This window comes from Geodermatophilus africanus (assembly GCF_900107105.1).
In the GTDB taxonomy this organism is placed as follows: Bacteria; Actinomycetota; Actinomycetes; order Mycobacteriales; family Geodermatophilaceae; genus Geodermatophilus; species Geodermatophilus africanus.
Genome location: NZ_FNOT01000001.1, coordinates 285399 through 398918 on the forward strand (window position 1 = coordinate 285399; position 113520 = coordinate 398918).

The window sequence follows — 113520 nt, forward strand, 5'->3', positions numbered from 1 at the left end:
ATGGTGAGCGTGACCAGCCGGGGCCGCGTCGGGAGCGCGGCGAGCCGGGGCAGCTGCGCCTCCAGCAGCGTGCGGGTCGTCGCGCCGTCGGTGGCCAGCAGCGCGAACGCCGTCCCGGGCGCGGTGCTGCGCAGGTCGCGCCCGCGCCACTCCGGGAAGTCGTCGTCCCGGTTGGCGTACAGCAGACTGGCCCCGCCGCGGCCGGGGCCGCCGGAGTAGTCGTCGATCGAGATGGAGTCGCCGAGCGCGACGTACCCCCCGGAGCCGGTCACCTCGTCATCGTGCGCGCGGAGGCGGTCGGCCGCGCCCCGCGCGGCGCCACCGCGGCGGCGGGGACCTCGTCCGGGCCCGGGAGGGACACCGGCCGGGCACCCGCGGAACGGCCCGGCTTGGGCGACATTCCCCGCTCGGTGGGCGGCCACGCCGCTGCCCTGGCTACCGTGGTAGGGGGAACGGGGGCCGCGGCGAGGGGACGGACAGGTGGACACGGCGCTGCAGGACGGGGTCGTCCGCGCCCGCGGGCCGCGCTACCGGCACGACGCGCTGTTCTTCTCCTCCCCCGGCGAGCTGGCCGCAGCGACGGTTCCCTTCGTCCGGGACGGCCTGGCCGCCGGGGACGCCGTGGTCGTCGCCGCCTCCCCCGCCACCGCCGACCTCGTCCGGACGGCCGTCGACGGCGACGAGCGGGTCCGCATGCTCGAGCGGGGCGAGGCCTACGCCCGTCGCACCCCCGCGGCGGTGACCGCGTTCCGGCGGCTGACCGACGAGCTCACCGCGGCCGGCGCAGCCGGCGTGCGGGTGGTCGGCGAGACCGACTTCGGGCGCACCGAGCGCGAGTGGCTGGAGTGGCAGCGCTACGAGGCGGTGCTGAACCGCGTGCTCGCCCCCTGGCCGCTGTGGGGACTGTGCGTCTTCGACACCACGCGGCTGCCCGAGCCGGTGCTGGAGTCCGTCGCCCGCACCCACCCCGCCGTTGTCGTCGGCCGCTCCCGCACGGCCAACCCGCACTTCGTCGACCCCGCGGAGTACCTCCGCGGGCTGCCGGTGCCGCCGGAGCCGCTGCAGGGCTCCGCTCCCCGGCTGGCCGTGGACGACGTCGCCGACCCCATCGCACTGCGGCACGCCGTCGCCGCCGAGCTGGCTTCCGTCCGGGGCCCGCGCGAGGTGGTCGAGGACTTTCTGCTCGCCGTCGACGAGACGACCTCCAACGCCATCCGGCACGGGGCGCCGCCCGTGGGCCTGCGGCTGTGGACCTCGGCCGACCGGCTGGTGTGCACGGTGACCGACGCCGGTCCGGGCCCGGACGACCCGTTCGCCGGCTACGGCCCGGCCCACGGCACCGACCTCTCCCGCGGCGGCATGGGCGTGTGGCTGGCCCGCCAGCTGTGCGACCACGTCGACATCAGCCCCGGACCGGACGGCGTCACGGTGCGGCTGACGACCGCGCTGCGCTGAGCGCCCCTGCCAGACTGCCGGCGTGCACCTGGTCCTGGAGTACACGCTGGCCGACGACTACCTGGAGCGCCGGGCGGCGCTGCGGGACGACCACCTGGCGCTGGCCCGGGCGGCCCACGAGCGCGGCGAGCTGCTGATGGCCGGGGCCCTCCCCGACCCGTACGACCGCGCCCTGCTGGTGTGGACGGCGCCGCGCGAGGTGGTGGAGCGCTTCGTCGCGTCCGACCCCTACGTCGTGCAGGGGCTGGTGACCGGCTGGACCATCCGGCCGTGGGCGGTCGTCATCGGGGCTGCACCAGGATCTTGACGTTCTCCTCCTTGTTGTCGACCAGCTCCCGGAAGCCCTGATCGACGATCTCGTCCAGCCCGATCCGCCCGGTGATGAACTGGAAGGGGTCGACCCGGCCGGCGGCGACCATCTCGATCGTCGCCGGGTGGTCGTCGGCGTAGGCGAGGCTGCCGAGCACACTGACCTCGCGGAACACCAGGTCGTTCATCGCGACCCGGGCGTCGTGACCCCAGATCGCGACGTTGACGCAGGTGCCGCCGGCCCGGGTCGAGCGGATGGCCGTCGCCAGCACCTGGTCGACGCCGGCGCACTCGAAGGTGACGTCCGCGCCGCGGCCCGCCGTCAGCTCGTCGACCGCCTCGACGACGTCGACCTCGCGCGGGTCGAGCACGGTCGACGCACCGGCGACGGCCGCCTTCTGCTTGCGCGCCTCGGCCGGCTCCACCGAGACGACCTCCTCCACGCCGGCGGCGCGCAGGGCGGCCGTCGTCACCAGCCCGATCGGGCCCGCACCGAAGACCACCGCCGAGTGGCCCGGGCGGGCGCGGGAGAGCCGGACGGCGTGGTAGGCGACCGCGAGCGGCTCGATGAGCGCGCCGACGTCGGTGCCCAGGTCGCCGAGGGGGTGCACCCAGCGCCGCTCGACCAGGACGTAGCGCGAGAAGCCCCCGCCGCCGCCGGAGAGCCCCACGAAGCCGAGGGTGCGGCAGACGTTGTAGCGACCTTGCCGGCAGGCGTCGCAGCGGCCGCAGACGACGTAGGGCTCCACGGCCACCCGGTCGCCGACCCGGACGCCGTCCACGTCCGCGCCAACCTCCGCGACCACGCCGGCGAACTCGTGCCCGAGGGTGACCGGCACGGTCTCGCCGGTCAGCGGGTGCGGCGCGCCGGCGGGGGGCGCGAAGATCGGGCCGTCGAGGTACTCGTGCAGGTCGGTGCCGCAGATGCCGCACCACTCCACCTCGACCAGCACCGTGCCGGGCCGCACCGCGGGCTCGGGCACCTCCTCGACCCTGATGTCGCCGCGACCGTGGAACCGGGCTGCCTTCATGGCGTCGTCTCCGTCCGTCGGTGGACCCCCGCGCGGGAGGCTGCCGACAGGACACCGCGACCCGCCCGGTCCCCGGCAGCGTTGCAGCCGGTTGCACCCGGCCCCCTGCCGGGTCCCGTCGCGAGCTTGCGAGCGGCGGGGGCAGGGGGTCCTCAATCAGGCAGCAGCCGGCGCAGCACGCCCTTGGCCGTCGCCCCGACGCGGTAGGACTGCACCAGCCAGGAGTTGCAGACGATGTTCGCGCCGGCCAGCGTTGGGACGACGAACTGGGTCACCCGCTGCCGGCGCTGCCACTTCGCGACCTCCGGCGGGGTGCCGGCGATGGGCAGGGTGGCGTCCTTGACCTCCACCTGCTCGCCGCGGCGCGCGGCCTCCTCGGCGGCCTTGCCGATCTTGTTGCCGCTGTAGGCGGCGTAGGCGGTGGCGCCCGCACCGGCCACGGCCAGGCCGGCCTTGAGCGCGCCGACGGTGCCGAAGCCCTGCTGCAGGGCGATCCGCCGGCCGCCGACCTGGGTGAGCCGCAGCCCGGCGAGCAGCGTGGCGGCGATGCCGCCGAACTGAGCGGGCTGGAAACGGCTCCAGGCCGAGCCCGCCACGCGGATGCGGTCGAGGCCCTGCGACAGGTCCTGGCCGGACTTGTTCACCCCGGCGATCCCCATCACCGCTCCGCCGAACCACAGGGCCGAGCCCAGGTCGTGCACCGACTGCGCGACGAAATGATTGTCGGTGTTGGTGGTCATCTGTTCCTCCGTCGGTGGTGTGCCCGCGTGAGTGGCCGCCCCTACCCGCACCCGCGTCCGCATAACGGGACACGCCCGTCCGGTCCGAGACACGCCGCGGGACCACTCCGGCCTGCAGGGAGGCGGCCGTCGGGGGTGTCGGTGGGGGGTGCGCGGCCCGGCTCGACGTCCTCACCGACCGCACCGACGTGCCCACGTGACCGGTCTCCTGCGGGGTACCCGCCCGGACGCGCGTCGCGTGAGGGAGGCTGGAGGGTGCGGCCGCGCCTCCCTCCCGGGACGGCGGGGCCGGAGGACAGCCGGTGGGACGGGCCCGCCGGCGACGAGCAGTGCAGGAGCACGTGGATGCCGCAGGGCACGGTGAAGTGGTTCAACGGCGAGAAGGGGTTCGGGTTCATCGCACCCGACGACGGAGGGCGTGACGTGTTCGTCCACTTCTCCGCGATCGCCGACGACGGTGGGTTCCGCAGCCTCGACGAGGGGCAGCAGGTGGAGTTCGAGGCCAGCGAGGGTCAGCGCGGGCCGCAGGCCGACTCGGTGCGGCCGATCGGCGGCGCCCCGCGCCGCCCGGAGCGCGGTCGGGACGACCGGGGCCGCGGGCGGGAGGACGACCGGGGTCGCGGGCGGGAGGACGACCGGAGCCGCGGCGGCGACCGCGGACGGCCGTCGCGGGGCGGGCGCGCCACGGGCACCGTCTCCTGGTTCGACGACGGGAAGGGTTTCGGGTTCATCCAGCCCGACGACGGCAGCCCGGACGTCTTCGTGCACTTCTCGGCGATCGCCGACCGGGGCGGCTACCGCAGCCTCGAGGAGGGCCAGCGGGTCGAGTTCGACGTCACCCAGGGCCAGCGCGGCCCGCAGGCCGAGGACGTGCGGCCGGCCGAGCGCGGCGGCGGCTCGCGGGACGGCGGCGGGTACGGCTCGTCCGACCGCGGCGGCTACCAGGACCGGGACCGCGGCGGGTACCAGGACCGGGACCGTGGCGGCTACCGCGACTCCGGCGGGTTCCGCGACGGGGGCCGGGACGCCGGGCGCGGCGGCGCCGGCGGGGGTCGCCGTCCCTCGGGCGGCGGTCGGGCCAACGGCACGGTGAAGTGGTTCAACGCCGAGAAGGGCTTCGGGTTCATCGAGCCCGACGACGGCGGGCCCGACGTGTTCGTGCACTTTTCGGCGATCGCCGACCGCGGCGGCTACCGCAGCCTCGACGAGGGGCAGCGGGTCGAGTTCGAGGCCAGCGAGGGTCAGCGCGGCCGGCAGGCCGACCGGGTCGACCCGGCCTGAGAGAGGGCCACCCTTCCCCCACGCCTCGGAGAAGGGCCCCGTCCTCCTCACCGCTCGCGAGCTCGCGGCGAGCCTCTGGACGGGGCCGGCCCTGGACGGGGCCTCGCGCCGGCGCCGCGCCCTCCGGGTGCGGCGCCGGCGGGCCCGCCGGTCAGAGCGTCCGGACGTCGGCCTCCACGGCCTCGAAGGCCTTGCGCGCGGCGATGAGCACGGGGTCCCAGACGGGCGAGAACGGCGGGGCGTAGGAGAGGTCGAGCGAGAGGATCTCGTCGACGCCCATCTCGTTCCAGATGCAGATCGCGAGCGCGTCGACGCGCTTGGCCGCCGCCTCCTTGCCGACGATCTGCGCGCCCAGCAGCCGCCCGCTGCGCCGCTCGGCGATCATCTTGACCCGGATCGGCTGCGCGCCGGGGAAGTAGCCGGCCTTGGTGGTCGAGTCGACGACGGCGGTGACGAACTCGTACCCGGCCGTCGCGGCCTCCCGCTCCGACAACCCCGTGCGCGCCGCCTCGGTCTCGCAGATCCGCGTGATGGCGGTGCCGATGACCCCCGGGAAGGTGACGTACCCGCCGCCGATGTTGATCCCGGCCACCCGGCCCTGCTTGTTCGCGTGGGTGCCCAGTGCCACCACCACCCGCTGCCCGGAGAGCCGGTGCACGGACTCGACGCAGTCGCCGGCCGCCCAGATCCCTTCGAGGCAGGTGCGCATCCGCGCGTCGACCTCCACACCTCCCGATGTGCCGAGCGGGATCCCGGCCTCCTCGGCCAGCCGGACCGCCGGCCGCACCCCCAGGCCGAGCACGACCAGGTCGGCGGGCAGCTCACGACCGCTGGTGGTGACGACCGCCCGCGCCCGGCCACGGGCGTCGACCTCGATGGCCGCGACCGGGTCGGAGAGAACGAGGTCGATCCCCTCCTTGCGGACGGCGTCGGCGATGAACTCGCCCACGTCCGGGTCGAAGGTGCCGACCGGGGTGGCCGAGCGGTCGACGACGGTGACGTCGAGCCCGCGGATCCGGCACGCCTCCGCGATCTCCAGCCCGATGTAGCCCCCGCCGACGACGACCACCCGGCGCACGTCCCCGCTCTCGAGCGCGGCCCGCAGCGCCGCGCCGTCGTCCAGCGTCTGGACGCCGTGGACCCCGGCCGCGTCGATCCCGGGCACCGGCGGGCGCATGGGGACGCTGCCGGTGGCGTACACCAGCTGGTCGAACGGTTCGACGCCGCTGCCGCCGTCGGCGAGGTCCCGCCAGTGGACGACGCGCCGGTCGAGGTCGATACCGGTGACCTCGGTGCGGATCCGGACGTCGACGCCCATCGCACGGTGCTGCTCCGGCGTGCGGGCAATCAGGTCGGCCTCGGAGTCGACGGCGTCACTGATCCAGTACGGGATGCCGCACGCGGAGTACGACGTCGCACGCCCCCGCTCGAACATGACGACGTCGAGGTCGGGGCGCCGCTTCTTCGCCTGCGACGCGGCGCTGCCGCCCGCGGCGTCCCCACCGATCACCACCACGCGTTCAGCCACGTCCGGGACGGTAGGGCGTCGCGGGCCGGTCCGCCGGGCGTGACGGGTCGCGGTCGGCCTGCCGTCCCGGGGTGGCGCCGTCCGGGACTCGCCGGCCGCCGACGGCGTGCGGCGGGTCGCGGTCACGGCCGGCCGCCCCCAGGTGGCGCCCGTCCCGCGACTCGCCGGCCGCCGACGGCGTGCGGCGGGGCTAGCGTCGGTCCATGACCGTCCCGCCACCTCCCGGTCCGCAGCCACCGTCACCGACGCCGTCGCCCGTGGACCCCGTGCCCCCGCCCGAGCCGGCTCCCTTCCCCGTGCCCGGCCCTGCCGACCCGTCGGCCCCGCCGCCGTCCGGACCCCAGCCGGTCTGACGCTCGCAGGGCTGCCTGTACCGCCGTCCGTACCGCTTCCCGCCAGCCGCCTGGTGCTCCCACCCGCCCCTGCCGCGCCCGTCGGCTGGGCTGCTGGGCGGCCGACAGCACCACCGCCACCGCCACCGCCGCTGCTGTCGCCACCGCCACCGCCACCGCCACCGCCACCGCCGTTGATCATGGGGTTGTGGCTGCTTGCTGCGGCGCGTCCTCGCGTGTCGTCGGCATCAACCCCATGATCAACTCCCCGGGGTGGGCGCAGCGCGACACCGCCGGTCTGGGCCGGCCCCTCCGTCGGCGGCGCGCGGTGGTGCACCCGGCGTCTTGGCTGGTCAGGGCCCCGGAAGTGTCGTACCCCCGGCCTAGCGTGGCGGCATGTTTTTCCGCGGCGGCTTCGGGGTCGGTCTGACGGTGACCGACCTCGCGCCGCCGACCAGCCACCACCGGCACCCGACCCGACCGACGACCCGCCGCCCTTCTGACCCCACCCACCCGACCCCCGCGACGGGGCACCCCAGCCGGCGCCGCACGATCGGGCGAGATGCGGCTGTCGGTCAGCGACCGGTCGAGGGGGTGCGGAGGTCGTCACGCACGCCGTCCGGCGGACCGCTGCGGGCTTCACCACGAGGGCAGTGCCGCTCCCGTCGTACGGGTCGCCCGGCGGCCCGTCCTGGTCAGGCCGCCGCCCCTTCGGGGTGGTCATCTCGCCTGGACCCGGGGCTCGGCCTGGACCTCACGGGCCCCGGAGAGCTCGTGGCCGGCGTCGCACACCAGGGCCAGGTGCACCGGCTCGCCGCAGTCGCGGTGCCGGAGCTCGAGCGGGACGTCGCCGTCCTCGGCCAGGTACTGGTCCCCCCACCGCATGAGAGCCACGAGCACCGGGTGGAGGTCGATGCCCTTCTGCGTGAGCCGGTACTCGTGGCGCTGCCGCTCCCCCGGCGCCTGGTACGGGACCCGCCGCAGGATGCCCTGGTCCACCAGCGTGGTGAGCCGGTCGGTCAGCACCGCCTTGGGCGCTCCCAGGATGCGCTGGAAGTCCGCGAACCGGCGCACGCCGAGGAACGCCTCGCGCAGTACGAGCAGGCTCCACTTCTCCCCGACGACGGCCAGCGTGCCCGCGACCGAACACCGGGACCGGTCCCACACGGCTTCGCTCACAGCAGGAGCATACCGGGCTGGGTTCACTTGACGAACTCACTCGACAGGAGCAAGGTTCGTCTCACGAACCCAGGGAGGCCGAGGATGGATCTGCCCGTGACGACCAGGCCCGTACGGCCGGACGACGCGCCGCTGTTCTGCCGGTTGTGGGACCGGCTCTCCCCCGAGACGGTCTACCGCCGCTTCCACGCCCCGCTGCGCCGGCCACCGGCGGAGGCACACCGGCTCGTCGAGGTCGACCACGACCTGCGCGAGGCACTGGTGGCCGTCATCGGCGGCGAGGTCGTCGGGGTGGCCCGCTACGACCGCTCCCCCGCCGATCCCGGGACCGCCGACGTCGCCGTGGTCGTCGAGGACGCCTGGCAGGGCGTCGGCGTCGGCCGCCAGTTGCTCGGCGAGCTCACCGCGCTGGCCGCCCGTCGCGGCGTCCGCAGCTTCACCGCCGACGTCCAGGCCGACAACGACCGGATGGTCGGGCTGGTCCGGCGGCTGCTGCCCGGCGCCGTCCTCACCCCCGAGCACGGCGTCTACGCCGTGCAGAGCCCCGTGCCCGGTGCGGCGGCACCCGTCGCCGCCTGACCAGCGAGAGGAAGCACCATGTCCCTGCGCACCAGCTTCGCCGAGCACCGCCGCGCCCGCGCCCGCCGCCGCGAGGAGCGCGCCTTCGAGCGGTCGCTCGCCCGTGCCCCGACCGTCGAGTCCGCGCACGAGCTGCGGTCCCTCTCCACCCGCCGCTGACCGCGGCGGTCAGCCGGCCGGCGGCCGCAGCTGCCGGTAGATGCGGGCGAGGTCGGGCAGCTGGTGGTGGGCGTTCAGCCCGCTGGGGTTGGGCACCACCCAGGTCGCCGCGCCGCCGACCCGCTCCGGCTGCAGCCCGATCGCCGCGCGCGGCCGGCCGAACCCGAGCCGGTAGGCCGTGATGCCGAGGACGGCGAGCACCCGCGGCCGGTACCGCCCCACCAGCTCGTCGAGCGCCGCCGCACCGGCCCGCAGCTCCTCGGGGGACAGCTCTGCGGCCGTCCGGGTCGGGCGGTCCACGACGTTGGTCACCCCGAGGCCGTGGTCGAGCAGCGCCATGTCCTCCTCGGGCCCCATCAACCGCGGCGTGAGGCCCGCCCGGTGGATCGCCGGCCAGAACCGGTTTCCCGGCCGGGCGAAGTGGTGGCCGCGCGCGGCCGAGGTCAGCGACGGGTTGATCCCGCAGAAGAGGACGTCGAGGCCAGGGGCGATGACGTCGCGCAGCGGCTTCCCCGGCACGGCGCGAGGCTAACCGGGGACGGCGCGAGGCTGACCGCGGACGGCGCCGGGCCGCCGGGGACGGCACGGGCCCGCCCCGGCTCGGCGCGAGGCCGGCCCGGGACAGCGCACACTGGCCGGCATGACCGAGCGTGCCGACGCGGCCTTCCGCCGCTTCGTCGCCGCCGAGCGCGACGACCTGCTCGCCGAGGCACTCCGGCTGATCGGCGACCCCGACCGCGCCGAGGACGCCGTCCAGCGCGCGCTGGCCCGCACCCGCTGGGAATGGGGACGGCGCGGTGCCGACCCCGCCACCACCGTCGCCGACGCGCTGCACGCCGCCGCCACCGGCCGCGGGGACGGGCAGGTCCTCGAGTCGCTCGACGAGGGTCCCCCGCCGACCCCGCCCGCACGCTGGCGGCTCGACGCGGACGCGGCGGCCACCGACGCCCTCGCCCGCGCCCGCCGGCAGCGTCGGACCCGCACCGCCGGGCTCGCCGTCGCGGCGGCCGTCACCGTGGCGGCGGCCGCCCTCGTGGTCCCGCGACTCGGCACCGAGCCGCCCGACCCGCCGGGCGACGAGCAGCCGGCCGCCGACGTCCCCGTGCTCACCGAGCCCACCCGCGGCTCGCTCGCCGACGACGCCGGCTTCGTCGAGGCCGCGCGCCGCGCCGACTGGGGGCCGCTGACCGCGCCGCCGGTCGAGGAGCGCCGCGTCGTGCTCGCCACCGACACCCCCGACGGCCGGGCCGTGCTGCTCGCCGGCACGGTCGACGAGGACGTCCGCGGCGTCTGGCTCACCGGCCCGGTGGGCGCCCCGCCCGACCGGCTCTCCCCATACGTGCCGCAGGAGCTGGGCCCCTACCGGCCGGCGTCCCTGGTGGTCGGCGGCCCCGGCCCGGCGACCCTCGTCGTCGTCATCGCCCCCGGCGACGAGGTCGAGGTCTCCCCGCGGCTGCAGGTCGGCCCGCGCGGGACGGTCGGCCGCACCTACGAGCCGGTCCCGGCGGACGGCGGCCTCGCGGTCACCTCCGTGCCGACGACGACCGGCGGCGCGGGCACCAGCGTCCGGGTGCTGCGTGACGGGCAGCCGGTGCACCGCGCCGGCGCGCCCGCCCCCGACCTGCCGGCGGGCCCCGCCGACGTCCCGCCGCTGGACCCGCTGCGGCCGGCGTCCGCCGCGCCCGCCGACCGGCTGGTGGCCGAGGCGCTCGCCGACATCGCCGTCCCGCTGGGCGCCGAGCCGGCCGAGCTGCTGCCGCAGCTGCTCTGGTCGGGCACCCTGCCGATGCCCGAGGTCCCGGGCAGCGCCGTCGTCGTCGTGGGCCGCAGCCCCGGCGGCGGGCTCGTCGTCACCACCCGGGCGGGTCAGCTGGGCAGCACCGGCACCGGGCGCACCGTGCCCTGCGGCGTGCACACCCCGCCGGGCACGACCGACGTCGCCGGGCTCGTCGTGGCGCGCGTGTGCGACCTCTCCTCCCCCGAGGCCGAGCCCTCGGACGCCGGCCGCTGGCTGGTCGTCACCGCACCCGCCCCGGCCACGGCCGCCGCTGTCCTCGACGAGGGGGGCGGCGTGCTCGCCACCGTGCCGCTGCCCGACGGCGGCGGTGCCGCCCTCCTGCCGCTCGGGGCGCGCGACGTCCGCACGCTCGACGCGGCCGGCCGCGCGCTGGCGGAGGTGCCGATCAGCGCCGTCGCGACCGAGCCGTTCGGCGACTACGGCACCGGCGAGGTCCGCTAGGCCCGGCGCGGCACCGGCACGATCATCAGGTCCGCCGCCACCACCAGGTCGCCGTCGAACACCTCCGCCGCCTCGTCCCGGAAGCGGGACGGGTCGGGGTAGCGCTGCGAGAAGTGGGTGAGCACCAGCCGCCGCACCCCGCACTCGGCGGCCGCGGTCGCCGCCTGCCGGGCGGTCAGGTGTCCGTACGCGCGGGCCTGCGCGGCGTCCTCCTCGAGGAACGTCGACTCGACGACGAGCAGGTCCGCGCCGTCGGCCAGCGTGTGCACCGCGTCGCACAGCCGGGTGTCCATGACGAACGCGACGCGCTGCCCCACTGGGAGCTCATCGCCCAGCACGTGGCGCCGCACTTCCAGGGCGGCGAGATCTCGCACGCCCAGGCGACGCTGGACGTCAAGGAGCACGCGATGGGCAAGCGGGAGGACTACGCCGCCCAGCAGCTGCAGGCGGTCGCCACGATGACCGAGCGGTACGAGCAGGAGAAGGCCGGCGGCTGACCCGCGACCGGCTGCCGCCCCGGCGACCGGGGCGGCAGCCGGCTCCCGTCAGCGCAGCGCGAACGAGTGGTGCTCGTGCGCGACCCGCCAGCGGCCGCCCTCCCGGCGCAGCCCGAGGGTCAGCCGCAGCCGGCGCCCGGGGTGCTCGGCCAGCTCGGCCGCGGTGCCGCAGCGCAGCAGGGCGTAGGCCCAGGCGACGTCCGCGCCGGCGGTCACGGACAGCTCGACGACCTCGAACGACGCACCGGACCGCTGCCACGCGAAGAACTCCGGCCAGGTCGCGCGGTAAGCGTCCAGACCGCGGACGCCGTCCTCCGGCGGCGGCACGTCGAACATCACGACGTCCTCGGTGTGGTCGGCCAGCACGCCGGCCAGGTCGCCGGCGTGCACGGCGCGCGCCCACCGGTGGACCAGGGTCCGGACGGCGGCCTCGTCGTCCTTCGGCTCGGTATCGGTCATGACGGTCAGACCGGCGCAGGCACGACGACTCACCGCCCGCGGTGCGGCCCGACGGCCGGAGGGGTCACGATGGCCCGGTGACCGACGCGCCGGACGACCTGCAGGCCGTGCTCGCCGCGGAGGACCGCCGCTACCGGGCCATGGTCGACGGCGACCTGGACACCCTCGGGGACCTGCTCGCCGACGGGCTCTGCTACACCCACTCGAGCGGCAGCCGGGACACCAAGGAGGAGTACCTGGCCAAGCTGCGGTCGCGGTACTACGTGTACCGCCGGGCCGAGCACCCGGTGGACCGGGTCGAGGTCACCGGGGACACCGCCATCGTGGTGGGCCGGATGGCCGCCGTGGTGGACGTCGCCGGCGTCCCCAAGACGCTGGACAACCTGGCGCTCGCCGTCTGGACGCGCGCCGGCGGGTCGTGGCGGCTGCTGGCGTACGCCCCGACGGCGCTGCCCGCCTGACGCCGTGACGGATGCGACACCTCCTGCAGACTCCGCAAACTTGCAGACGGTGCAACGATGGCCGGGTGACCACCGGACTCCGTGAGCGCAAGAAGGCCGCCACCCGGCTCGCGCTGCACGAGGCCGCGCTGCGGCTGGTGGCCGAGCACGGCCTGGACGGCGTCTCGGTCGACGACATCGCCGCCCGGGCCGACGTCTCGCCGCGCACCTTCTTCAACTACTTCGCTACCAAGGACGACGCGGTTCTCGGCCTCGACCCCGCCGAGCTGCGGCGCACCGCGCAGGCCCTCGCCGGGCGGCCCGCGGACGAACCGGTCGTCGAGGCACTGCGCGCCGTCCAGCGCGAGCAGGCCGAGGAGATGGCGGGCGAGACCGAGCTATGGCCGCTCCGGCTGCAGGTCATCGAGGCCAACCCCGACCTCGTCGGCCGGCTGGTCACCCACTTCGGCGAGGCCGACCGCGCGCTGGCCGCCGCCGTCGCCGAGCGCACCGGCACCGACGTCGACGCCGACACGCTCCCCACGCTGCTGGCGCTGACCAGCGGCGCCGTCATGCGCACGGCGCTGCACCGCTGGCTCACCGGCGGCTTCACCGACTCCCTGCCCCGCCTCGTCGACGAGGCGTGGGACGTCCTCGCCCGCGGCCTGACCGCCCTCCCCCACTGACCCGAGGAGCCCCGTGCACGCCCCCACCCCGACCGCGCCGGACGACGCACCGCCGTTCGTCCTCACCCGGCGCCGGATCAACCTGATCTTCTCGGCGCTGATCGCCGGGATGCTGGTCTCCAGCCTCGACCAGACCATCGTCTCGACGGCGATGCCGACCATCGTCGGCGACCTCGGCGGCGTCTCGCACATGGCCTGGGTGACGACGGCCTACCTGCTGGCCAGCACGCTCGTCATGCCGATCTACGGCAAGTTCGGCGACCTGTGGGGACGCCGGAACCTGTTCCTCACCGCGATCGCGCTGTTCACCGTCGCCAGCGTGGGCGCGGCGCTGTCGACCGACTTCACCTGGTTCGTCGTCTGGCGCGGCGTGCAAGGCCTCGGCGGGGGCGGGCTGATGATCCTGTCGCAGGCGATCATCGCCGACGTCGTCCCGGCCCGGGAGCGCGGCAAGTACCTCGGCCCGCTGGGCGCGGTCTTCGGCCTGGCCGCGGTCGCCGGCCCCCTGGTCGGCGGCTACCTGACCGACTCCGCGAGCCTCGGCTGGCAGTGGTGCTTCTGGATCAACGTCCCGGTCGGCGTCGCCGCGCTGGTCATCGGCTGGTTCGCGCTGACCCTGCCGCGCAGGCGCAACACCGAGCCGGTCGACTTCGCCGGCATCGCCACCCTGTCGGCGGCCACCACGTCCCTGGTCTTCTTCACCGACTTCGGCGGGGACCGCGGCTGGACCGACGGCTGGACCCTGGCCCTGATGGCCGCCTTCGCCGTCTCGGTGCTCGCCTTCGTGCTGGTCGAGCAGCGGGCCGCGCAGCCGATCATCCCGCTGTCCCTGTTCCGCAACCCGACCTTCGTGGTCGCCACGGCGCTGGGCGCCGCCATCGGCCTGGGGATGTTCTCGGCGATCGCCTTCATGCCCACGTTCCTGCAGATGGCCTCGGGCACCTCGGCGGCCAACTCCGGCCTGCTGATGCTGCCGATGATGGCCGGCCTGTTCATCACCGCCATCGGCTCGGGCATCGCCATGACGCGGACCGGCCGGTACAAGGCCTTCCCGATCGCCGGCGTGCTGGTGATCGCCGCGGCGATGCTCTGGATGACCACGCTGTCGGGCGACACCTCGCTGGTCACCATCTGCGCGATGCTCTTCGTCATGGGCCTGGGCCTCGGCCTGGTCATGCAGGTCGTCGTCCTGGTGGCGCAGAACGCGGTCTCCCCGCGGGACCTGGGCACGGCCACCTCGACGAACAACTACTTCCGCGAGGTCGGCGCCACGCTGGGCGTCGCCGTCTTCGGCACGGTGTTCACCAACCGGCTGGCCGAGAACCTCACCGGTGCGCTGCAGGACAACGCGCAGCAGGCGGTCGCGGCCGGCATCACCTCGCCGGACAGCCTGGTCCCGCAGGCGGTCGAGGCAGCCGGCGAGCCGCTGCGGACGGCGATCGTCGACGCCTACGCCGGCGCGCTGGCCCCGGTGTTCGGCTACCTGCTGCCCGCCTTCGCCGTCGCGCTGCTGCTGGCGCTGTTCCTCCGGGAGATCCCGCTGTCCGACGTCGCCGGCCTGGTCGCCCGCGGCGAGGCGGTCACCGGGGACGGCGTCGACCGCCGGGACGACGACGCGCGCGCGGCCACCCCGGCGCGCTGACCCTGTCGTCATCGTGACGGCTGTGCGCTCTCGGTGGCCTCGGCGGGTGCTGGGACCACCAGGACCGCGCACCGGCGCGGGGACGCGGTTCCCAGCCGACGTCCAACCGGCTCGCCGGACCGTCTCCGGCCGGGCGGGCACGGTGGAGCCGTGGACGCCGACCGTCGCCGCGGACTGGACGCCGCCCTGGCGGTTGTGCTGCTGACGCCCACGCCGGCCGCGGGCTCCGGCTGGGACTGACGTGCGCCGCTGACCGCGTTGCGCATGTACGCGACCACGCTGGACACGCCACCGCGGCTGGCCGCGCTCGCCGTCACCGTCGGCGGCGGGATCGGGCTGCTGCAGTGGGTCGCCGCCGCTGGGACCGGGTGGTCTCCCCCGTCGATGCCGCGCTACGCGGGCACGTCCCCTCCGGTGTGGGCGAAGAGCTTGCTGACCACCTTCCAGGTCCCCTCGATGCGCACGAGCTGGAAGTAGTCGACGAGGGAGAGCGACCCCCAGTAGCCGTCCTCGGCCGCCTCTGCCACAGCCGCGTCTCCGGTCTGCTGCACCGAGAGGATGCGCGTCCGGTGGCTGCCCGTGTCGCCCGGCTTCCTCGCCGCCAGCCCGATGAACTCCGCCATCGGCATGTCGTAGCGGGCGCCCCCGACCGACCCGAACATCCGGGCATCCGGGTGCGAGGCCTCCTGGAGCTTCGCGGCGTCACCCTTCGACTCGCCGTCGAGGAAGAGTTGCACCACCCGGCGCACCTCGTCGTCCTCGCGGACCGCGTCCGCGGAGCTGGTCTGACCACCGAGTACCTGACTCATGACACCACCCCTTCGCCTCGCGTGTGCCGTGTCGAGAGCAGCTGAGGGTTCGGTCACAAGTCTACGAACAACCTCCCGTCTGCCGACGCTCGACGGCCGCCACTCGTCCTTCTCCGCTCAGCCTGCTGACGGCCCCGGCCGCCCGACAGCCGGAGCACCCAGCCCGCGCGACACCGCCCGCGCCGCGGCCCGCACCGCCGGCTCGATCGTCCGCGGGCTGGCGCCGCCGGCCGGGACCACGATCGACAGTGCCGCCGCCACGCGTCCCGCGGGGTCCCACACCGGCGCGGCCACCGACACCACCGGCGCGGGCCGGCGCCGGTTGATAACCCCCACGCCGCTGCGGCGGATCTCGGCCAGCTCCCGGCGCAGCGCGGCCGGCTGCGGCGGCGGGTCGTCGGACCGGCCGCCGACCTCGCCGCGGAGCACCCGCTCCTGCAGCTCGGCCGGCGCGTGGGCCAGCAGCAGCCGGCCGACCCCGGTCATGTGCAGCGGCAGCCGGTCGCCGACGCGGTACTGCACCGGGACGGCGGCCCGCGAGGACCGCCGCTCCACGAGCAGGGCGGCGTCCCCGTCGAGGACGGCGAGCAGCACGTGCTGGCGGGTGGCCTCGTACAGGTCGTCCATGAAGGGCATCGCGACCTCGCGCAGGCCCAGCGCGCGCGGCGCCAGCGACCCGACCTCCCACAGCCGCGGGCCCACCACGTAGCCGCCCGCCGCGGCCCGCTCCAGCGCGCCCCAGGCGACCAGCCGCTCGGCCAGCCGGCGGGTGGTGCTCAGCGGCGTGCCGGCCCGCCGCGGCGCGCCGCGGGATCCCGCTGACCGTCGTCCGGCTGCGGGACGGCGACGTGGCGCCCGGCGGCGCCCCGCTGCACGAGACATGGGGCGCGGCGTTCCTGCTGGTCCGCCCCGACCAGCACGTGGCCTGGCGCGGGGACGACCCCGCCGCCGCGGCCGGGGCCCTGGAGCGGGCCTGCGGCTGGGGCCGCACCGACGACGAGGGAGGACGACGGGCATGAGGATCGTGGGCACCCGCCGGGACGGCGGGTCGGTCGAGGTGGCGGCGCTGTCCGCCGACGGCGCGCAGGTCACCCTGATCGCGCCACTCGAGGAGTTCTGGGCCGCCGCGGCCGGGCACCTGTCGCGGGAGCCGGCCGGTGAGACGCTGCCGGCCGAGGGCGTGGAGCTCGTGCCGCCCGTGCTGCCCGGCGCCCGGGTGGTGTGCATCGGGCTGAACTACCTCAGGCACGTCGCCGAGGGCTCCTTCCGCGACCAGGACATCCCGGCGTACCCGACGCTGTTCGCCCGCTGGACCGCCTCGCTCACCGTGGGGGGTGCCGAGGTGCCGGTCCCGGCCGACGAGGACGGCCTGGACTGGGAGGGCGAGGTCGTCGCCTACGTCGGCCGCACCCTGGTCGACGCGACCCCGGACGAGGCGCTGGCCGCCGTCGTCGGCTACTCGACGTTCAACGACCTCACCTCGCGGCGGGCGCAGAAGCTCACCAGCCAGTGGATCCTCGGCAAGAACGGCGACCGCTCCGGCCCGCTCGGCCCGATGGTGCCGGCGGGTGAGGTCGGTGACCTGCGCGACGGCCTGCGGGTGCAGACTCGGGTCAACGGCGAGACCGTCCAGGACGGCCGCACCGACGAGATGGTCTACACCGTCGGCGACACGCTCTCCCTCATCTCCCGCACGTTCACCCTGCGCCCGGGCGATCTGCTGGCCACCGGCACGCCGTCCGGCGTCGGCTACGCCCGCACGCCGCCGTGGCTGCTCCAGCCCGGTGACGTCGTCGAGGTCGAGGTCGAGCGCCTCGGGGTCCTGCGCAACCCGGTCGTCGGCAACGACCTCCGGCTGAAGGAGGCCTGACCGTGTCCGGCGAGTTCCGCTCGTACCTGTTCCCGCACGACCACCCGCGGCTGGCCGAGGTCCGCGGCCTGGACCCGTACACCTACGGCGAGTTCGCGAAGAAGCCGGGTACCTTCACCGGCGGGCTGGTCGAGGGCTGGACGCCGCTGTACCGCCACGAGTTCCGTGGCGTCACCGAGGACGGCGCGCTCCGCGGGGGGCTGTACCCGCTCACCCCCGCCGAGCCCGGCGAGGCGGCGCCGGTGCCGGCGATGGTCGCCGCCGCGCGCGACCTGCTCGCCGCCTTGTCCCCCGACGACCGCGAGCGGATCGCCTTCGACGTGGACGCCGCGGAGTGGCAGACCTGGGCCAACCCGGAGTTCATGCAGTTCGACACCGGGCTGCGGCTGGAGTTCCAGCCGCCCGAGGTGCGCGAGGCGGTGCTCCGGCTGGTGCGCGCGTCGCTCTCATCCGAGGGCGCCGAGCTGGTGCACGCGGCGATGCTGGTCAACGGCTTCCTCGGCGACGTCGTCGACCTGCCCGCGGTGCTGGGCGAGTGAAGCTACAACGTCGCCCTCTACGGCGAGCCGCACCTGCACGCGCCCTGGGGCTGGCAGCTGTACGGCCACCACTGCGCGGTCAACTGCCTCGTCGTCGAGGGGCGCATGGTGATGTCCCCCCTGTTCGTGGGCGCCGAGCCCGACGAGATCGACGAGGGCCCGCACGCCGGGGTCCGCGACGTGTTCGCCGACCGGGTCGACGCGGGACTGGCCGTGATGGCCGCGCTGACCCCGGAGCAGCGTGCGCGGGCGACCGTGTACGAGCAGATGGTCGACCCGGCCATGCCGCCGGGCCGGGTGCACCCCGGCGACGAGCGGCACCTGGCCGGCGCGTTCCAGGACAACCGGGTCATCCCGGTCGAGGGCGTGCGGGTCGCCGAGTTGTCGGAGGAGGCCCGCCGGAGGGTGCTCGACGTCGTCGCGGCGTTCGTCCGGTTGCTGCCCGCGGGCCCGCGCGCCGCCCGCATGCGGGAGGTCGAGGCACACCTAGATGAGACCTGGTTCAGCTGGATCGGCGGGCACGAGCCGGGCGACGTCTTCTACTATCGGGTTCAGTCGCCGGTGGTGATCACCGAGCTGGACCACCACTGCGGCGTCTTCCTCGACTACGACACCCCGAAGCCGTTCCACGTGCACACCGTGCTGCGCACCCCGCACGGCAACGACTACGGCCGCGCCTGGGTCCGGCAGTGGCAGGAGCGCTCGGCTCCGCACGGCTGACCCGGCGCCCCGGGTCGCTGTGCGTTCCCGGTGGTCTCCGCGGGTGCGGACACCACCGGGAACGCACACCCGCGGCGCCGCTCCCAGCCGACGTCCAGGCGGCTCGCAGGACCGTTGCACCCGGGCCGGGCACCGTGGGCCCCGTGGACGCCGACCGTCGCCGCCGATCGGACGCCGCGCTGCTGCTCGCCGCCCTGGCGGTGGTGCTGCTCACGCTCACGCCGGCCGCGGGCTCCGGCTGGGACTGACGTGCGCCGCTGACCGAGCTGCGGGTGTACGCGACCACGCTCAACGCGGCCGGCGCGGTGGTCGCCGGGCTGCTGGTGGCGCTGTCCCGCGGGCGGTCAGGAGGCGTCGTCCGCCGCGGGCTCGGGTGAGGGGCCCAGCCGCCGCGGGAACTCGCCGGTGCGCACCAGCTCGGCCGCGACCGCCCTGACCTTGGTCTCGGCGTGCCTGGCCGCCCGGGCCAGCAGCTGGTACGCCTGGTCGGCGCCGATGCCGTAGCGCTCCATGAGCATGCCCCTGGCCTGCTCGACGACCGCGCGGGACTCCGCCCGGCGCTCGAGGTGATCGGCGAGGTCCCGGACCTCCTCGTAGGCGTACATGTTGGCGGCGACCGCGGCGGCGTGGGCGGCGAACCGGGTGACCACGCCGCGGCTGTGCTCATCGAAGGCGTCCGGCTCGCGGGCGTAGACGTTGACCGCCCCCACGATGCCCTCGCCGATCGGCAGCGGCACCGACAGCATGCTGAGGACGCCGAGCTGCACCGCGTACGCCAGGTGGTCCCGCCACCGCGGGTCGGTGCGGGCGTCGGCGACCTCGACCACCTCACCGGTCCCGGCGGCGTGCAGGCAGGGGCCGTAGCCGCGGCCGTACTGACTCTCGTCGCAGGCGCGGGCCAGCTCGCCGGTGAACACCGCGGTGCTGGGGCGGTCGTTGATCAGCAGGGACACCGAGGTCTCCGGGTGACCGGGCACGACCTCCCGGGCGAGGTCCGCCACCGCCTGCAGCAGGGATTTCATGCCGTTCTCGCGCAGGGTCAGGCGGCCCAGGCGCTCGAGGGCCTCGACCGGGTCGAGGGGGGTGGACGGGTCGGCGCTCGACATGGCCTCGACCTCCGGTCGCCCACCGGGACGGGCTGGACGACCTCCGCTCCAGGACCCCGGGAGCCGGGGCCGGTGCTCGGGTACGCCGCCGGGGGTGACGTACGAGGAGCGCGGGGCCGGCCCGCCGCCCACGGCCACGCTACCGCCCTCCGGGCGTCACGGTCAGCGCCAGCGGTACTCCAGCTCGGGCCGGCCGGCGCCGCCGTACCGCGGCGCCCGGTCGACCAGCCCGGTGTCGGCGAGGTACTCCAGGTACCGGCGGGCGGTGATCCGGGAGGCGCCGATGAGCTCGGCGGTCTCCGCGGCCGACAACCCCTCGCCGGCGGCGCGCACCGCGGCGACGACGGCGTCGAGGGTCTCCCGGCCCATCCCCTTGGGCAGCGGCGCCGGCCGGCTGGGGCGCACCCCGACGAGCACGCGGTCGACGTCGTCCTGCCCGACGGCGTCCCCGCCGGCGTGCAGCCGCTGGTGGTACTCGGCGTAGGCGGCCAGCCGGTCCCGCAGCGCCGGGTAGGTGAACGGCTTGAGCAGGTAGCCGACCACGCCGTGGGCGGCCGCGGCGCGCACGGTGGCCAGCTCCCGCGCCGAGGTGACGGCGAGGACGTCGACCTGGGCGCCGGCGCCGCGGATCCGCCGGCACAGGTCGATGCCGTGGCCGTCGGGCAGGTTCATGTCCAGCAGCACCAGGTCGACCGGCTGGCGGGCCAGCGCGTCGAGGGCGGCGGCGCCGGTGCCCGCGACCGCCGCGGTGGTGAAGCCCGGGGTCCGGTCGACGTAGGCGCGGTGCGCCTCGGCGGCGACCGGCTCGTCCTCCACGACCAGCACCTTGATGACGGGGACGCGGATCACCGGGACACCGCCGGCACCCCGACGGGCAGGACGACGGTGAACAGCGCGCCGGGGCCGGGCCGCACGGTGAGCGTGCCGCCGTGCCGGGCGACGGCCTGCGCGACCAGCGCCAGCCCCAGGCCGCGGCCGAGCCCCGAGGGCGCCGCGGTCGTCTCCTTGGTGCTCCAGCCGCGCTCGAACAGCCGCGGCAGGTCCTCCTCCCGGACGCCGGGGCCGGTGTCCTCGACCCGGATCTCCAGCCGCCCGCCGTCGACCTCGGCGGCGAACTGCACCTCCCGCGGCGGCTCGCCGGCCAGCGCGGCGTCGATCGCGTTGTCCAGCAGGTTGCCGACGATCGTCACCAGGTCGCCGCCGGGGATGCCGATCTCCCCCACCGCCGTCGCCGGGTCGACCTCGAGCAGCACGCCGCGCTCGTGCGCGGTCGCGGCCTTGCCCAGCAGCAGCGCCGCCAGCACCGGGTCGCCGACGGCGTCGACCACCCGGTCGGTGAGCTGCTGCGCCGAGGCCAGCTGGGCGGTCGCGAAGTCGATCGCCTCCTGCGTGCGACCGAGCTCCACCAGCGACACGGTGGTGTGCAGCCGGTTGGCCGCCTCGTGCGCCTGGGCGCGCAGAGACTCGGCGAAGGCGCGCACGCTGTCGAGCTCGCCGGTCAGCCCCTGCAGCTCGGTGTGGTCGCGCAGGGTGACCACGGTGCCGGCCGAGCGGCCCTCCGGCCGCGGCGGGGCCTGGTTGACCACCAGCACCCGGGTGCCGGTCACATGCACCTCGTCGACGGCGGTCCGCTGCTGGCCCAGCGCCGCGCTCAGCTCCGGCGGCAGGCCCAGCTCGCCGACGTGCCGGCCGGTGGGGTCCTCGGTCAGCCCGAGCAGCCGCCGCGCCTCGTCGTTGACCAGCTGCACCCGCTGCTGGTCGTCCACCAGCAGCAGGCCCTCGCGGACGGCGTGCAGCACGGCGTGGTGGTAGTCGACCATCCGGGCCAGCTGCGCCGGGGACAGCCCGTGGGTCTGCCGCCGCAACCGCCGGGACAGCGCCGCGCTGCCCAGCGCCCCGACGGCCAACGTGGCGGCCGCCGTCCCCAGGATGCCGGGGACGGCGACGGCGAGGTCCTCCCCGATCGCCTCGACGGTGACCCCGGCCGACACCACGGCCACCACCTCGCCGTCGTCGTCCAGCACCGGGCCGGTGGCGCGCACCGAGGGACCCAGCGTGCCGGTGTAGGTCTCGGTGAAGGTCTCCCCCGCCAGGGCGGGGTCGATCGTGCCGATGAACGGCTTGCCGATCTCCGCCGGGTCGGGGTGGGTGAACCGGGTGCGGTCGGGCGCGAGGACGGTGATGAACGACGTCCCGGTGTCGACGCGGACCTCCTCGACGTAGGGCTGCAGCGCCGCCGTCGGGTCCGGCCCGGTGACCGCCGAGCGCACCAGCGGGGAGTCGGCGAGACTGGCGACGATCGCGGTGGTCTCCTCCTCGGCCGCCTGGCGCACCGCCTGGCGGGCCTGGAGGTAGGCGACGGCGGTCATGGTCAGGACGACGACCACCACGACCAGCGCCTGGAGGAGGAGCAGACGCCGGGCCAGGCTCGCGTCGCCCCGGCGGTGCGAGAGGAAGGCGGGCACGCGCACGCCGCGAGTGTCCCGCGCGCGAGCCCCCGCGCCGCGACCGGCGTGTACGCAATGAACGAATGCGTGACGCCGGTCACCGCGGTCCGGACCGTCTGTGCTGTGGCCCACCTCCCGGGCCCGGCCCCCACCCCCAGACCCCCAGGAGCTGTCATGGCCTCAGGCACCGTGGCCGACGCGCCCCCGCCCGCGAAGCGGCGGGACCGGACCCACTGGCTCTATATCGCGGTCATCGGCGCGGTGCTCGCGGGCATCGCGGTCGGCTTCGCCTTCCCCGAGTTCGCCGTCTCGCTGAAGTGGCTCGGCACCGCGTTCGTCGGGCTGATCAAGATGCTGATCGCACCGGTCATCTTCTGCACCATCGTGCTGGGCATCGGCGCCATCCGGCAGGCGGCCAAGGTCGGCCGCATCGGCGGCCTGGCGCTCGGCTACTTCATCCTGATGTCGACGATCGCCCTGGCCATCGGCCTGGTCGTCGGCAACGTGCTCAGCCCCGGCGACGGGCTGCAACTGTCCGAGGAGCTGCGCGGCGAGGGCGCCGAGCTGGCCGGCACGGCGGAGGAGTCCGGCGGCACCACCGACTTCATCCTCGGCCTGATCCCGACCACGCTGGTGTCGGCGCTGACCGAGGGCTCGGTGCTGCAGGCGCTGCTGGTGGCCCTGCTGACCGGTTTCGCCATCCAGGCCATGGGCCGCGCGGGCGAGCCCGTGCTGCGCGGCATCGGGCACTTCCAGAAGCTGGTCTTCCGGATCCTCGCGATGATCATGTGGGTCGCCCCGCTCGGGGCGTTCGGCGCGATCGCCGCCGTCGTCGGCGAGACCGGCCTCGACGCGCTCAAGAGCCTCGCGGTGATCATGCTGGGCTTCTACGCCACCTGCGCGCTGTTCGTGTTCGTCGTCCTGGGCCTGCTGCTGCGGCTGGTCGCGAAGGTCAACGTCTTCTCGCTGCTCAGGTACCTGGGCCGCGAGTTCCTGCTGATCGTCTCCACCTCGTCGTCCGAGACGGCCCTGCCGCGGCTGATCGCGAAGATGGAGCACGCCGGTGTCAGCCAGCCGGTCGCCGGCATCGTCGTCCCGACCGGGTACTCCTTCAACCTCGACGGCACCGCCATCTACCTGACGATGGCCTCGCTTTTCATCGCCGAGGCGCTGGGCGACCCGCTGTCGATCGGCGAGCAGCTCGGCCTGCTGGCCTTCATGATCATCGCCTCCAAGGGCGCCGCCGGGGTCACCGGCGCGGGCCTGGCCACCCTGGCCGGCGGGCTCTCGGCGCACCGTCCGGACCTGCTCGACGGCGTCGGCCTGATCGTCGGCATCGACCGGTTCATGTCCGAGGCGCGCGCGGTGACCAACTTCGCCGGCAACGCGGTCGCCACCGTCCTGATCGCCACCTGGACCAAGGAGCTCGACCGCGAGCAGCTCGACGCCGTCCTCGCCGGTGACCGCCCCTTCGACGAGGAGACCATGCTCGACGACGACGGCCACGGCGGGGGCTCCAGCGACGACAACCTCCCCGCCGACGCCACCAACGCCGGCCCGGGCGAGCGGGATGCCGGCGACGCGCAGGCCGCGCTGGCGAGGTCCTCGGTGCGCTGACGCGGCACCCGGCACCAGGGGGTGTCCGGCCCGATCGCGGGCCGGGCACCCCCTGTGGCGTCTCAGGAGTGGGCGGCGTGCCCGTGGCCGTGCACGGCGTCGTGGTCGCCGTCCTCGTCGGCGTCGTCGCGGGCGGCCGCGTCGGCCGCGTCCTGCCGCCGGCCGCGGCGCAGGTCGACGACGGCGAGCCCGAGCGCGGCGGCGATCCCGGCGAGGGCGACGGCCAGGCCCGCGGCCGCGGCGGCCGGGTAGTCCTGCGCGGTCGCGCCGAGGACGACGTAGAACAGCCCGGGCAGCGCGGCCGTCCCGATGACCGCCCCGAAGCGCTGGGCGGTCTGCAGCCCGCCGCCGGCCGCGCCGGCCATCCGCACCGGGACCTCGCGCAGCGTCATCGTGATGTTCGGCGAGATGACACAGCCGCCGCCCAGGCCGCCGAGGAGCAGCGCGGGCGCCACCGCCCAGGGGACGGCGTCGGCCGGCACGAGCAGCAGGACGACGACCGTCGCGCCCAGGCCGGTCAGCACCCCGACCAGGCCGAGCACCGTCAGCACCCGGCCGAAGCGCTCGACCAGCCGCCCCGCCACTACCGCGGCCACCGCCGACCCGAGCGCGAACGGGGTCACCGCCAGGCCGGACTGCAGCGGGGTCAGCCCCAGGCCGGTCTGGAAGAACAGCGCGAAGACCAGCCAGATGCCGCTGAAGCCGACGAAGTACACGGTGCCCAGCGCCGCGCCCAGGCCGTAGCCGCGGGTCTCGGTGACCAGCCGCGGGTCGAACACCGGCTCCCCGCCGCGGCGTACCACCCGACGCTCCCACGCCACGAAAGCAGCCAGCACCAGCACGCCGCCCGGGAAGAGCCACCACAGCCGGGAGAGGCCGCCGGCCTCGGCCTGCACCAGCGGGAGCAGCAGGGCCAGCGCCCCGGCGCCGAGCAGCAGCACCCCGCCGACGTCGATGTGCCCGCGCCCGCCGGCACCGCCGCGGGGCAGCAGCCGCCAGGCGAGGACGAACGCGACCACGCCGATCGGCACGTTGACGTAGAAGATCCAGCGCCAGTCGGCCACCTGGAGCAGGAGCCCGCCGACGACCGGCCCGACGGCGGTGGACACCCCGACGACCGCGCCGAAGAGGCCGAAGGCCCGGCCCCGCTCCCCGCCGCGGAACAGCTGCTGGATCAGCCCGGAGTTCTGCGGGGCCAGGACCCCGGCGCACAGCCCCTGGGCCAGCCGGGCGGCGATGAGCAGCCCCACGGTGGGCGCCGCCCCGGCCGCCGCGCTGCACAGCACGAACCCGGCCAGCCCGATGAGGAACATCCGCCGCCGGCCGAGGGCGTCGCCCAGCCGGCCGGCGGGCACCAGCATGAGCGCGAAGGTGAGCGCGTAGCCGGAGACCACCCACTGCACCGCCGCCGCGGAGGCCCCGAGGTCGCGCTGCAGCGTCGGCAGCGCCACCGACACGATGCTGACGTCGAGCAGGCTCATGAAGCCCGCGACGAGGGTGACCGACAGCGCCCGCCAGCGGCGGGGATCGGGCTCGTACCGGTCGGCGTCGGCCTCGAGACGTGGGTCGCGGACGATCGGCCGAGCCGTCACGGCGTCTCCAGGGTGGTGCGGGAGGGACGCACCGGGGGCTACCCCGTGCCGTCCGTCCTGCACGCGGGAGCCCATGACCTCCGGCACTTCCCGGCCCGCGGGCCACGGCCGGACACTGCCGGGACCTGCGCCCCTGGGAGAGGCCATGTCGGGACTCCGCCGCACGCTCGTGACCGGCGCGCTGGCCGGTTACGCCGCCAGCCGCACGATGGACGCCGTCACCGGCGCCTTCCACGCCCGCCAGAGCGAGGCCTCGCGGCGGCGGGAGGAGGAGATCACGCCGGGCGGCATGCTGGTCCAGCTCGGTCGCCAGCTGGGCGCGGCCGGCGGGCGGGAGCTCGACGACGCGGCCGCCGGCCGGGTGGGGCTGGCCGCGCACCGGACGCTCGGCACCACCTACGGCGTCCTGGCGGCCCTGCTCGCCCGGCGCGGCGTGCACCCGGTCGCCGCCGGGCTGGCCGTCGGTGCGGCCGCCTGGCTCGTGGTCGACGAGGGCACCGCCCTGCCCACGGCCCGGCAGTACCCGCTGGTCAGTCACTCCCGCGGCGTGGTCGGCCACGCCACCGTCGGGCTGACCACCGGCGTCCTGCTCGCGCTGACCGGCGACTGAGCACGGACCCCCTGCCCCCTAGCCGGGGACGGCGGCGGCCTCGGTGAGCGGGAGGCGCACCTGGAAGCGGGTGTCGCCCGGCTCCGAGCGCACCCGCAGGTCACCGCCGTGCCGGGTGACGACGACCCGCCACGACACGTCGAGGCCCAGGCCGGTGCCCTGGCCGACCGGCTTGGTGGTGAAGAACGGCTCGAACACCCGCTGCCGCAGCTCCTCGGGGATGCCCGGACCGGTGTCGGCGACCTCGACCAGCGCGCACTCGCCCTCCCGGGCGGTGCGCAGGGTCAGCGTCCCCTCCCCCGCCATGCCCTCTCCGGTCATGGCGTCGAGGGCGTTGACGATCAGGTTGGTCCACACCTGGTTGAGCTCGCCGGGGTAGCCGGGCACTGGTGGCAGCGACCGGTCGTAGTCCTTGACCACGCGGACGCCCGGCGGGGTCTTGGCGCCGAGCATGACCAGCGTGGCGTCGAGCCCGGCGTGCAGGTCGGTGGGCTGGTACGGGGCGCGGTCGAGCTGGGAGTACTGGCGGGCGGCGTCCACCAGGCCGGAGATGCGGCCGGTGCTGTCGGCGATCTCGGCGAGCAGCGACTCGGTCTCCACGGCATAGGCCAGCCAGCGCAGCGCCGGCTCGAGGGCGGCGGGGTCGACGGAGTCGGCGACCCGCTGCAGGTCCGCGGGCCCGAGCCCGGCGCCGACGAAGACCCCGGCGAGCTCGTAGCCGCCGCCGATGTCGCGGTCGTCCAGCCAGTCGCCGAGCTCGTCCTCCCGGTCGGCGCGCTCGAGCGCGGTGAGCTCCGGGGCGCTGCCCACCCGGGCCACCAGCTCCTCCTGCAGCCCGGTCAGCGCCCGCAGCACCGCGCCGTCGAGCCGGCCCTCCGACAGCAGGGCCAGCTTGTGCCGCATGCCGGCGAACCGCTCGCGCAGCGCCGCCGCGGCCCGGGATGCGGCCGCGGCCGGGTTGTTGAGCTCGTGGGTGAGGCCCGCGGTCAGCTTGCCCAGCGCCAGCAGCCGCTCCCGCTGCGCGACCAGCTCCGCGGAGTTGCGCTGGCCGAGGAACAGGCCCTCCAGCAGGTGCACCGCCATCGGGTACCAGCGCCGGAACTCCGCGGCGAACCCCTCCGCGGGCACCTGCAGGAACCGGCAGTCGGTGACCGCGCGCACCGTCGCCGGGTAGCGCTGCGGCAGCCGGTCGCCGAAGTAGAACTGCACCGCGCCGGAGTAGACGCCGCGGTGCGACGTCCGGACCGTCTCGACCTCGCTGCCGCCCACCCGGCGGGACATGGCGAGCGTCCCGTCGAGCAGCACCGAGAAGCAGGTGGCCGGCTCCCCCTCGACCGACACGTCCGCGCCGGCCGGGAACGCGACGACCTCACCGTGCTCGGCGACCCAGGCCAGCTGTTCGTCGTCGAGGTCGGTGAACAGGAACAGCTCCCGCAGCTCAGCGGGGCCCAGCCGCTCCGGCGCGGTCGTCATCGTTCCTCCAGGTACCGGTGCACCAGCGTGACCGCCATGGCGCCCTCGCCGACGGCCGAGGCGACGCGCTTCACCGAGTCCGCGCGCACGTCGCCCGCGACGAAGACCCCCGGCAGGCTGGTCTCCAGCAGGTACGGGTCGCGGTCGAGGTCCCAGCCGGCCGGACGGCGTCCCTCGCGCAGCAGCGCCGGGCCGGTGGGGATGAACCCGCGCTCGTCGCGGACGACGGCGCCGTCGAGCCAGCCGGTGCGCGGCGCGCCGCCGATGAAGACGAACAGGTGGCTGGCCGGCAGCGTCTCCCGTTCGCCGGTCCGGGTGTCCTCGACCGTGAGCGCCTCCAGGTGCCCGTCGCCCTGCGCCTGCGCCACGATCGTGCAGGTGCGGACCCGGATCGCCTCGATCCCGGCGATCTGCTCGATCAGGTAGGCCGACATCGACGCCTCCAGCGAGGACCCGCGCACCAGCAGGCTCACCGAGCTCGCGTACCGGGAGAAGAAGACCGCCGCCTGGCCGGCCGAGTTCGCTCCGCCCACGATGTACACGTCGCTGTCGGCGCACTCGGCCGCCTCGGTCATCGCCGAGCCGTAGTAGACGCCGCGGCCGGTCAGGTCGTCGACCCCGTCCACGCCGAGGCTCCGGTAGGAGACGCCGGTGGCCAGGACGACGGCGTGCGCGGCGATCCGCCGGCCGTCGTCGAGGTGCAGCACTCGCTTGGGGCCGTGCGCCTCCAGGGCCACCACGTCGCGGGCCAGCAGCAGCTCGGCGCCGAACTTCACCGCCTGCCGGCGGGCGCGATCGGCGAGCTGCCCGCCCGACACGCCGTCGGGGAAGCCGAGGTAGTTCTCGATCCGGCTGCTCTGCCCGGCCTGCCCGCCAGTGGCCTCGCGCTCGACGAGCACGGTGCGCAGCCCCTCGGACGCGCCGTACACGGCCGCCCCCAGCCCGGCGGGTCCGCCCCCGACGACGACCAGGTCGTAGAACTCCTCGCGGGCCTCCACCGCCAGGCCGGCGACGGCGGCGAGCTCGGCCTCGGTCGGGCGCCGCAGCACCCGGGCGTCGGCGGTGACGATCACGGGGACGTCGTCCGGGCCGGCGCCCGCGGCGGCGAGGATCCGTCGCCCGTCCGGCTCGTCGACGTTGAACCACCGGTAGGGGACGGCGTTGCGGGCCAGCAGGTCGCGGGCGCGGAAGGACGGCGCCGACCAGCGGTGGCCGACCAGCTTGACGCCGCGCACCTCCGGGTCCGGGGTGTCCCGCCAGGCCTCGAGCATCGCGTCGACGACCGGGTAGAGCTTCTCCTCGGGCGGGTCCCACGGCTTGAGCAGGTAGGAGTCGACGTCGACCACGTTGATCGCCGCGATGGCGGCGTCGGTGTCGGCGTACGCGGTGAGCAGTGCCCGGCGGGCCCGCGGCACCAGGTCCATCGCCCGCTCGAGGAACTCCACGCCGTTCATCTCCGGCATCCGGTGGTCGGCCAGCAGCACCGCCACCGGGTCGCCGCGCAGCTTCAGCTCACGCAGCGCCTCCAGCGCCTCCGCGCCCGAGCCGGCGCGCAGCACGCGGTGGCCCTCGCCGTAGCGCCGGCGCAGGTCGCGGGCGACGGCGCGCGAGACGGCCGGATCGTCGTCGACGGTGAGCAGCACGGGGCGGGCCATGGCGGCCTCCTGTCCGGCCCGCCGGGGAGGGCGGGAGCCGGTCGGTGCGGACGGCGTCCTCGCCGGGTGGCCGCCACGCTAGCCCGGGAGGACCGCGCGGCGACAGCATCGCGGCGGCTCAGCCGCGGCGGACCGGCGGGGGGAACGTCTCGCGGACCGCGGCCATGTCCAGCTCGCGGATCGTGGCGATGAGCAGCTCGACGGAGTCCTCGGGCAGCCAGCCCGGCTCGGCGAACACCGGCACGCCGTCGCGGAACACCATGAGGCTCGGCGCCCGCTGCACCCCGACCGCGGCGGCCAGTGCCGGCTCGGCGGGCAGGTCGACGGCGCGGAAGCGCAGGTCCGGGTGGCGGTCGGCGGCGGCGTCGAAGACCTGGGCGAACGCGCGGCTGGAGCCCGACGCCGCGTCGCGGAAGTCGACCAGCACGATGCCCGCGGCCTGCGTCGCCGCCGCGAAGTCCTCGCCGGAGAGGCGCGTCGTCCCCATGCCGACCTCCCTCCCCCACCGAGTGTGCACCGCCGCCGGCCGGAGGGCTTCCGGACAGCGGTCCGGCGTCCCTACCGTGGGCGCCGTGGACGCCGCCGCTGCGATCGACCCGTCCGTGCCGCCGAGCGGCACGGGGTGCGTGGAGTGCTTGGCCCTCGGCGGGTGGTGGTTCCACCTGCGCCGCTGCGCCGCCTGCGGGCACGTCGGCTGCTGCGACTCCTCGCCCGCGCAGCACGCACAGGGGCACGCCGGCGCGACCGGGCACCCGGTGATCCGCAGCTTCGAGCCCGGTGAGAGCTGGTTCTGGGACTACACCCGGGAGCAGGCCGTCGCCGGGCCCGAGCTCGCCCCGCCGGCGCACCACCCGCTCGACCAGCCCGCCCCCGGGCCGCGCGGGCGGGTACCGGCCGACTGGCGGTCCCGGCTGCACTGAACGACGGCAGGACGGTCCCGACCGCGCTCCCCGTGCCACGGTGGTCCCGTGGACGAGCTGTTCGCCGGAATCGCGGTCGCCGACTTCCCGCGCGCGCTGGAGTGGTACCGGCGGCTGTTCGGGCGCGACCCCGACGTCGTCGCGCACGACCGGGAGGTGCTGTGGCAGGTGTCCGGCACCGGGTGGGTGTTCGTCGTCGAGGACGCCGTGCGCGCCGGCCGCGGCCTGGTCGCCGTCTCGGTGCCGGACCTGGACGGCCTGCTGCGCGACCTGGCGGCGCGGAGCATCCGCAGCGGCCCGGTCACGCGCGAGGGCGAGGACGCGCGCAAGGCGGTCGTCCCCGACCCCGAGGGGAACTCGATCGCGTTCATCGAGGTCGCCGGGGCGTAGGGGCACGGGGACCCCGCCTCCGGCGGCCCTCAGCGGGCGGTGAGGTAGGCGACGACGAGGTCGCCGAGCATCCGGCGCTGCTGGTCGCGCAGCGCGGGGTCGAGCATGTCCCGGCCGAAGAGGGCACGCCACGTGTACCGGTTCGCGGTGCGGTAGATGCAGAAGCCGCTGATCACCTGGTGCACGTCCAGCGCCTCGACGTCGTCCCGGAAGACGCCGGCCTCCCGTCCGCGGGCGAGGATCCGCCCGAGGACGTCCAGGGCGCGGGTGTTGAGGTTGGACAACCGCTCCGAGCGGGCGACGTGCTCGGCGCGGTGGATGTTCTCGATGCTCACCAGCCGGATGAAGTCCGGGTGCGCCTCGTGGTGGTCGAAGGTCAGCCCGGCCAGCGCGCGGATGGCCTCGACCGGGTCGAGGTGCTCGACGTCGAGCTTCTGCTCGAGATCGCGGATCCGGCTGTAGGACCGCTCCAGGACGGCGACGTAGAGCTGCTCCTTGCCGCCGAAGTAGTAGTAGATCATCCGCTTGGTCGTGCTGGTCTTGGCGGCGATCTCGTCGACCCGCGCCCCGGCGTACCCCCGGTCGGCGAACTCCGTGGTCGCCACGTCGAGGATCTCCGCACGGGTGCGCTCGGCGTCGCGCTGACGCGGCGGCTCGGACACGGACCCGAGGGAGGGGACGGACCCGTCGGGCAGCGGGTGGGCGGCGGACGACACGGCTGGGGACCTCTTCACGGCGGGGGACGGACCCCGAGCGTAGGACGGTTCGCCGCGGCGCCCGGCAGGTCCACCGGCCGCCCGGTGGCGGCGGACTCGACGACCGCGGCCAGCACCCGGAGGGTCGCCAGCCCGTCCCGGCCGCTGCACAGCGGCTCGGCCTCCCCCCGGACGACCGCGGCGAAGTGCTCGACCTGCGCGGCCAGCGGGTCCCGGCGCGGCACCTCGACGGTGGCCGTCTCGAACGGCTCCCGCCACGAGGGCGGACCGGTGGAGGTGCGCAGCCGCATCGTGGGGATCGACAACGACCCGGCCGTGCCGGCGAGGTGGTAGCAGTCCTCGTCCGGGTGGCTGGGGTAGCTCGTGTCCTCCCCCGAGGTCTGCTCCCACGAGCGCGGCGAGGCGGCCGCGTCGGAGAGCAGGAAGGTGCCCAGCGCCCCGTTCGCGAAGGTGAGCACCACGGCCGCCGTGTCCTCGACCGGGAGACCGCGGACGGCGTCCGACGTCGTGGCCTGCACCCGGACGACGTCCCCGACGAGCCACCGCAGGCCGTCCACCTCGTGCACCAGGTTGATCAGCACCGGCCCGCCGCCCGGCTGCCGCCGCCAGCCCCCGCCGACGTCGAAGTAGTCGTCGGGCTTGGCGAACAGGGCGGTGCCCACGACGGCGACGAGCCGGCCGAGCACGCCCCCGGCCACGATCTCCCGGGCCCGGGCCAGGAGCGGGCTGTGCCGGCGGTGGTGCCCCACGAGCAGCGGGACGCCGGCCGCCTCGGCCGCTTCCACCAGCCGGGTGGCGGCCGCGACGGTGTCGCCGACGGGCTTCTCGACGAGCGTCGGCACGCCCGCTGCGACGCACGCCAGGCCGCCGTCGACGTGCAGCCGGTTGGGCGTGGCGAGCACCACGCCGTCGGGCCGGTCGCGCTCGAGGAGCTCGGCCAGCGACCGGTACCGGGGGACGCCGTACCGGTCGGCGACGGCGTCCCCGGCGGGGCCGGGGTCGACCACCGCGACCAGTCGCGTCGCCGGGCAGGCGGCGACCTCCCCGGCGTGACGCCGGCCGATCAGGCCGGCGCCGACCACGGCGATCCGCACGCCGGCGGGTGTTGCGGTCACGTCGCCTCCCGGACGTCAGGGAGCCCGTGACCGGGCCGACGGGGGTCGGCCCGGTCACGGGGGGATGGCCCCCTGCAGGGTCCCGCCGCGAGCCTGCGAGTGGCGGGGGGCAGGGGGGCCTTTCTCAGAGCGAGGCGCGGATGCGCTCGTACTCCTCGCGCGGCACCACCGGGGCGTCGTCGCGGCCCAGGTCGTCCATGTGCACCCGGTGGGTCTCCCGGGCCGACCAGGCGGCCGTCGCCGCGATGATCCCGATGCCGAAGGTGATGCTCCCGACGATCAGCGGCACGTTCGACCCACCCGGGGCGACGATCGCGTACAGGGTGGGCAGGAACGCGGTGATCATGGTCCCCAGGTTCTGCGAGACCGCGAAGGCCGTGACGCGGGTCCGAGTCGGGAAGAGCTCCTGGTAGAAGGCCGGGAAGACCGCGTTGTAGCCCTGGTAGACGATGCCCCACATGAGGATGGCGAAGACGAAGGCCAGCGTCACGTTGGCCTGGCTGATCGCGTAGAGGTACGCGAAGGACAGCGCCGTCGAGCCCAGCGCGCCGACGATGATGCACGGCCGCCGGCCGATGCGGTCGGACAGGTTGCCGACGAACGGGATCAGCAGCACGGCCACCACATTGCCCACCACGGAGATCCACAGGTAGGTGGCGGTGTCGAAGCCGATGCCGTAGGCCTCCTCGTTGGTGGCGTAGGTGGCGCCGAACACGGTGGTCGCCACCGGGACGGCGTTCATCAGCGCCATGCAGATCACCCGCAGCATGTCCGGGCCACTCTCCCGGACCGCCTGGACGATCGGGGCCTTGGGCACCTCACCGTGCACGGCCTCCTCCTGGAAGGCCGGGGTCTCGTCGACCCGGCGCCGGATGACGTAGCCGGCGACCACCACGAAGGCGGACAGCAGGAACGGGATGCGCCAGCCCCACGACTCGAACTGGGCCTCCGGGAGCACGGCGGCCAGCGGCAGGAAGATCGCGGCGGCCAGGATCTGGCCGGCCTGCACACCCTGCAGGGTGTAGCTGGCGTAGTAGCCGCGCCGGCCGAAGGGGGCGTGCTCGACGATCATCGCGCTGGCGCCGGAGATCTCCCCGCCCACGGCGAAGCCCTGCACCAGCCGCAGCAGCACCAGCAGCGCCGGGGCGAGCAGGCCCACCTGCTGGTAGGTGGGCAGCAGCGCGACGAGGAACGTGGACACTCCCATCAGCAGCATGCAGAGCACCAGGACGTTCTTGCGTCCGCGGGTGTCACCCCAGTGGCCGAGGGCGAACGCGCCGATCGGCCGGGCGACGTAGCCCACCCCGAAGGTGGCCAGCGAGATGATGATGGCGATCTGCGGATCGGACTCCGGGAAGAAGATCGTCGGGAACACCAGGGCGGCGGCCTGGGCGTAGATGAAGAAGTCGTAGTACTCCAGTGCGCTGCCCATCCAGCCGCTGGCCGCGGCCTTCTTGGGTGTCTTCACGAACTCGTTCGGCTCGTGCGAGCCGGGGGGCTCGACCACTCGGTCGCGCATCGGGTCCTCCTGAGAGGGAAGGGGGTGCGCCGGTGGGCGCGGGACGGCGGTGCTCGGTGCGGAGAGCGAGCGCGGTGACCGGCACCACGACCGCAATGAACTACTTGGTACATTAACGTGGCGCAGAGCACAAGACCCGCCCGCGGACGGTTCGGTGTCGCCGCCGGAGGCTGGTGTCGAGCCGCCGAGTGTGGTCTGCTGCACAGCAACTCACCAATTGGTACATACAGGGGGAGGTGGTCCGGTGACGGACGACGCGCAGGGTTTCCTGGTCGGTCTGGTCGGCAGCGGCATCGGCCCGTCGCTGAGCCCGCCGCTGCACGAGCGGGAGGCCGACGAGCTCGGCCTGCGCTACCTCTACCGGCGGCTGGACCTCGACCGGCTGCAGCTCCCGGCGTCGGCGATCGGCGAGATCCTGGCCGCCGCCCGGCTGGCCGGCTACGACGGGCTCAACGTCACCCACCCCTGCAAGCAGCTGGTGCTCGAGCACCTCGACGAGCTCTCCCCCGACGCCGCCGCCCTGGGTGCGGTGAACACCGTCGTCCTCCGCGACGGCCGGGCGGTCGGGCACAACACCGACTGGTCCGGCTTCGCCCGGGCCTTCGACCGCGGCCTGACCGAGGCGCCGCTGGACCGGGTGGTACTCCTCGGCGCCGGTGGCGCGGGAGCCGCGGTCGCGCACGCGCTGCTCACCCTCGGGACCCGCCGGCTGACCGTCCTCGACGTGGACGGCGCGCGGGCCGGCGAGCTGGCCGCCGCGCTGGTCGGGCGCTTCGGCGACGACCGCGCCGAGGGCGGCGACCTGGGCGCGCTGCCCGCAGCACTCGCCCGCGCCGACGGGCTGGTGCACGCCACGCCCACCGGCATGGCCGCCCACCCCGGCCTGCCGCTGGACGCCGGCCTGCTGCGACCGCAGGTGTGGGTGGCCGACATCGTCTACCGGCCGCTGGAGACCGCGCTGGTCCGCACCGCGCGCGAGCTGGGCTGCCGAGTGCTCGACGGCGGCGGCATGGCGGTGTTCCAGGCCGTGGACGCCTTCCGGCTGTTCACCGGCGTCGAACCGGACGCCGAGCGGATGCTGGCCCACTTCACCACGCTGGTCGGCGACGTCCGTGTCGACTGAGGAAGGACCCCCTGCCCCCCGCCACTCGCACGCTCGCGGCGGGACCCTGCAGGGGGCCGCCCGCGCCCCTCACCGGGCGATCGCGACCGTCTGCCTGTCCGGCACGCTCGAGGACAAGATCACCGCGGCGGCCGCCGCCGGGTTCGACGGCATCGAGGTGTTCGAGCCGGACCTGGTCGCCTCCCCCTGGTCCCCTGCCGAGCTGGCCGCCCGCTGCGCGGACCTCGGCCTGTCGATCGACCTCTACCAGCCCTTCCGCGACCTGGACTCCACCGACCCCGACCGCTTCGCCCGGAACCTCCGCCGTGCCGAGCGCAAGTTCGACGTGATGGCCGCGCTCGGCGTCGACACCGTCCTGGTCTGCTCCTCCGTCTCGCCGGACGCCGTGGCCGACGCCGACCGGCTGGCCGGGCAGCTGGCCACCGCCGCCGCCCGCGCCGGCGAGCGCGGGCTGCGGATCGCCTACGAGGCGCTGGCCTGGGGCCGGCACGTCTCGACCTGGGAGCGGTCGTGGGACGCCGTCCGCCGCGCGGGCTCCCCCGCCCTCGGGCTGTGCCTGGACAGCTTCCACGTGCTCTCGCGCGGCGGGGACCCGGCCGGCTTCGCCGCCGTCCCCGGGGAGAAGCTGTTCTTCCTGCAGCTGGCCGACGCGCCGCGGCTGGCCATGGACGTGCTGCAGTGGAGCCGGCACCACCGCCTCTTCCCCGGGCAGGGCACCTTCGACCTGCCCGGCTTCGTCGCCGCCGTGCTGGCCACCGGCTACACCGGGCCGCTGTCGCTGGAGGTCTTCAACGACGTCTACCGGCAGGCCGACCCGACCCGGACGGCGGTGGACGCGATGCGCTCGCTGCAGTGGCTGGGGGAGGCGCTCGCGCTGCGCGACCCGGCGTCCGGCCCGACCCCGCCCCCGGCCGCGCCGGCGCTGTCGGGCTGGTCGTTCACCGAGCTCGGCGTCGACGGGGTCTCCGGGCCACGGGCTGCCGAGGTGCTCGCCGCGCTCGGCTTCACCCACACCGGCCAGCACCGCTCCAAGCCGGTGCAGCTGTGGGAGCAGGGTGGCGCGCGGGTGCTGCTCAACGCCTCGGTGGTCCGCCCGGCCGCGACCGGCGTCGCCTCGGTCGCCGCGCTCGGCCTCGAGAGCGCCGACCCCGGCCGCTCGGCCGCCCGGGCCGAGGCGATGAGCGCGCCGGTCCTCCCCCGCACCCGCGGCGCCGCGGAGGCGGAGCTCTCCGCCGTCGCCGCGCCCGACGGGACGCAGGTCTTCTTCACCCGCACCGTGCCCGACGGCTGGCCGGCCGACTTCCTGCCCACCGGGGAGCCGGCCCGGCCGGGGACGGGGATCACCGCCGTCGACCACGTGGGGCTGACCCAGCCGTTCGACTCCTTCGACGAGGCGGGGCTGTTCTACCGCGCGGTGCTGGGCCTGGAGCCGCAGGAGGTCACCGAGCTCGCCGCCCCCTTCGGGCTGGTGCGCACCCGCGCGGTCACCGACCCGGGCCGCGCCGTGCGACTGGCCCTGTCGGCCGCGACGCTGCGCCGCGGCGACTGGGCACCCGGCGTCCCCGAGCCGCAGTACGTCGCGCTGACCACCGCCGACCTGGTCGACACCGCGGCGCGGCTGCGCGCGGCCGGCGCCCCGCTGCTGCCGCTGCCGGCCAACTACGCCGACGACCTCGAGGCCCGCTTCGACCTGCCCGCCGACGTGCTGGCCGCGGTTCGGCAGCACGGCCTGATGTACGAGGAGGACGGCGCCGGCGGGTACCTGCACCTGGCGACCGAGGTGCTCGGCGACCGGGTGTTCTTCGAGGTCGTGCAGCGCCTGGGCGGCTACGACGGCTACGGCACCGCGGACGCGCCGGTGCGGATGTCCGCCCACCGCCGCCGGCGCCAGGCGGCCGTCGTCCCGACCGCCCTGGACTGACGGAGCACCCCCTCCTCCTCACCCCTCGCCAGCTCGGGGCGGTGCCCTGGAGGGGCCACGCCGCACGCCTGCACGTGGCCGGGTCAGGGGTCGCCGGCCGCCCGCAGGTGGGTGTCGAGGAAGCGCAGGATCCGCGCCCAGGCGTCCTCGGCCGACGGGTGGTGGTGGCTGAGACCGGCCACCTGCTCCAGGACGGCGAAGGGCCCGCTGTCGTGCCGGTTCATGAACGAGTGCCCGGCGTCGGGGTACTCCCGGACGTCATGCGGGACGCCGTGCTCGGTCAGCACCCGCTCCAGCCGCTGCGCCGCCCCGCGGAGGGCGCGGTCGCGGCGGCCGTAGCTGGCCACCACCGGGCAGGCGCCGGCCAGCACCCGCTCGGCGTCCCGCGGCAGCATGCCGTAGTTCGGCGCGGCCACGTCGAAGCCGCGGGTGGCCGCGAGCAGCGCGAACCCGCCGCCCATGCAGAAGCCGACGACCCCGACGCGGCCGGTGCAGTCCGCGCGCCCGGCCAGCCAGCCGCGGGCGGCCTCCAGGTCACCGAAGGCCGGGCCCTCCTGGCGGAACAGGTCGCCGAAGGTGCGCGTCAGGCAGCGGAGCGCACCGCCGGCGCTGAACAGGTCGGGGGCGAGCGCGAGGTAGCCGGCGACGGCGAGCCGGTCGGCCTGCGCGCGGGTGTCGTCGTTGAGCCCGAACGCCTCGTGCACCACCACCACGCCCGGCCACGGCCCCTCCCCCACCGGCGGGACGGCGAGGTGGGCGCGCAGGCCGGGCGCGCTGGCACCGCCGGGGACGGTCGTCTCGGGCACGGGCGGCTCCCGTCGTCGGCCGGGTCGGGTCCCCGGACGCTACCCAGCCCCACCGGACCCTGCAGGGGTCCTTCCCTCAGCCGACCAGCCCTCGTGCGCGGCGACGGGGCGTGCAGGCCGAAGCGGTTGACCAGCACCCGGTCGAAGGAGGTCGGGGTGCCGCCGCGCTGCACGTGGCCGAGCACGGTGGTGCGCACCTCCTTGCCGGTGCGCGCCTCCAGCTCCTGGCCGAGCTCGGTGCCACGCGGGCCGAGCCCAGCGTCGTCCCGCCGCGGGTGAGCAGGCCGTCGACGGCGGCGACGTCGAGCGGCGTCGTCCGGTCCTCGAGCAGGCCGCGCCAACCGTCGGACGCGGCGCGGGCCCCGGCGTCCGGGGCTACGCCGGGTCGCCCTCCTCGGCGGCGGTCCCCAACGTCCCGTCGTCGGCGGCGCCGGACGGGTCGGCGAGGGCGGCGAGCTGGTCCCGGGCGGCCTGCGCCACCCGCGGCGGCACCCCCAGGTCGCGCAGCTGCTCGGCCGCGGCGGCCATCTCCGCGGACCGGCGGCGGGCGTGCTGGCGGGAGCCGGCGAGGAACACCTCGACGTCGGCGGCCGCGAAGCGGTCCAGCTCCGCGGCGATGTCGGCGCGCAGCCAGTCGGCGACCCCGGCCGCCTCGGCACCCTCCACCGCCTCGACCACGGCGGCGGCCACGCCCTTCCAGAAGACGCTGCGCAGCAGCTTGCGCGAGATCGCCGCGCCCGGCGGTCCCTCGAGCAGGTCCACGGTCACGCCGAACCCGGCCAATACCTGTGCGTACGCGCGGGCGCCGTCGCCGGAGACGAGCATCGGCGTGCGCAAGCCCCGCCCGGGGACCAGGGCCAGCAGCGCCACGTCGGCCACCAGCACGCCCCGGCCGGCGACGGTCGCGGCCAAGGCGCGCTTGACGGCGGGGGCAGCGGTGTTGAGGTCGGCCCAGACGGTGCCCGGGCTCAGGCCGGGAAGTGCGTTGTGCAGCGCCACCGGGGCGTCGGCGGCGCTGTTCACGCTGAGCACCAGGTCGGCGTCGGCCACCGCAGCGGCCTCGTCGGCACGCGGCAGCACCCCGGGCGGCGCGGCCACCCGCGGGTCGTACCCACGGACGTCGGCGCCGGCGGCGACCAGGTCACGGGCGATCTCCGACCCGGCCTCCCCGAGTCCCAGCAGCGCGATCGCCGGCGGTCGGTCCACGCTCGTCCTCCCCCACCCGGCCCGCGACGGGCCGCCCACGGCACTGTAGGCGGGGCGCTCAGCCGCGGCCGTCGTCCTCGAGGGCGAAGAGCACCGAGATGCCGGCCAGGTCGAGCACCGTGCGAAACCGCGGGGACGCCGACCGGAGCACCGCCGGGCGCCCCTCGCGCGCCGCCGCCTGGGCCCAGCGCACCAGCATCGACAGCCCGGTCGAGTCGATGTAGCCGACCGAGGCGACCTGCACCGCCACGAGCTCGCGCTCGTCGAGGCCCGCCGCGCGCATCTGCTGCACCAGGGGCTCGTCGACGTCGCCGACCAGGTGCAGCACCGGCCCGGCGTCCTCGTGCGCCACCCGGAAGGACCCGCTGGGCGGCTCGGACCCGGGGCTCAGGCGGTGCACGTGCCCACTGTGGCGGCGGCCGCCCGGGGCGGCGACGAGCCGGTGCCGGAGGTCGTCACTGCACCGGTGCGTCCGGCGGGGGCAGCCGGACGCTGCGGGCCTCCTCCACCGCCGCCACGCCGGCCACCCGCAGCGCGGTCAGCGGCTGTCCGGCGGGCAGCTGCCCGGTGATCAGGCCGAGGCCGTCGAGCACCTGCTCCACCTGCAGGCCGCGCTCGCGCAGCGTGTCGGCGACCGCGCCGACGCCGGTGAGGTGCGCGTCGTCGACGGTCACGATCACGGCGGTCACGGGGGGACCGTAGCGCCGTCCGCCACGGACGGCTGCGGTCCTCACCGCGGCGCGAGCGGGATCCCCGCGCCCACGTCGGCCGACGGGGCGGTCAGCCGCCGGGCCGCCCGGGTCAGCGCCCACCACAGGTCGCGGCCGCGCGCGCCGCTCTCCTCGGCCCAGAGCGCGGCGAGGCCGGCGACGTGCGGGGTCGCCATGCTCGTCCCGCTGATCGTGTCGTACCGGTCCGGCAGCGGCCAGGAGGAGTACACGTCCACGCCGGGGGCGGCCAGGTCGACCTGTCCACCGGAGACGTCGGTGCTGCGCGCGGAGAAACCGGCGACCGCGAGGGACGGGTCGAGCGCGCCGACGGCCAGGATGTCGGGGCTGTTGGCCGGGACGCCGACGAAGCCGGGGTCGCCGTTCTCCCGGTCGGCGTTGTTGCCCGCGGCCGCGACGATGAGTGACCCCTGGTCGAGGGCCCGGCGGCCGGCCGCCGTGTAGGCCGGGCTGGGTTCGGCCACGTCGGCGCCCAGCGACATCGAGATCACCTGACACCCGTTGCGCACCGCCCACGCGATGCCGGCGAGGATCTCGGCGTCTGTGCCCGAGCCCTCGTCGCTGAGCACCTTGCCGACGAAGACCTCCGCGTCCGGGGCGACGCCGTAGCCGCGGGACCCCTCGGGGGCGCGCGGGCCGCAGGCGGTGCCGACGCAGTGCGTGCCGTGGCCGTGCCCGTCCCGCGGGGACTGGCCGGCGACGAACGAGGTGGCGGTGAGCGCCCGCTCGGCGAGGTCGGGGTGCGCGGTGTCGACGCCGGTGTCGAGGACCGCCACCCGGATCCCACGGCCGGTGCGCGGCGAGGCCGGGACGCCGGTGGCCTGCAGGCCCCAGGTGTACTGCGGGGTGTCGACGTAGGGCGGGGTGGCCGGCGCGGCGGTGTCCCCGGGCAGGGCGAGCAGCCGCCCGGTGAGGTCGGCGACGGCGTCCCGGTAGCCGGCGAGGTACCCCTCGGGGACCTCCGGCAGCACGTGGTGCACCAGCTCCGGCGTCACGGCCAGCACCGACCTGTCACCGGCGAGCCGCTGCGGGTCGACCGCCGCGACGGCCAGGCCCAGCCCGGGGAAGACGACCGCCTCGGCCTGCTGCAGCACCCGGGCGTCGGCGTCCCCCGGCTCGACGTCGCGGGAGTCGGCGACGTCGGACAGCCCGGTCAGCCGGCGCAGCGTGGCCGCGCCGTCCTGGTCCGGGTCGGCGAAGACCACCACCGAGCGGCCGGTCGTCGCGGTTCCCGGGGGGACGCCGATCCGCGCCCGTCGCGGGTCCCTCCCGGCCGTCGGTCGTCCGATCACGGCTGCCTCCTCGTCCGGTGATGGCCGCGCGGGACCTCCCCGTGCCGGGCGCCATCGTGACCCGCCGCCACCGTATCCGCACCCTCAGCAGCGACCGACCCCGAGGCCCCGGCCTCCCTGCAGGAACAAGGACCCGGTCCTCCTCACCGCCCGCAAGCCCGCGGCGAGCCTCTGGACGGAGCCTGGCGCGAGCTCGCGAGGGATGGGGGGATGCGGGGTCCTTCTTCAGTGGCCGCGGAACGCCTCCGCGAGCCACCACGACGGCTCGTCCGCGGCCACCTTGGCATCGACCAGCAGCGGCGCGTTCCGCGGCCCGGCCACCCACTCGGCCACCCCGGCCAGGTCCCCGGGCGCCCGCACGGTGACCGCCGCGAACCCGTGACCCCGGGCCAGCGCAGCGAAGTCGGTCTCCGGGAAGCGGACGGTGTCCAGCGGGTGCCCGTCCGGACCGAAGTGGTGCACCTCGGCCCCGTACGCCGCGTCGTCGTAGACCACGACCACCATGGGCAGCCGCAGCCGCACGACGGTCTCCAGTTCCGACGCCCCCATCAGCGCGCCGCCGTCGCCCACCGCGACCACCGGTAGCCGGTCCGGCCGGGCCAGTGCGGCGCCGATCCCCGTCGCCAGCCCGAGCCCGACGGACTGGAAGGCCTGGGTGAAGCAGAACCCGAACTCGTCGGGGACGTCGAGGAATGCGCTCGGCCAGCCCATGAAGTTGCCCGAGTCGACGGCGACCACCCGCTCGGCCGGCAGCAGGTCGTCGAGCGCGATGGTCAGCGTGCGCGGGTCGATCCGGTCCGGCCCGCCCGAGGGGGTGAACGGCACGTCGCGCCAGCGCACCCGCGCGGCGATCGCCGCCCGCAGGTCGGGGCTGCGGTACCCGGGGCCGACCCCCTCGCCCAGAACGGCCGCCGCGGCCTCCGCCGTCCGCCGGACGTCGCCGACCACCCCCACGGCGACGTCGCGGTGCAGGCCGATCGCGGACGGGTCGTCGTCGACCTGTGCGACCACCGCCCCCTCGGCGATCAGCCGGCCGTGCCGCGTCGTCCACATGTTCAACGCGCACCCCCAGCCGACCACCAGATCGGCGTCGCCGATGAGCTCGGCGGCCAACGGAGAGGCGAAGCCGCCGGAGACGTCCAGCGACCAGGGACTGCCGCGGAACAGACCCCGGGCCACCGCGGACGTGGCCAGCAGCGCGCCGCACCGGTCGGCCAGCGCCTCCAGCGCCGCGCGGGCACCGGGCCCCCGGGCGCCACGGCCGGCCACGAACACCGGGCGGCGGGCGGACCGGAGGGCGGTCACCAGGCGCTCGACCTCCGCGGGGCCGGGCACCACGGGGGGCGGCGCCGGGACCTCCGGCGGGCGCGCGGGCAGGGCCAGCTCCGCGGCCTGGACGTCCAGCGGGAGGTTGAGCAGCACCGTGCGCCGGCCGTGGACGGCGGTGGCGAGGGCGGCGGCCACCCGGTCCAGCGCCCCGGCCGCCGAGGCGACCCGCATCGGGACGGCGCCGACGGCGGTGGCCAGCGCCGCCTGGTCGACGGCGAAGTTCGACCGCGGCGACGTGGCCTCGGCGGCCAGCACGACGAGCGGCGTCCGGCTCTTCGCCGCCTCGGTGATGCCGGTGAGCGCGTTGGTCAGCCCGCAGCCCTGGTGGAGCGTGAGCGCGGTCGGACGGCCGCTCATCCGGGCGTGCGCGTCGGCGATCGTCGCCGCGCCGCCCTCGTGGCGGGCGGCGACGAACCGGGCTCCGGCGGCGACCATGGCGTTGGTGACGGCGAAGTTGCCCGAGCCGACGACGCCGACGACCGTGTCGACGCCGCAGCCGACCAGCGCGGTGCCGACCGCCTCCGCGACGGTGGTGCGGCCCGTCATCCCCGCTCGACCAGGGCCAGCACCCGGGCCGGGGACCCCGAACCGGAGACGATCGGCAGCGGCGCGGTCACCAGCACCGCCCCCGTCGGCGGCAGCAGCGCCAGGTTCTGCAGCTGGGTGAGCCCGTACTTGCCGCTGCCCATGAGCGCGGCGTGGCAGGGGAACGGCGGGTCGAAGGAGTGCGCGGTGCCGGCGTCGGTGCCGACCGTCTCGACGCCCAGCCCGACCACCGGCGCCTTCTCGGCCAGCCAGCGGGCGCACTCGGGCGAGATGCCGGGCGTGTGCGGGCCGGTGTCGTCGGCGTTGAGGAACTCCTCCTGCGATCCGCTGCGGCCGTCCCACCCGGTGCGGTAGAGCAGCCACCCGTCCTCGGGCAGGGGTCCGTGCTCGGCCTCCCACGCCCGCACGTGGTCGACCTCGAGCAGGAAGTCCGGGTCGGCCGCCGCCTCGGCGGAGCAGTCGAGGACGGCGGCCGGCGCCATCAGCCGGGAGGCCGGGACGGAGGCGACGTCATCGCCGTCCGCGCCGGTGACCCAGTGGTTGGGTGCGTCGAAGTGCGTGCCGGTGTGTTCACCGGTCCGGAAGTTGTTCCAGTACCAGGCCGGCCCGCGGTCGTCGTACCGGCTGAGCTCCTCCAGTTCGAAGCGCGCCGTCTGCGCGAATTGGGGCGGGAGTGCGATGACCGGCGTCTCCGCCGACAGCGGGGCGGTGAGGTCGACGACCTCGATGGTCCCGCCGGCCAGTGCGGCGGCGAACGCGGACAGGGTCGACATGGGCGTGGCCTCCACGGGCTCGGGGTACGGCCCGCCGAGCATGCCGCACGCTCCGGTCAGCCGCCGTCCTGCGCGGAGCAGCGGACGGCGACGATCGCGACGTCGTCCTCCGGCCGGTGCCCGACGATCCGCTCGATCAGCTCGTCGCAGAGCCCGTCGGCCGGGAGCCCGGCGAGCTCGCGGACGGCGGCGAGCAGCCGCTCGGTGCCCTCGTCGATGCCCGTGCGGCCCTGCTCGACCAGGCCGTCGGTGTAGAAGAGCAGCGTGTCGCCGGCCTGGACCTCGGCGACCGCGTCGGTGCGGGGCCGGGTCGACTCGGCGCCGAGCAGCGTCTGCGGGTGGGCCTGCAGCAGCTCCACCCGGCCCTCGCGGCGCAGCAGCAGCGGCGGCAGGTGCCCGGCCGAGGACCAGCGCAGCACCCGCCGCCCGCTGCCGGCGAGCTCCGGCGGCTGCTCGAGACGGGCGATCAGCGCGGTGGCCAAGGTGCCGATCCGCAGGCCGGTGAGCGCGGCGTCGACGCGGGTGAGCACCCCCGCCGGCTCCTCGTTCCGGTCGTAGGCGATGCCGCGCAGGATGCTGCGCACCTGCCCCATGGCCGCGGCCGCGTCGACGTTGTGGCCGACGACGTCGCCGATGACCAGCAGCGTCGCGCCGTCGGGTTGCTGGAAGGCGTCGTACCAGTCGCCGCCGACGTGCAGGGTGCTCGACGCCGGCAGGTAGCGGACGGCGATCTCGAGGTCGTCGGGCTGCGGCGGCGGGGTGAGCAGGCTGCGCTGCAGGGTCTCGGCGACGGCGAGCTGGCGGCCGTAGAGCCGGGCGTTGTCGATGGCCAGCGAGGCGCGGCGGGCCACCTCCACCGCCGTGGCGATCTCCATCTCGCTGTGCGGCGGCCGGGCCGATCCGTTGACCAGGCCGAGGACGCCGAAGGTCTCCGCCCGCGCCCGCAGCGGGACGACGGTGATCGACCCGACGTCCAGCCGCTCCCAGGCCGCGCGGACCTCCTCGCTGCCCCCGAACGCCGGCTCCACGATCGCCGGGTCGATGACCGGCAGGTGGATCGGCTCGCCGGTGGTCAACGCGGTCGCCATCGGGTTGTCGTCGGCGGCGGTGCGCACCCGCTCGCCGAAGTAGAGGTCCAGGTCCGCCGTCCGGGCCGGGTCGCGGTGCGCCCAGCGCTCGTCGGCGACTCCGCCGTCGTCCCGGGTCACGCTGACGACGGCCCAGTCGCACAGCCGGGGGACGACGAGGTCGATGAGCGTGGCCACCGACTCGCGCGGGTCCAGCGTGCTGACCATCGACTCGCTGACCTCGGCGAGGAAGCGCAGCCGGTCGTCCTCGCCCGAGCCGGTCGCGACGTCGGCCGGACCCTCGGGCGCCGGGCCGGTGCTGGGCCGCAGCGAGACGTGCAGCCGGTCGCCGGCCCGGTGCGCGGTCGCGTCGAGCCAGCTGCCGACGGGCGGGTAGTAGCCGCGCCAGGTCACCCGGCCGCCGACGCTGCGCGCGTGCAGCAGGAAGCTGTGGAAGATCGTGCCGGCCAGCTCGGGCAGCGCGATCCAGATGTTGCGGCCGGTCAGCTCCTCGCGCCGGCGGCCGAGCAGGTCGGCCGTGGCCTGGTCCACAGACACCAGCGTCCAGTGTCCGTCGAAGACCGCGACGCCGGGCGGCGCTCCGATACCCGACGGGGACCCCGGGACGACCGCCGCGGACGCTGCCGCATCGCTCACGTCGCCCCGGCCTCCGGTCGCCCCGCAACTGTCGTTGACGAACGGAATCTACGCCAGCCCCCACGGTCCTCCCCGGAGCGCCGCGGGGTCAGCCGAGGCGCTCGGCCAGGTGCACGGTGACCTCCTCGCCGGCCTCCTTGCCGATCCTCCGGCGGACGTCGGCGGCCACCGGCAGCTTGTGCGTGCCATCGCCGAGGGCCATGAAGGAGCTGCGGAACGGGTGGCCGTCGATGGTGCCGCGGACCCTGACCAGCCCGCGGGTCCCGAAGAACTCCGCGGAGCCGGGCATCTGCACGTAGGTCCAGCCGCCGGGGGCGGAGCTGCGGACCAGGGTGGCGGTGAACGCGGTGTCCAGCGGGCCGGTGCGCTGCGGCGGGCTGCCGGGGAGGCGTGGCGTGGTGGTCATGCCCCTCCGACCGTGCGGGCTGCCGCAACTCATCGGCGGCACGCCCGACCCGCCCCCGCGGCCGGGGCGCGGGGCCGGGAAGGATGCCGAGGTGCGCGGGGAGACTCTGTTGCTGCTGGTCCTGGGCGCGGTCGCGGTCATCGTGGCGGTGCGCTGGGTGGCCGACCGCACCGGCCTGCCGGCGGCCGCGCTGGTGACGCTGACCGGCATCGCCTACGCCTACCTGCCCGAGCCGCACGTCGTGCTCGACCCGAGCTGGTGCGCGCGCTGGGCCTGCGCGCCGACGAGGCCGACCAGGCCCGGCTGCGCAACGAGGCGCGGGCGGCGTCGGTGGAGGCCGGGCTGCGGCGGCGGGACGAGCTGGCCGCCGAGCAGCACGACGACGTCGACGACGACGCCATCGAGGGCATCCGGGCGCAGCTGCAGGGGCGGCTGGACCGCTACCGGCGCCGGCTGGACGTGCTGCAGGGCGCCGAGCGCGGCGAGGTGCCGATGTCACCGGAGTACGAGGCGGCCCTGCGGGTGCGCCGCGCGGTGCTCGACGCCCAGCGGGAGGAGCTGCTGCACCGGCGCGACGTGGGCCGGCTGCCCGACGAGGGGCTGCGCCGGCTCGAGCGCGAGCTCGATCACGAGGAGGGCCGGCTGCCGGCCCGCCGCTAACCGACCGGCAGCCCGGCGAGCCCCGCGACCAGGCCCAGCAGCGCGCAGACGCCGAGGGTCCGCAGCACCGACCAGCGCAGCCGGAACAGCAGCACCGCCGCGATGAGCGCGATCGCCAGCGGCACCGGCCGCAGCGTCGTCGGGTCGGGCAGCTCCAGGTGCAGCGGACCGCGGTCGACGTCGAGGGTGCCGGAGAACAGTGTGTGGACGGCGAAGTAGACGCCCAGGTTCGCGATCACGCCGACCACCGCCGCGGTGATGCCCGTCAGCGCCGACGACAGCAACCGGTTGCCTCGCAGCCGCTCCATGTAGGGCGCACCCAGCAGCACGAACAGGAAGCTCGGCACGAAGGTCACCCAGGTGACCAGCAGCGAGGCCAGGACGGCGGCGGACCACGGGTCGAGGGCGCCGGGGTCGCGGTAGGCGCCGAGGAAGGCGACGAACTGCACGACCATGATCAGCGGCCCGGGCGTGGTCTCGGCCAGCGCCAGGCCGCGCACCATCTCGCGCGGCTGCAACCAGCCGTAGACCTGCACCGCCTGCTGGGCCACGTAGGCCAGCACCGCGTAGGCGCCGCCGAAGGTGACCACCGCGGCGCCGGAGAAGAACAGCCCCTGCTGGGTGAACACGCTGTCGGCGCCGGTCAGCAGCGCGACCGCGGCCACCGGCACGCCCCACACCAGCAGCCCGACGAGCAGCACCCGCAGCGTCCGGCGCGCGGTCGGCGGCTCGGCGTGCAGGACGTCGTCGCTGATGACCGGCGGCGGGCCGTCGTCCCCCGCGGCGGCCGCCTTCTGCGGCAGCGCGGCGGGGCGCCAGCGGCCGAGAGCCCAGCCGGCGACGCCGGCCAGCGCCACCACCACCGGGAACGGGACGCCGAAGAGCGCCAGTGCCAGAAACGCCGCGACGGCGATCGCGACCAGCGCCCGGCTGTTCAGCGCCCGCTTCGCGACCCGCTGCACGGCCTGGGCGACGATCGCCAGCACCGCGGGGGCGAGCCCGGCGAACACCGCGAGGACGGCGGTGGTGGTCCCGAAGGCGACGTAGACCGCCGACAGCACGAGCAGCGCGACGACGCCCGGCAGCACGAACAGACCGCCGGCGACCAGCCCGCCGCGGGTCCCGTGCAGCAGCCAGCCGACGTAGGTGGCCAGCTGCTGGGCCTCGGGGCCGGGCAGCAGCATGCAGTAGTTCATGGCGTGCAGGAACCGGCGCTGGCCGATCCAGCGGTGCTCGTCGACGAGCGTGCGCTGCATGACCGCAATCTGCCCGGCCGGGCCGCCGAAGGTCTGCAGCGAGATGAGGAACCAGGCCCGCACCGCGGTGCGGAAGGGCACGACCGTCTGCTCGTGCGGCCGGGCGGGGGTGTCGGCGTCCACGGGTGTCCTCGCGGGGGTCAGGCCGGCTCGCGGCCGAGCAGCAGGCGGCGGCGGTGGTACTCGTACAGCGCGTCGAACAGCGGGCCGGAGACGGCGAGGGTGTGCTCGTCGGTGCCGGTCATCGACAGCCCGCGCAGCAGGACGTCGAGCCCCGGAGCCTCCGGCGCGTCGAAGCGGCCGTCGTCGAGGTCGGCCTCGTGCACGGCCTCGGCGACCCGCCAGAGCACCGGGTCGGTGAGCTCGTGGCGGCGCAGGATCGTCTCGAAGCTGCAGTCGCCGCCGACGTGGCCGAGCTCCACTCCGCGCATGTCGAACGGTGTGGCGTCGGCGGGCACGTCGGCCGGGTCGGCGACGAAGACGAACTCCGCCTCCGGGTCGAGGAAGCGGCGGATCAGCCAGGCGCAGGCGGCGCGGTCGATGTGCACGCCCGCGCGGGTTGCCCACCTCACCGCGCCACCTCCTCGGCCGCGGCGGTCCCACCCAGCGCGCGCAGCGCCCGGGCGGCGTCCTCCCGCTCCGCCGGCGGGAAGAAGTCACGCCGGCCGATCGCCCGGTGCTCGGTGCGCAGCCGGCGCAGCGCGCGCGACCGCTCGGCCGGCCCGGCGGCGACCGCGGCGGCGCACTCCTCGGCCAGCGCGCGGTACTCCGCGGCCCGCGCGGCGGCCATCCCGGCGGCCAGCTCGCGCTCCTGCGCCGTGGTCGCCGGCCGCGCCACCCACAGCCCCGCCGTGCCGCCGGCGGCGAGGACGTCGTCGGCCAGCCACTCCAGCGACTCGCGGGTGCGGGCGTCGGCCGGGAGCGCCACCAGCCCGTCGGCGAGCTGGGCCACGCCCAGCCGGCGCAGCCGCCGCCACAGCGTCGTCCGCGGGCCCGAGGGCTCGCGCGGCAACCGGTAGGACAGCAGCACCCACTCCCCGGTCGCACCCACGCGCAGATGCAACCACGGTTGCAGCGGTCCCGTCCAGGGCGCCGGTCAGGACGGCGTGCTGCGGGCCGCCCGCGAGCGGAAGTCGCCACGGCCGGTGTCGCCCTTCCAGTCCGCGAAGGACTCCCCCGTCAGCTCCTCGAGCAGCTCGATGTCGGGCAGCAGCGGCTCGAGCACCTCACGGCGGACCCCGACCGGCATCGGCGGCCGCGGGGCCCGCCCGGCGTGCAGGGACGCGAGCAGCGGGCGGCTCACCTGCCGCCACACCTGCGGCGGCGCGTACGCGCCCAGCGCCCCGCCGGCGCGGACGGCCCGCGACAGCGCGCGGTACCGCGCGGTGTCGGCGACGTACGGCTTCACGTTCTCCGGCGGGACGGCGTGCGCGACGCCGGGCGCTACGCCGAGGAAGGCGCTGACCCGGTCGAGGGTCTCCCGCGGGCTGTCGACCACCTGCCGGTAGCGCAGCAGCAGGACCCGCTCCCGGGGCACGTGCCGGTACAGGTCGCGCAGCTGCTCCCCGTAGCGGCCCAGCCCGCGGTAGTGCCAGAACGGCGCCCAGCCGTCGGCGACCCGCCGCTCCTCCTGCCGCACCGCGGTCGGGAAGTCCCCCTCGGGTTCCAGCCCGTCGGCGCGCAGGTGCACCCAGTTCGACCAGGCCCGGTCCACCGGGTCCCGGACGACCGCGACGACCCGGACGCCCGGGACGTCGGCGGCCAGCCGCGCCTGGGCGGCGCGGTCGTACAGGTAGAACGGCGTGCTCTCGCCGCGGACGGCCGCCTCCGGCGCGGCGGCGAACAGCGCGAGGTAGGCCTCCCGCCGCCAGATCCACTCGCGGGCGCTGTGCGCGTCGCCGGGGCCGCGCTGCCGCGACCGCGGCGGCCGGCCGTCGGTCAGGTAGAACTTCGGCTCCTTGACCGGCGACAGGTACAGGCCGGGGTGGGTGGCCAGGGCGGCGTGCAGCGCCGTCGTCCCGGCCTTGGGCGCGCCGGCGATGACGAACTGGGGCAGGCGTCCGGTCACGGGGCGGGTCCTCCTCGGTGGTGTGCAGACTGGACGGCGTCCCCTCCGGTCGACCGTGGAGCCGCCGCGTGCCCAGCCACCCCGCCCCGACGTCCCCGGTGCGCCCGCCGGCGCCCGACCGGTTCTGGGCCGGCGCCGAGGTGGTGCTGGAGCCGGAGGACCCGCGGCCCGGCTCCTGGGCCGGCGGCCCGTCGGTGCAGCTGGTCGACGGGACGTGGTGGCTGGCCGCCCGGCTGCGCCGGCCGGTCGGCGAGGGCCGCGGGTTCGCCAACGTGGTCTCGCGGTCGGACGACGGCGTGCGGTTCACCCCGGTGGTCGCCGTCGGCAAGGACCGGTTCGGTGCCGAGTCGCTCGAGCGCCCGGCCCTCGTGCACACGCCCGGAGGGCGCTGGCGGCTGTACGTCAGCTGCGCGACGCCGGGCACGAAGCACTGGCGGGTCGACCTGCTGGAGGCCGACGACGTCGAGGGGCTGGCGACGGCCGAGCCGCGGACCGTGCTGCCGGGCAGCGACCGCGTGGCGGTCAAGGACCCGGTCGTGCGCCACGACGGCCGGCAGTGGCACCTCTGGGCCTCGGTGCACCCGCTCGACGACCCGGGGGCCACCGACCGGATGACCACCGAGCACGCCACCAGCCCCGACGGGGTCGACTGGACCTGGCAGGGCACCGCGCTGGCCGGCACGCCCGGGAGCTGGGACGCCCGCGGGGTCCGGTTCGCGACCGTGGTCCTGAACGGCGACCGGATCTGGGCGCTCTACGACGGGCGCGCCACGGCCGGGGAGAACTGGGAGGAGCGCACCGGGCTGGCCGCGGCCGACGACGACGGCCGGTTCACCGCGGCGGCGGGCGGCCCGCTGCTGCAGAGCCCGCACCCACCCCACGGGCTGCGCTACGCCGACGTGGTGGCCCTGCCCGGGCGCGGTGCCCGCTGGTTCTACGAGGCCACCCGGGCCGACGGCGCGCACGAGCTGCGCACGGTGCTGCTCGACGGCTGACCGCGGCACGCAGCGCTCCTCCTGTCGGGGGCCCGGCGTGCGGGGCCCGCGCTTGCCGGTGCCGGTCGGCGCCCGCCAGGTCGTCACCCGGGGCACCCCGTCGCGGAGGAGGGTTGCCGGCCAGCGAGCCGGGGCTCGTCGCTGGCGCTCGTGACCCGGCGGGAGCGTGACACGCCGTCTCTATTCCCGTCAAATCCGATCGACGTGGTAAGGATTCGTCCGTGCCCGCAGCCCCGACCACTTCTGCCGCGCTGCCGCGGCTGGTCCGGCGCGCGCACGTCGACCTCGGCCGGGTCTGGTCCGCCGCCTGTCGCTGACGGCGTCCCCGTCCGCCCGGCTGCCGACCCGCGCGACCGGACCCCGACCTCCCGAGGAGACCCGTCGTATCCCGATCCCTGCTGTCCCCTGCCTGGCTGCGGCCGGCCCGCGCGGCCGACTCCCGCACCGGCTCGGCCGCGCTCGCCGCCGCCGGCGCCTTCGCCATCGTCCGGGGCACACTGTCCGAGGCCGTGGGTGCCCGGGAGGGTGCCACCGGGCTCACCGCCGGCCGAGTGCGCTACTTCGGCCCGCACCGCGTGCACCGGGTCACCAACCGCGGCGTCGAGCCGGCGGTGAGCGTGCACGTCTACACCCCGCGGCTCACGGTGATGCACACCTACCGCGTCGAAGGGCGGGTGCTGGTGCGCATCGGCACCGAGCGCGCCGGCGTCGACTGGTGAAGGACCCACAGACTAAGGGTGGGGCGGACGGGGTCCTTCTTCAGCTGACGCGGACGGCCGAGACGTCGAACTCGATCTGGATGCGGTCGCTGACCAGCACGCCGCCGGTGTCCAGCGGGGTGTTCCAGGTCAGGCCCCAGTCACTGCGCTTGATCGCCAGCGCGCCCTCGAAGCCGACCCGGGTGTTGCCGAACGGGTCCTTCGCCGAGCCGGTCAGCGTGAACTCGACCGACACCGGCCGGGTGGTGTCCCGGATGGTCAGGTCCCCGGTGACCTCGTAGGTCTCCGCGTCGACCTGCTCCACGTCGGTGGAGGTGAAGACGATCTCGGGGAAGGTCTCGACGTCGAGGAAGTCCGCCGAGCGCAGGTGCGCGTCGCGGTCGGCGGTGCCGGTGTCGATGCTCGCCGTCCGGATGCGCAGCGACACCGAGCTCGCCGCCGGGTCCGCGACGTCGAGGTGCGCGGTCCCGCTGAAGTCGGTGAACGACCCGCGGACGGTGGTCACCATGGCGTGCCGGGCCCGGATCCCGATGCGGGTGTGCGCGACGTCGACCTCGTAGTCCCCGGTGACGTCGACGAGCGCGCTGGTGGCGGCGTCGAAGTCGGTGGGGTCCGCGTCAGGTGCCCGGTGCTTGCCCACGGTGGCCCTCCTTCCCCCTGTGCGCGCTCCATCCTGGCTGATCGGGTCGGGCGCCAGCACGCCAGGGTCCGCACCGGGCGGTTGCGCAGGTCGGGCGGCCGAGCGGCCGCGCGGGCGGCGGGCCGGCTCAGCTGCGCCGCTGCAGCACGAAGTCGTAGCGCGCCTCCAACCACGGCCGGTCCAGCGTGCCGCCGTCGGGGGTCGGTCCGGGCGCCCGCTCCTCGAACTCGACCACCAGCTCGGCCTTGGTGCCGAAGACGACGTCGCTGTCGAGGTACTCGGCCCCCGCCTGGAACAGGTGAGTGATCAGCGGCTCGAAACCGGGGACGGCGAGCAGGAAGTGCACGTGCGCCGGGCGGAAGTGGCTGATCCCCGTCCGCGAGATCAACTCGCCGACCGGGCCGTCCATCGGGATCGTGTAGCCCAGCGGCGCGACGGTGCGCAGGCAGTAGCCGCCGTCGTCCCGGGTCGTGTACTTGCCGCGCAGCCGGGCCTCGTCGACGTCGGCGTACTGCGACTCGTACAGGCCCTCGTTGTCGGCCTGCCAGACGTCGAGCACGGCTCCGGGGACCGGCGCGCCGTCGAGGTCGCGCACCGTGCCGTGGACGTAGAGCGGGGTCCCGGGCAGGCCCTGGGACATCTCCGCGCCGTACCCGAGCTCCGGTGAGCCCTCGATGTGGAACGGCCCGAGCACGGTCGCCGGGGTCGCCCGCGGGTCGAGCCGGTGGTTCATCTGGACGACGAGCATCGACAGCCCGAGGACGTCGGAGGCCAGGATGAACTCCTCCCGCTTCTCGTCGCTGACCTGCCCGGTGCGGGTGAGCCACCGCACCGCCGCCATCCACTCCGCCTCGGTCAGCCGGACCTCCCGGGCGAAGTCGTGCAGGTGCCGCACCAGGGCGGTCATCAGCTCGGCCAGCCGCGGGTCCGCCGCGGTGGCCCAGCGGTCGACGGCGAGCGCGGTGATGTTGTCCTCGGTGACCAGCTGCACGGCTGCCTCCTCGCAGACGGTGCGGCCGGCGTGCGCCGGCCGCGGGAGAGGGTGGGTCAGGGTGTCAGGACGAGGCGCGCACCGACGTCCCCGGCCGCCTGGCGGGCCCAGGCGGCGGCGACGTCGGAGAGCGCGCACGTCTCGGCCGCGACGGCCAGTCGGCCGGCGGCGGCGTGCCCGGCCACGGCGGTCAGCGCCTGCGCCCGCTGCTCGGCGGTCAGCGCGTTGTTGGTGTAGCCGAGCACCTCGGCACTGCGGCTGCGCAGCACCGAGGAGGAGAAGGTGGCCTCGTCACCGGAGGCGCCACCCAGGTTGACCAGCCGGCCGGCGGGTGCCAGGACGCGCGACGCCGCGGTGGCCGCCGCGCCGAAGACGGGGTCGACGACCAGGTCGGCCGCGCCGCCGCACGCCTCGGCGAGCCGCGCGGCGAGCACGTCGACGTCCTCCGACAGGGGCACCACCTCGTCGGCCCCGGCGCGGCGCGCCCGCGCCTGCGCCTCCTCCGACCGGCAGACCGCCACCACCCGGCCGGCGCCGAGCAGCGTTGCCGCGCCGACCGCCGCCTGGCCGACCGCGCCGCCGCCGCCGAGGACGACGACCCGCTCGCCCGGCCGCAGCCGGCCGCGCCAGGAGAGTGCCATCCAGGCGGCGACGGCCGACAGGCCCAGCGCGGCGAGCGCCACGTCGGGCACCCCGGCCTCGAGCGGGACCACGTCGGCGTCGGCCACCGAGCACCGCTCGGCCAGGCTGCCGTCGCCGGGGGCCATGCCGGCCGTGGTCGCGAACCACACGCGGGAGCCGGGCGCGTGGACGGCCGAGTGCTGGACCACGCCCACCCCCTGCACGCCGGGCACGTACGGGGTCGCGGGGCGGCCGAGGTAGGACGTCCCGGAGGCGCAGAGCAGGTCCAGCGGCACCACCGGGGCGGCGGTCACCCGCACCAGCGTCCGGCCCGCCCCCGGCTGCGGGTCGGGGTGCGGGTCGAACACCGGCGGCTGCCCCGGGGTGTGCAGGACGGCGGCGCGCATGGGACGGGCTCCTCGGGTGGTGGGTCGGCCTCAGGGGGCGGGATCGGGGGCGGGCAGGGGGTCGGGCACGTAGGGGTCCGGCGCCACGGACCGGTTGTTCAGGTCCACCGACAGGAAGACCTCGTCGGCCACCGGGTGGCGGAGCTCCTCGGCGAGCTGGCCGATCAGCCCGGCGGTGCGTGCCAGCAGCGCGAACCCGCGCAGCAGCTCCAGCGGCAGCCCGAGGTCGGCCAGGGCCGCGCCGCAGACACCGGCGCCGTTGAGCGGCAGGGTCCTCCCCAGCACCTGCGGGTGGGCCCGGCCGATGGCGGCGAACAGCGACAGGTGCGGCCCGGACAGCCCCTCCTCCGCCGCGATCTGGAACAGCCGGGGCGTGCGCGGGTCGCCCTGCTTGTGCACGTGGTGACCCAGGCCCGGGACGAACCGGCGGGCCGCCCGTTGCGCGGTCACCGTCTCCAGCGCGAGCGCGTCCCAGCCGGCGTCGTCGGTCGGCAGCCCGCCCTCGACCGAGGTCAGGACGTCGTGCAGGAACCGGCCGCAGTCCTCGGTGACGCCCAGGAAACGGGAGCCGCCGCCGAGCAGGCCGGCCGCCAGCGCGCCCTGGACGGAGTCCGGCGCGGACAGCCAGGTGAGCCGGGTGACGATCGCGGTCGGGGTGAAGCCGTGGTCGGCGAGCGCGGCGAGCACCGCCTCGAAGACCCGCGTCTCCCCGCGGCTGGGCCGCCGCTGCGTGGCCAGCCAGAACGCCAGCTCGCCGAAGCCGACCTGCCCCATCACGTCCCGCGCCAGGTCGGTGCCGAGCAGGGTGATGCTCTCCAGGCTCGAGGCACCCAACGCGGTCGGGTACACAGGGCGGTCCTCGCCGGTCATGCGCTGCGCTCCTCCCCGGTCGGCTCGGCCAGCCAGCGGCGGATCTCGGCGCCGTGCTCGTCGACCGACGGCGGCGGCAGCCGGTAGCTGGGCTCGCTCTCGGAGAAGCGGATCGGGTTGCGGATCGACGGCAGGGCGGCCGCGCCCTCCCCCGCCGTCACCACCGGGTCGAGGCCGACCTCCTCGGCGAAGGCGACGCCCTGGTCGACGGTGTTGATCGGACCGCAGGGGACGCCGGCGGCGATGATCTCCCGGAACCACTCGAGCTTCCCGCGCGTGCGCAGCCGGTCGACCAGCAGCGGCCGCAGCTCCTCGCGGTGGGTGTTGCGGTCCTCGTTGCGCAGGAAGCGCCGGTCCTCGGCCAGCTCGGGGGCGCCGAGGACCTCGCACAGCCGGCGGAACTGCCCGTCGTTCCCGGCGGTGACGATCAGCTCGCCGTCGGCGCACGGCAGCGGCTCGTAGGGGAACAGGCTGGGGTGGCTGTTGCCCATCCGGAACGGCACCACACCGCCGGCGACGTACGCGCTGGTCTGGTTGACCAGCCCGGAGAGCGCCGACGAGAGCAGGTTGACCTCGACGAGCTGCCCCCGCCCGGTCTCGTGGCGGCGGTTCAGCGCGGAGAGGACGCCGATCGTGGCGTGCAGGCCGGCCATGACGTCGAAGACGGCGACGCCCGCCCGGTACGGCTCGCCGTCGGGGTCGCCGGTGAGGCTCATCAGGCCGGAGATGGCCTGCACGATGAGGTCGTAGCCGGGCAGCGCCGCGCCACCGGGGCCGCTGCCGAAGCCGCTGATCGAGGCGTAGACGATGCCCGGGTTGGTCGCCGAGACGGTGGCGTGGTCCAGGCCGAAGCGGGCCAGGCCGCTGGGCTTGAAGTTCTCCACCAGCACGTCGGCCCGGCGGGCCAGCTCGCGGGCGGCCGCCAGGTCGGCGGGGTCCCTGAGGTCCAGGGCCACCGACCGCTTGTTGCGGTTGACCCCGAGGTAGTACGTGGCCACGCCGTCGCGGACGGGCGGCTGCCAGGTCCGGGTGTCGTCGCCGCCGGGGCTCTCCACCTTGACCACCTCGGCCCCCAGGTCGGCCATGAGCATCGTGGCGTAGGGCCCGGCGAGGATCCGGGAGAAGTCGGCCACCAGCAGGCCGGCGAGCGGCCCCGTGGGGCCGGTCGTGCCGCTGGTCCCCGGTGGTCCGACGGTCATGGGTGCTGCGACCTCCTCGGGAGCGGGGACGCTGCTGCGGACGGACGTCCGCCGGCTCGCCGCAGTCTCGGCTCCGGCGTCCGGCCCTGTCAACCGCGCTAGGACGAGCGCCCGAGCCCTTGACACGTGACCGGGCCCACAGCCAGGGTGGCGCCATCCCGGGCGCTGTGACCGCTGTGCGGACGTTCGTCCGGACGATGTTGCCGCCGACGTCCAGGAGGAGACAATGACCCACTCCGAGCCCGCGGGTGCACCGCCGGTGGCCGGCCGCCCGGTCGTGCTGCGCGGCGGCACGGTCGTGACGATGGACGACGCGGGCACCGTGCTCCGCGACGCCGACGTCCTCGTCGTCGACGACCGGATCGCCGCTGTCGGCAGCGCCCTGGACGTGCCGGAGGGCACCCAGGAGGTCGACGCCCGCGGCGGCATCGTGATGCCGGGGATGATCGACACGCACCGGCACATGTGGCAGACGGCGATGCGCGGCTACGGCGCCGACTGGACGCTGACCCAGTACTTCGTCTGGTACTACCTCGAGCACGGCAAGCGCTTCCGCCCGCAGGACATCTCCGCGGGCAACCGGCTGGCGGCCATCGAGTCGATCGACGCCGGCGTCACGACGACGGTCGACTGGTCGCACGGCCTGCAGAGCGTCGACCACGCCGAGGCCGCCCTCGACGCGCTGCGCTCGGTGCCCGGCCGCTTCGTGCTGGCCTACGGCAACATCCACCAGGGCCCGTGGGAGTGGACGGCCGACCCCGCCGTCCGCGGCTTCCTGGAGCGGCTGCGCGACGCCCGCGACGACATGGCGGGCGTGCAGATCGCCTTTGACGTCACCGGCGACCCCGCCTTCCCGGAGCGGGCCGCCTTTGAGGCCGCCCGCGAGCTCGGCATCCCGGTGACCACCCACGCCGGCGTGTGGGGCGCCACGAGCGACACCGGCATCCAGCAGATGCACGACGCCGGGTTCATGACGCCGGAGACGACGTACGTCCACGCCTCCACGCTCACCCGCGACAGCTACCAGCGGATCGCCGCCACCGGCGGCTCGATCTCCGTCTCCACCGAGTCCGAGTGCAGCGCCGGTCAGGGGCACGCGCCCACCGAGCAGGTGCTGCAGTACGGCATCCCGGTGTCGCTGTCGCAGGACACCAGCGTCTGGTGGAGCGGGGACATGTTCGCCGCGATGCGCGCCACCCTCAACGCCGACCGCATGGCCGAGCACATGGACGCCCACCTGAAGGGCGAGACCATCACCCAACTGCGGCTGCGCGCCCAGCAGGTGGTCGAGTGGGCCACCCGCGGCGGCGCGCACACCATCGGCCGCGACGACCTCGGCAGCCTCCAGCCGGGCAAGAAGGCCGACGTCGTCCTGGTCAAGAACGACGCCTCACCCGTCTCCTTCCCGCTGCTCAACCCGTTCGGCCACGTCGTCTTCCAGGCCCAGCGAGGGGACGTGCACACGGTGATCGTCGACGGCCGGGTCGTGAAGCACGGCGGGCAGCTGGTCGGCATCGACCTCGCCGCGGTCCGCAGCGAGGTCGAGGACACCATCGAGCACCTGCGCGGCGAGTTGGGCGAGGAGGCCTGGCAGGCCGGGATGTTTCCCGAGATGCCCGACGCCGAGCAGGAGATCCTGGAGAACCCGTACCGGTACACGGACTTCAAGGACGAGTCGAAGCGGGCCGGCGGCGAGGAGCGCGTCCTCGGCCGCTGACAGAGGACCCCTGCCTCCCGCCACTCGTGGGAGGACCCCGTCCTGCCCGCCCTCTACGAGCTCAGGGCGGGACCCGGGACGGGCCGGGGCCCTGCAGCGGGCCGACCGGGGCAGGCAAGGGCTGGAGGCGAAGGGAGGCTGCCGGATGGCAGGGCGGGGAGCAGGTCCGGACTTCGTCGAGGCGCTCGCGCGCGGCCTCGACGTCCTGGCGTGCTTCGACGCCCACCACCCGACGATGTCCCTCACCGAGGTGGCCTCCGCGGCGGGACTCGCCCGGCCGACGGCCCGCCGGCTGCTGCTGACGCTGGAGGAGCTCGGGTTCGTCCGGTCGACGGCGACCGGGTTCGAGCTGACCCCCCGGGTGCTGCGGCTCGGCATGGCCTACGTCGGCGCCCTCGGGATGTGGGACATCGCCCGGCCGCACCTCGAGGCGCTGGTGGCCGCGACCGGCGAGTCGTCGTCCATGGCCCAGCTCGACGGCTCGGACATCGTCTACGTGGCCCGGGTGTCCGTGCCCAAGCTGATCGCGCTGCGGGTGGAGATCGGCACGCGGTTCCCGGCGGCCCAGACCTCGCAGGGCAAGGTGCTGCTGGCCGCCCTCTCCCCCGCCGAGCTCGAGGCGACGCTCGCCCAGCCCAGCCGGGCGGGGCTGCCGCCGTACATCGGCCGGACCGCCGAGCAGCTGCGTCAAGACCTCGTCGAGGTGCGGGCTCGTGGCTGGGCGCTGGCCGACGAGGAGCTGGCGCCGGGCGTCCGGTCGGTGGCCGTTCCCGTCCGGGACGGGACCGGCTCGGTGCGGGCGGCCATGAACGTCACGGTGCACGCCGCCGGGACGTCCGTCGAGCGGCTGCTGGCCGAGCACCTGCCCCGGCTGCTGCGCACCGCGGGGGACGTGAGCGCGGAGTGGGCGCTGTGGCAGTCGCGGCCGCACGCGGAGGTCCGCCCCGCCGGCGAGGGCACCGGGACGGCCTGACGGCGGCGACGTCAGCGGCCGCGCCAGACCGGACGGCGCTTCTCGGCGAAGGCCGCCGCCCCCTCCCGCGCGTCCTCGCTGGCGAAGACCGGCGCGACGAGCTCGGCCTGCCGGGCCCAGCCCTCCCCGGTCGTCCAGTCGGCGCCGCCGAGGACCACCGCCTTGGTGGCGGCCAGGGCGAGCGGGCCGTTCGCGGCGATCGTCGCGGCCAGCGCGAGAGCGCCCTCCAGGGCCCCGCCCTCGGCCGTGACCCGGTTGACCAGGCCGACCTCCGCGGCCCGCCGGGCGTCGATCGGGTCCCCCGTCAGCAGCATCTCCATCGCCACGTTGCGCGGCACCCGCGTCGGCAGCAGCAGCGCGCCGCCGCCGGCAGCGACCAGCGAGCGCTTGACCTCGGGCACCCCGAAGCGCGCCGTCTCGGCCGCCACCACCAGGTCGCAGGCGAGCACCAGCTCGAACCCGCCGGCCAGCGCCCAGCCCTCGACCGCGGCGACGAGCGGCTTGCGCGGCGGGGTCTGCGTGATGCCGCACAGCCCGCGGCCCTCGATCGCGGGGGTCTCGCCGCGCAGGAAGGCCCTGAGGTCCATGCCGGCGGAGAAGGTGCTCCCGGCGCCGGTGAGGACGCCGACCCGCAGCCCGTCGTCGGCGTCGAGCTCGTCGACCCCCGCGGCCACGCCCTCGGCGACGGCGCGGGTGAGCGCGTTGCGCGCCTCCGGCCGGTCGATCGTGACGACCAGGACGCCCTCGCGCCGCTCGACCCGCACCTCGTCGGTCACCGCTTCTCCCCCCCGTCGGCCTGCACCACGGCGCCGCTGTCGAGCAACCCGGCCACCTCGTCCTCGCCGAAGCCCCACGCGGCCAGCGCCGAGCGGGTGTCCTGACCGGGGGCGCGGGGCCCGCCGCGGACCTCGCCGGGGGTCCGCGAGAAGCGCGGCGCGGGCGCGGGCTCGGGGTGCCCGCCGCGATCGGCGAAGGTGCCGCGGGCGGCCAGGTGCGGGTGGGACGGCGCCTCGGTCAGCCCGAGCACCGGCGTCACGCAGGCGTCGGTGCCGGCGAACGCCCCGGCCCACTCGTCGCGGGTGCGGGTGGCGAAGGCGGCGGCAATCCGGGCGCGCTGCTCCGGCCAGCGGGCGAGGTCGAGCTGGCCGCCGTGCGCGCCGGGGTCGATCTCCAGGCCGGCGAGCAGCTGGGCGTGGAACTGCGGCTCGATGGCGCCGACCGCCACGTGCCGGCCGTCGGCGCAGGCGTAGGTGCCGTAGAAGGGCGCGGCGCCGTCGAGCAGGTTGGCCGCGCGGCGGTCCTGCCACGCCCCGGCGCCGAGCAGGCCGTAGACCATCGTGACCAGCGAGCTGGCGCCGTCCACCATGGCCGCGTCGACCACCTGGCCGCGTCCGCTCGTCTGCCGCTCGAGCAGCGCGGCGAGCACGCCGACGACCAGGAAGAGCGCGCCGCCGCCGAAGTCGGCCCCGATGTTCAGCGGGACCACCGGCGTCTCCGCCGTCCCGATGGCGTGCAGCGCGCCGGTGAGCCCCAGGTAGTTGATGTCGTGCCCGGCCCGGTCGGCGAGCGGCCCGTCCTGGCCCCAGCCGGTCATCCGCGCGTAGACCAGCCGCGGGTTGCGGGACCAGCAGTCCTCCGGCCCGACCCCGAGCCGCTCGGTCACGCCGGGGCGCAGCCCCTCGACCAGCACGTCGGCGGCCTCCGCCAGCCGCAGGACGACGTCCCGGCCGGCCGGGGTCTTGAGGTCGACGGCGACCGACGGGCGGCTGCGGTTCAGCGCGTCCTGCTCGGCCGGCACGAGCTGCGTGCCGCCGCCGGGACGGTCCACCCGGACGACGTCGGCGCCCAGCTCGGCCAGCAGCAGGCAGGCGTAGGGCGCGGGCCCGAGACCGGCGAGCTCGACGACGCGGATCCCCGCGAGGGGGCCGGTGGGCGGCAGCACGCGCGGACCCTAGCAACGCCCCGCGGCCGCCCGGCCCCGTCCGGGCAGGACGGGCGGCCTCCCTGCAGGGTCCCCGGCCCCGTCCAGAGGCTCGCCGCGAGCGTGCGAGCGGTGAGGAGGACGGGGTCCTTCTCCGAGCGGTGGGGGGCAGGGAGGTCCTCTTCAGTCGAAGAGCACGAGCCCGCGGATGTTCTGGCCGTCCCGCATGTCGGCGTACCCCTGGGCGACCTGGTCGAGGGTGTAGGTCCGGGTGACGAGCTCGTCGAGCCGCAACGTGCCCGCCGTGTACTGGGCGAGCAGGTGGGGGATGTCCCACCGCGGGTTGCACCCGCCGAAGAGGGCTCCCTGCAGCCGCTTCTGGAAGACCGTGAACATGGTGGGGTTGATCGGGATGCCCGCTTGGCGCATCCCCCCGGTCCCGGTGAGCACCACCGTGCCCGCCTTGCGGACGGAGGCCACCGCCTCGGCGATGTGCTCCCCGGTCACGACGCCGACGGTGACGACCGTCGCGTCGGCCCCCTGCCCCTCGGTCATGGACTGCGCGAGGGCGGTCGCCTCCTTCATCGTGTCGGTCACGTGCGTGGCGCCGAACTGCAGGGCGGTCTCCCGCTTGAACTCCACCGGGTCCACGGCGATCACCGCGCGGGCGCCGATCGCCCGGGCGGCCTGCACGCTGTTGATGCCGACCCCGCCGACCCCCATGACGATCAGCACGTCGCCGGGCCGGGCGTCGGACATGTTGGTGACCGACCCCCACCCGGTGGCGACGCCGCAGCTGACCAGGGCGGCCTTGTCGAGCGGCAGGGTCCGGTCGATCTTGACCGCCGACCGGGCGTCGATGACGGTGTACTCGCTCAGCGCCGAGACGCCGGAGTGCTGGACCACCGGCTGTCCCCGGTACGAGAGCCGGAAGCTGGTGGGGTCGTCGAGCCGCGCCCCCAGGAAGAGCCGGGCGCCGAGGTCGCAGAGGTTCTGCCGTCCGGTCGAGCACATCCGGCACTGCCCGCAGACCGCGATGAAGCTCAGCACCACGTGGTCGCCCTCGCTCCACCCCGGCGTGTCGGGGCCGACCCCGACGACGACGCCGGCACCCTCGTGGCCGCCCGCGATGGGCAGCCGGAAGGCCGGGGAGTCACCGACGGCGACGTGGTCGTCGGTGTGGCACAGCCCGGCGGCGGTCATCTTGACCAGCAGCTCACCGCGGCGGGGGCCGTCGAGGTCCAGCTCGGTCACCTCGTACTCGCCGGGCTGGGCGTGCAGGACTGCAGTCCGGGTCTTCACGTCGGCTCCTTCTCTCCCTCGTCGTCGAGGTGTCGCGGTCCCCGTGGTGGACGGCGCCCGTCCGGCTCGGCCGGTCGGGCGACGCGGTGCGGCGGTACTCGTACGGACCACGCCGTCCTGGCGGCCGGGGCCGGGGTACTCGGGGTCGCCGGGGCGGTGTGGGGGAAAGGAGGACGGGTGGGGTCCGCAGCGAACTCCCAGGGAGTTCCTAGCGGACTCACAGGCTTCGTGTCACCGCGCAACCCCCGGTGTCACGTCCGCGCGCCCGACGCCGACCGATCGCAGGTCAGCCGCGCGTCGCCGCCAGCAGCCGTGCGCGGGCCGGGCCGAGCGAGGGGCCGTACCAGGTGAGGTCGCGGCCGGACACCAGCGCGGTGCGGAACCCCGGGAAGGCCTCGGGTCCGTCGTCGGCGGTGAAGAGGTAGGGCTCGTCGGGGAGGACGACGAGGTCCGGCCCCGCGGCGGTGATGTCGGCGGCCGCCACCGTCGGGTACCGGTCCTCCGCGGCCGCGAAGACGTTGACCAGCCCCAGCCGGGTCAGCACGTCACCGGTGAAGGTGCGGGGTCCGACGACCATCCAGGGGTCGCGCCACACCGGGACGGCGACCCGGCGCGGCGGCGCGGGCACCGGCCGGGCCCACTCCGCGGCCGCCGCCGACAGCCAGCCCGGCTCCCCCACGTCGAGCACCGCGCCGAAGAGCCGGCGCAGCGACGCCAGCCCCTCGTCGACCGACTCCACGACGGTCACCCACACCGGGACGCCGGCCGCTCGCAACCGGTCGACGTCGAGGCGCCGGTTCTCCTCGCGGTTGCAGACGACGAGGTCGGGCTCGAGCGCCGCGATCGCCGCGCGGTCGGGGTTCTTGGTGCCCCGCACCCGGGGCACGTCGAGCCCGGCGGGGTGGCTGCACCAGTCGGTGGCGCCCACCAGCCGCTCGGGGACCGTCTCCGCCAGCGCCTCGGTGAGCGAGGGCACCAGCGACACCACCCGCCGCGGCGGGCGCGGGAACTCGACCGCTGTCCCCAGGTCATCCGTGGTGACGTGCTGGAACGGCCCCGCTGCAGGGTCCCGCCGCAGGCCCCGTCCCGGGGCTCGCGCCGAGCTTGCGAGGCGTGAGGAGGACGGGGTCCTTCGATGGCGGGGGGCAGCGGGGTCCTTCATCAGACGTTGCGCCGGTACTGGCCGCCCACCTCGAAGAAGGCGTCGCTGATCTGGCCGAGCGAGCAGGCCCGGACGGCGTCCATCAGCGCCGCGAAGACGTTGCCGCCCTCGGCGGCCGTCCGCTGCAGCTCGGCCAGCGCGGCCGGGGCCTCGTCGGCGTGCCGGGCGTGGAAGTCCGCGAGCCGCTGCAGCTGCGACTGCTTCTCGGCCTCGGTGGCCCGCGCGAGCTCCAGCGGCTTCGGCGGGGTCTCGTCGCGGTGCGGGTCGAGGAAGGTGTTGACGCCGACGATGGGCAGGCTGCCGTCGTGCTTGCGGTGCTCGTAGAGCATCGACTCGTCCTGGATCTTGCCGCGCTGGTAGCCGGTCTCCATCGCGCCCAGCACGCCGCCGCGCTCGGCGATCCGGTCGAACTCGGCGAGCACCGCCTCCTCGACCAGGTCGGTGAGCTCGTCGACGACGAACGAGCCCTGCAGCGGGTTCTCGTTGCCCGCCAGGCCCCACTCCTTGTCGATGATCATCTGGATGGCCAGCGCCCGCCGGACGGAGTGCTCGGACGGCGTCGTCACCGCTTCGTCGTAGGCGTTGGTGTGCAGGCTGTTGGCGTTGTCGTAGACGGCGCAGAGGGCCTGCAGCGTCGTGCGGATGTCGTTGAAGTCCATCTCCTGCGCGTGCAGCGACCGGCCCGAGGTCTGCACGTGGTATTTCAGCTGCTGCGATCGCGACCCGGCGCCGTAGCGCTCCCTCATCGCGACCGCCCAGATGCGGCGGGCCACGCGCCCGATCACCGAGTACTCGGCGTCCATGCCGTTGGAGAAGAAGAACGACAGGTTGGGGGCGAAGTCGTCGATCGCCATGCCGCGCGCCAGATAGGCCTCGACGTAGGTGATGCCGTTGGCGAGGGTGAAGGCCAGCTGGCTGATCGGGTTCGCCCCGGCCTCGGCGATGTGGTAGCCGGAGATCGAGACCGAGTAGAAGTTGCGCACCCGGTGCTCGATGAACCACTGCTGGATGTCGGCCATGCAGCGCAGCGCGAACTCGGTCGAGAAGATGCAGGTGTTCTGGCCCTGGTCCTCCTTGAGGATGTCCGCCTGCACCGTGCCGCGGACGGTGGCCAGCACGAACGCCCGGATCTCCTCGGTCTCGGCGGCGTCGGGCTCCCGGCCCTCCTCCTCGCGGAACCGGTCCAGCCGCTGGTCGATCGCGGTGTTGAGGAACATCGCGAGGATCGCCGGCGCCGGGCCGTTGATGGTCATCGAGACCGACGTGGTCGGGTCGCAGAGGTCGAACCCGGAGTAGAGGACCGCCATGTCGTCGAGCGTCGCGATGGAGACGCCGGAGGTGCCGACCTTGCCGTAGACGTCGGGGCGCGGGTCGGGGTCGCGGCCGTAGAGGGTGACCGAGTCGAATGCCGTCGACAGCCGGGTCGCCTCGTTGCCCGCCGACAGCATCTGGAAGCGCCGGTTGGTGCGGAAGGCGTCGCCCTCACCGGCGAACATCCGCGCCGGGGCCTCGCCGGACCGCTTGAACGGGAAGACGCCTGCGGTGAACGGGTAGCCGCCGGGCAGGTTCTCCCGGCGCAGGAAGCGCAGCAGCTCGGCGTCGTCGGTCGTGCGCGGCAGCGCGACCCGGCGCACCGGGCTCCCGGACAGCGTCTCGCGGGTCAGCGGCGTGCGGATCTCCTTCCCGCGCACCGTGTAGACGTACTCGTCGCCGGAGTAGGCCTCGACCCGCGCCGGCCACTCGTCGAGCAGCTCGCGCACCTCGGGCAGCAGCTCGCGGTCGGCGGCCTCGACCGCGGCGCAGGCGGCCTCGGCGGCCGCGCCGTCCAGCACCTCGGCGGCGGTGCGCAGGTGCTGCCGGCGGCGGACGAGCGCGGCCTGCTGGTCGGTCCGCGCGTGGTAGCCGCGGACGGCCTCGGTGATCTCGGCGAGGTACCGCGCGCGCTGCGCGGGGACGACGCTGGTGAGGCCGGACGACGCCGGAACGTCGACCCGCGGCAGGACGCCGGCGCCCGCGGGCAACCCCTTCTCGACGAGCAGGCCGAGCAGGTGCTGGTAGAGCGCGGTCACGCCGTCGTCGTTGAACCGGGCGGCGCTGGTGCCGAAGACCGGCATGGCCTGCCACGGCTGCCCGAACGCCTCGCGGTTGCGGACCATCTGCCGGGCGACGTCCCGCCGGGCGTCCTCCGCCCCGCGGCGCTCGTACTTGTTGATCGCGACGACGTCGGCGAAGTCGAGCATGTCGATCTTCTCCAGCTGCGAGGCGGCGCCGAACTCCGGCGTCATCACGTACAGCGCTACGTCGGAGAACGGCACGATGCCGGCGTCGCCCTGGCCGATGCCCGGCGTCTCCACGATCACCAGGTCGAAGCCGGCGGCCTTGACCGCGCACAGCACGTCGTCCAGGTGCTCGGGGGTCTCCGCACCGGCCGACCGGGTGGCCAGCGAGCGGAAGAAGGTGTGCGACCCCTCCCCGGTCTCCAGGGCGTTCATCCGGATCCGGTCGCCGAGCAGCGCCCCGCCGCCGCGGCGCCGGGTGGGGTCGATCGCCAGGACGGCGACCCGCAGCTTGTCCTCCTGGTCGGTGCGCAGCCGGCGCAGCAACTCGTCGGTGAGCGAGGACTTGCCCGACCCACCGGTCCCGGTGATGCCGAGGACCGGCACCGTCCGGCCGTCGGCCGCCTGCCGCATCCTGGTCGCGAGCAGGGCGTCGCGGCCGGACTCGAGCACGGTGATCGCGCGGGCCAGGCCGGCGGGGTCGCCGGTGAGGAGGGCCTCGACGTCCGGGCGCTGCTGGGTCAGGTCGACGTCGCACTCGCGGATCAGTTCGTTGATCATGCCGGGCAGACCGAGGCGCTGACCGTCCTCGGGGCTGAAGATGCGCACGCCGCGCTCGCGGAGCAGCGCGATCTCCTCGGGCACGATCACGCCCCCGCCGCCCCCGAACACCTTGACGTGCCCCGCGCCGGCCGCGGCCAGCCGCTCCACCAGGTAGCTGAAGTACTCGACGTGGCCGCCCTGGTAGGAGGAGATCGCCACGCCCTGCACGTCCTCCTCCAGCGCTGCCCGAACGACGCTGTCGACGCTGCGGTCGTGCCCGAGGTGCACCACCTCGGCGCCCTGGCTCTGCAGCAGCCGGCGCATCACGTTGATCGCGGCGTCGTGGCCGTCGAACAGGCTCGCCGCGGTGACGAAGCGGACCGGGTGGGTGGGGATGTGCAGGTCGGACGGCATGTCGCTCCCAGCGTCGGACGCGCGACAGACCCGCGCCGATTTAGTTGGACGTCCTAGTATCTCCCGGCGGCGCGGCCCTGTCCACGATCACTTCGGAGGGGCGGGCGGGGCGCCGTCCTGCACCGGGCCGTCGCCGAGCGGGCGCTGGAGCCAGGTGACGTCGTGCCAGCGGCCGAGCTTCCAGCCGACCCGGCGGTAGGTGCCCACCGGCTCGAAGCCCATCGCCGTGTGCAGGCCGATGCTGGCGTCGTTGGGGAGCGCGACCCCGGCCAGCGCGGTGCGGAGGCCACGGCCGGCCAGCCGGTCGAGCAGCGCGGCGTAGAGGGCGCGGCCGGCGCCGGTGCGGCGGCGTCCGGTCCCGGTGTAGACGCTGACCGACGCGGCCCAGTCGTAGGCCGCGCGCGGGTTGAACGTCGTCCCGTACGCGTAGCCGACCACGCGTCCGCCGTCCTCCAGGACGACCCAGGCGTGCCGGGCGAGCGCGGCCTCGATGCGGGCGGCCATCTCGCCGGCGGTCGGCGGCTCGAGCTCGAAGGAGACCACCGTGTCGCGGACGTAGGGCGCGTAGATGTCGGCGCACGCCACGGCGTCCTCGATCGTCGCGTCCCTGACCAGCCGGCTCTCTCCCACCGGGCCATCGTGCACGCGTCAGAGGTGGCTCGCGTGCACGCCGTCGATCGACCAGATCGCCTCGGCGCCGATGGTCGCACGCAGGTCGCGGTAGTACTCGGCGAGCGCCCGCTCGTGGGTCAGCTCGCCGGCCAGCAGCTCGCGGGCGCCGGCGACGAGGCGGTCGAGGTCCGCCCGCACCCGGTCGCGCGTCATGCTCGGCGTCCGCGGGCCGTCGTCCCCGTCGAGGACGACGGCCGCCGGGTCGAACTGGCTGAACGCCGGGTACCTGGCCGGGTCAGGCAGCACCGACCGGAACGGCACGCCGGCGTTCGCCCAGTACTCGAACCAGCGCCCGCCCGAGAGCGCCAGCCACGGTGTGCCGACGGCCAGCGCGGCCATCCCGAAGCCGGAGTGCGGGGCCAGCAGGACGTCGCAGGCCTCGACCACGGCCAGCTGCTCGGCGAGGGGGACGTCGACGCAGTCCACCGGGCGGGAGCGGTGGGCCAGCAGCGCGTCGACGTCGGCCCGCCCCCAGGAGGTGGAACTGCGCTCGTCCCGGGCCAGCCGGCCGAGCAGGACGAGTTGCAGGCCGGGGACGGCGTCGGCCAGCGCGTCGAGGACGAGCAGCCAGGAGGCGACCGAGGGGTACAGGGACGGCTCGCTGGACCCGGCGGGGAGGACGGCGATCCGCGGGCGGGCGTCGTCGCCGACCCGGCGGGGAGCCCCGGCCCGGGCGGCGGCGGGGAGGTCGAGGCGCACCGGCTGGTGCGGGAGGTACCCGACGCCGGCGGCGCCGACGACCGAGCGGCCGGTCCGGGGGCGCAGGTGCGCGTCGGAGGCCGTGTAGTGGTCGCGCATCCCCGGGAAGAGGTCGAGCTGGAAGGGCTGGTGGCGGCGGGTGTCGTCGACCACCCAGTCCCAGTCGCGCGGGACCGCGGCCAGCCGCTGCGCCGCGGCCGGGTCGGCCTGGAGGAACGGGCCGTCGACGGGGAATACGGCCGACAGCGCAGGGCACCAGGTGGCCAGCTCGGTGGGGGTGGCCGCGTTGAGCAGCACCGACACCTCCCGTCCGGGGACCGCGGCGGCGTGCCCGACGCAGTACTGCAGCGCCTCGACGGCGTGGCCCAACTGCTGGGCGTAGAAGAAGTCGACGAGCAGGCGGTCGGTCATCGCCGTCAGCGTCGCAGCGGCCGCAACCGGGTTCCCCGGCCGCGCCCGTAGCGTGGACGGCGTGCGTCCCGGGCCCGGCTCTCCCCCACCGGAGCCGGAGAGCCCGGCGACCCCCCGGCCATGGCTGCGGCTCGCCGTCCTGGCGGTGCTGCTGGCCGCCGCGACGGTGGCGGCGCTGACGATCGAGCGGCCCGGCGTCCCGGTGGTGCGGGGCTGGCTGGACGACGCGGGTCCCCTCGGCTGGACCGCCGTCGTCCTCGCGGTCTCCGGTGCGTTGATGACGCCGGTCCCGCGAACCGCCACGTCGGTCCTACTGGGCGCCGCGGCGGGCTTCCCGGCGGGGCTCGGGGTGGCCGTGCTGGCCGGCTGGATCGGCGGCATGGGCGGCTTCGCCCTCGGCCGGCACCTGGGGCGCGACGCCGTCGCCCGGCTCACCGGCCCGCGGCTGGCCCGCGCCGACCGGCTGTTCCGGGACCGCGGCCTGCTCGCCGTCGCGCTCGCGCGGGTGAGCCCCGTGCCGTTCTGGGTCGTCAGCTACGCCGCCGGCCTGTCGAGCATCCGCTGGCTGCCCGCCACGCTCGGGACCGTCGTCGGCGTGGTGCCGGGCGCGGTGCTGCACGTCGGCATCGGCGCCTCCGTCGTCAGCTGGCTGTAGCCGCGTTACTCGTTCGGGTCAGTACCGGATGTCGATCGTGCCCAATCAGGTCCTTGGTGCCAGAATGTGAACAACAGGTGAACGAGAGGTGGATCCAATGCGTACAAGTCCTTGCCCGCAGTGTCGCTGGGTGGCCGTGGTCGACACCTCCGGGCACCGGCACATGGAGATGCGCTGGGTCGTTCCGTCGAAGCCGACCGCCCAGCCGACCGCCACTCCGTCCACGCTGCGCGCCGCCTGAACCGTCTCCTCGCACAGGGCCGGGTGGGTCCGCCCACCGGGCCGCTCGCGGCGGTGAGGTGACTCGTCGACCGGCCGCCGTGCGCCGTTCGTCCGCGGGTCGCGCCGCTGTCTCGGCCGCCCTGGCGATGATCATGGGGTTGTTGCCATCCGGCGCGGCGCGTCTGCGCGTGTCGACGGCATCAACCCCATGATCAACTCGCCGGGATGGGTGCACCGCGCCCATCCCGCTGCGGCGGGCTCCTCCGTCGGTGGCGCGGGGGTGCTCGGTCGGTGTTCTCGCTGGTCAGGGCCCCGGAACTGTCGTACCCCCGGCCTAGTGGGGGGGCGTATTCCTCGGCGGGAGTTCGTGGTCGGGCTGACGGTGGCCGACCTGGCGCCGCCGTCGCCGGAGTTCGGCCCGCCGGTCACCGCGGTGCCGTCGCTGGGCGAGCTGCTGCCGGTGTGGTCGCGGACGGCGGCGGAGAAGGCCGCCGAGCTGCAGCGGGTGCAGCGGCTCAAAGCCGAGCTGGCCGCCCACGAGCTGGAGCTGGTGGCGCGTTCGCCGCCGACCGGCCGGCCGCGGCCGATCGGCAGCCGGGTGAGCCCGGCGCCGCCGCGTCCACGGACGAGACGGAGGCGGAGGGGCCGACCTGATCGGCGTCGTGACAACGTGGCTGCACGACGGGGGCCGGCCCGATTGGGCACAGCGGGCGGTCGCACGCGCCTGCTTGCAGGACCTCGACCGAACTGCTCCCCGAGCTCACCGGCGTCCACGAATGGCGCTGCGTCGGACGGCTCCGCGAGCTCGCCGGACTCCTCGCGGCGGCAGGCGGTCGACCGTCAGCCGAGCGCCAGCACCCGCACCAGCTGGCGGGCGGCATCTCCGCCGTCGCTGATGGCGACGTCCAGGGCGCCGGACACGTCGAGGTCGTCGAACAGCCGGTCGGCCACCGCCCGGCTCGCCGCGGGTGACCAGCCGGGACGGCCGGCGGCGGAGAACAGCGCGTCCAGCCGCCCGGACGCCGTCTCCAGCAGCTCCGGCCGGTACTCCCACGGCTGCGACCACGGCCGGTCCAGCACGAGCAGCCGCAGCGCCGGACCGGTGGTCACCCGCAGCAGGTCCGCGACCAGCGTCAGGTTGCCCGTCGACTTCGCCATCTTCGCGCCGTCCTGCGAGACCGCCCCGACCTGCACCCGGCTGCGCGCGAACGGCGCCACGCCCGAGGCCGCCTCGGCCATCGCCACCTGGTGCGCGTGGTGCGGGAACGCCAGGTCGGCGCCGCCGACCAGGACGTCGACGCCGTGGCCCAGCGTGGCCGTCGCCATCGCCGCGCACTCCGCGTGCCACCCCGGCCGCCCCCAGCCCCACGGCGAGGGCCACGCCGGGTCGCGCTCGCCGGAGGCCCGCCAGACCGGCACGTCGAACGGGTCCTCGCGCAGCGGGTCATCCGGCTCGTCACCGAACTCGGCGGCCAGCTCGCGCGCCCGGTCCGCGGACAGCCCGGACGACGCCGCCGCCCCGGCACCACGGAAGAAGACGTGGCCCTCCCGCTCGTACGCCTGCCCGGCCCGCAGCAGCGCCGCGGCCAGCTGCTGCACGTGCGCGATGTGGTGCCGGGCGCGCGGCGCGTGCGTGGGCGGCCGGACGCCGAGGGCCCGCATGTCCTGCTCGAAGGCGAACTCCTGGCCCAGCGCGAACTCGTCGTAGTGCCGGCCGCGGGCATCGGCGGCCCGGGTCAGCACGTCGTCGACGTCGGTCACGTTGCGGCTGGTCACCACCTCGGCCCCGGCCAGCCGCAGCACCGACCCGAGGACGTCGGCCCACACGAACGTCGCCGCGTGCCCGAGGTGCGTCACGTCGTAGGGCGTGATCCCGCAGACGTACACCCGCGCGGGGCTGAGCACCGGCAGCGGCCGCCCGCCCAGCCGCAGGTCGGCGCTGCGGACGTCGACCGGCTCGGCCACGCGGCCGGCGACGCCGACGATGCCGGGAGGGGTGGGAGGAAGCAGTGCCATGCCGCCATCCTGCCCGCCGCGCCGGGGCCCTCCGCAGCAGGCCGGGAGCCCCGCGGCGGCCCTGCTCCGGTCGGGCCCGTGGCCGTCGCCGCCGCGGAGGTGCTGTGCGACCGTTCCCCCATGGTCGCCGTCCTCTCGATCCAGTCGCACGTCGCCTACGGCCACGTCGGCAACTCCTCCGCCGTCTTCCCGCTGCAGCGACTCGGCATCGAGGTGTGGCCGGTGCACACCGTGCAGTTCTCCAACCACACCGGCTACGGCGAGTGGAAGGGCCGGGTCTTCGACGGTCAGGCGATCGAGGAGGTCGTCGACGGCATCGCCGAGCGCGGCGTGCTGGGCTCCTGCGACGCCGTCCTCTCGGGCTACCTCGGCTCGGCCGACATCGGGCACGCCGTCGTCCAGACCGTGCAGCGGGTGCGCCAGGCCAACCCGGCGGCCGTCTACTGCTGCGACCCGGTCATCGGCGACGTCGGCCGCGGCGTCTTCGTCCGCCCCGGCATCCCCGAGTTCATGCGCGACGTCGCCGTCCCCGCCGCCGACGTCGTCACCCCGAACCACTTCGAGCTCGACTTCCTCTCCGGGGCGGCGACGCGGACCCTCGACGAGGTGCAGGCCGCCGTGGCCACCGTCCACGCGCTCGGCCCGCGGGTCGTGCTCACCACCTCGCTGGAGACCGACGACACTCCCGGGGACGCCGTCGACCTGCTCGCCTCCGAGGGCGGGCGGCATTTCCGGGTGCGCACCCCGCGGCTGGACGTGTCGGTCAACGGCGCCGGTGACGCCATCGCCGCGCTGTTCCTCGCCCACTGGCTCGCTGGCCGGGACGCGGGCAGTGCGCTCGGCGCCGCCGCCGCCTCGGTGCACGGCCTGCTCGCCGCCACCGAGCAGGCGCGGTCGCGGGAGATCCTGCTGGTCGCCGCGCAGGAGGAGTTCGTGACGCCGAGCCGCACCTTCCCCGTCGAGGAAGTGTGAACGCCGGCGCGCGGAACACCTAAGGCACCAGCACCAGCTTGCCGTGGGTGTGGCCGGCCATCCCCTGCCGGTGGGCTGCGGCCACCTCCTCCAACGGGAAGGACGCGGCGACGACGACCTCCAGCCGGCCGGCACCGGCGGCCTCGGCCAGCTCCGGCCGGGCGGCGTCCCGCAGCTCGGTGCCGGGGTCGGCACCCGGCCCGCCGCCGAGCGCCCGGATGCCCTCGCTCCCGGCGCGGTCGAAGGCGGCGATGGTGGCGATCCGCTGCCGGTCGGCGACCAGCTCGAGGGAGACGTCGACGGCCTCGTCGGTGCCGACGAGGTCCAGGGCGGCGGCCACACCGTCCGGCGCGAGGTCGCGCACCCGGCCGGCGAGCCCGTCGCCGTAGCGCACCGGCTCGGCCCCGAACCGGCGCAGCAGGTCCGTGCCGCCGTCGCCGACCGTCCCGATGACGCGGGCGCCGCGCAGGGCCGCGAGCTGGACCGCCATCAGGCCCACCCCGCCTGCGGCGCCGTGCACCAGCACGGTGTCGCCCTCGCCGACGTCGGTCGCGGTCAGCGCGTGCACCGCGGTCGCCCCGGTCAACATCAGCCCGGCCGCCGGCGCCCAGCCCAGGGACGCCGGCTTGGGCACCAGCGCCGACGTGGGGACGACGAGCTCGGCGGCGTACCCGCCGGAGACCCGGAACCCGATGACCTCGTCACCGACGGCGAGGTCGACGTCCGGCCCGACCGCGGTGACCACCCCGGACACCTCGAAGCCGAGGCGGCGCGGCAGCGCGGCCGGGTCGGTGCCGAACGCCCCGGTGTAGCTCTTCCAGTCCGCCGGGTTGACCCCGGCGGCGCGGACCTCGACCCGCGCCTGCCGGGGGCCGGGGTCGCCGACCGGCCGGTCGACGACGGCGAGCACCTCGGGTCCTCCGTAGGCGGTCGCCAGGACGACGCGGCTCACTCGTTCGCGGCCGCGGCGGTGTCACCACCGCCCTGCTTGCTGCTGGGCGCGCCGATCCACACGGTCTTGGCGTTGGTGAACTCGTACATGCCGACCTCGGTCAGCTCGCGGCCGTAGCCGCTCTGCTTCACCCCGCCGAAGGGCAGCTCCGGGTAGCTGGTGGTCATCCCGTTGACGAACGCCATGCCCGACTGGATGTCGCGGATGAACCGCAGCCGCTCGCCCTGGTCCTCGCTCCACAGGTTGGAGCCCAGGCCGTACACGTGGTCGTTGGCCAGCCGGATCGCCTCGTCGAGGTCGGCGACGGTGTGCAGCGCGGCGACCGGGCCGAACACCTCCTCCGACCAGATCCCCATCTCCGGGGTCACGTCGGTCACCAGGGTCGGCTCGTAGAACCAGCCCGGCCGGTCGACCCGCTTGCCGCCGACCACGACGGTGGCGCCCTTCTCGACGGCGTCCTGCACGTACCGCTCGACGTCCTCGACACCGGACTCGGTGGCCAGCGGGCCGACCTGGGTGTCCTCGGCCATCGGGTCGCCGACGGTCAGCGCGGCCAGCCTCTCGGCGAACAGCCGGGTGAACTCCTCGGCGACGTCGGCGTGCACGAAGAACCGCTTGGCGGCGATGCAGCTCTGCCCGTTGTTCTGGCACCGGGCGGTGACCGCGACGTCCGCGGCCCGCTCCAGGTCGGCCGAGGGCATGACGATGTAGGGGTCGGACCCACCCAGCTCGAGCACCGTCTTCTTGATGACGTCACCCGCGATCCGGGCCACCGACTCCCCCGCGGCGTTGCTGCCGGTCAGCGTCGCGGCCACCACGCGGTCGTCGCGCAGCACCTGCTCCACCGCGCCGGACCCGATGAGCAGGGTCTGGAACACGTCGTCGGGGAAGCCGGCCTTGCGGAACAGCTCCTCCAGGTAGAGCGCCGTCTGCGGCACGTTGCTGGCGTGCTTGAGCAGGCCGACGTTGCCGGCCATGAGCGCCGGGGCGGCGAAGCGGATCGCCTGCCAGAGCGGGAAGTTCCAGGGCATGATCGCCAGGACCACGCCCAGCGGCTGGTGGACGACGTAGGCCTCGACCGCGCCCACCGCGGCCGCGTCCGCGGGCTTGGGCTGCAGCATCTGCTCGCCGTGCTCGGCGTAGTAGCGCAGACCCTTGGCGCACTTGGCCACCTCGGCCTGCGCCGAGGCCAGCGTCTTGCCCATCTCGGTGGTCATGAGCTCCGCGACGCTCTTGGCGTCGGCGTCCAGCACGTCGGCGGCGGCCCGCAGCCAGCCGGCCCGCTGCTGCGGGGTGGTCAGCCGGTAGCTGTCGAACGCGGCGGCCGCGCGGCCGACCCGCTCCTGGACGGCCTCGTCCGACAGCGGCTCGAAGGTCTGCAGCGTCTCGCCGGTGGCGGGGTTGATCGTGGCGATGGCCATGAGCGGCGTCCTCTCGGTGGTGCGGGGCTCGGCGGGCCCCGCGCGCGTCAACTCTCCCGCTGCTGGCCGTTCCCCGCTCCGGTCGCGGGCACACGCGCGGCCCGGGCCAGGACGTCGAACGTCCGGCGGGCCATCAGGCCGGCGTCGGACTCGGCGACCGCCCGGGCTCGCGCGCGCCGTCCCAGCTCCGCGCGGGCGGCCGGGTCGGCAAGCAGGCCGGCCAGCGCCGCGGCCAGCGCGCCGGGGTCCTCCGGCGGGACGACGACCGCGTCGGCGCCGACCGCGGGCGCGACGTCCCCCACGTCGGTGGCCACGCACGGCAGCCCCTCGGCCATGGCCTCCAGCAGCACCAGGGGCAGCGCCTCGCGCCGGGAGGACAGGCAGAACACGTCGAGGCCGGCGAGGAAGCCGCGGACGTCGTCGACGAAGCCGCAGAAGGTGACCGGCAGGCCGACGGCCGCGGCGCGCAGCCGGTCGCCGTCGCGCCCCTCGCCGCCCACCACCACCTCGACGGGCACGCCGCCCGCGGTCAGCTCGCGGACGGCGTCGATCAGCACGTCCAGGCCCTTCTGCGCGGTCAGCCGGCCCAGCGCGCCGACCCGCGGCACCGCGTTGCCCGCGGGGCCGGACGGGGCACCCGGCACGTCGACGCCGTTGGGGACGACGTGCACCCGGTCCGCGGACACCCGCAGGTCGGCGACGAGCTGGTCGCGGGCGCCGACGGCCGGGGTCAGGACGGCGGCCATCGCGCCGTAGAGCCCGGCCAGGTGTGCCCGCTCCTCCCCCGCGCCGGCGTCGCCGGGCAGGTGCAGCACGCCGACCGTGGGCGCCACCTCCAGCGCCGCCGCCACCGCCGCCGCGTTGGACCCGGGGTCGACGAGGTTGACCAGCACGACGTCCGGGCATTGGGCGGCCAGCGCGGCCCGCACCGCCGGCGCGGCAGCCGAGTGCCGGGCCAGCGGGACGGCGGCGATCCGGTCGGGCGGCAGCAGCGGCCCGAAGCGGGCGGCCAGCGGCCCGGCGCAGACCAGCGACGCCGTCCAGCCCTGGTCGCCGGCGCGGCGGAGCAGGTGGGTCAGGTAGACCTCGGCGCCGCCCCAGTTCTCCGAGTCGCAGACCAGCGAGACCCGGTTCACGCGACGGTCCCGCGGGCGAGGTCGCGGGCGGCGGCGAGCACGTCCGCGGGCCGCACCGAGTCGGCGCAGCGGAAGTCGATCGGGCAGACCAGGTGCGGGCACGGCGCGCACGGCACGTCGGCGACCAGCGCGCGGTGCCGCGGGCCGGGGTGCGCCCAGCGGACCGGGTCGCCGGGCAGGAAGACGGTGACGCTGCGGGCGCCCACCGCGGCGGCCAGGTGCGCCGAGCCGGTGTCGTTGCCGACCAGCACCGCGGCGTCGCGCAGCAGCGCGGCCAGCCCGCCGAGGCTCGTGGCGCCGGTGAGGTCGACCGCCGGGGCGCGCATCGCGGCGACCACCGCCGCGCCGACCGCCCGCTCCCCCGGCCCGCCGGTGACGACGACGGTCAGCCCATCGGCGGCCAGCGCGTCGCCGACCGCGGCGTACCGCTCGGCCGGCCACCTGCGGGTGGGCGAGGAGGCGCCCGGGTGCAGGACGGCGTAGCCGCCGGGCACCAGGCCGGTGCGGGCCAGCGTCGCCGCGTGCTCGGTCGCGTCGGCGGGCGTGAGCGGGAAGGCCATCGCGGGCGGGCCGGCCGGCGGCAGGCCAAGGTGCTCGAACAGCCGGGTGTGCCGCTCGGCCTCGTGCAGGGCTACCGGGTAGCGCAGGTGCAGGTGCTCCGTGCCCGGCGGCGGATCCCAGCCGGTCGGGGCGAATCCGCCGACCAGCCGGGCGCCCAGTGCCGCGGTGACCCGGTTGGCGGCGGGCCGGTCGCCGTACACCTGCAGCGCCAGGTCGAAGCGCCGCTCGGCCGCCGCCGCGGTGAACGCCGCCCAGGACGCCGGGTCCGGCTCCCGGCCGGGCGGGCGGTCGGGGACGTCGTCGGCCCCGGGGAAGGGCAGCAGCTCGTCGACGGCGTCCCCCATCCGCCCCACCACCGCGGCGGTCTCCGGCCAGGTGACGAGGCCGACGTGCAGGTCCGGCCGGGCGGCGCGCAGCCGCCGCAGCGCGGGCAGCGAGCAGAGCAGGTCGCCCAGACCGACGCGCAGCCGCACCAGGGCGACCCGGCGCACCGCCGGGTCGGTGAGGGGGGCGGTCACCTGCGGCATCCTCCCCGGCGGCGACGCCGCCGCAACTCTGCTTCACTGCGGGTCCTGCCGACGTCGGTGGAGTCGGTCCAACCCGGAGGTCCCGTGCGCCCCGTCCACGTACTGCGGCTGTGCAGCGTGTTCGAGCCGCTGCCCGCGGGCGGCCGGGCCGTCGACCCCCGCGCCACCCGCTTCGACCCGATCGGCGGCATGCAGAACCACACCGCCGCGCTGACCCGCTGCCTGGACGCCCAGGAGCACGTGCAGACGGTGGTCACCTCGCGGCTGGCCGGCCGGCGCGGGGCCGTGCCGATGGGCCGCGCCGCCGTCGTCCACCGCACCGGGCTGCCGCTCCCGCGGCTGCGCCAGCTCTGGGCGCTCGACGCGCTGCGCGTCGTCCTGCGGCGGCCGGCGCGGCCGGTGGACGTCGTGCACGCGCACCAGGGCGAGGACCTCGCCACCCTGCCGCTGGCCCGACTCGCCGCGCGGCGGCACCGCTGCCCGCTGGTGGTCACCGTCCACTGCAGCGTCGGGCACACGCTCACCGGCCGGGGCCTGCGCACCCGGCTGCTCCGGGGGCTCGGCGGGTGGGTCGAGCGGTCGGCGCTGCGCCGGGCCGACGCGGTCGTCGTCCTCACCGACCGGACCGCCGCCGCGCTGGCTGCCGACGGCCTGCCGGCCGGCCGGGTGCACACGATCCCGTCGGGCTTCGACCCGGCGCTGTTCCCCGGGAACTCCGCCGACGTCTTCCGCGGGGTCGGCCGGCCGCGGATCGGCTACGTCGGGCGGCTGGCCCCGCAGAAGCGGGCCGACCGGCTGGTCGAGGCGTTCCCGCGGATGCGCCAACCGGCGTCCCTCGTCGTCGTCGGCGACGGGCCCGACCGCGAGCGGGTGCAGGCGCTCGCGGCCGGCCTGCCGCGGACGCACCTCACCGGGTTCGTCGAGCACGCCGCCGTCCCGGCCGTGCTGGCCTCGCTCGACGTGCTGGTGCTGCCCTCGGCCTACGAGGAGATGGGCTCGGTGCTGACCGAGGCCATGGCCTCGGGGCTGCCGGTGGTGGCCAGCGACGTCGGCGGCATCCCCGAGGTGGTGCGGCACGGGGAGACCGGCCTGCTGGTGCCGCCCGGGGACGTCGACGCGCTGGCCGCGGCGCTGGACCTGCTGGCCGCCGACCCCGGCCTGCGGACCCGGCTGTCGGCGGGGGCGCGCGCCCGGGCCGCGAAGTACGCCTGGCCACGGCTGGCCGCCCGGGTGGCCGCCGTCTACGCGCGGGTGCGGGAGGGGGACGCGCTGGAGGCGGTGGCGTGACGGCGGTCGGCGTGCTCCTGCCGGTGTACGACCAGGCCGCCTTCCTGCCCCGCGCGCTCGAGGGCCTGCGCGCGCAGTCCCGCGCCGACTGGACGGCGCTGGTGCTCGACGACGGCTCACCGGACCCCTCGGCGGTGGCCGACGCGGTGCGCGGGCTGGGTGACCCGCGGGTCCGGCTGGTCCGGTGGCCGGACAACCGCGGGCTCGGCGCGACGCTGAACGCGGGGCTCGACGCACTGGACACCCCGCTGGTCGCCTACCTCCCGGCCGACGACGTCTGGTCCCCCGACCACCTCGCCGCGCTGCTCGACTGCCTGGCCGAGCCGGGTGTCGTCCTGGCGCGGTCGGGCCTCGCCGAGCCCCCGGACAGCCCCTACGAGCAGCTGGTGCAGGTGGCGCACCGGGTCACCGCCGACCGGTGGACCGAGCGGGCCGAGCTGGAGACCGACGACCTGGGCCGGCTGATGTGGGACCGGCTGCGGGCCCGGGGGCGGACGGCGGACACCGGCCGGGTCACCTGCGCGTGGACCCGTCACCCCGGCCAGCGCTCCGCGGCGCTGCGCGAGTCGCGGGACGGCGGGCTGAACGTCTTCCGCAGCCGCTACCGGGTGCGCGAGCCGCTGCGCTTCTCCTCCACCGACGGCGGGGACGTCGACGAGGTCGCCCGGTACGCGCGGTTCCGGTCGCGGGAGTACCCGGCCGACGGGCTGTCCGTGCTCCTGGTCGGGGAGCTCGCGCTCAACCCCGAGCGGGTGCTGGCCCTGGCCGAGCGCGGCACCCGGCTGACCGGGCTCTGGACGACCGACGGCCTGGGTGACGCCACCGTGGGCCCGCTGCCGTTCGGGCACGTGCCCGACCTCCCCCGCGACCGGTGGCACGACGCCGTGCGGGAGCTCGCGCCCGACGTGGTGTGGGCGCAGCTGAACTGGCGGGCGGTGCCGTTCGCGCACGGGGTGCAGTCGGCGTTCCCGGAGCTGCCGTTCGTGTGGACGTTCAAGGAGGCGCCGCAGCGCAGCACCGTCCGCGGCGAGTGGCCGCTGCTGGCCGACCTGGTGACGCGGGCCTCGGCGTCCCTGTTCGCCACCGAGGAGGAGCGCGACTGGTTCGCCCTCGCGCTGTCCGGCCGGGTCGACCCGACCCGGCTCGGCGTGCTGGACGGCGACCTGCCCAAGCGGGACTGGCTGGACGCGCCGCTGACCCCGAAGCTCTCGGACACCGACGGGCAGCCGCACACCGTCGTCGCCGGCCGGCCCTCGGGGCTGGACCTCGACCGGGTGCTCGCGCTGGCCGCGCGCGGCGTGCACACCCACCTCTACGGGCAGGTGCGGGCGCCGGGGCCGAAGGGCTCGTGGACCGGCTGGCTCGACGCCGCGCTCGCCGCCGCGCCGGGGTTCGTGCACGTGCACCCGCCGGTCGGGCCGGAGGGGTGGGTGTGCGAGCTGTCGCGCTACGACGCCGGGTGGCTGCACCGCTTCGACAGCGCCAACGGCGGCGACCTGCGGCGGGCGACCTGGGACGACCTCAACTCCCCCGCGCGGCTGCCGGTCCACCTCGCCGCCGGGCTGCCGCTGCTCCAGCAGGCCAACCCCGGGTCGGTGGTGTCGGTGGAGCGGGTGCTGCGCCGCGACGGGACCGGGCTGTTCTACCGGTCCGCCGACGACGTGGCCGACGTCCTCGCCGGGGAGCTGGCGACCCGGCGGGGTGCGGCGGCGGCACTGGCGGTGCGCGAGCGGCACACCTTCGACGCGCACGCCGACCGGGTGCTCGAGCTGTTCCGCTCGGTGGCGCGCTGATTCCTGTCGGACCCCGCACCTACCGTCGCGGCGTGGTGATCGAGCTGCGGTGGGCGGTGACCGATGGGCCGGCGGGTACGGCCGCCGTCGCGCTGCCCGAGGACGGGACAGCCGCCCGCGTGCTCGGCCTACGCCCCGGCAGCGACTTCTGGTGCTCCCGCGAGGCCGGCGGCTGCGGCGGCCGGCTCGTCCTGGAGGTGCGGGACGGCGCCCGGCCGCGCTTCCGCCACACCGGCGAGGTGCCCTGCGCCTTCGCCGCGTCCGACGCCGGGCCGGCGTACGAGTCGCTCCGCCACCGGCGGGCCCTGGGAGCGTGGCTCGCCGCGGAGGGTCTCCGCCCGCGGTTCGAGGAGGTCCCCGGGAGCGGCGGCCTGCTCGTCGTTGTGCCGGAGGTCGGGAGCGCGGTCGTGGTCCAGCTCGCGCCGGTCGGGGACACCGCCTGGCGCGAGCGCGACGACCGGTGCCGCCGACGGGTGCGGCACGTGACCTGGCTGTACGGGCCCGCGGCCGAGGCGGCCGGGGACACCGAGCTCGCCGTCCGGGGCGTCGCGTACGCGGTCCGGCGGCACGGCACCGGCCTCCTCGTCGGCGTCCGGGACGTCGGCGGCGGGACGCGCTGGGTGCGGCTGAGCGCCTGCCGTCTCACCGCCGACGGCTTGGAGGCGCCAGGCACGGCGGAGGCCCGGGCGCTGCACGCGCGGCGCGCGGCCGACCGGCACGAGGCGGCGCGCCGGGCCGCGCGGTGGGCGGAGCGGGGGGCGCAGCGGCCGCGGGTGCGCCCCGAGACCGCGGACCTGCCCCTTCCCTTCCCGGCGTAGCGGGCGGCCGGTTACTCGCCGGTGACGCCGTCGACGGCCTCGCGCAGCAGGTCGGCGTGGCCGTTGTGGCGCGCGTACTCCTCGACCAGGTGCAGCAGGATCCAGCGCAGCGAGAACTCGTCGTCCCGGCGCCACGGCCGGTCCGCGGTGTCGAGCGGGAGGCGGTCGACCACCGTGCCGACCGCCTCGGTGACGGCGTGCCAGGTCGCCCAGGCCGCGTCGACGTCGTCCTGCGTGACGGTGCCCGGGTCGACCCGGAACTGCTCGTCGCGGTCGCGGACCATGTCGGGCCAGAGGTCGTCCGGCAGCCCGCCGAAACCGACCAGCCAGCCGGTCTCGACCGCCGCGAGGTGGCGGACCAGACCGAGCAGGGTGAGCTCCGAGGTGGGGACGGCGCGGGTCGCCAGCTGCTGCGGCGTCAGGCCTGCGCACTTCCAGGCCAGCGTCTGCCGGTACAACCGCAGGAAGCCGGTCAGCAGCGTGCCCTTGTCCCCGGTGAGCGGCGGCTCGGTGCGGTCGTCCTCGGGCGTCACGCCCACCTCCTCGTCCGGCGTCTGCCGCGGCAGCCTGCCGCACCGGACGTGCGCGGCCCGGTCGTCGGCTGCCGGGGTCGGGCGCCGCGTGTGCACGCATCGCGAGCCCGAGCGCATCCGGACGGCGGTGCGTGCACACACCGCGGCCCGGACCGTGCGGCTACGGCGTGGGCTGCTCCTGCGACGACGTGCTCACGTCGTCCGGCCCGGCCGCCGGCGCCTCGGACACCTCCGTGCGACGCCAGGGCAGGTGCAGGTTCAGGTGCGGCAGGTGCAGGTGCGGGCGGTGCAGGGTGCCGCGGGTGTGCGCGAGCCGGTCGACCACGCGCGGCGGCAGGTGGACGTGCGGCAGGTGCACCAGGTGCGGGTGCGGCACGTGCTGCGCCACGAGTGCCGCCGCCCGCAGCCGCAGCCCCGCCTCCTCGCGCGCTCTGATCGCCGCCCGGGCGGCGCGGTGGTCGCGCTCCCACCGGGCGGTGTTGGCCCGCGCCAGCCAGATGACCGCCCCGACCTCCAGCACGAAACCGAGCACGACGATAGCCGCCCACTTCATGACGACCCACTCCCCGAGCCGCCGCGGCAGCCCGGTCCACCCGGCGTCAGCGACGATGGAGGCAGGGTCCCGCCTCCCCTGTTGCGGGACAAGGGAGTCCGGAACGACTCACCGGGCGACACGCCGGTAGACCTCCTGCACCGCCGCCACGTGCGCCGCGGGGTCGTGCCGGGAGCGGACCCGCGCCCACCCTGCACGACCCAGCCGGTCGGCCTCCGCGGGGTCCGACAGCAGCCGGGTGAGCGCGCCGGCCAGCGCGGCGGCGTGCCCGGGTGGCACCAGCAGCCCGGTGGTGCCGTCGTCCACCAGGTCGGGGACGCCGCCCACCGCGGCGGCCACCACCGGCACTCCCTGCGCCGCGGCCTCGAGCACCGCCATCGGGCAGTTCTCCCACCACAGCGCCGGCAGCACGGCGACCGCCGCGGCTCGGAGCTCGGCGGCGACCCGGTCGGGCGGCAGCGGGCCCAGGACGTCGACCGGCAACCCCTCCGCCACGACGCGGGCACGCACCGCGCGCTCCAGCCGCCCGGACCCGGCCAGCCGCACCCGCACGCCGGCCGGCAGCCGCGCGGCGGCGTCCAGCAGCGTGTGCACCCCCTTCTCCGCGACCAGCCGGGAGGCGTACAGGACGGCAGGCGGCTCGGCGCGCGCCGGCCGCGGGGACCCCGCCACCACCGGGTTGGGCAGCACCTCGACGCGGTCGGCCGGCAGGCCGCCCTCGATCACCCGGTCGCGGAGGAACGCGCTGGGCGCCACGAACCGGTCCACCCGGTCGTAGACGCCGCGGGCGCGGGCGGCGTAGGAGTCCACCGCCGCGGCGACCGACCGCCACGGCGAGCCCTCGAGGCAGCGGTGCCGCACCACCTGCCAGTAGCCGCCGGACAGGCAGCGGGTGCACGGCGCGCCCTCGGTGAACAGCCGGAAGTTCGGGCACACCGGCTTGTAGTCGTGCAGCGTCATCACCGTCGGGACGCCCCGGCCCTGCAGCGCGTCGAGCACCGAGAGCGTCAGCCGCTCGAAGACGTGGTGCACGTGCGCGACGTCCGGCCGCACCTCGTCGACCACCCGCGCCAGCGCCCGGTACGCCGACGGCGACCACACGCCCGCCCAGGCCTCGCCGAACCGGGTGCGCGCGCCGGCCCCCGCCGCCGGCGGCAGGGCCGAGCGCACCGGCGTGGGCAGGGTGCGCTCCTCGGCCACGGCGAAGGGCACCACCTCGTGCCCGGCCGCCCGCAGCAGGTCCGCGGTGAGGACCAGCATCGTCTCCGCACCGCCGGGCCCCTGGGTCCAGTGGTTGCCGACGAGCAGCACCCGCACGGTGTCAGAACCGCAGCACGGCCTGCAGCGGTGGCGCTGCCAGCCGCCGGCCGGCGAGGTCGGCCAGCAGCCGGGGGCCCTCCTCGAACGGCAGCACGTCGGTGACCACGTGGGTCCGGATGTCAGGCCCCCGCTCGCGCAGCAGGTCGAGGGTGACCTGCGCCAGCGCCGTCCGCGGCCAGGCGCCGGCCATGCCGGGCGGCACCCGGCTGATCTGCGCGCACACCACGGCCAGGCCGTTGTGGTGGAACTCCTCGCCGAGCCGCACCGCCTCGGCGCCGGCCTGGTAGAAGCCGAGGTCGACGACGGTGCCCTGCGGGCGGAGCGCCTTGAGCCCGGTGGCCAGCGCGGCGTCGTGTCCGCGGCACTGCAGGACGACGTCGGCGCCGGCGTCCCCCGGCCCGTGCCGCCAGCGCTCCTTGACCGCCCGCCACGCCGGGTGGGCGGGTTCGTCAGCGGCAGGGTCGGGCAGGGTGGTCAACCCCAGCGCCTCGGCGACCGCCCGCCGCTCGGCGGAGGGCTCGGCGACGACGACGTCCGCGGCGCCGTGCCGGACGGCGAGCATCGCGGTCAGCAGCCCGATGACGCCGGCGCCGGTGACCAGCACGTGCCGGTCGCGCACCCCGGCGTCGACGCCCGCGCGCGGTCCGGCGACGTCGGCGGCGGCGTGCAGCAGGCCGTTGACGCAGATGGGGCCCATCTGCGCGAGGTAGACGCCCAGCAGCGGGTCGAGGTCGTCGGGCACCGGGATGACCGGCTTGACCGACGGGTCGGCGCAGGTGCCGGTGCGGTGCCCGTAGGCCATCGCGACCAGCCGGCCCTCCTCGAGATCGGGGGTGCGGCTCTCGGTGACCCGGCCGACCTCCATGTAGCCCAGCCCGGTCACCGGGTAGGCGGCCGGCGGCCCGACATCGTCGAACGAGCGCAGTTCGGGGTCCCAGTGCAGCAGGTGGTGCGGGTCGGTGCCGCGGACCAGCGCGACCTCCGTGCCGGCGCTGATCCCGCTCCACTCGGTGTGCACCCAGGCCTGCCCGGGACCGGGGTCGGGCTCGTCGACGTCCAGGATCGCCGGCTGTCCGGGCGCGGCGACGCCGATGGTGCGGACCGCGCGGCTCACGATGTCCCCCGTTCGCTACCGCGAGGCGCTCCGCTCCTCGCTCGCTGGCGCTCGCTGCGATGCTCACTCCTCTGTCCGCTCACAGCCGCACCGTCCCGCCGTCGGCGGCCGCGGTGGCCACGGCAACCGCCAGCCGGTGGGTGCGCAGCGCCTCGCGGTACGGCGTCCGGACGTCGTCCCCCTCGCCGCGGACGGCTGCCACGAAGGCGCGGTCCTCGGCCTCGAAGGGGTCGACGTCGCGGTCGACCACCCGCTCGCCGTCGTCGTCGGTGACCACGAGCTGGTGCTCGGTGAGCCAGAGGCCCAGGCCCGGGGCGACCAGCTCGACGCCGATCCGGTGCGCGCGGGGCAGCAGGCAGCTGTTGGAGAAGGACCCGACCGCGCCGCTGTCGAAGCGCAGCGCGGCGGTGCAGACGTCGAGGATGTCGCCGGGCCCGTCGGGCGAGCGCGAGCCGGTGGCCCAGCCGGCCTCGACCTCCCCGACCAGCACCCGGGCGACGTCGAAGAGGTGGGTGGCCTGCTCGACGGTCTGCCCGCCCGAGCCGTCCTGCCGCGCCCACCAGTCGACCCGCGGCGCCCGGTCCAGCCACGTGCCGAGCACCAGGCGGGCCGGCGCCCCGGCGAGCAGCTCGCGGGCCAGCTCCAGGGTGTCGAGGTAGCGCCAGTGGTAGCCGACCGCGGTCAGCAGCCCGGCGGCGTCGATCCGGTCGGCCAGCGCCGCCGCGGTGCCGAGGTCGGTCGCGAGGGGCTTCTCCACGAACAGCGGCAATCCGCGCTCGACGGCCGCCGTCTCCACCTCGCCGTGCGCGTGCGGCGGGACGCAGACCCAGAGCGCGTCGAGCCGCTCCACGTCGAGCAGGTCCGCCCAGTGCGCGTAGGCCGCCGCCCCCGCGCGGGCGGCGAGCACCTCGGCCCGGTCGGCGCGCGGGTCGGCGATCCCGGCGACGGTCACGCCCTCGATGGAGGTGAGCACGTCGACGTGCCGCCCGGCGATGAACCCGGCCCCGACCAGGCCGATCCTCGTCGTCATGCCGGCCTCCTGCCCGGCCCGGCCGGGCGGCAACCCTCCAGCCCCCGGAGCGCCCGCGTCCGCCGGCCGGACGGGCGGGCGGGACGCCGACCTGCTCCGCTAGCTCGGCCTGGACCCGGACAGCCGCGCCCCGGGCGGGGGCTCGCGCTGCGCTGACGGTGCAGTGCGGACGTCGCCGCGAACCCCTGCGTGGCGGGCCGGTCAGCGCCCGGGGGTGAGACCGAGGACGGTCGCCGCCAGGTCCACCGCGGCCGGGTCGGGCACCCGCTCCGCCGCGGCCTCCACATGACACCGGGCCGGCAGTGGGGCAGGAGGGCAAGAACGGTCGGGCGCGGGAGCGCCGTCCCCAACCAGACTCGCTGACGTGGCCGACGACGACCCCCTCCCCGGACGGGACCGCCTCCGCGAACTGCTCGACGCCGTCCTCGACGAGGACAACCGCACGCTGCCCGACATGGCCGGCGACGCCTTCGCCAGCCCCTGGTACTTCGCCCGGCAGGTGAGCCGGGGTGCCGGGGAGCCGCCGGTGGCCCTGCGACGACGGGTGCTGCTGGAGCGGGCGGCGTGGCAGCTGCGCGAGGGGTCGAGCGTCACGGCGGCCGCCTTCGCCGCCGGCTACGAGTCGGTGGAGGGCTTCGCCCGCGCGTTCGCCCGCGCCTACGGCCGCTCCCCCGGCACGTCGGACGACGGCCACCCGCGCACCCGCGACGAGCACTGGCTGCCCGCACCCAACGGCATCCACTTCCACCCGCCGACCTCGCTGTGGGTCGCCGACGAGGGCCGGCGCGGCACACCGGACGAGGTGACCGCCCTGCTGGTGCACCACGACGTCGAGGACACCCGCGCCCTGCTCGAGGTCGCGAAGGCCCTTCCGGACGACGAGTACCGGCGGACCCGGCTGCCCGGGCTGTCGGTGCTGGCCTGGGACGGCCCGGAGGAGTCGGTGGCCGCCGTGCTGGGCGCGCTGGTGTGGGCCAAGGAGGTGTGGCTGGCCTCGATCGAGGGCGCCGGCTCCCCCGCCCGCGGCCCCGACGACCCGCCGTCCCTGCTGGCCCGGCACGACGCTGTGGCGCCCCGCTGGCTGGCCGCCGTCCGGGACGTCGCCCGCCGCGGCGCCTGGGGCGACCGGCTCGTCGACGCGCTGTGCGAGCCGCCGGAGACGTTCGTCCTCGGCAGCGTCGTGGCCCACGTCCTCACGTTCTCGGCGCACCGGCGGCTGCTGGTGCGCCACCTGCTCCGGGACGCCGGCTTGGCCGTCGACACCGGGGACCCCATCGAGTGGCTGACCAGGAGGGACCGATGACGCGCACCGTCTACTACACCGCGACCAGCCTCGACGGCTTCATCGCCGACGAGCACCACTCGCTGGACTGGCTGCTCTCCCGGCACTCCGACGAGCACGGCCCGATGGGGTACGCGGAGTTCGAGAAGCGGGTCGGCGCGCTGGTCATGGGCGCGACGACCTACCAGTGGGTGCAGGAGCACGACCCGGGGGCGTGGGCCTACACCGTCCCGGCCTGGGTCCTCACCCACCGGCAGTTCCCCGCTCCCCCGGGCGCCGACGTCCGGTTCACCGCCGCCGACGTCGCCGAGGTGCACGCGGAGATGGTCGCGGCCGCCGGGGACCGCGACGTGTGGGTCGTCGGCGGCGGCGACCTCGCCGGCCAGTTCGCCGACCGCGGCCTGCTCGACGAGGTGGTCGTGTCCATCGCCCCGGTGACCCTCGGCGGCGGCGCGCCGCTGCTGCCGCGCCGGTTGGAGCTGGTCCGCACCGAGGAGGCGGTCAACGGCGAGTTCGTCTGCATCCGCTACGACGTCGTCCGGACGTGACGTGGCCGAGGCGTCCCGCACCTGGTGGACCCGCCGACGCATGACCATTCACGGTCGTGCATACTTCTTCGGGTGTCCAAGGTGCTCACCTCCCTGCCTGTCGGCGAACGCGTCGGGATCGCCTTCTCCGGCGGCCTCGACACCTCCGTGGCGGTCGCGTGGATGCGCGACAAGGGCGCGGTGCCCTGCACCTACACCGCCGACATCGGCCAGTACGACGAGCCCGACATCGGCTCGGTGCCCGGGCGCGCCGCCGCCTACGGCGCGGAGGTCGCCCGGCTCGTCGACGCCCGTGCGGCGCTGGTCGAGGAGGGCCTGGCGGCCCTGACCTGCGGGGCGTTCCACATCCGCTCGGGCGGCCGCAGCTACTTCAACACCACCCCGCTGGGCCGCGCGGTCACCGGCACGCTGCTGGTCCGCGCCATGCTCGAGGACGACGTCCAGATCTGGGGCGACGGCTCGACCTTCAAGGGCAACGACATCGAGCGGTTCTACCGCTACGGCCTGCTGGCCAACCCCTCGCTGCGGGTCTACAAGCCGTGGCTGGACGCCGACTTCGTCACCGAGCTCGGCGGCCGCAAGGAGATGTCGGAGTGGCTGATCGCGCACGGCCTGCCCTACCGGGACAGCGCGGAGAAGGCCTACTCCACCGACGCCAACATCTGGGGTGCCACCCACGAGGCCAAGGCGCTCGAGCACCTCGACACCGGCGTGGAGATCGTGCAGCCGATCATGGGCGTGCGGTTCTGGGACCCGGACGTCGACATCGAGCCCGAGGACGTGACGATCGGCTTCGAGCAGGGCCGCCCGGTGATGGTGAACGGCAAGACGTTCGACAGCGCCGTCGACCTGGTGCTCGCGGCGAACGCGATCGGCGGCCGGCACGGGCTGGGCATGTCCGACCAGATCGAGAACCGGGTCATCGAGGCCAAGAGCCGCGGCATCTACGAGGCCCCCGGCATGGCCCTGCTGCACGCGGCCTACGAGCGGCTGGTCAACGCCATCCACAACGAGGACACCCTCGCCACCTACCACAGCGAGGGCCGCCGGCTCGGCCGGCTCATGTACGAGGGCCGCTGGCTGGACCCCCAGGCGCTGATGCTCCGGGAGGCGCTGCAGCGCTGGGTCGGGACGGCGGTCACCGGCGAGGTCACGCTCCGGCTGCGGCGCGGCGAGGACTACTCGATCCTCGACACCACCGGCCCGGCCTTCAGCTACCACCCGGACAAGCTGTCGATGGAGCGGACCGAGGACTCCGCCTTCGGCCCCTCGGACCGGATCGGCCAGCTCACCATGCGGAACCTCGACATCGCCGACTCCCGGGCCAAGCTCGAGCAGTACGCGGCCCTCGGCATGGTCGGCAGCGGGCACCCGCAGCTCATCGGCGCCGCGCAGGCCGCCTCCACCGGGCTGATCGGCGCGATGGACGCCGGGGGCGCGGAGACCATCGCCTCCCGCGGGACGGTCGCCGAGGACGAGCTGCTGCTCGACCGCGCCGCGATGGAGTCCGGCACGGATTAAGGACCCCCTGCCCCCCCACCGCTCGCAAGCTCGCGGCGGGGCCCTGCAGGGGGGCCACCGTCACGCGCCGAAGGGCCGGTCGTCACGTCGCGCGGTAGACCGCGTCGGGGACGTCGGTGACGAACATGTGCCCCGGCGCGTGGGTGATCGCGAACGGCGGCCGGGAGTCCATGAGCGCCGCCTGCGGCGTGACCCCGCAGGCCCAGAACACCGGGACGTCGCCCTCGGCGGGCTCGACCGGGTCGCCGAAGTCGGGCGCACCGAGGTCGGCGATGCCCAGGGCCTCGGGTGCCCCGACGTGCACCGGCGCGCCGTGCACCTGTGGCATCCGGGCGGTCACCAGCACCGCCGCGGCCACCAGCTCGCCGGGCACCGGTCGCATGGACACCACCAGCGGCCCGGACAGCCGGCCGGCGGGGCGGCACGCCCGGTTGGTGCGGTACATCGACACGTTGCGGCCCTGCTCGATGTTGCGCACCGGCACACCCGCGTCCAGCAGCGCCGTCTCGAAGCTGAAGCTGCACCCGATGAGGAAGGCGACCAGGTCGTCGCGCCACAGGTCGACCACGTCGGTCGGCTCGTCGACCAGCTCCCCGTCCCGCCACACCCGGTAGCGGGGCAGGTCGGTGCGCAGGTCGGCCCCCGGCGCCAGCGCGGTGGACGTCGACCCCGCGTCGGTCACGTCGAGCAGGGGCACCGGCTTCGGGTTGCGCTGCCCGAACAGCAGGACGTCGTAGGCCCAGTCCTGCGGGACGACGACGAGGTTGGCCTGGGTGTAGCCGGGCGCCCAGCCGGACGACGGGACGGCCAGGCCCGCGCGGTACTGCGCACGCGCCCCGACGGGATCGGCGGCTGGAAGCAGCATCGTCATGCCCCCATGGTCCTCCGCCCACTCCCGCCCGGCTCGGCCGCAGGTCCCCCTTCTGCTGTCCTGGCCCACTGCCCTGTCCGACCTCGCGGATGATCATGGAGCCACGGGGGTGACACGCGGACGAGCCCCACGTGTCGCCGCGCCGACTCCATGATCGTCCCCGAGCGGCCGGTCGCCGCCGCCAACGGAACGCCGTCCGGCCTCGCATTGCCGCTGCCTGCAGGGGCCCCTAGCGTCGGACCCCCGCCATCGTGGAGAAGCCCATGTCGCAGAGCCACGAACCTGCTCCCGCCACCACCGCTCCGTCCAGCAGCCGCATGGCCGCGGGCACGCGGTCGACCCTGCTCGGCGCGATGTTCCTCATGGCCACCTCGGCCATCGGCCCCGGCTTCATCACCCAGACGACGACCTTCACCGTCCAGCTGGGCGCGGCGTTCGCCTTCGCGATCGCCGTCTCGATCGTCATCGACATCGCGCTGCAGCTGAACGTGTGGCGGGTGATCGGCGTGAGCGGCCGGCGGGCCCAGGAGCTGGGCAACCTCGTCGCCCCGGGCCTCGGCTGGGTGATGGCCGCCTTCCTGCTGATCGGCGGGCTGGTGTTCAACATCGGCAACGTCGCCGGCGCGGGTCTCGGCACGGACGCGATGCTCGGGCTGGACCCGAGGATCGGCGGCGCCATCTCCGCCGTCATCGCCATCGGCATCTTCCTCAGCCGCCGGGCAGGCGTCGCCGTCGACCGGATCGTCGTCGTCCTCGGCCTGCTGATGATCGCGTTGACCGCCTACATCGCGATCACCTCGGGCCCGCCGGTGGGCCAGGCACTGCGCAACGTCGTCCTCCCGGAGGAGGTCTCCTTCCTGGCGATCACCACGCTGGTCGGCGGCACGATCGGCGGCTACATCGTCTACGCCGGCGCGCACCGGCTGCTCGACTCCGGGGTCACCGGCCGGGAGCACGTCCGCGACATCACCCGCGGCTCGGTCACCGGGATCGTGATCACCGGGATCATGCGGGTCGTCCTCTTCCTCGCCATCCTCGGCGTGGTGGCCGGTGGTGCCGACCTGGGCACCGAGAACCAGGCGGCCAACGCCTTCCAGGCGGCGGCGGGCGAGGTCGGGCTGCGGGTCTTCGGCGTCGTGCTGTGGGCCGCGGCCATCACCAGCGTCATCGGCGCCTCCTACACCACGATCTCCTTCGTCACCTCCCGCACCCGCACCAGCGACCGCACCCGCACGCTGCTGGTGGTCGGCTTCATCGCGGTCACCACGCTGGCCTTCCTCCTCCTCGGCGCCGCCCCGACCACGCTGCTGGTCTTCGCCGGCGCGTTCAACGGGCTGCTGCTGCCGATCGGGATCGCCGTCATCCTCTGGGTGGCCACCCGCCGGTCGGACCTGCTGCACGGGTACCGCTACCCGCGCTGGCTGCTCGTCGTCGGATGGGCGGCCTGGCTGCTGACGCTCTACCTGGCCATCAACTCGATCCGCCCGGTGATCGCGCTGTTCTCGTAGGGGAGGCTGTCGGGATGGACCTGAACTCCGACCTCGGCGAGGGCTTCGGCCAGTGGCGGCTGGGGGACGACGAGGCGCTGCTCGACGTCGTCACCAGCGCCAACGTGGCCTGCGGCTTCCACGCGAGCGACCCGTCGATCATGCAGCGGGTGTGCGCGCGGGCGGCGGAGACCGGCGTCGCGATCGGCGCGCAGGTGGGCTACCGCGACCTCGCCGGCTTCGGCCGCCGCTTCATCGACGTGGAGCCCGACGAGCTGACCGCCGACGTGCTCTACCAGATCGGCGCGCTCGAGGCGTTCGCCAAGGTCGCCGGCTCGCGGGTGCGCTACGTCAAGCCGCACGGCGCGCTCTACAACACGATCGTCACGCACGAGGAGCAGGCAGCGGCGGTGGTGCGGGCGGTGGTCGCCTACGACCGCGAGCTGCCGGTGCTGGGGCTGCCCGGGTCGACCTGGCTACGGCTGGCCGACGAGGCCGGCCTGACGACGGTGGCCGAGGCGTTCGCCGACCGCGAGTACACCCCCGAGGGCACGCTGGTCTCCCGGCGGCTGCCCGGCGCGGTGCTGCACGACGCCGAGGAGATCGCCCGCCGCTGCGTCGCGATGGCCACCGGCGAGCCGGTCACCGACGTCGAGGGCGGTCTGCTGCGGCTCGCGCCGGAGTCGATCTGCGTCCACGGCGACACCCCGGGCGCGGTCGCGATCGCCCGGCAGGTGCGCGAGGCCCTGACCGCGGCCGGGGTCGCGCTGGCGCCCTTCGCCGCCTGATGCGCGTCCTGCCCAGCGGGTCGACCGCGCTGCTGGTCGAGGTCGACGGCCTCGACGAGGTCCTCGGTCTGTACGCCGCCCTCACGGCCGAGCCGGTCGAGGGGGTGGTGGACGTGGTCCCCGCGGCGCGCACCGTGCTGCTCGTGACCGACCCGGCGGTGACGACCCTCGCCGCCGTGGAGCAGGCGGTCCGGCGCACTCCGCCCCGCACCGGACGGCGGGAGGGCGGTGAGCTGGTCGAGCTGCCGGTCGTCTACGACGGGGCCGACCTGGGCGACGTCGCCGCCCACCTGGGCGTGGACCCCGGCGAGGTGGTGCGCCGGCACACCGGCACCGAGTGGACCATCGCCTTCTGCGGCTTCGCCCCCGGCTTCGGCTACCTCACCCCCGACGGCGAGCCGTGGCACGTCCCGCGCCGGGACAGCCCGCGGACGAGGGTGCCGCCGGGCTCGGTGGCACTCGCCGGGGAGTTCAGCGGCGTCTACCCGCGGGAGTCTCCGGGCGGCTGGCAGCTCATCGGCCGCACCGACGTCGCCGTCTTCGACGTCGAGCGGGACCCCGCGGCACTGCTGCGCCCCGGCGTCCGCGTGCGGTTCACGGAGGTCACGTGAACCGGACGCTGACCGTGCTGGCGACCGGCCCGCTGACCACCGTGCAGGACGGCGGCCGGCCCGGGCAGGGCGCGCTCGGCGTGGGCCGGTCCGGGGCCTGCGATCGGGCCGCGATGCGGCTGGCCAACCGGCTCGTGGGCAACGACCCCGACGCCGCGGTGCTCGAGGTGACCCTCGGCGGGCTCGTCCTGCGGGCCGGCGCGGACCTCGTGGTGACGACGACCGGGGCCCCCTGCTCGGTCGCGCACAATGCCCCGGTGTCGCTGCCGGCGGGCGCCGAGCTGCGGCTGGGCCAGCCGCCGACGGGGCTGCGCACCTACGTCGCCGTCCGCGGCGGCGTCGCCGTCGAGCCGGTGCTCGGCAGCCGCTCGACCGACCTGCTCGCCGGTCTGGGCCCGCCGGTGCTCTCCCCCGACGACGTGCTGCCCGTCGGCGAGCCCACCGCGCCGATGCCGGGGGTCGACCTCGCGCCGGTGCCCGACCCGCCCGGCGGGGAGGTGACCGTGCGGGTGCTGCCGGGTCCGCGCACCGACTGGTTCGGCGCGGAGGCGCTGCGCGCGCTGACCGGGACCCCGTGGGAGGTCACCGGCGAGAGCAACCGGATCGGGCTGCGGCTCTCCGGGATCGCCCTGGAGCGGACCCGCTCCGGGGAGCTGGCCAGCGAGGGCATGGTGCGCGGGGCGCTGCAGGTGCCGCCGTCCGGGCAGCCGGTGCTCTTCCTCGCCGACCCGCCCGTCACCGGCGGCTACCCGGTCATCGGCTACGTCGAGGACGCCGACGTCGACCGCTGCGGCCAGCTGCGCCCGGGCCAGACCCTCCGGTTCCGCGGCGACGTCGTCCCCCGCTGACCGGCTGCCCCGGGCACCCCCAGCACCCGGCCCAGGCCCGGCTGCTGACCGCGGTCCCGCGCCGGTCGGGGACCGACACGACCAGGAGTACGTCGACGAGGCCGGCGCGCGCGGTCGTCGTCCCGTAGACCTCTCCCGGGGAGGGTTCGAGCGACCAGCGGGCGCTGCGCGACGATGAGCCGTCCCAGAACCCCTGGAGGAACGCGCGTGCAGACCGCCGACCCGGCGACCCGAACCGGCTCCCCCCGCCGGTGGTGGGCGGTGCTCGCACCCGCCGCCGCCCTCGTCCTGGCCGCCCTGTGCCTGCGCGGGCCCTTCTCCGCCGTCGGCCCGGTACTCAGCGAGCTCGGCACCGAGCTCTCCGTGCCGCAGGCCGCGCTGTCGGTGCTGCCTGCGCTCCCGCTGGTCTGCTTCGGCCTCGTTTCCCCCGTCGCACCCGCGCTGGCCGCCCGGCTCGGCGTCCAGCGCGCCGTCCTCGCCGGGCTGGCCGTGCTCGCCGCCGGCATCGCCTTGCGCACCGCGGGGACCTGGGGGCTCTACGCCGGCACCGTGCTGCTGTCGGCCGGCATCGCGGTGGGCAACGTGCTCGTCCCGGCGGCCGCCCGGGCCGCGTACGGCGACCGCGCCGCACCGGTGCTGGGCGCGGCGACCGCGTCGATGGGGTTGTCGGCGAGCCTGGGCGCCGGTTTGGCCCAGCCGCTGACGACGGCGACCGGCAGCGCGGTCGCCGGGCTGACCGTGTGGCTCGCACCGGTGCTGGTCGCGGCGGCCGCGATGACGTTGCTGGCCCGGCGCCGCGGGCCCGCGGCCGGCTCGCGGGCGGCCCGGCCGCCGGTGGTCGCCGTCCTGCGCGACCGGGTGGCGCTGGCGGTGACGGTGTTCTTCGGCCTCCAGTCGCTGGCCTTCTACGTGATGCTCACCTGGATGGCCGACGTCCTGGAGGACGACGCCGGCACGTCCGCGGTGCGCGCCGGGGCCCTCGTGGCCGTCGCGGCCGCGTTCGGCGCGCCCTGCGCGCTGGTCGTCCCGCCGCTGGCGGCGCGGGCACGGTCCCAGGTCGGCTGGGTAGTGGGCGCGACGCTGCTGTCGGCCGTCGGCATCGTCGGGCTGCTCCTCGCCCCCACGGCCGCCCCGGCGGTGTGGGCGGTGCTGTGGGGCCTGGGCACGGGGACGGCGTTCCCGCTGGCCCTGACCTTGGTGCTGGTGCGCACCCGGGACGTCGCCCAGACCGGCCGGCTGTCGGCGGCCGCGCAGAGCGTCGGGTACCTGCTCGCCGCGACCGGCCCGCTGGCCGTCGGCCTGCTGCACGACGCGACCGGCGGGTGGCGGACGGGGCTCACCGTGCTGGCAGTCCTGCAGGTGCTCCAACTGGCGGCCGGGCTGTACGCCGGCCGACCCCGACTCGTGACGGAGCCGACGACGGACGCCGACCGTCCTGCGGAGGCCCGCCATTGAGGACCAAGACTCCCGGTGGTGTCTCGGCCGGGTGGTGGCCCTGTGACGCTGCGCGACTCTGACGCCGCGTGACGCCGACCCGTGGCTGGCAGAGCGATTCGAGGAGAGCGACGCTGCAGGTCGGACGGCCGCTCCGCCTTCCGGCTTTCTCGCAAACGTGCTGGCCACGGACCCAGGACTGTCATGCCTCGTACGTATGTTCGGATCATGACGTCAGCCGGTTCGCTGCGCACGCCGATCGAGGCGGCGCTGGTCGGCCGGCTGCTGGAGCGCCCGCCGACCACTGCCCGGTTGCCGGTGGGCGCGCTGACCCGTGCGGAGAAGGCGGCGGAGCTGCAGCGGCTGCAGGCCCGCAAGACGATGGACGCCGCCTACGAGGCCGAGCTGGTGCTGGGGCTGGCCGACGACACCCCCGACACCCTCGACCCGCCGCCGGACCAGCCGGGTGCGAAGACGGGGTCGTGGGCGCCGGAGCCCGAGCTGCCCGGGGTGTCGCAGTTCTTCACCGCCGAGTTGGCGGTGGTGCTCAACTGCGGCCGCCGCACCGCCGCCCACCTGGCCCAGCGGGCCTGGACCTACCGCGCGCGGCTGCCCGCCACCTGGGCGGCGCTGGCCGAGGGGGCGCTGGACGAGCCGCGGGCCAGGGTGCTCGCCGACGTGCTCGGCCCGACGTCTCCGGCGGTCGCCCGTCAGGTGGAGGCCCGGCTGCTGCCCGAGGCCACGCAGCTGTCCACCGGGCGGCTGCGGGCACGGTCGCTGGCACTGCTGCTCGAGCTCGACAGCGAGGCGGTGGATCAGCGGCGGGAGGCGGCGCAGCGGTCCGCCGACGTGCGCAGCTACCCCTCACCCTTGGAGGGCATGTCGACGCTGGCCGCGGACCTGCCCACCCCGGTGTCCGCCGAGTGCCTCGATGTGGTCGATCGGCTGGCCGGGATGCTCAAGGCCGACGGCGATCCCCGCCCGATCGGGCAGCTGCGCGCCGCAGTGCTCGCCGACCTGATCCGCCGCCCCTGGCACACCGGCCTCCCCGGCGTCACCGCGCAGCTGACCATCGCCGCCGCGTTGGACGCACTGGCCGGCCGCACCGACCGGCCCGGCGAGGTGAACGGGCAGCCGATCACCGCCGCGGCGCTGCGCGAGCTGCTCACCCAGCTTGGCACGCTGGAGCTGCGCGCCCCCGAGGGCGGCACACTGACCTGCGCGCTCACCGACGCCGACGGCGCACTGCGCGCCACCGCCACCCTCGACCAGCTGCGCCGGCTGGCCCGCCGCGGCTGCCGGCAGCACCCCCACGGCGACTGTGGCTGCCCGCTGCTCGACCGGCCGCCGGCGACCGGCGCCTACACCCCCACCGCGGCCCAGCACGCCTTCGTCACCACCCGCGACCGGGCCTGCCGCTTTCCCCACTGCGGGCAGCGCGTCGGCTGGGCCGACCGCGACCACGTGATCCCGCACGCGCACGGCGGCGCGACCGACTGCGCCAACCTGTGCTGCCTGTGCCGCTCCCACCACCGGCTCAAGACCCTCGCCCGCGGCTGGCGGTTCGTCATGGACGACGACGGCACCCTGCACGTCACCACCCCCTCCGGCGTCACCCGCACCACCCGGCCACCCGGCATGCGACCACCGGCACCCGACCCGCCGGAGAGGAACGGCGCTCCACGATGGCCCCCTCCTCCACAGGACGCCGATCCCCCGCCCTTCTGACTGACTGGGACCACCGTGTCGGTTCGTCGCCGTGTCGGTTGGTCGCCATGTCGACGAACCGACACGGCGACCAGCCGACGGCGCCGCCCATGGGAGCACACCGGCTGGGGCCACGGTCGCGACACCTCGGGCCACGGGACGTGGTGCTCGCCACGTCGGACTGGTGGTGCCGAGTGCCGCCCCTTCCCCTCCGGGACCGGGGGGCGGTGCTGATGGACGACGTCAACGGCAGGATCGCTGCCATGGATCTGCTCGTCCCCCGCGTGGGGGTACGGACGGCGCTCACCACCGTGTGATCCGTCGGGCCGGTCACGCCGTCGCGGTTGGCAGCGCCGGGTCGGGGACGGGTGCTCCCGTGTCGGGCACGTGAGTGCTCGTGGGGATGACGGTCGTCCGACCGTTGGGAGGCCCGGACGGCCAAGAGGCAGGCGGGCTCTGCGCCGGCAGCGGTGGCCGACTCTGCTCGACGTCCTTGCTCGGCACCGAGTCGAGCAGACCGAGCGCCTGCCTGTCGATGAGCCCGGTGAGCAGCTGCTGCGCGTATCCGAAGATCAGCGCATAGGCGAGGATCTGCTCCTGCGAGTCCAGCGCACTCAGTCCCGGGACGAACTCACCGCGGATGGCGATCAGGGCGCCGATCGCGGTCAACGCACCCGCGGGGACCTTGAGCAGCGCCAGCGCGATCGGGATGTCGTAAGGCGTCGAAGTACCCCGCAGGTTGCGGATCGAGACCGCCGCAGCCAGCGAACCGCCCAGCAGGCCGAGCATCGCCACCACGACGACGTCCAGGCCGCCCGGCCGCTGATCCGGCCCGTCACCCGTCGGGCAGGCCACGGGGGAGTCCTGCGGCTGGAAGCACAGCGGAACGCTGGTCGGTTCCGCGGTGACGACGCCGGAGAAGACGAGCACGAGGACGGCGATGCAGCCCGTCGTCGACAGCAGGATGTTGCGGAAGTTGCGTATCCGCGTGTGCGCGCCGTCGGCCGCCTCGTGGCCGACCTGGATCACCTTGGCCAGCAGCAGTCTCCGGCCCGGGCCCGGAGGCATGTGGAGGAGATGGCAGGCCGCCTCCCGCATCGGGTCGTCCCGGTTCAAGGCCACCTGGGTCCGCGCCACGGCCGCCGGGACCTCGGCCTCGACCTCGACGTCGGCGTACAGCTTGGCCAACTCGGCCTCTGCCTGGTGGGACTTGCGGAAGGCGGCCTCGATGCTCGTTCCCCGCCACCAACTGCGGATGAGCCCGTACTGCGGTTCCTCGCCGCGAGCGGCGCGCTCCGCGCTCGCGATCAGGATTTCGACGCCGCTGCAGATGGCCGTGCGTTCGGCCTCGGATGCGCCGGGGGGCGGACGGCGATCGCGGATCGTCTCCAGTCGCATCCGCAGGGCCGCAGTCCTGGTCTCGATCTCCTGGGACCAGCTGCGTCCACCGCCGCGGCTGAAGCGCGTCCCACTGCGACGCCCCAGCGGCCAGGGGAGGTCCCGGGTCCGCTCCGGTGGACCGGGTGGCGCTGGTGAGCTCGACATCCGTGCCCCTCCCCGAGCGGCTGCACTGGGTGGCCGCTGCGGCGGTCCACGAGAACAGAGCGCGGGACGATCATGGGCAGTGTCCGTCACCGTTCCGTCACAAGGACGTCACCCTCAGCGTCGCTCCCGGCTCGGACCCTACGACCGCAGAGCTCGTCCAGCGTGCCGCTGAGCGGATGCGGCCGGAACCGCACCGACAGCAGGCTGCCCGACTCGTCCGGTGGCGCTCCGGACGACCTGGCGTGCGGCCCACGCTGCTGCGGCGCGACTGACGGCCACGCGGACCGGCACCGCCGGCTGTCCCTCGAACCGCCTCCAGGGCGGCGTCGCCTCACGTGTCCCTAGAAGGGATAGGCGGGCAGGTCGCCGCGCAGGGTCACCCACTGGGTCTCGGTGAACGCCTCGATGTTGGCCTGGGGACCGCCGTGCCGGGAGCCGGTGCCCGACGCCCCGACTCCGCCGAAGGGGGCCACGGCCTCGTCGTTGACGGTCTGGTCGTTGATGTGCACCAGGCCCGACGGGATCCGCTCGGCCAGCTGCAGGCCGGCGTAGACGTCGCGGGTGAGGATGCCCAGGGACAGCCCGTACTCGGTGCCGCGGGCCAGCTCCGCCACCTGGTCGAGGGTGGAGAACGCGGTCACCGGGGCGACCGGGCCGAAGATCTCCTCGCGGTACGCCGGCGCCTCGACCGGCACGTCGCCGAGCACGGTGGGCCGGTAGAACAGGCCGTTGTACTCCCCGCCGGTGCGCACGGTCGCGCCTGCGTCGACGCTGGCCAGCACCAGGCCGTGCACGCGGTCCCGCTGGCCGGCGTCGATCAGCGGGCCGAGGGCGACCTCATCACGGAACGGGTCCCCGACGGGCAGCTTCGCGACCTTCTCGGTGAGGACCTGCGTGTACTCCTCGGCGATCGACTCGTGCACGAGGTGCCGGCTGGTCGCCATGCAGATCTGGCCCTGGTGGGCGAAGGTGCCCCACGCCCCCACCGAGGCCGCCGCGGTCACGTCGACGTCGGGCAGCACGACGAGCGCGGAGTTGCCGCCGAGCTCCAGGTGCGCCCGCTTGAGGTGCTGCCCGGCCAGCGCGCCGACCGCGCGGCCGGCCCTGGTCGAGCCGGTGAAGGCGATGACCCGCACCGGCGGGGCGGTCACCAGCGCCTCGCCGACGTCCGCGCCCCCAGGGAGCACCTGCAGGACGCCGGCCGGCAGCCCGGCCTCCTCGAAGACGCGGGCGAAGAGGACGCCGCCGGAGACGGCGGTGCGCGGGTCGGGCTTGAGGACGACGGCGTTGCCCAGCGCCAGCGCCGGCGCGATCGCCCGGATCGCCAGGATGGTCGGCACGTTGAACGGCGCGATGACGCCGACCACGCCGGCCGGCACCCGGCGGGCGAAGGACAGCCGGGGCGCCCCGGTGCGCAGCAGCTCGCCGTACGGGTGGCTGGGCAGCGCCGAGGCCTCGTAGCACTCGGCTGCGGTGGTGTGGACCTGGAAGTCGCCGAACGGCTGGATGGCGCCGGTCTCGCGGGCCAGCCACCCCCTGATCTCGTCGGCGGAGGCCTCGAGCACCTCCCCGGCGCGGCGCAGCACCCGGGCGCGGTCCTCGAACGGCAGCGCCGCCCACGCCCGCTGTGCCTCGGCGGCGCGGTCCGCGGCGACGGCGACGTCCTCGGGGGTGGCCCGGCCGACCGCGCCGACGACGTCCCCGGTCGCGGGCTCGACGACGTCGTACGTGCCGCCCGACCCGTCGGTCCACGCGCCCGTCCAGACCTTCCCCTGCCACGCGCCGTCGTCCAGCAGTGCCATGCCTGTCCTCTCGTCGGGGCGGGCGGGACCTGGGGTCGCCCCGCGGCTCGCCTCCCGGCAGGGTAGGAGGCACGGCAGCCGATCCGTCGGCCGGGAGCAGGAGGGGTCCATGGGCACCAGCGACAGCGCGGAGTGGCAGGCGCTCGCCGAGCACCACCGCGAGGTGGGCGACCGCCACCTGCGCGACCTGTTCGCCGAGGACCCGCAGCGCGGCACCGACCTGGTGGTCACCGCGGGCGACCTGTACCTCGACTACTCCAAGAACCGGCTGACCCGCGAGACGGTCCGGCTGCTCGCCGCCCTGGCCGAGCGGGTGGGGCTGCGCGAGCGCACCGAGGCGATGTTCCGCGGCGAGCACATCAATCCGACCGAGGACCGCGCCGTCCTGCACGTCGCGCTGCGCGACCCGCGCACCGGCGGCCTCGACGTGGACGGGCACGACGTCAACGCCGAGGTGCACGAGGTGCTCGGCCGGATGGCCGACTTCGCCGACCGGGTGCGCGGCGGGGCCTGGACCGGACACACCGGCGAGCGGATCCGCGCCGTGGTCAACATCGGCATCGGCGGCTCGGACCTCGGCCCGGCCATGGCCTACCTGGCGCTGCGCGACTACTCCGACCGGTCGCTGACCTTCCGCTTCGTCTCCAACATCGACCCGACCGACCTGGCCGAGGCCACCCGGGACCTCGACCCGGCGACCACGCTGTTCGTCGTGGCGTCGAAGACCTTCACGACCCAGGAGACGCTGACCAACGCCAAGGAGGCCCGTCGCTGGCTGTTGGAGGGGCTGGGCGGCGACGAGAAGGCGGTGGCGAAGCACTTCGTCGCCGTCTCGACGAACGCCGAGAAGGTCAGCGAATTCGGCATCGACACCGCCAACATGTTCGGGTTCTGGGACTGGGTCGGCGGCCGCTACTCGTTCACCTCGGCGATCGGGCTCTCGCTCATGGTGGCGATCGGGCCGGAGCAGTACCGCGAGATGCTCGACGGCTTCCACGCGATCGACGAGCACTTCCGCACCGCGCCGTACGGGGAGAACCTGCCGGCCCTGCTCGGGCTGATCTCGGTCTGGTACGTCGACTTCTTCGGCGCGCAGAGCCAGGCGGTGCTCCCCTACTCGCAGTACCTGGCGCGCTTCCCGGCCTACCTGCAGCAGCTGTGCATGGAGTCCAACGGCAAGTCGGTCACCCTCGACGGCTCACCGGTCGACGTCGCCACCGGGGAGATCGTCTGGGGCGAGCCGGGCACCAACGGCCAGCACGCCTTCTACCAGCTGCTGCACCAGGGCACGCTGCTCGTCCCGGCCGACTTCATCGGGTTCGCGCAGCCCAACGATCTCACTCATGACAGGGACCTGGACTCGATGCACGACCTGTTCCTGGCCAACTTCCTCGCCCAGCCCCGCGCGCTGGCCTTCGGCCGCACGGCCGAGGAGGTCGCCGCGGACGGCACGGCGGGCGACGTCGTCCCGCACAAGGTCATGCCGGGCAATCACCCGTCCAACGCGATCGTGGCGCCCAAGCTGACGCCGTCGGTGCTGGGGCAGCTGGTCGCCGCCTACGAACACCGGGTCTTCACCCAGGGCGTCGTGTGGGGCATCAACTCGTTCGACCAGTGGGGCGTGGAGCTGGGCAAGGTCATGGCCAACCAGCTGGCGCCCAAGCTGCAGAGCGGGTCGGCGCCGGAGTACGACTCCGACTCCTCGACGAACGCGCTGGTCCGCTACCTGCGCGAGGGCCGCGGCCGCCCCGCCTGACGGCGGTCGCTCGCCGGCTCCTGCAGGCCGGCGAAGGCGAGCACGTCGCCGGCCACCCGCTTGTCCATGCCGACCCCGAGGTGCCCCTTGCCCTCGTAGCGGACGACCGTGCACTCCGGGATCAGGGCGGCGGTCTCCTCGATCACCGCCGGCGGGAAGAACCGGTCGCGACTCCCCGAGACCAGCAGGACGGGGATGCGGATCGTCGGGAGCACCTCCCGGGAGTCGAACTCCACCTCCGCCCGCAGCTCGGTGAGGACGTCGCCCGGCGGGCACTGCTCCTCGGCGAACAGGGCCCGCCCGATCAGCGGCGCCGCCAGCCGGCGCAGCCAGCGCAGGCGGCGCCCCGGCAGGACGTACTCGCCGAACGCCATGCCACAGCCGGTCGTGTCCCGCCGTGCGAGGGCCGTGGCCAGGCGGGAGTCCACGTCCTTGCCCCACGGGCTGACCTCGCAGCCGGCGACGACGAGGGCGACGCGCTCGAGGCGCTCGGGGTGCCGCGCGGCCAGGTACTGCGCGACGATCCCGCCGTAGGACTCCCCGACGACGAGGTCCACCCGGCCCCCGAACTCCGCCGCGATGAGGGCCGCGTAGTCGTCGGCCATGTCGGCCACGGTGTGCCCGGCCGGCATGTCCCGCCGGCGGGTGACGATCCAGACGGCAAAGCCCGCATCGACGTACGGCCGGTGCAGGCGCACCATGAGCCGGGCCATCGATCCCTCGGGAACGGAGCTGCCCGGCCCCTCCTGGATGGACAGCAGCTTCCTCGGCCCGTGCCCCCAGGTCAGGTACTCCATGCCGTTCGCGAAGGCGCCCCTGCGCGGGTCGTCGGCCGTCGTCCGGACGTCGGGCATGCCCATCCCCTCATCGGAGCTGTCGCGTCCGCCGTGGCGCGATCGGGCGATGGTGGCACGGGCGATGGGCCCGCAGGAGGTGCCGACGGCTCGCGGGGGGCGACTCAGTCGGACCTGCCTCGCAGTTCCTCGAGGATCGGCGCGGCCACCTTGAACGCGTGGTTGGCCGCGGGCACGCCGGCGTAGACGGCGGCGTGCTGGATGACCTCGGCGATCTCCTCGTCGGACAGGCCGTTGTTCTTCGCCGCCCGCACGTGCAGCGCGAACTCGTCCCAGTGGCGCAGCGCGACGGTGATCGACAGCGTCATGAGGCTGCGGTCGCGGCGGGACAGGCCCGGCCGCTGCCAGACGTCGCCCCAGGCCACCCGGGTGATGAAGTCCTGGAAGTCGGCGGTGAACGGCGTCGTGCCCGCCACCGCGCGGTCGACCCAGGCGTCGCCGAGCACCTCCCGGCGGGTGCGCATGCCGGCGGCGCGGCGCTCGTCGTCCGTGCCGGGCAGCTCGGTCACGCGTGCCCACCTACGGCGTCGAGGTGCCCCAGCAGCGCGCCGGTGACCTCCAGCGGCTGCTCGAGGTTGGGCAGGTGCGCGCCCGGGCTCACCGACACCAGCGAGGCGCCCGCGATGCCCTCGGCGATGGCCTGCTGGTGCGGCGGCGGCAGCGCGGGGTCCTCGGCGCCCGACACGACCAGCGTCGGGGCGGTGATCCGGCCCAGGTCCTCCCGCAGGTCGACCGCCGCCACGACCTCGCAGCACCGCGCGTAGCCCTCGTCGTCGGCCGCGACGATCATCGCCTCGAGCCGCGCCACCAGGTCCGGGTGCTCGGCGGCGTACCCCGGCGTCAGCCAGCGGCTCACCACCGTCGGCGCCAGCGGCGCGGTGCCGCCGGCGCGAGCCGCCACGGCCCGGTCGAGGAAGCCCTGCGGGTCCGGCTTGGCCGATGTGGCCAGGGCGACCAGCTGCTCCACCCGGGCGGGCTCGCGCGCGGCGAGCCGCAGCGCCGTCATCCCGCCCAGGGACAGCCCGGCCACGTGCGCCCGCTGCACGCCGAGCCGGTCGAGCAGCGCGACGACGTCGTCCACCAGGTCGTCGAGCGACCAGGGCCCCGCGGGGGACGGCGAGTCGCCGTGGCCGCGGGTGTCGTAGGTGACCACCCGGTACCGCTCGGCCAGCGCGGGCACCTGCGGGTCCCACATGCCGCGGGTGGCCCCGAGCGAGTTGGACAGGACGACGACCGGCGCGTCGGCCGGTCCCTCCAACGTGTACGAGACCTCGACGGCTGTCATGGACGTCCCTCCGTGAGTGCGGCGTGCTCGGCCAGCGCGGCGTCCACCTGGGCACCGGCCTCGCCGACGTCGGGTCTACCGGCGGCGAGCACGGCCCGCACGTCGAGGTCGGTGCGGGCGGCGACGACCTCGGCGAGCGGGCGGCCGGTGTCGCGGGCCTCGCGGACGGCGGCGGCCGCGGCGTCGTGCGCGGCCCCCGTGCCGAGGGTGGGCGTCAGCGCCTCGGCGAGCGCGCCGGCCAGCGGGCCCTCGGCGGCGGCCGCGGCGGTGGCAGCCATGCGGGCGGCGTCCGGCCGCAGCCCGCGCAGGCTCTCGGCCAGCCAGGACGCCGCCGAGCCGACGGTGGTGAGCAGCTCGGTGAGCGTCGGCCACTCGCTGTGCCAGGCGCCCGCGGCCCGCTCGTGCTCCTGCTCCATCGCCGACAGCAGCGTGGCCACCAGCCCCGGCGCGCGGCGGGCGCAGGCCCGGGCGGAGATGGCGGCGACCGGGTTGCGCTTGTGCGGCATCGCCGACGACCCGCCACGCCGTTGAGCAGCAGGCCCCTCGCCCACCTCCGCCACCTCGGCGACCTCGGTCTGGGCGAGCAGCACGACGTCGACCGCCACCGTGGCGACCACGCCCGCGGCGGCCCCCAGCGCGCCGGCCAGGTCGGCGACCGGCAGCCGGACGGTGAACCACGGGACGGCGGTGCTCGTCAGCTGCAGCTCCTCGGCCAGCGCCGCCCGCAGCGCGACCCCGGCCCCGCCGCTGGCGGCCAGCGTGCCGACCGCCCCGCCGTACTGCACCGGCAGCTCGGCGACCACCTCGGCCAGCCGCAGCCGGGCGCCGTCCAGGCCGGCCAGCCAGCCGGCGGCCTTGAGCCCGAAGGTCGTGGGCAGCGCCTGCTGCAGCAGCGTGCGCCCGGGCAGCACGTCGTCCCGGTGGGTACGAGCGAGCCCCGCGACGGTCTCCGCGGCGGCGGCCAGGTCGGCGTCGACCGCGGCGATCGCGTCCCGGGCCATCAGCAGCAGCGCGGTGTCGAGCACGTCCTGGCTGGTGGCGCCGACGTGGACGGCGACCGCGTCGCGCTCGCCGACCGCGTCCTGCAGCACCCGCACCAGCGGCGGCACCGGGTTGCCGGCGTCCGCGGCCCGGGCGACCACGGTGGCCAGGTCGAGCCGCTCGGGGTGCGCGCAGGCGGCGGTGACCGCGTCGGCCGCCGTGGTGGGCACCAGCCCGGTCCGGGCCGCTGCGCGGGCGAGCGCCGCCTCGACGGCGAGCAGCGCCCGGAACCAGGCGTCGTCGGAGACGGCGGTCGCGGCCCCGCCGCGGGCGAAGGTCCCGGAGAGCAGGCTCATACGGCGAAGAACACCGTCTCCCGGTCGCCCTGCAGGTGGATGTCGAGGCGGTAGCCGTCGTCGGTCGGGGTGGCGATCAGCGTCTCCCGGCGGTCCTCCGGCACGCTCCGCAGGACGGCGTCCTGCGCGTTGGCCTCGGCCTCGTCGGCGAAGTACACCCGGGTGACGACCCGGTCGAGCACGCCGCGGGCGAAGACGGAGACGTCGACGTGCGGCGCCTGCAGGCCGCCCTCGCCGTCGGGGACCCGGCCGGGCTTGAGCGTGAAGACGCCGAACTCGCCCGGCGGGTCGATCGTCTGCACCCGCGCGTAGCCGCGGAAGCCGGGGTACGACGCCGCACCGCGGGGGTCCTCGGGCGAGGAGAAGCCGCCGTCCGGGTCGGCCTGCCAGGTCTCGACCATCGCGTCGGGGACGAGGTCGCCCGCGCCGTCGAACACCCGGCCGCGGATCCAGATGCCGCCCTCGGTGCCCTCGGCCGCGGCCCAGGCGCCGTCCGGCCAGCTCAGGCCGATGGCCAGGTACGGGCCGACCGTGGCGCTCGGGGTGGTGCCCAGCCGGAGGGGCTCGGTGAGGAAGCCGGTGCCCCGCCGCCCCGACCGGGGCTGGAAGGGGGTGGCCGGGTCCGGCGGGACGTCCAGGGGATCCACGGTCATCAGGCCACGTCTCCGTCGTCGTCGGTCTCGAACGGGGTCTGGTCCGTGCCGCGCAGCACGATGTCCCACTCGAAGGCCAGCGCCCAGTTGTCCTGCGTGCGCTCGAGGGAGTACCGGCTGATCGCCCGGTGGCGGGCCGCCGCGGGGATGGCGTTGAAAATCGGGTCCTGGCCGAACAGCGGGTCGTCCGGGAAGTACATCTGCGTGACCAGCCGCTGGGTGAACGCCCGGCCGAAGAGGCTGAAGTGGATGTGCGCGGGGCGCCAGGCGTTGTGGTGGTTGCCCCACGGGTAGGCGCCGGGCCGGATCGTCATGAACTCGTAGCGGCCCAGGCCGTCGGTCACGACCCGGCCCAGCCCGTCGAAGTGCGGGTCCAGCGGAGCGGGCCAGTTGTCGACGACGTGCCGGTAGCGGCCGGCCGCGTTGGCCTGCCACACCTCCACCAGCGCGTCGGGCACCGGGCGGCCGTTGCTGTCGAGCACCCGGCCGTACACGAGGATCCGCTGGCCGATCGCCTCGCCGCCGTTGCGCAGCGTCAGGTCCGCGTCCCGGGCCTGCACCCGGTCCTCGCCGAGCACGGGGCCGGTGACCTCGGTGAGCCGGTGCGGCAGGTCGACCGGCGTCCGCAGCGGCGCGCGCAACGCCGTGCTCCGGTAGTCGGGGAAGCCGACGGGGGTGCGCAGGGGGGCGTCCTCACGCACGTAGGGCGGCAGGACCAGCCTGCCCTCCGATGTGGTCCCGGTCATGTCCTGGACCGTAGGGCCGTGGGGCTACCCTGCCCAAGCCTGGCCTCCCGGCCAGCGGAAGGAGGCTGCCGTGGCCGGCGGCGGGACGACGGCAGGACGGTCGGTCACCGCCCGCGCCCTGGCCGTGCTCGGCGCCTTCGACAGCACCGCTCCGCGGCTGACGCTGTCCGAGATCGCCGAGCGCTCCGGGACGCCGCTGTCGACGGCCCACCGGCTGCTCGGCGAGCTCACCGGCTGGGGCGCGCTGCACCGGCGACCCGACGGCCGCTACGAGATCGGCCGCCGGCTCTGGGACCTCGGCCTGCTCGCCCCCGTGCAGCTCGAGCTGCGGCAGGTCGCCGCCCCCTTCCTGCTCGACGTGCACACCGCCACCCGCGACACCGTGCACCTCGCCGTCCGCGAGGGCCGCAGCGCGCTCTACGTCGAGCGGGTCTCCGGCCGCGAGTCGGTGCCGGTGGTCAGCCAGGTGGGCAGCCGGCTGCCGCTGCACGCCACCGGCGTCGGCAAGGTGCTGCTGGCCGCCGCCCCGGACGACGTCGTCGAGGCGGTGCTGCGCGCCCCGACGCGCGAGACGCGGCACACCGTCGTCGAACCCGCGCGGCTGCGCCGGGAGGTCGCCGAGGTGCGCCGCCGCGGTTACGCGCGGACGGCAGAGGAGATGTCGCTCGGCACGCTGTCGGTCGCGGTCCCGGTGTGGGTGGAGCGGCCCGCCGGCCCGGCGGTCGCCGCCGCCCTCGGCATCGTCGTCCCCAGCCACCGGCGGGACCTGCTCCGGCTGGTGCCGGTCCTCGAGGTGGCCGCGCGCGGCATCGGCCGGGAGCTGGCGCGAGCCGATGCCTTCCGCTGAGCGGGAGTGCGCGGTTCCCCTCCCGGCGTAGCGGCGGTCACACTCAGCCCGTGCGCACCCAGGTGGCGATCATCGGCGCCGGCCCGGCCGGCCTCCTGCTGTCGCGGCTGCTGGCCCTGCAGGCCATCGACTCCGTCGTCCTGGAGAACCGGTCGCGGGACTACGTCGAGGCCCGCATCCGCGCCGGCATCCTCGAACAGCACACCGTCGACACGCTGACCGCAGCCGGCGTGGGGGCGCGGCTGCAGCGCGAGGGGCTGGAGCACTCCGGTATCCACCTGCAGTACCCGGGTGTGCGGCAGCCGCTCGACTTCCCGTCGCTGTGCGGGCGCACGGTGTGGGTCTACGGGCAGACCGAGGTCACCAAGGACCTCATCGCCGCGCAGCTGGACGGCGGCCCGCCCCTGCTGTTCGAGGTGTCCGACGTCCGGGTGGAGGACGTCGACGGCGACAGCCCGCGGGTCCGGTTCACCGACGCGGACGGCGTCGCGCAGGTGCTCGAGTGCGACGCCGTCGCCGGCACCGACGGCTTCCACGGGGTCTCGCGCCCGGTGGTGCAGGGGGCCGGCGGGCGGGTGTGGGAGCGCACCTACCCCTACGCCTGGCTGGGCATCCTGGCCGACGCCGCACCCGCCACCGACGAGCTGATCTACGCCTGGCACCCGGAGGGGTTCGCGCTGTACTCGATGCGCTCGCCGTCGGTGTCGCGGCTGTACCTGCAGGTCGACCCGACGGAGAAGATCGAGGACTGGTCCGACGAACGGATCTGGGACGCGCTCGACACCCGGATGGCGCTGGAGGGCTGGTCGGTCACCCGCGGGCCGGTGACGGAGAAGTCGATCCTGCCGATGCGCTCGTTCGTCAGCGCCCCCATGCGGCGCGGCCGGCTCTTCCTCGCCGGCGACGCCGCGCACATCGTGCCGCCGACCGGCGCGAAGGGCCTCAACCTCGCCGTCGCCGACGTCACCCTGCTCGCGCAGGCGCTGGTGCGGCTGCTGCAGGAGAAGCGGACCGACCTGGCCGACTCCTACTCCGACCGCGCGCTGGCCCGCGTCTGGCGGTGCACCCACTTCTCCTGGTGGATGACGTCGATGCTGCACCGCTCCGGCGACGACTTCGACGCCGAGCTGCAGCTCTCGCAGCTGCGCCGGGTCTGCTCCTCGGAGGCCGCCGCGCGCGAGCTGGCCGAGAACTACACCGGCCTCCCCCTCGACCTCTGACCCCTCGACCGTCCTCGCGGGGACGGCCGGTCGCCCCGCCCGAGGCTCAGGGGGTCCAGCGGACCTCGACCCGGGTCCAGGTGACCTCGAGCCGCCCGGGGAGCACCTGCTGCACCACCGCGGCACCCACGTGCTGGCGGGCCACCCGGCCGGCCAACTCGACCGCCTTGGCGGCCGCGGCCGCGGTGAGCGCGACCGCCGACGCCGTCAGCAGCGGCCCGGCCAGGGCCACCCGGGCGAGCGCGGGGACCAGCGAGGGGCGCGGCTGCAGCGCCGCGGCGTGACCTCGCGGGCCCGGGACCGCGGCCCCGTCCCTGCCGATGATCGCGTCGGGCTCGATCGGCTGCTGTTCTGTCATGACGTCCTCCGTCCACCGGGCACCCCGGTCCCGGGCTCCCGCCCCGCCATCGTGACGGACGGGGGCGCCTGGGCGCGAGGGCGGCGACAGCACCGCCGGTCAGCGGCCGGCGTCGAGCAGGCCGAGGGTGGCGCCACGGTGCCCGGCCCCAGCGACAGGACGGCGGCCGGCGCGTCGGGCCGGCGCGGGGCCGAACCCCTCCGAGGTCGGCCCGGGCGGTCTTCCCCCGGACGGGTGAACCGCCGGAGCGCGGTCCCTCCACCCGGACCGCCGCTCCGCCGATGGAAGCCCCGTGAGACCGCCACCGATCTTGCGTCCCCGTGACGAGGTGTTCGCCGCCCGCGCCCTGGCGGCGATGTTCCTCGGCTCCGCGCTGCTCCTGGTCACGTACGTCCTGGTGCAGCCCGAGCCGCTGCCCGAGGGCGGCCTGGCGATCGCGGGCGGGTTGCTCGCCGGGCTGGTCGTCTGCGGCGTCGCGCTCATCACCGTCCCGGGGGCGGTGCTGACGCGGCTGTGCGTGTGGGTGGTGCTGCCGGTCGCGGGGCTCGGCGTCATCAGCACCGTGGCGGTGTCCATGCCCGAGCGGCTCGATCTGGCCCACCCGCTCTTCGGGCTCGTCATCCTCTACACCGCCTCCCAGCTGCGTGCGCCGGTCGCCGCCGTGGTCACCGCCCTCACCATCGGGTGCGACGTCACGGTGCTGGCGCTGGTCGAGCCGCCGGCGGAGGCGCTGGTCGACGCCGTCTTCATCGGCATGGTGCACGCCGCGACCGCTGGACTCCTCGTCCTGGTCAAGAACCGGGTCGAACGGTTGGTGGGAGCCCTGGAGCGGCAGGCCGCCGTGGACGGGCTCACCGGCCTGGTGACCCGGCGGGTCCTCGACGACGCCCTGACCGGCGCCCTGTCCGCGTCCACCCCCGAGGGGACGGCGCTGCTGCTGGTCGACGTGGACACCTTCAAGACCATCAACGACGTGCACGGCCACCCCGTGGGCGACGACGCGCTGGTGCACCTGGCGGGCGTGCTGCGCCGTCACGTGCGCCCCGAGGACGCCGTGCTGGGGCGCCTCGGCGGCGACGAACTGGCGGTGCTGCTGCCCGGGTGCTCGCCTGCGACCGCCGCCGAGCGAGCGGAGCAGCTGGTCACCGCCGTCCGGGCCACCCCGCTGCAGTTGGCCGGCGGCACGCTGCTGACGTTGTCGGTCAGCGTGGGCATCGCACACGCCCCGCAGCACGCCACCGAGCTGCGCAGCCTCTACGCCGCCGCTGACGGCGCGCTCTACGAGGCCAAGCGCGCCGGCCGCGACCGCGCCGTCCTCGCCTCCTGACACTCCGGTCGACCTCGTCCGCACGTCACGTCGGGAAGACGGGCCCGGGCCGACCCCACCCGGGACGGCTCAGCCGCCGGCGTCGAGCAGGGTGAGGACGGCGTCGGCGGTGCCCGGCGCCAGCGGCAGGTGGGGCAGGACGGCGGGCAGCTCCTCGGGCTCGATGCCCTCGGCCAGCAGCGCGGTGAGCACCCGGTCGGCCGCCGTGGGCGGCACCGGCTCGTCGAGCTCCGCGAGCGCGGCCCGGGCCAGGAAGACCGCCCCCGACGCGGCCGGGTCCTCCCCCGGCGGCGCGGCCGGCAGCGGAGCCGCGGCCTCCCGGGTCAGCGCCTCGGCCGCGCGCACCAGCGACAGCGGCAGCCCCTCGGCCTCGACCGCCAGCAGCGGGACGTCGGCCAGTGCGGCCAGCACCAGGTGCTCGGCCTCGGTCCGCAGCGACGCCTCCCACTCACCCGCCCGGACGACGCCGACCAGGTCGCGGCCGTCCTCCCCGAGGTCGTCGAGCAGCTCGGCCCACTCCGCCCGCCGGGTGGCCCGCGCCCGCTCGGCGGCGAGCACGCAGGTGGCCAGCACGAACGGCTCGAGCACCTCGCGGTCGAACCGGTCGGCGTAGAGCACCCCGGTCGCGTCCACCGCGTTGAGCACGTCGCGGAAGCTGCCCGGCCGGGCGTCGCCGAGGTCGAGCCGGCCGTCCTCCTCCCCCGACAGCGGCTGCCCACGGGCGATCCGGTCGCCGATCGTCCCGCCGGTCCCGCCCAGCCGGCCGCGGCGCCGCTCGTGGTGCGGCCGGTCGGACATCCCGACGCTCCACGCGCACGCCTCGGCAATCAGCGCGGGCAGCCGCTCCCGCAGCACCTCGCGGCTGAGCTGGCCCATCCAGTCGACGTCGAACACGCCTCCCAGCGTGCCCCGCGGAGGTCCGGGACGCTCCCGCGCGGCCGGGTGGGCGGGGAGGGTGGTCCTCCTTCAGCCGAACAGCTCGCCCAGGAACGACTGCTTGCGCTTGTGCCCGTAGCCGGAGGAGTGCTGCTGCTTCTTCTGCACCTGGTTGAGCACCTCGCCGACCACCGCGCCGAGCCCGCCGGCGCCGTACCCGCCGGCGGCGCCGTGCCCGCCCGAACCGGAGCCGCCGGTGACGTGCCCCGACCCGCCGTACGCCGCGGACGACGAGGACGGCGCGGACGGCGCAGCCGACCGGCCACCCCCGTGCCACGCGGTCTCGGCGTCGACCAGCCGCTCCAGCTCACCGCGGTCGAGGAAGATGCCGCGGCACTCCGTGCACTGGTCGACGTGCACCCCGTTGCGCTCGTACGTGCGCATCGCGCCCTGGCACTTGGGACAGGTCAGCTCCATGGCCCGGCAACGGGCGGCGCGCGGTGCACGTTCCCCGCGCGCGTACCGGGGCCGGCCCGGTGTCCGAACCGGCGACGGGGTGCGCCGATGAGCAGGAACGGAGGCCAGGACCGCGCACCGCGCACACCGTGACAGGTGTGCGCCCGGCGCCGGCGACCAACACGCCACCGACCGCCACGGCCCCGGGGACTACCCGCGAGTAGCAAGTGTGGGATCGTCGGTCTCCCACCCTGCGAGACGGCACGGTCGCCGTCAGGAGAGAGGCCCGATGCGGTTGCAACTGTCCCCGGAGCTGGAGGCCTTCCGGGAGGAGATGCGCACGTTCTTCACCACCCAGGTGTCCCGGGAGATCCGCGACACCATCGCGGCCCGCCGGGACCTGTCCAAGGAGCAGTACGTCGAGGCCATGCGGACGCTCAACGCCGCCGGCCTGGCCGTGCCGCACTGGCCGGTGGAGTGGGGCGGCCGGGGCTGGACGCCGCTGCAGATGCACATCTGGCGCGAGGAGATGCAGTTGGCCTGCGTCCCCGAGCCGCTGCCCTTCAACGCGAGCATGATCGGCCCGGTCATCGCGGCCTTCGGCGACCAGGAGCAGAAGGAGCGCTTCCTGCCGCGGACGGCGAACATCGACATTTGGTGGTGCCAGGGCTTCTCCGAGCCCGACGCCGGCTCCGACCTCGCCAGCCTGCGCACCACCGCCGTCCGGGACGGCGACGACTGGGTCGTCAACGGCCAGAAGACGTGGACGACGCTCGGCCAGCACGCCGACTGGATCTTCTGCCTGGTCCGCACCGACCCCACCGCGGAGAAGAAGCAGCGCGGTATCTCGCTGCTGGTCTTCCCGATGGACAGCGCCGGTGTCACGCTGCGGCCGATCCAGCTGATCGACGGCGGCCACGAGGTCAACGAGGTCTTCTTCGAGGACGTCCGCGTGCCGGCCGAGAACCTCATCGGCGAGGAGAACCGCGGCTGGGACTACGCCAAGTTCCTGCTCGGCAACGAGCGCGTCGGCATCGCCCGCATCGGCTCCTCCAAGCGGCTGCTCGCGCAGGCCAAGGCGTACGCGCAGGAGGTCACCGTCGGCGGCCGCCCGCTGGCCGAGGAGCCGCGGATGGCCGACCGGATCGCGGAGCTTGAGAACGAGCTGCTCGCCCTCGAGCTGACCGCGCTGCGGGTGGTCGCGCACTCCGCCGACGGCAAGCCGCACCCGGCCTCGTCGGTGCTCAAGCTGCGCGGCTCGGAGCTGCAGCAGGACATCACCGAGCTCGTCGTCGACATCGCCGGTCCGCTGTCGCTGTCCTCGTTCGCCGACGGCGGCTCCGAGGTGCCGGACTGGGCCCGCGTGGCCACGCCGGAGTACCTCAACTATCGCAAGGTCTCCATCTACGGAGGCTCCAACGAGGTGCAGCGCACCATCATCGCCGGCACGATCCTGGGGCTCTGAGGCAACCGTGGACTTCACCTTCGACAGTGAGCAGAACGACCTCCGGGAGGCCGTGCGCGGTCTGCTGGACCGCGCCTACGGCGACAGCGAGCAACGCCGCCGGGTGACCGCCATCGACCCGGGCTTCGACGAGAAGACCTGGTCGCGGCTGGCCGAGATGGGCCTGCTGGGGCTGCCCTTCGCCGAGGAGCACGGCGGCATGGGCGCCGGGCCGTTCGAGGTGGCGATCGTCGCCGAGGAGATCGGCCGGGTGCTCGCGCCCGAGCCGTACGTCGAGGCGGTCGTGCTCGCCGGCGGGCTGGTCGCCGCCGCGGGCACCGACGCGCAGCGGGCCGAGGTCCTGGCCGGCATCGCCGAGGGGACGACGCTGGCCGCCGCCGCGCACGCCGAGCCCGGCACCCGCTGGAGCCCGTCGGCCGCGGCGGTCACCGCCACGCAGGACGGCGGCGCGTGGACCCTCACCGGCGTCAAGGAGCCGGTGCTGAACGGGGCGCGGGCCGACGTCCTCGTGGTCTCCGCCCGGCTGACCGGGGACGGGGGCCCCGGCGGGACGGCGCTCTTCCTCGTCCGCGGCGACGCGGCCGGCCTGAGCCGCACCGGCTACCGCACCCACGACGGCGGCCGCGCCGCCACCGTCCGGTTCGACGGCGCCCCGGCCGAGCTGCTCGGTGAGGACGCTGCGGATCGCACCGCGGAGATCGAGCGGGTGCTCGCCACGGCGCGCATCGCCTACGCCCACGAGGCCATCGGCTCCATGGACACGGCGCTGCGCACCACGGCCGAGTACCTCAAGACCCGAAAGCAGTTCGGGGTGACGCTCAACCGGTTCCAGGCGCTCACCTTCCGCGCCGCGGACATGTACGTCTCGCTCGAGCTGGCCCGCAGCACCGCGCTGTGGGCGTCGATGGTCGCCGACGCCGGTGGGGACGTCGTCTCCGCCGCCGACCGCGCCCGGCTGCAGA

At 75.7% G+C, this 113520-nt stretch carries 110 protein-coding genes, 1 pseudogene and 1 riboswitch (2 of these 112 running past the window's edge); of the genes and pseudogenes, 44 read left to right on the top strand and 67 right to left on the bottom strand.

What is annotated here, in order from left to right:
- Window positions 1-272, bottom strand: the beginning of a protein-coding gene (locus tag BLW63_RS01255) for a GDSL-type esterase/lipase family protein (RefSeq protein WP_170856581.1). 448 nt of this gene lie to the left of the window's left edge; 272 of the gene's 720 nt are visible here — the first part of the coding sequence; its start codon is at window positions 270-272; the stop codon falls past the left edge of the window.
- A gap of 208 nt (window positions 273-480) precedes the next feature.
- Here BLW63_RS01255 and BLW63_RS01260 point away from each other — a divergent pair, with 208 nt between their 5' ends.
- On the top strand, window positions 481-1455 hold the full coding sequence (locus tag BLW63_RS01260; RefSeq protein ID WP_244522272.1) for a sensor histidine kinase: 975 nt from the start codon (window positions 481-483) through the stop codon (window positions 1453-1455).
- A gap of 22 nt (window positions 1456-1477) precedes the next feature.
- On the top strand, window positions 1478-1762 hold the full coding sequence (locus BLW63_RS01265; protein WP_091150624.1) for a YciI-like protein: 285 nt from the start codon (window positions 1478-1480) through the stop codon (window positions 1760-1762).
- Here the strand turns inward: BLW63_RS01265 and BLW63_RS01270 are convergent.
- On the bottom strand, window positions 1737-2795 hold the full coding sequence (locus BLW63_RS01270) for a 2,3-butanediol dehydrogenase (protein WP_091150626.1): 1059 nt from the start codon (window positions 2793-2795) through the stop codon (window positions 1737-1739). The genes BLW63_RS01265 and BLW63_RS01270 overlap by 26 nt on opposite strands.
- Before the next feature lie 152 nt (window positions 2796-2947).
- A complete protein-coding gene (locus BLW63_RS01275) occupies window positions 2948-3535 on the bottom strand; it encodes a hypothetical protein (RefSeq protein WP_091150628.1) in 588 nt (195 codons plus the stop codon).
- A gap of 345 nt (window positions 3536-3880) precedes the next feature.
- Between BLW63_RS01275 and BLW63_RS28835 the strand changes: the two genes are divergently transcribed.
- Window positions 3881-4816, top strand: a complete 936-nt coding sequence (locus tag BLW63_RS28835; protein WP_091150630.1) for a cold-shock protein — start codon at window positions 3881-3883, stop codon at window positions 4814-4816.
- Between the two features lie 151 nt (window positions 4817-4967).
- Here the strand turns inward: BLW63_RS28835 and BLW63_RS01285 are convergent, their stop codons facing one another.
- Window positions 4968-6344, bottom strand: a complete 1377-nt coding sequence (locus tag BLW63_RS01285) for an FAD-dependent oxidoreductase (RefSeq protein ID WP_091150632.1) — start codon at window positions 6342-6344, stop codon at window positions 4968-4970.
- A gap of 1052 nt (window positions 6345-7396) precedes the next feature.
- Window positions 7397-7855, bottom strand: a complete 459-nt coding sequence (locus BLW63_RS01290) for a winged helix-turn-helix transcriptional regulator (protein WP_244522273.1) — start codon at window positions 7853-7855, stop codon at window positions 7397-7399.
- 96 nt (window positions 7856-7951) lie between these two features.
- Here BLW63_RS01290 and BLW63_RS01295 point away from each other — a divergent pair, with 96 nt between their 5' ends.
- A complete protein-coding gene (locus BLW63_RS01295) occupies window positions 7952-8434 on the top strand; it encodes a GNAT family N-acetyltransferase (RefSeq protein ID WP_170856582.1) in 483 nt (160 codons plus the stop codon).
- Window positions 8435-8452: 18 nt separating this feature from the next.
- Window positions 8453-8593: a hypothetical protein gene (locus tag BLW63_RS26570; RefSeq protein WP_170856583.1), complete on the top strand. Its 141-nt coding sequence runs from the start codon at window positions 8453-8455 to the stop codon at window positions 8591-8593.
- A 9-nt stretch (window positions 8594-8602) separates the two neighbouring features.
- Here BLW63_RS26570 and mug read toward each other — a convergent pair whose 3' ends face one another.
- The gene (mug, locus tag BLW63_RS01300; protein WP_170856584.1) at window positions 8603-9112 is read right to left on the bottom strand and encodes a G/U mismatch-specific DNA glycosylase; all 510 of its coding nucleotides are present in this window, start codon (window positions 9110-9112) and stop codon (window positions 8603-8605) included.
- Between the two features lie 121 nt (window positions 9113-9233).
- Here mug and BLW63_RS01305 point away from each other — a divergent pair, with 121 nt between their 5' ends.
- Entirely contained in the window at window positions 9234-10832 is a 1599-nt protein-coding gene (locus tag BLW63_RS01305; RefSeq protein WP_091150638.1) for a hypothetical protein, read from the top strand.
- On the opposite strand, the gene BLW63_RS01310 is transcribed toward BLW63_RS01305, so the two are convergent.
- On the bottom strand, window positions 10829-11149 hold the full coding sequence (locus tag BLW63_RS01310) for an MBL fold metallo-hydrolase (protein ID WP_244522274.1): 321 nt from the start codon (window positions 11147-11149) through the stop codon (window positions 10829-10831). The genes BLW63_RS01305 and BLW63_RS01310 overlap by 4 nt on opposite strands.
- Window positions 11150-11170: 21 nt before the next feature.
- Here BLW63_RS01310 and BLW63_RS01315 point away from each other — a divergent pair, with 21 nt between their 5' ends.
- Entirely contained in the window at window positions 11171-11329 is a 159-nt protein-coding gene (locus BLW63_RS01315) for a hypothetical protein (protein WP_244522275.1), read from the top strand.
- A gap of 48 nt (window positions 11330-11377) precedes the next feature.
- On the opposite strand, the gene BLW63_RS01320 is transcribed toward BLW63_RS01315, so the two are convergent.
- Window positions 11378-11788 (bottom strand): YybH family protein, encoded by a 411-nt coding sequence (locus BLW63_RS01320; RefSeq protein WP_091150641.1) that lies wholly within the window; start codon window positions 11786-11788, stop codon window positions 11378-11380.
- 77 nt (window positions 11789-11865) lie between these two features.
- Here BLW63_RS01320 and BLW63_RS01325 point away from each other — a divergent pair, with 77 nt between their 5' ends.
- From BLW63_RS01325 to BLW63_RS01335, 3 genes are all read left to right on the top strand, one after another.
- Window positions 11866-12249, top strand: coding sequence for a nuclear transport factor 2 family protein (locus tag BLW63_RS01325; protein WP_211516959.1), 384 nt, complete (start codon window positions 11866-11868; stop codon window positions 12247-12249).
- A 65-nt stretch (window positions 12250-12314) separates the two neighbouring features.
- Complete coding sequence (locus tag BLW63_RS01330; protein WP_211516960.1) at window positions 12315-12914, top strand: TetR/AcrR family transcriptional regulator; 600 nt, start codon at window positions 12315-12317, stop codon at window positions 12912-12914.
- Window positions 12915-12927: 13 nt separating this feature from the next.
- Window positions 12928-14556, top strand: a complete 1629-nt coding sequence (locus BLW63_RS01335; protein WP_244522276.1) for an MDR family MFS transporter — start codon at window positions 12928-12930, stop codon at window positions 14554-14556.
- A 392-nt stretch (window positions 14557-14948) separates the two neighbouring features.
- Here the strand turns inward: BLW63_RS01335 and BLW63_RS01340 are convergent, their stop codons facing one another.
- Both BLW63_RS01340 and BLW63_RS28435 read right to left on the bottom strand, forming a co-directional pair.
- Window positions 14949-15365: a nuclear transport factor 2 family protein gene (locus BLW63_RS01340; protein WP_091150646.1), complete on the bottom strand. Its 417-nt coding sequence runs from the start codon at window positions 15363-15365 to the stop codon at window positions 14949-14951.
- 117 nt (window positions 15366-15482) lie between these two features.
- The gene (locus BLW63_RS28435) at window positions 15483-16247 is read right to left on the bottom strand and encodes an IclR family transcriptional regulator (protein ID WP_091150648.1); all 765 of its coding nucleotides are present in this window, start codon (window positions 16245-16247) and stop codon (window positions 15483-15485) included.
- Between BLW63_RS28435 and BLW63_RS26575 the strand changes: the two genes are divergently transcribed.
- From BLW63_RS26575 to BLW63_RS01355, 3 genes and pseudogenes are all read left to right on the top strand, one after another.
- A complete protein-coding gene (locus BLW63_RS26575; RefSeq protein WP_342028683.1) occupies window positions 16199-16384 on the top strand; it encodes an aromatic-ring hydroxylase C-terminal domain-containing protein in 186 nt (61 codons plus the stop codon). The two genes, BLW63_RS28435 and BLW63_RS26575, sit on opposite strands and share 49 nt — an antisense overlap.
- Window positions 16381-17235: a fumarylacetoacetate hydrolase family protein gene (locus BLW63_RS01350; protein WP_091150650.1), complete on the top strand. Its 855-nt coding sequence runs from the start codon at window positions 16381-16383 to the stop codon at window positions 17233-17235. Before BLW63_RS26575 ends, BLW63_RS01350 begins: the two co-directional genes overlap by 4 nt.
- A gap of 242 nt (window positions 17236-17477) precedes the next feature.
- Window positions 17478-18494 (top strand): annotated as a pseudogene (locus BLW63_RS01355) (DUF3500 domain-containing protein).
- 344 nt (window positions 18495-18838) lie between these two features.
- Here BLW63_RS01355 and BLW63_RS01365 read toward each other — a convergent pair.
- From BLW63_RS01365 to BLW63_RS01375, 3 genes are all read right to left on the bottom strand, one after another.
- Window positions 18839-19600, bottom strand: a complete 762-nt coding sequence (locus tag BLW63_RS01365; RefSeq protein ID WP_091150651.1) for a GAF and ANTAR domain-containing protein — start codon at window positions 19598-19600, stop codon at window positions 18839-18841.
- Between the two features lie 162 nt (window positions 19601-19762).
- Window positions 19763-20449, bottom strand: coding sequence for a response regulator (locus tag BLW63_RS01370; RefSeq protein ID WP_244522277.1), 687 nt, complete (start codon window positions 20447-20449; stop codon window positions 19763-19765).
- Window positions 20446-22071, bottom strand: a complete 1626-nt coding sequence (locus BLW63_RS01375; protein WP_091150653.1) for a sensor histidine kinase — start codon at window positions 22069-22071, stop codon at window positions 20446-20448. The genes BLW63_RS01370 and BLW63_RS01375 overlap by 4 nt, the downstream gene beginning before the upstream one ends.
- Window positions 22072-22221: 150 nt before the next feature.
- Between BLW63_RS01375 and BLW63_RS01380 the strand changes: the two genes are divergently transcribed.
- Complete coding sequence (locus BLW63_RS01380) at window positions 22222-23664, top strand: cation:dicarboxylate symporter family transporter (protein ID WP_091150655.1); 1443 nt, start codon at window positions 22222-22224, stop codon at window positions 23662-23664.
- Window positions 23665-23726: 62 nt separating this feature from the next.
- Here BLW63_RS01380 and BLW63_RS01385 read toward each other — a convergent pair whose 3' ends face one another.
- On the bottom strand, window positions 23727-25256 hold the full coding sequence (locus BLW63_RS01385; protein ID WP_244522278.1) for an MFS transporter: 1530 nt from the start codon (window positions 25254-25256) through the stop codon (window positions 23727-23729).
- Window positions 25257-25401: 145 nt separating this feature from the next.
- Here BLW63_RS01385 and BLW63_RS01390 point away from each other — a divergent pair, with 145 nt between their 5' ends.
- The gene (locus BLW63_RS01390) at window positions 25402-25866 is read left to right on the top strand and encodes a hypothetical protein (RefSeq protein WP_091150657.1); all 465 of its coding nucleotides are present in this window, start codon (window positions 25402-25404) and stop codon (window positions 25864-25866) included.
- Window positions 25867-25884: 18 nt separating this feature from the next.
- Here BLW63_RS01390 and BLW63_RS01395 read toward each other — a convergent pair whose 3' ends face one another.
- From BLW63_RS01395 to BLW63_RS01405, 3 genes are all read right to left on the bottom strand, one after another.
- A complete protein-coding gene (locus tag BLW63_RS01395; protein WP_091150659.1) occupies window positions 25885-27339 on the bottom strand; it encodes an ATP-binding protein in 1455 nt (484 codons plus the stop codon).
- Window positions 27336-28994, bottom strand: a complete 1659-nt coding sequence (locus BLW63_RS01400) for an FAD-dependent oxidoreductase (RefSeq protein WP_091150661.1) — start codon at window positions 28992-28994, stop codon at window positions 27336-27338. Before BLW63_RS01400 ends, BLW63_RS01395 begins: the two co-directional genes overlap by 4 nt.
- 118 nt (window positions 28995-29112) lie before the next feature.
- Complete coding sequence (locus BLW63_RS01405; protein ID WP_091150663.1) at window positions 29113-29481, bottom strand: thioredoxin family protein; 369 nt, start codon at window positions 29479-29481, stop codon at window positions 29113-29115.
- An 85-nt stretch (window positions 29482-29566) separates the two neighbouring features.
- Between BLW63_RS01405 and BLW63_RS01410 the strand changes: the two genes are divergently transcribed.
- Together BLW63_RS01410 and BLW63_RS01415 are read left to right on the top strand one after the other, a co-directional pair.
- Window positions 29567-29914: a UBP-type zinc finger domain-containing protein gene (locus BLW63_RS01410; RefSeq protein WP_211516961.1), complete on the top strand. Its 348-nt coding sequence runs from the start codon at window positions 29567-29569 to the stop codon at window positions 29912-29914.
- Between the two features lie 48 nt (window positions 29915-29962).
- Window positions 29963-30304: a VOC family protein gene (locus BLW63_RS01415; RefSeq protein ID WP_091150667.1), complete on the top strand. Its 342-nt coding sequence runs from the start codon at window positions 29963-29965 to the stop codon at window positions 30302-30304.
- 29 nt (window positions 30305-30333) lie between these two features.
- On the opposite strand, the gene BLW63_RS01420 is transcribed toward BLW63_RS01415, so the two are convergent.
- The 3 genes from BLW63_RS01420 to BLW63_RS01430 form a co-directional block, all read right to left on the bottom strand.
- Window positions 30334-30966, bottom strand: a complete 633-nt coding sequence (locus tag BLW63_RS01420) for a TetR/AcrR family transcriptional regulator (RefSeq protein ID WP_091151165.1) — start codon at window positions 30964-30966, stop codon at window positions 30334-30336.
- A gap of 68 nt (window positions 30967-31034) precedes the next feature.
- On the bottom strand, window positions 31035-32135 hold the full coding sequence (locus BLW63_RS01425) for a Gfo/Idh/MocA family protein (protein WP_091150669.1): 1101 nt from the start codon (window positions 32133-32135) through the stop codon (window positions 31035-31037).
- Window positions 32136-32259: 124 nt separating this feature from the next.
- Entirely contained in the window at window positions 32260-33654 is a 1395-nt protein-coding gene (locus BLW63_RS01430; RefSeq protein ID WP_091150671.1) for an MFS transporter, read from the bottom strand.
- 244 nt (window positions 33655-33898) lie between these two features.
- On the opposite strand from BLW63_RS01430, the gene BLW63_RS01435 reads away from it, so the two are divergent.
- Both BLW63_RS01435 and BLW63_RS01440 read left to right on the top strand, forming a co-directional pair.
- Entirely contained in the window at window positions 33899-34777 is an 879-nt protein-coding gene (locus tag BLW63_RS01435) for a shikimate dehydrogenase (protein WP_091150673.1), read from the top strand.
- Entirely contained in the window at window positions 34767-36698 is a 1932-nt protein-coding gene (locus BLW63_RS01440; protein WP_244522279.1) for a bifunctional sugar phosphate isomerase/epimerase/4-hydroxyphenylpyruvate dioxygenase family protein, read from the top strand. The genes BLW63_RS01435 and BLW63_RS01440 overlap by 11 nt, the downstream gene beginning before the upstream one ends.
- 83 nt (window positions 36699-36781) lie before the next feature.
- On the opposite strand, the gene BLW63_RS01445 is transcribed toward BLW63_RS01440, so the two are convergent.
- The 9 genes from BLW63_RS01445 to BLW63_RS01490 all read right to left on the bottom strand — a co-directional run bounded on the left by BLW63_RS01445 (window position 36782) and on the right by BLW63_RS01490 (window position 45508).
- Window positions 36782-37504, bottom strand: coding sequence for a dienelactone hydrolase family protein (locus BLW63_RS01445; protein ID WP_091150675.1), 723 nt, complete (start codon window positions 37502-37504; stop codon window positions 36782-36784).
- Window positions 37505-37879: 375 nt separating this feature from the next.
- Window positions 37880-38710: an NAD(P)-dependent oxidoreductase gene (locus BLW63_RS01455; RefSeq protein ID WP_091150677.1), complete on the bottom strand. Its 831-nt coding sequence runs from the start codon at window positions 38708-38710 to the stop codon at window positions 37880-37882.
- 58 nt (window positions 38711-38768) lie between these two features.
- On the bottom strand, window positions 38769-39110 hold the full coding sequence (locus tag BLW63_RS01460; RefSeq protein ID WP_139263452.1) for an STAS domain-containing protein: 342 nt from the start codon (window positions 39108-39110) through the stop codon (window positions 38769-38771).
- Between the two features lie 55 nt (window positions 39111-39165).
- Entirely contained in the window at window positions 39166-39399 is a 234-nt protein-coding gene (locus tag BLW63_RS01465; RefSeq protein ID WP_091150681.1) for a hypothetical protein, read from the bottom strand.
- Between the two features lie 41 nt (window positions 39400-39440).
- Window positions 39441-40730, bottom strand: a complete 1290-nt coding sequence (locus tag BLW63_RS01470; RefSeq protein ID WP_091150683.1) for a S8 family serine peptidase — start codon at window positions 40728-40730, stop codon at window positions 39441-39443.
- 225 nt (window positions 40731-40955) lie between these two features.
- Window positions 40956-42605 carry a thiamine pyrophosphate-binding protein gene (locus BLW63_RS01475; protein ID WP_091150685.1) on the bottom strand — a complete coding sequence of 550 codons (1650 nt, stop codon included), beginning with the start codon at window positions 42603-42605 and terminating at the stop codon, window positions 40956-40958.
- On the bottom strand, window positions 42602-43378 hold the full coding sequence (locus tag BLW63_RS01480; protein WP_091151169.1) for a cyclase family protein: 777 nt from the start codon (window positions 43376-43378) through the stop codon (window positions 42602-42604). Before BLW63_RS01480 ends, BLW63_RS01475 begins: the two co-directional genes overlap by 4 nt.
- 56 nt (window positions 43379-43434) lie before the next feature.
- Window positions 43435-45102 carry a SpoIIE family protein phosphatase gene (locus BLW63_RS01485; protein WP_091150687.1) on the bottom strand — a complete coding sequence of 556 codons (1668 nt, stop codon included), beginning with the start codon at window positions 45100-45102 and terminating at the stop codon, window positions 43435-43437.
- 88 nt (window positions 45103-45190) lie between these two features.
- Entirely contained in the window at window positions 45191-45508 is a 318-nt protein-coding gene (locus BLW63_RS01490; RefSeq protein ID WP_091150689.1) for a DUF1905 domain-containing protein, read from the bottom strand.
- Between the two features lie 258 nt (window positions 45509-45766).
- Between BLW63_RS01490 and BLW63_RS01495 the strand changes: the two genes are divergently transcribed.
- A complete protein-coding gene (locus BLW63_RS01495; RefSeq protein ID WP_211516962.1) occupies window positions 45767-46168 on the top strand; it encodes a hypothetical protein in 402 nt (133 codons plus the stop codon).
- Here BLW63_RS01495 and chrA read toward each other — a convergent pair.
- From chrA to BLW63_RS01515, 4 genes are read right to left on the bottom strand one after another with little or no spacing between them, the layout of a single operon-like run.
- Window positions 46165-47547 carry a chromate efflux transporter gene (gene chrA / locus BLW63_RS01500; protein ID WP_091150690.1) on the bottom strand — a complete coding sequence of 461 codons (1383 nt, stop codon included), beginning with the start codon at window positions 47545-47547 and terminating at the stop codon, window positions 46165-46167. The two genes, BLW63_RS01495 and chrA, sit on opposite strands and share 4 nt — an antisense overlap.
- A gap of 17 nt (window positions 47548-47564) precedes the next feature.
- Window positions 47565-47996 (bottom strand): chromate resistance protein ChrB domain-containing protein, encoded by a 432-nt coding sequence (locus BLW63_RS01505; protein ID WP_091150693.1) that lies wholly within the window; start codon window positions 47994-47996, stop codon window positions 47565-47567.
- Window positions 47993-48475, bottom strand: coding sequence for a Chromate resistance protein ChrB (locus BLW63_RS01510; protein ID WP_244522280.1), 483 nt, complete (start codon window positions 48473-48475; stop codon window positions 47993-47995). The genes BLW63_RS01505 and BLW63_RS01510 overlap by 4 nt, the downstream gene beginning before the upstream one ends.
- A 45-nt stretch (window positions 48476-48520) precedes the next feature.
- Complete coding sequence (locus BLW63_RS01515; protein ID WP_091150695.1) at window positions 48521-49492, bottom strand: sulfotransferase; 972 nt, start codon at window positions 49490-49492, stop codon at window positions 48521-48523.
- Window positions 49493-49560: 68 nt separating this feature from the next.
- On the opposite strand from BLW63_RS01515, the gene BLW63_RS01520 reads away from it, so the two are divergent.
- Complete coding sequence (locus BLW63_RS01520) at window positions 49561-50487, top strand: hypothetical protein (protein WP_091150698.1); 927 nt, start codon at window positions 49561-49563, stop codon at window positions 50485-50487.
- 43 nt (window positions 50488-50530) lie between these two features.
- A riboswitch (SAM riboswitch) is annotated at window positions 50531-50643 on the bottom strand.
- 326 nt (window positions 50644-50969) lie between these two features.
- A complete protein-coding gene (locus BLW63_RS27240) occupies window positions 50970-51206 on the top strand; it encodes a cupin domain-containing protein (protein ID WP_280140477.1) in 237 nt (78 codons plus the stop codon).
- Window positions 51207-51246: 40 nt separating this feature from the next.
- Here BLW63_RS27240 and BLW63_RS01530 read toward each other — a convergent pair whose 3' ends face one another.
- The 5 genes from BLW63_RS01530 to BLW63_RS01550 form a co-directional block, all read right to left on the bottom strand.
- Window positions 51247-51846, bottom strand: coding sequence for a YceI family protein (locus BLW63_RS01530; protein ID WP_091150703.1), 600 nt, complete (start codon window positions 51844-51846; stop codon window positions 51247-51249).
- Window positions 51847-51973: 127 nt separating this feature from the next.
- Window positions 51974-52837: a dioxygenase family protein gene (locus tag BLW63_RS01535; protein ID WP_091150705.1), complete on the bottom strand. Its 864-nt coding sequence runs from the start codon at window positions 52835-52837 to the stop codon at window positions 51974-51976.
- A 56-nt stretch (window positions 52838-52893) separates the two neighbouring features.
- A complete protein-coding gene (locus BLW63_RS01540; protein ID WP_091150707.1) occupies window positions 52894-53865 on the bottom strand; it encodes a quinone oxidoreductase family protein in 972 nt (323 codons plus the stop codon).
- A 30-nt stretch (window positions 53866-53895) separates the two neighbouring features.
- Entirely contained in the window at window positions 53896-54771 is an 876-nt protein-coding gene (locus BLW63_RS01545; protein WP_425284231.1) for a citryl-CoA lyase, read from the bottom strand.
- Window positions 54732-55934: a CaiB/BaiF CoA transferase family protein gene (locus BLW63_RS01550; protein ID WP_091150711.1), complete on the bottom strand. Its 1203-nt coding sequence runs from the start codon at window positions 55932-55934 to the stop codon at window positions 54732-54734. The genes BLW63_RS01545 and BLW63_RS01550 overlap by 40 nt, the downstream gene beginning before the upstream one ends.
- A 226-nt stretch (window positions 55935-56160) precedes the next feature.
- Here BLW63_RS01550 and BLW63_RS01555 point away from each other — a divergent pair, with 226 nt between their 5' ends.
- Together BLW63_RS01555 and BLW63_RS01560 are read left to right on the top strand one after the other, a co-directional pair.
- Window positions 56161-57651, top strand: a complete 1491-nt coding sequence (locus BLW63_RS01555; protein WP_091150713.1) for an amidohydrolase family protein — start codon at window positions 56161-56163, stop codon at window positions 57649-57651.
- 145 nt (window positions 57652-57796) lie between these two features.
- Complete coding sequence (locus BLW63_RS01560) at window positions 57797-58624, top strand: IclR family transcriptional regulator domain-containing protein (RefSeq protein ID WP_091150716.1); 828 nt, start codon at window positions 57797-57799, stop codon at window positions 58622-58624.
- An 11-nt stretch (window positions 58625-58635) separates the two neighbouring features.
- Here BLW63_RS01560 and BLW63_RS01565 read toward each other — a convergent pair whose 3' ends face one another.
- The 7 genes from BLW63_RS01565 to BLW63_RS01595 all read right to left on the bottom strand — a co-directional run bounded on the left by BLW63_RS01565 (window position 58636) and on the right by BLW63_RS01595 (window position 68024).
- Complete coding sequence (locus tag BLW63_RS01565) at window positions 58636-59400, bottom strand: crotonase/enoyl-CoA hydratase family protein (RefSeq protein WP_091150719.1); 765 nt, start codon at window positions 59398-59400, stop codon at window positions 58636-58638.
- Window positions 59397-60566, bottom strand: a complete 1170-nt coding sequence (locus tag BLW63_RS01570; RefSeq protein ID WP_091150721.1) for a CaiB/BaiF CoA transferase family protein — start codon at window positions 60564-60566, stop codon at window positions 59397-59399. Before BLW63_RS01570 ends, BLW63_RS01565 begins: the two co-directional genes overlap by 4 nt.
- 162 nt (window positions 60567-60728) lie before the next feature.
- A complete protein-coding gene (locus BLW63_RS01575) occupies window positions 60729-61847 on the bottom strand; it encodes an NDMA-dependent alcohol dehydrogenase (protein ID WP_091150724.1) in 1119 nt (372 codons plus the stop codon).
- Window positions 61848-62133: 286 nt separating this feature from the next.
- A complete protein-coding gene (locus BLW63_RS01580; RefSeq protein WP_280140475.1) occupies window positions 62134-62835 on the bottom strand; it encodes a helical backbone metal receptor in 702 nt (233 codons plus the stop codon).
- A gap of 173 nt (window positions 62836-63008) precedes the next feature.
- Window positions 63009-66242 (bottom strand): fused isobutyryl-CoA mutase/GTPase IcmF, encoded by a 3234-nt coding sequence (gene icmF / locus BLW63_RS01585; protein WP_091150727.1) that lies wholly within the window; start codon window positions 66240-66242, stop codon window positions 63009-63011.
- Window positions 66243-66329: 87 nt separating this feature from the next.
- Entirely contained in the window at window positions 66330-66872 is a 543-nt protein-coding gene (locus tag BLW63_RS01590) for a GNAT family N-acetyltransferase (RefSeq protein ID WP_244522282.1), read from the bottom strand.
- A gap of 18 nt (window positions 66873-66890) precedes the next feature.
- On the bottom strand, window positions 66891-68024 hold the full coding sequence (locus tag BLW63_RS01595) for a hypothetical protein (protein ID WP_091150730.1): 1134 nt from the start codon (window positions 68022-68024) through the stop codon (window positions 66891-66893).
- 61 nt (window positions 68025-68085) lie between these two features.
- Between BLW63_RS01595 and BLW63_RS01600 the strand changes: the two genes are divergently transcribed.
- Complete coding sequence (locus BLW63_RS01600; RefSeq protein ID WP_244522283.1) at window positions 68086-68679, top strand: TVP38/TMEM64 family protein; 594 nt, start codon at window positions 68086-68088, stop codon at window positions 68677-68679.
- Window positions 68680-69741: 1062 nt separating this feature from the next.
- Here the strand turns inward: BLW63_RS01600 and BLW63_RS01605 are convergent.
- Complete coding sequence (locus tag BLW63_RS01605) at window positions 69742-70917, bottom strand: cysteine--tRNA ligase (protein WP_091150736.1); 1176 nt, start codon at window positions 70915-70917, stop codon at window positions 69742-69744.
- Window positions 70918-70995: 78 nt separating this feature from the next.
- On the opposite strand from BLW63_RS01605, the gene pdxY reads away from it, so the two are divergent.
- Window positions 70996-71889, top strand: a complete 894-nt coding sequence (pdxY, locus tag BLW63_RS01610; RefSeq protein ID WP_244522284.1) for a pyridoxal kinase PdxY — start codon at window positions 70996-70998, stop codon at window positions 71887-71889.
- A gap of 19 nt (window positions 71890-71908) precedes the next feature.
- On the opposite strand, the gene BLW63_RS01615 is transcribed toward pdxY, so the two are convergent.
- The 4 genes from BLW63_RS01615 to BLW63_RS01630 are packed head-to-tail and all read right to left on the bottom strand — an operon-like array spanning window position 71909 to window position 76486.
- Complete coding sequence (locus tag BLW63_RS01615) at window positions 71909-72841, bottom strand: quinone oxidoreductase family protein (protein WP_091150738.1); 933 nt, start codon at window positions 72839-72841, stop codon at window positions 71909-71911.
- Window positions 72838-74262, bottom strand: coding sequence for an NADP-dependent succinic semialdehyde dehydrogenase (locus BLW63_RS01620; protein ID WP_091150740.1), 1425 nt, complete (start codon window positions 74260-74262; stop codon window positions 72838-72840). Before BLW63_RS01620 ends, BLW63_RS01615 begins: the two co-directional genes overlap by 4 nt.
- 47 nt (window positions 74263-74309) lie before the next feature.
- Window positions 74310-75398, bottom strand: coding sequence for a glycosyltransferase (locus BLW63_RS01625; RefSeq protein WP_091150742.1), 1089 nt, complete (start codon window positions 75396-75398; stop codon window positions 74310-74312).
- A complete protein-coding gene (locus BLW63_RS01630) occupies window positions 75395-76486 on the bottom strand; it encodes a glycosyltransferase family 9 protein (protein ID WP_091150743.1) in 1092 nt (363 codons plus the stop codon). The genes BLW63_RS01625 and BLW63_RS01630 overlap by 4 nt, the downstream gene beginning before the upstream one ends.
- An 84-nt stretch (window positions 76487-76570) precedes the next feature.
- Here BLW63_RS01630 and BLW63_RS01635 point away from each other — a divergent pair, with 84 nt between their 5' ends.
- The 3 genes from BLW63_RS01635 to BLW63_RS01645 are packed head-to-tail and all read left to right on the top strand — an operon-like array spanning window position 76571 to window position 80384.
- Window positions 76571-77773 carry a glycosyltransferase gene (locus BLW63_RS01635; RefSeq protein ID WP_091151180.1) on the top strand — a complete coding sequence of 401 codons (1203 nt, stop codon included), beginning with the start codon at window positions 76571-76573 and terminating at the stop codon, window positions 77771-77773.
- Window positions 77770-79566, top strand: a complete 1797-nt coding sequence (locus BLW63_RS01640) for a glycosyltransferase family 2 protein (RefSeq protein WP_091150745.1) — start codon at window positions 77770-77772, stop codon at window positions 79564-79566. The genes BLW63_RS01635 and BLW63_RS01640 overlap by 4 nt, the downstream gene beginning before the upstream one ends.
- Before the next feature lie 32 nt (window positions 79567-79598).
- Complete coding sequence (locus BLW63_RS01645) at window positions 79599-80384, top strand: hypothetical protein (RefSeq protein ID WP_091150747.1); 786 nt, start codon at window positions 79599-79601, stop codon at window positions 80382-80384.
- An 11-nt stretch (window positions 80385-80395) separates the two neighbouring features.
- Here BLW63_RS01645 and BLW63_RS01650 read toward each other — a convergent pair whose 3' ends face one another.
- The 5 genes from BLW63_RS01650 to BLW63_RS01670 all read right to left on the bottom strand — a co-directional run bounded on the left by BLW63_RS01650 (window position 80396) and on the right by BLW63_RS01670 (window position 84934).
- The gene (locus BLW63_RS01650) at window positions 80396-80917 is read right to left on the bottom strand and encodes a DinB family protein (protein WP_211516965.1); all 522 of its coding nucleotides are present in this window, start codon (window positions 80915-80917) and stop codon (window positions 80396-80398) included.
- 160 nt (window positions 80918-81077) lie between these two features.
- The gene (locus BLW63_RS01655; protein ID WP_091150749.1) at window positions 81078-81470 is read right to left on the bottom strand and encodes a DUF2849 domain-containing protein; all 393 of its coding nucleotides are present in this window, start codon (window positions 81468-81470) and stop codon (window positions 81078-81080) included.
- Between the two features lie 108 nt (window positions 81471-81578).
- On the bottom strand, window positions 81579-82787 hold the full coding sequence (locus tag BLW63_RS01660) for a glycosyltransferase (RefSeq protein WP_091150751.1): 1209 nt from the start codon (window positions 82785-82787) through the stop codon (window positions 81579-81581).
- Between the two features lie 4 nt (window positions 82788-82791).
- Complete coding sequence (locus BLW63_RS01665) at window positions 82792-83904, bottom strand: zinc-dependent alcohol dehydrogenase (protein WP_091150752.1); 1113 nt, start codon at window positions 83902-83904, stop codon at window positions 82792-82794.
- 79 nt (window positions 83905-83983) lie between these two features.
- A complete protein-coding gene (locus BLW63_RS01670) occupies window positions 83984-84934 on the bottom strand; it encodes a Gfo/Idh/MocA family protein (protein ID WP_091150754.1) in 951 nt (316 codons plus the stop codon).
- Between the two features lie 364 nt (window positions 84935-85298).
- On the opposite strand from BLW63_RS01670, the gene BLW63_RS01675 reads away from it, so the two are divergent.
- From BLW63_RS01675 to argG, 3 genes are all read left to right on the top strand, one after another.
- On the top strand, window positions 85299-86237 hold the full coding sequence (locus tag BLW63_RS01675; RefSeq protein WP_091150757.1) for a helix-turn-helix domain-containing protein: 939 nt from the start codon (window positions 85299-85301) through the stop codon (window positions 86235-86237).
- Window positions 86234-86764, top strand: coding sequence for a dihydrofolate reductase family protein (locus BLW63_RS01680; protein ID WP_091150759.1), 531 nt, complete (start codon window positions 86234-86236; stop codon window positions 86762-86764). The genes BLW63_RS01675 and BLW63_RS01680 overlap by 4 nt, the downstream gene beginning before the upstream one ends.
- Before the next feature lie 72 nt (window positions 86765-86836).
- A complete protein-coding gene (gene argG, locus BLW63_RS01685; protein WP_091150761.1) occupies window positions 86837-88285 on the top strand; it encodes an argininosuccinate synthase in 1449 nt (482 codons plus the stop codon).
- 82 nt (window positions 88286-88367) lie between these two features.
- Here argG and BLW63_RS01690 read toward each other — a convergent pair whose 3' ends face one another.
- Window positions 88368-89156, bottom strand: a complete 789-nt coding sequence (locus tag BLW63_RS01690) for a putative hydro-lyase (RefSeq protein WP_091150763.1) — start codon at window positions 89154-89156, stop codon at window positions 88368-88370.
- A 263-nt stretch (window positions 89157-89419) separates the two neighbouring features.
- Here BLW63_RS01690 and BLW63_RS01695 point away from each other — a divergent pair, with 263 nt between their 5' ends.
- From BLW63_RS01695 to BLW63_RS01720, 6 genes are all read left to right on the top strand, one after another.
- Window positions 89420-90664, top strand: coding sequence for an NRAMP family divalent metal transporter (locus tag BLW63_RS01695; RefSeq protein ID WP_091150764.1), 1245 nt, complete (start codon window positions 89420-89422; stop codon window positions 90662-90664).
- Between the two features lie 14 nt (window positions 90665-90678).
- Window positions 90679-91431 carry a LamB/YcsF family protein gene (locus BLW63_RS01700; protein WP_091150766.1) on the top strand — a complete coding sequence of 251 codons (753 nt, stop codon included), beginning with the start codon at window positions 90679-90681 and terminating at the stop codon, window positions 91429-91431.
- Window positions 91431-92042 carry a 5-oxoprolinase subunit B family protein gene (locus tag BLW63_RS01705; RefSeq protein WP_091150768.1) on the top strand — a complete coding sequence of 204 codons (612 nt, stop codon included), beginning with the start codon at window positions 91431-91433 and terminating at the stop codon, window positions 92040-92042. The genes BLW63_RS01700 and BLW63_RS01705 overlap by 1 nt, the downstream gene beginning before the upstream one ends.
- Window positions 92039-92890 (top strand): 5-oxoprolinase subunit C family protein, encoded by an 852-nt coding sequence (locus BLW63_RS01710; protein WP_091150770.1) that lies wholly within the window; start codon window positions 92039-92041, stop codon window positions 92888-92890. Before BLW63_RS01705 ends, BLW63_RS01710 begins: the two co-directional genes overlap by 4 nt.
- Window positions 92891-93097: 207 nt before the next feature.
- Window positions 93098-94345, top strand: coding sequence for an MFS transporter (locus BLW63_RS01715; RefSeq protein ID WP_091150771.1), 1248 nt, complete (start codon window positions 93098-93100; stop codon window positions 94343-94345).
- 207 nt (window positions 94346-94552) lie between these two features.
- Window positions 94553-96052, top strand: a complete 1500-nt coding sequence (locus BLW63_RS01720) for an HNH endonuclease signature motif containing protein (protein WP_091150773.1) — start codon at window positions 94553-94555, stop codon at window positions 96050-96052.
- A gap of 309 nt (window positions 96053-96361) precedes the next feature.
- Here the strand turns inward: BLW63_RS01720 and BLW63_RS01725 are convergent, their stop codons facing one another.
- Both BLW63_RS01725 and BLW63_RS01730 read right to left on the bottom strand, forming a co-directional pair.
- Window positions 96362-97429 (bottom strand): hypothetical protein, encoded by a 1068-nt coding sequence (locus BLW63_RS01725; RefSeq protein ID WP_091150777.1) that lies wholly within the window; start codon window positions 97427-97429, stop codon window positions 96362-96364.
- Between the two features lie 488 nt (window positions 97430-97917).
- On the bottom strand, window positions 97918-99378 hold the full coding sequence (locus BLW63_RS01730; RefSeq protein WP_091150779.1) for a benzaldehyde dehydrogenase: 1461 nt from the start codon (window positions 99376-99378) through the stop codon (window positions 97918-97920).
- A gap of 109 nt (window positions 99379-99487) precedes the next feature.
- Here BLW63_RS01730 and pgi point away from each other — a divergent pair, with 109 nt between their 5' ends.
- Window positions 99488-101134, top strand: a complete 1647-nt coding sequence (pgi, locus tag BLW63_RS01735; protein WP_091150781.1) for a glucose-6-phosphate isomerase — start codon at window positions 99488-99490, stop codon at window positions 101132-101134.
- On the opposite strand, the gene BLW63_RS01740 is transcribed toward pgi, so the two are convergent.
- The 6 genes from BLW63_RS01740 to pcaH form a co-directional block, all read right to left on the bottom strand.
- Window positions 101101-101988, bottom strand: a complete 888-nt coding sequence (locus BLW63_RS01740) for an alpha/beta fold hydrolase (protein WP_170856588.1) — start codon at window positions 101986-101988, stop codon at window positions 101101-101103. The two genes, pgi and BLW63_RS01740, sit on opposite strands and share 34 nt — an antisense overlap.
- Window positions 101989-102092: 104 nt before the next feature.
- Window positions 102093-102497, bottom strand: coding sequence for a 4-carboxymuconolactone decarboxylase (gene pcaC, locus BLW63_RS01745; protein ID WP_091150785.1), 405 nt, complete (start codon window positions 102495-102497; stop codon window positions 102093-102095).
- Window positions 102494-103273: a 3-oxoadipate enol-lactonase gene (pcaD, locus tag BLW63_RS01750; protein ID WP_091150787.1), complete on the bottom strand. Its 780-nt coding sequence runs from the start codon at window positions 103271-103273 to the stop codon at window positions 102494-102496. The genes pcaC and pcaD overlap by 4 nt, the downstream gene beginning before the upstream one ends.
- Window positions 103270-104610 (bottom strand): 3-carboxy-cis,cis-muconate cycloisomerase, encoded by a 1341-nt coding sequence (pcaB, locus tag BLW63_RS01755; RefSeq protein ID WP_091150789.1) that lies wholly within the window; start codon window positions 104608-104610, stop codon window positions 103270-103272. The genes pcaD and pcaB overlap by 4 nt, the downstream gene beginning before the upstream one ends.
- The gene (pcaG, locus tag BLW63_RS01760; protein WP_091150791.1) at window positions 104607-105263 is read right to left on the bottom strand and encodes a protocatechuate 3,4-dioxygenase subunit alpha; all 657 of its coding nucleotides are present in this window, start codon (window positions 105261-105263) and stop codon (window positions 104607-104609) included. The genes pcaB and pcaG overlap by 4 nt, the downstream gene beginning before the upstream one ends.
- Window positions 105263-106009 carry a protocatechuate 3,4-dioxygenase subunit beta gene (pcaH, locus tag BLW63_RS01765; protein WP_091150793.1) on the bottom strand — a complete coding sequence of 249 codons (747 nt, stop codon included), beginning with the start codon at window positions 106007-106009 and terminating at the stop codon, window positions 105263-105265. The genes pcaG and pcaH overlap by 1 nt, the downstream gene beginning before the upstream one ends.
- Before the next feature lie 70 nt (window positions 106010-106079).
- On the opposite strand from pcaH, the gene BLW63_RS01770 reads away from it, so the two are divergent.
- Window positions 106080-106856 carry an IclR family transcriptional regulator gene (locus tag BLW63_RS01770; RefSeq protein ID WP_091150795.1) on the top strand — a complete coding sequence of 259 codons (777 nt, stop codon included), beginning with the start codon at window positions 106080-106082 and terminating at the stop codon, window positions 106854-106856.
- A gap of 50 nt (window positions 106857-106906) precedes the next feature.
- Window positions 106907-108076, top strand: a complete 1170-nt coding sequence (locus tag BLW63_RS01775) for a 4-hydroxybenzoate 3-monooxygenase (RefSeq protein WP_091150797.1) — start codon at window positions 106907-106909, stop codon at window positions 108074-108076.
- A gap of 46 nt (window positions 108077-108122) precedes the next feature.
- On the opposite strand, the gene BLW63_RS01780 is transcribed toward BLW63_RS01775, so the two are convergent.
- On the bottom strand, window positions 108123-108434 hold the full coding sequence (locus BLW63_RS01780; protein WP_091150799.1) for a hypothetical protein: 312 nt from the start codon (window positions 108432-108434) through the stop codon (window positions 108123-108125).
- A 292-nt stretch (window positions 108435-108726) separates the two neighbouring features.
- Between BLW63_RS01780 and BLW63_RS01785 the strand changes: the two genes are divergently transcribed.
- Window positions 108727-109761: a GGDEF domain-containing protein gene (locus BLW63_RS01785; protein ID WP_139263453.1), complete on the top strand. Its 1035-nt coding sequence runs from the start codon at window positions 108727-108729 to the stop codon at window positions 109759-109761.
- A 69-nt stretch (window positions 109762-109830) separates the two neighbouring features.
- Here the strand turns inward: BLW63_RS01785 and BLW63_RS01790 are convergent, their stop codons facing one another.
- Both BLW63_RS01790 and BLW63_RS01795 read right to left on the bottom strand, forming a co-directional pair.
- Window positions 109831-110655 carry a hypothetical protein gene (locus BLW63_RS01790; RefSeq protein ID WP_091150803.1) on the bottom strand — a complete coding sequence of 275 codons (825 nt, stop codon included), beginning with the start codon at window positions 110653-110655 and terminating at the stop codon, window positions 109831-109833.
- A 72-nt stretch (window positions 110656-110727) separates the two neighbouring features.
- Window positions 110728-111114: a TFIIB-type zinc ribbon-containing protein gene (locus BLW63_RS01795; protein WP_091150805.1), complete on the bottom strand. Its 387-nt coding sequence runs from the start codon at window positions 111112-111114 to the stop codon at window positions 110728-110730.
- Window positions 111115-111382: 268 nt separating this feature from the next.
- Here BLW63_RS01795 and BLW63_RS01800 point away from each other — a divergent pair, with 268 nt between their 5' ends.
- Window positions 111383-112558 (top strand): acyl-CoA dehydrogenase family protein, encoded by a 1176-nt coding sequence (locus tag BLW63_RS01800; RefSeq protein WP_091150808.1) that lies wholly within the window; start codon window positions 111383-111385, stop codon window positions 112556-112558.
- 7 nt (window positions 112559-112565) lie between these two features.
- Window positions 112566-113520, top strand: the 5' portion of a protein-coding gene (locus BLW63_RS01805; RefSeq protein WP_091150810.1) for an acyl-CoA dehydrogenase family protein. The gene runs 212 nt beyond the window's last position; the window shows 955 of its 1167 coding nt (coding positions 1-955); it begins with the start codon at window positions 112566-112568; its stop codon lies off the right edge, out of view.

Bases quoted from the DNA above. Each gene is read 5' to 3' on its own strand.
- BLW63_RS01270 (WP_091150626.1), bottom strand. From the start codon at position 2,795: ATGAAGGCAGCCCGGTTCCACGGTCGCGGCGACATCAGGGTCGAGGAG.
- BLW63_RS01275 (WP_091150628.1), bottom strand. From the start codon at position 3,535: ATGACCACCAACACCGACAATCATTTCGTCGCGCAGTCGGTGCACGAC.
- BLW63_RS28835 (WP_091150630.1), top strand. From the start codon at position 3,881: ATGCCGCAGGGCACGGTGAAGTGGTTCAACGGCGAGAAGGGGTTCGGG.
- BLW63_RS26570 (WP_170856583.1), top strand. From the start codon at position 8,453: ATGTCCCTGCGCACCAGCTTCGCCGAGCACCGCCGCGCCCGCGCCCGC.
- BLW63_RS01305 (WP_091150638.1), top strand. From the start codon at position 9,234: ATGACCGAGCGTGCCGACGCGGCCTTCCGCCGCTTCGTCGCCGCCGAG.
- BLW63_RS01320 (WP_091150641.1), bottom strand. From the start codon at position 11,788: ATGACCGATACCGAGCCGAAGGACGACGAGGCCGCCGTCCGGACCCTG.
- BLW63_RS01340 (WP_091150646.1), bottom strand. From the start codon at position 15,365: ATGAGTCAGGTACTCGGTGGTCAGACCAGCTCCGCGGACGCGGTCCGC.
- BLW63_RS28435 (WP_091150648.1), bottom strand. From the start codon at position 16,247: ATGTCTCGTGCAGCGGGGCGCCGCCGGGCGCCACGTCGCCGTCCCGCA.
- BLW63_RS01350 (WP_091150650.1), top strand. From the start codon at position 16,381: ATGAGGATCGTGGGCACCCGCCGGGACGGCGGGTCGGTCGAGGTGGCG.
- BLW63_RS01365 (WP_091150651.1), bottom strand. From the start codon at position 19,600: ATGTCGAGCGCCGACCCGTCCACCCCCCTCGACCCGGTCGAGGCCCTC.
- BLW63_RS01380 (WP_091150655.1), top strand. From the start codon at position 22,222: ATGGCCTCAGGCACCGTGGCCGACGCGCCCCCGCCCGCGAAGCGGCGG.
- BLW63_RS01390 (WP_091150657.1), top strand. From the start codon at position 25,402: ATGTCGGGACTCCGCCGCACGCTCGTGACCGGCGCGCTGGCCGGTTAC.
- BLW63_RS01395 (WP_091150659.1), bottom strand. From the start codon at position 27,339: ATGACGACCGCGCCGGAGCGGCTGGGCCCCGCTGAGCTGCGGGAGCTG.
- BLW63_RS01400 (WP_091150661.1), bottom strand. From the start codon at position 28,994: ATGGCCCGCCCCGTGCTGCTCACCGTCGACGACGATCCGGCCGTCTCG.
- BLW63_RS01405 (WP_091150663.1), bottom strand. From the start codon at position 29,481: ATGGGGACGACGCGCCTCTCCGGCGAGGACTTCGCGGCGGCGACGCAG.
- BLW63_RS01430 (WP_091150671.1), bottom strand. From the start codon at position 33,654: ATGCGCGACCGAGTGGTCGAGCCCCCCGGCTCGCACGAGCCGAACGAG.
- BLW63_RS01475 (WP_091150685.1), bottom strand. From the start codon at position 42,605: ATGACGGGCCGCACCACCGTCGCGGAGGCGGTCGGCACCGCGCTGGTC.
- BLW63_RS01480 (WP_091151169.1), bottom strand. From the start codon at position 43,378: ATGTCGACCCTGTCCGCGTTCGCCGCCGCACTGGCCGGCGGGACCATC.
- BLW63_RS01490 (WP_091150689.1), bottom strand. From the start codon at position 45,508: ATGACCACCACGCCACGCCTCCCCGGCAGCCCGCCGCAGCGCACCGGC.
- BLW63_RS01540 (WP_091150707.1), bottom strand. From the start codon at position 53,865: ATGCGCGCCGCCGTCCTGCACACCCCGGGGCAGCCGCCGGTGTTCGAC.
- BLW63_RS01550 (WP_091150711.1), bottom strand. From the start codon at position 55,934: ATGACCGTCGGACCACCGGGGACCAGCGGCACGACCGGCCCCACGGGG.
- BLW63_RS01555 (WP_091150713.1), top strand. From the start codon at position 56,161: ATGACCCACTCCGAGCCCGCGGGTGCACCGCCGGTGGCCGGCCGCCCG.
- BLW63_RS01560 (WP_091150716.1), top strand. From the start codon at position 57,797: ATGGCAGGGCGGGGAGCAGGTCCGGACTTCGTCGAGGCGCTCGCGCGC.
- icmF (WP_091150727.1), bottom strand. From the start codon at position 66,242: ATGCCGTCCGACCTGCACATCCCCACCCACCCGGTCCGCTTCGTCACC.
- BLW63_RS01595 (WP_091150730.1), bottom strand. From the start codon at position 68,024: ATGACCGACCGCCTGCTCGTCGACTTCTTCTACGCCCAGCAGTTGGGC.
- BLW63_RS01605 (WP_091150736.1), bottom strand. From the start codon at position 70,917: ATGGCACTGCTTCCTCCCACCCCTCCCGGCATCGTCGGCGTCGCCGGC.
- BLW63_RS01620 (WP_091150740.1), bottom strand. From the start codon at position 74,262: ATGGCCATCGCCACGATCAACCCCGCCACCGGCGAGACGCTGCAGACC.
- BLW63_RS01630 (WP_091150743.1), bottom strand. From the start codon at position 76,486: ATGCCGCAGGTGACCGCCCCCCTCACCGACCCGGCGGTGCGCCGGGTC.
- BLW63_RS01655 (WP_091150749.1), bottom strand. From the start codon at position 81,470: ATGAAGTGGGCGGCTATCGTCGTGCTCGGTTTCGTGCTGGAGGTCGGG.
- BLW63_RS01670 (WP_091150754.1), bottom strand. From the start codon at position 84,934: ATGACGACGAGGATCGGCCTGGTCGGGGCCGGGTTCATCGCCGGGCGG.
- BLW63_RS01680 (WP_091150759.1), top strand. From the start codon at position 86,234: ATGACGCGCACCGTCTACTACACCGCGACCAGCCTCGACGGCTTCATC.
- BLW63_RS01690 (WP_091150763.1), bottom strand. From the start codon at position 89,156: ATGACGATGCTGCTTCCAGCCGCCGATCCCGTCGGGGCGCGTGCGCAG.
- BLW63_RS01695 (WP_091150764.1), top strand. From the start codon at position 89,420: ATGTCGCAGAGCCACGAACCTGCTCCCGCCACCACCGCTCCGTCCAGC.
- BLW63_RS01700 (WP_091150766.1), top strand. From the start codon at position 90,679: ATGGACCTGAACTCCGACCTCGGCGAGGGCTTCGGCCAGTGGCGGCTG.
- BLW63_RS01705 (WP_091150768.1), top strand. From the start codon at position 91,431: ATGCGCGTCCTGCCCAGCGGGTCGACCGCGCTGCTGGTCGAGGTCGAC.
- BLW63_RS01720 (WP_091150773.1), top strand. From the start codon at position 94,553: ATGACGTCAGCCGGTTCGCTGCGCACGCCGATCGAGGCGGCGCTGGTC.
- BLW63_RS01725 (WP_091150777.1), bottom strand. From the start codon at position 97,429: ATGCGACTGGAGACGATCCGCGATCGCCGTCCGCCCCCCGGCGCATCC.
- BLW63_RS01730 (WP_091150779.1), bottom strand. From the start codon at position 99,378: ATGGCACTGCTGGACGACGGCGCGTGGCAGGGGAAGGTCTGGACGGGC.
- pgi (WP_091150781.1), top strand. From the start codon at position 99,488: ATGGGCACCAGCGACAGCGCGGAGTGGCAGGCGCTCGCCGAGCACCAC.
- BLW63_RS01740 (WP_170856588.1), bottom strand. From the start codon at position 101,988: ATGCCCGACGTCCGGACGACGGCCGACGACCCGCGCAGGGGCGCCTTC.
- pcaD (WP_091150787.1), bottom strand. From the start codon at position 103,273: ATGACAGCCGTCGAGGTCTCGTACACGTTGGAGGGACCGGCCGACGCG.
- pcaB (WP_091150789.1), bottom strand. From the start codon at position 104,610: ATGAGCCTGCTCTCCGGGACCTTCGCCCGCGGCGGGGCCGCGACCGCC.
- pcaG (WP_091150791.1), bottom strand. From the start codon at position 105,263: ATGACCGTGGATCCCCTGGACGTCCCGCCGGACCCGGCCACCCCCTTC.
- pcaH (WP_091150793.1), bottom strand. From the start codon at position 106,009: ATGACCGGGACCACATCGGAGGGCAGGCTGGTCCTGCCGCCCTACGTG.
- BLW63_RS01780 (WP_091150799.1), bottom strand. From the start codon at position 108,434: ATGACAGAACAGCAGCCGATCGAGCCCGACGCGATCATCGGCAGGGAC.
- BLW63_RS01795 (WP_091150805.1), bottom strand. From the start codon at position 111,114: ATGGAGCTGACCTGTCCCAAGTGCCAGGGCGCGATGCGCACGTACGAG.
- BLW63_RS01800 (WP_091150808.1), top strand. From the start codon at position 111,383: ATGCGGTTGCAACTGTCCCCGGAGCTGGAGGCCTTCCGGGAGGAGATG.